This window comes from Spirillospora sp. NPDC052242 (assembly GCF_040679555.1).
Classification (GTDB): Bacteria; Actinomycetota; Actinomycetes; order Streptosporangiales; family Streptosporangiaceae; genus Spirillospora.
Genome location: NZ_JBFAUZ010000018.1, coordinates 1 through 111034, shown reverse-complemented (window position 1 = coordinate 111034; position 111034 = coordinate 1). Strand labels below are relative to the sequence as shown.

Annotated in this window: 113 protein-coding genes, 2 tRNA genes, 1 other RNA gene and 1 pseudogene (1 of these 117 cut by a window edge); 57 read left to right on the top strand and 60 right to left on the bottom strand. The window is 73.3% G+C overall.

Features of this window, described 5'->3' with window-relative positions:
- Positions 1–839, top strand: the 3' portion of a protein-coding gene (locus tag AB0L25_RS17190; protein WP_500173055.1) for a catalase. It extends 829 nt beyond the left edge of the window; only the last 839 of its 1668 coding nucleotides appear in the window; the start codon falls outside the window, past its left edge; the stop codon is at positions 837–839.
- 45 nt (positions 840–884) lie between these two features.
- Here the strand turns inward: AB0L25_RS17190 and AB0L25_RS17185 are convergent, their stop codons facing one another.
- Both AB0L25_RS17185 and AB0L25_RS17180 read right to left on the bottom strand, forming a co-directional pair.
- On the bottom strand, positions 885–1322 hold the full coding sequence (locus AB0L25_RS17185; protein WP_500173053.1) for a PucR-like N-terminal domain-containing protein: 438 nt from the start codon (positions 1320–1322) through the stop codon (positions 885–887).
- A 126-nt stretch (positions 1323–1448) separates the two neighbouring features.
- Positions 1449–2588, bottom strand: coding sequence for a diaminopropionate ammonia-lyase (locus AB0L25_RS17180; RefSeq protein WP_500173051.1), 1140 nt, complete (start codon positions 2586–2588; stop codon positions 1449–1451).
- 91 nt (positions 2589–2679) lie between these two features.
- Between AB0L25_RS17180 and AB0L25_RS17175 the strand changes: the two genes are divergently transcribed.
- The 3 genes from AB0L25_RS17175 to AB0L25_RS17165 all read left to right on the top strand — a co-directional run bounded on the left by AB0L25_RS17175 (position 2680) and on the right by AB0L25_RS17165 (position 4492).
- Positions 2680–3648 (top strand): LysR family transcriptional regulator, encoded by a 969-nt coding sequence (locus tag AB0L25_RS17175; protein WP_500173049.1) that lies wholly within the window; start codon positions 2680–2682, stop codon positions 3646–3648.
- A gap of 273 nt (positions 3649–3921) precedes the next feature.
- Complete coding sequence (locus AB0L25_RS17170; RefSeq protein WP_500173047.1) at positions 3922–4209, top strand: hypothetical protein; 288 nt, start codon at positions 3922–3924, stop codon at positions 4207–4209.
- Between the two features lie 106 nt (positions 4210–4315).
- Positions 4316–4492 (top strand): hypothetical protein, encoded by a 177-nt coding sequence (locus tag AB0L25_RS17165; RefSeq protein WP_500173045.1) that lies wholly within the window; start codon positions 4316–4318, stop codon positions 4490–4492.
- A gap of 79 nt (positions 4493–4571) precedes the next feature.
- Here the strand turns inward: AB0L25_RS17165 and AB0L25_RS17160 are convergent, their stop codons facing one another.
- Positions 4572–4778: a hypothetical protein gene (locus tag AB0L25_RS17160; RefSeq protein WP_500173043.1), complete on the bottom strand. Its 207-nt coding sequence runs from the start codon at positions 4776–4778 to the stop codon at positions 4572–4574.
- Positions 4779–4896: 118 nt separating this feature from the next.
- Here AB0L25_RS17160 and AB0L25_RS17155 point away from each other — a divergent pair, with 118 nt between their 5' ends.
- The 3 genes from AB0L25_RS17155 (at position 4897) to AB0L25_RS17145 (ending at position 8609) form a co-directional block, all read left to right on the top strand.
- Positions 4897–5637, top strand: coding sequence for a MerR family transcriptional regulator (locus tag AB0L25_RS17155; protein WP_500173041.1), 741 nt, complete (start codon positions 4897–4899; stop codon positions 5635–5637).
- Between the two features lie 81 nt (positions 5638–5718).
- Positions 5719–7497 (top strand): S9 family peptidase, encoded by a 1779-nt coding sequence (locus tag AB0L25_RS17150; protein WP_500173039.1) that lies wholly within the window; start codon positions 5719–5721, stop codon positions 7495–7497.
- 191 nt (positions 7498–7688) lie between these two features.
- Positions 7689–8609 carry a hypothetical protein gene (locus AB0L25_RS17145; protein WP_500173037.1) on the top strand — a complete coding sequence of 307 codons (921 nt, stop codon included), beginning with the start codon at positions 7689–7691 and terminating at the stop codon, positions 8607–8609.
- A 3-nt stretch (positions 8610–8612) separates the two neighbouring features.
- Here AB0L25_RS17145 and AB0L25_RS17140 read toward each other — a convergent pair whose 3' ends face one another.
- Positions 8613–9281 (bottom strand): TetR/AcrR family transcriptional regulator, encoded by a 669-nt coding sequence (locus tag AB0L25_RS17140; RefSeq protein ID WP_500173035.1) that lies wholly within the window; start codon positions 9279–9281, stop codon positions 8613–8615.
- A 101-nt stretch (positions 9282–9382) separates the two neighbouring features.
- On the opposite strand from AB0L25_RS17140, the gene AB0L25_RS17135 reads away from it, so the two are divergent.
- Entirely contained in the window at positions 9383–9919 is a 537-nt protein-coding gene (locus tag AB0L25_RS17135; RefSeq protein WP_500173033.1) for an alpha/beta hydrolase family protein, read from the top strand.
- Positions 9920–10042: 123 nt separating this feature from the next.
- Here the strand turns inward: AB0L25_RS17135 and AB0L25_RS17130 are convergent, their stop codons facing one another.
- The 5 genes from AB0L25_RS17130 to ffs form a co-directional block, all read right to left on the bottom strand.
- Positions 10043–10591 carry a DUF5063 domain-containing protein gene (locus AB0L25_RS17130; protein WP_500173031.1) on the bottom strand — a complete coding sequence of 183 codons (549 nt, stop codon included), beginning with the start codon at positions 10589–10591 and terminating at the stop codon, positions 10043–10045.
- The gene (recR, locus tag AB0L25_RS17125; RefSeq protein WP_500173029.1) at positions 10584–11183 is read right to left on the bottom strand and encodes a recombination mediator RecR; all 600 of its coding nucleotides are present in this window, start codon (positions 11181–11183) and stop codon (positions 10584–10586) included. Before recR ends, AB0L25_RS17130 begins: the two co-directional genes overlap by 8 nt.
- An 86-nt stretch (positions 11184–11269) precedes the next feature.
- Positions 11270–11695: a YbaB/EbfC family nucleoid-associated protein gene (locus AB0L25_RS17120; RefSeq protein ID WP_500173027.1), complete on the bottom strand. Its 426-nt coding sequence runs from the start codon at positions 11693–11695 to the stop codon at positions 11270–11272.
- Between the two features lie 162 nt (positions 11696–11857).
- A complete protein-coding gene (locus AB0L25_RS17115) occupies positions 11858–14104 on the bottom strand; it encodes a DNA polymerase III subunit gamma and tau (protein WP_500173025.1) in 2247 nt (748 codons plus the stop codon).
- A gap of 37 nt (positions 14105–14141) precedes the next feature.
- Positions 14142–14237: signal recognition particle sRNA small type (ffs, locus tag AB0L25_RS17110), an RNA gene on the bottom strand.
- Between the two features lie 58 nt (positions 14238–14295).
- Here ffs and AB0L25_RS17105 point away from each other — a divergent pair.
- The 6 genes from AB0L25_RS17105 (at position 14296) to AB0L25_RS17080 (ending at position 19732) form a co-directional block, all read left to right on the top strand.
- Positions 14296–14652 (top strand): DUF952 domain-containing protein, encoded by a 357-nt coding sequence (locus AB0L25_RS17105; RefSeq protein ID WP_500173023.1) that lies wholly within the window; start codon positions 14296–14298, stop codon positions 14650–14652.
- Between the two features lie 10 nt (positions 14653–14662).
- A tRNA-Ser gene (locus AB0L25_RS17100) sits at positions 14663–14747 on the top strand.
- A gap of 182 nt (positions 14748–14929) precedes the next feature.
- Complete coding sequence (locus AB0L25_RS17095; RefSeq protein ID WP_500173021.1) at positions 14930–16621, top strand: serine/threonine-protein kinase; 1692 nt, start codon at positions 14930–14932, stop codon at positions 16619–16621.
- Positions 16618–18366, top strand: a complete 1749-nt coding sequence (locus AB0L25_RS17090) for a serine/threonine-protein kinase (protein ID WP_500173019.1) — start codon at positions 16618–16620, stop codon at positions 18364–18366. The genes AB0L25_RS17095 and AB0L25_RS17090 overlap by 4 nt, the downstream gene beginning before the upstream one ends.
- 178 nt (positions 18367–18544) lie before the next feature.
- Positions 18545–19300: an SDR family NAD(P)-dependent oxidoreductase gene (locus AB0L25_RS17085; RefSeq protein WP_500173017.1), complete on the top strand. Its 756-nt coding sequence runs from the start codon at positions 18545–18547 to the stop codon at positions 19298–19300.
- Between the two features lie 120 nt (positions 19301–19420).
- Positions 19421–19732, top strand: a complete 312-nt coding sequence (locus AB0L25_RS17080) for a type II toxin-antitoxin system VapB family antitoxin (protein ID WP_192759012.1) — start codon at positions 19421–19423, stop codon at positions 19730–19732.
- A gap of 37 nt (positions 19733–19769) precedes the next feature.
- Here the strand turns inward: AB0L25_RS17080 and AB0L25_RS17075 are convergent, their stop codons facing one another.
- From AB0L25_RS17075 to upp, 7 genes and pseudogenes are all read right to left on the bottom strand, one after another.
- Entirely contained in the window at positions 19770–21065 is a 1296-nt protein-coding gene (locus AB0L25_RS17075) for a CynX/NimT family MFS transporter (RefSeq protein WP_500173015.1), read from the bottom strand.
- 276 nt (positions 21066–21341) lie between these two features.
- Positions 21342–22001, bottom strand: a pseudogene (locus AB0L25_RS17070) (FadR/GntR family transcriptional regulator); the annotation flags it as partial.
- Positions 22002–22143: 142 nt separating this feature from the next.
- Positions 22144–23586: a tetratricopeptide repeat protein gene (locus AB0L25_RS17065; RefSeq protein ID WP_500173013.1), complete on the bottom strand. Its 1443-nt coding sequence runs from the start codon at positions 23584–23586 to the stop codon at positions 22144–22146.
- Between the two features lie 113 nt (positions 23587–23699).
- On the bottom strand, positions 23700–24212 hold the full coding sequence (locus AB0L25_RS17060; RefSeq protein WP_500173011.1) for a PH domain-containing protein: 513 nt from the start codon (positions 24210–24212) through the stop codon (positions 23700–23702).
- 6 nt (positions 24213–24218) lie between these two features.
- Complete coding sequence (locus AB0L25_RS17055; protein WP_500173009.1) at positions 24219–24377, bottom strand: hypothetical protein; 159 nt, start codon at positions 24375–24377, stop codon at positions 24219–24221.
- Between the two features lie 74 nt (positions 24378–24451).
- The gene (locus tag AB0L25_RS17050) at positions 24452–24712 is read right to left on the bottom strand and encodes a hypothetical protein (RefSeq protein ID WP_500173007.1); all 261 of its coding nucleotides are present in this window, start codon (positions 24710–24712) and stop codon (positions 24452–24454) included.
- A gap of 209 nt (positions 24713–24921) precedes the next feature.
- Entirely contained in the window at positions 24922–25560 is a 639-nt protein-coding gene (gene upp, locus AB0L25_RS17045; protein WP_500173005.1) for a uracil phosphoribosyltransferase, read from the bottom strand.
- A 162-nt stretch (positions 25561–25722) separates the two neighbouring features.
- On the opposite strand from upp, the gene AB0L25_RS17040 reads away from it, so the two are divergent.
- The 5 genes from AB0L25_RS17040 (at position 25723) to AB0L25_RS17020 (ending at position 27707) form a co-directional block, all read left to right on the top strand.
- Positions 25723–25989, top strand: a complete 267-nt coding sequence (locus AB0L25_RS17040; RefSeq protein WP_500173003.1) for a hypothetical protein — start codon at positions 25723–25725, stop codon at positions 25987–25989.
- 181 nt (positions 25990–26170) lie between these two features.
- Positions 26171–26656 (top strand): tRNA adenosine deaminase-associated protein, encoded by a 486-nt coding sequence (locus tag AB0L25_RS17035; RefSeq protein WP_500173001.1) that lies wholly within the window; start codon positions 26171–26173, stop codon positions 26654–26656.
- A 52-nt stretch (positions 26657–26708) separates the two neighbouring features.
- Positions 26709–27146, top strand: coding sequence for a tRNA adenosine deaminase-associated protein (locus AB0L25_RS17030; protein WP_500172999.1), 438 nt, complete (start codon positions 26709–26711; stop codon positions 27144–27146).
- Positions 27147–27174: 28 nt separating this feature from the next.
- Complete coding sequence (tadA, locus tag AB0L25_RS17025; protein WP_500173106.1) at positions 27175–27612, top strand: tRNA adenosine(34) deaminase TadA; 438 nt, start codon at positions 27175–27177, stop codon at positions 27610–27612.
- A gap of 10 nt (positions 27613–27622) precedes the next feature.
- A tRNA-Ser gene (locus AB0L25_RS17020) sits at positions 27623–27707 on the top strand.
- A gap of 62 nt (positions 27708–27769) precedes the next feature.
- Here AB0L25_RS17020 and AB0L25_RS17015 read toward each other — a convergent pair.
- Both AB0L25_RS17015 and tgmA read right to left on the bottom strand, forming a co-directional pair.
- Positions 27770–28660: an alpha/beta fold hydrolase gene (locus AB0L25_RS17015; protein WP_500172997.1), complete on the bottom strand. Its 891-nt coding sequence runs from the start codon at positions 28658–28660 to the stop codon at positions 27770–27772.
- Positions 28661–28759: 99 nt separating this feature from the next.
- On the bottom strand, positions 28760–29131 hold the full coding sequence (tgmA, locus tag AB0L25_RS17010) for a putative ATP-grasp-modified RiPP (RefSeq protein WP_500172995.1): 372 nt from the start codon (positions 29129–29131) through the stop codon (positions 28760–28762).
- Positions 29132–29738: 607 nt separating this feature from the next.
- Here tgmA and AB0L25_RS17005 point away from each other — a divergent pair.
- Positions 29739–30602, top strand: coding sequence for a helix-turn-helix domain-containing protein (locus AB0L25_RS17005; protein WP_500172993.1), 864 nt, complete (start codon positions 29739–29741; stop codon positions 30600–30602).
- Entirely contained in the window at positions 30596–30805 is a 210-nt protein-coding gene (locus AB0L25_RS17000; RefSeq protein ID WP_500172991.1) for a DUF397 domain-containing protein, read from the top strand. Before AB0L25_RS17005 ends, AB0L25_RS17000 begins: the two co-directional genes overlap by 7 nt.
- A 138-nt stretch (positions 30806–30943) precedes the next feature.
- Here the strand turns inward: AB0L25_RS17000 and AB0L25_RS16995 are convergent, their stop codons facing one another.
- From AB0L25_RS16995 to AB0L25_RS16985, 3 genes are read right to left on the bottom strand one after another with little or no spacing between them, the layout of a single operon-like run.
- Entirely contained in the window at positions 30944–32479 is a 1536-nt protein-coding gene (locus AB0L25_RS16995) for a serine/threonine-protein kinase (protein ID WP_500172989.1), read from the bottom strand.
- Positions 32480–32538: 59 nt separating this feature from the next.
- On the bottom strand, positions 32539–33408 hold the full coding sequence (locus tag AB0L25_RS16990) for an EamA family transporter (RefSeq protein ID WP_500172987.1): 870 nt from the start codon (positions 33406–33408) through the stop codon (positions 32539–32541).
- The gene (locus AB0L25_RS16985) at positions 33402–34058 is read right to left on the bottom strand and encodes a B3/B4 domain-containing protein (protein WP_500172985.1); all 657 of its coding nucleotides are present in this window, start codon (positions 34056–34058) and stop codon (positions 33402–33404) included. The genes AB0L25_RS16990 and AB0L25_RS16985 overlap by 7 nt, the downstream gene beginning before the upstream one ends.
- Positions 34059–34149: 91 nt before the next feature.
- Here AB0L25_RS16985 and AB0L25_RS16980 point away from each other — a divergent pair, with 91 nt between their 5' ends.
- Positions 34150–34713, top strand: a complete 564-nt coding sequence (locus tag AB0L25_RS16980) for a helix-turn-helix domain-containing protein (RefSeq protein ID WP_500172983.1) — start codon at positions 34150–34152, stop codon at positions 34711–34713.
- A gap of 1 nt (position 34714) precedes the next feature.
- On the opposite strand, the gene dnaN is transcribed toward AB0L25_RS16980, so the two are convergent.
- The 3 genes from dnaN to AB0L25_RS16965 form a co-directional block, all read right to left on the bottom strand.
- Complete coding sequence (gene dnaN, locus AB0L25_RS16975) at positions 34715–35845, bottom strand: DNA polymerase III subunit beta (protein WP_500172981.1); 1131 nt, start codon at positions 35843–35845, stop codon at positions 34715–34717.
- A gap of 87 nt (positions 35846–35932) precedes the next feature.
- Positions 35933–36448 carry a methylated-DNA--[protein]-cysteine S-methyltransferase gene (locus tag AB0L25_RS16970; protein ID WP_500172979.1) on the bottom strand — a complete coding sequence of 172 codons (516 nt, stop codon included), beginning with the start codon at positions 36446–36448 and terminating at the stop codon, positions 35933–35935.
- Positions 36449–36458: 10 nt separating this feature from the next.
- Complete coding sequence (locus AB0L25_RS16965; RefSeq protein ID WP_500172977.1) at positions 36459–37940, bottom strand: AlkA N-terminal domain-containing protein; 1482 nt, start codon at positions 37938–37940, stop codon at positions 36459–36461.
- A 94-nt stretch (positions 37941–38034) separates the two neighbouring features.
- Between AB0L25_RS16965 and AB0L25_RS16960 the strand changes: the two genes are divergently transcribed.
- The 3 genes from AB0L25_RS16960 to AB0L25_RS16950 are packed head-to-tail and all read left to right on the top strand — an operon-like array spanning position 38035 to position 39852.
- Complete coding sequence (locus AB0L25_RS16960; protein WP_500172975.1) at positions 38035–38595, top strand: TetR/AcrR family transcriptional regulator; 561 nt, start codon at positions 38035–38037, stop codon at positions 38593–38595.
- Positions 38592–39161 carry a hypothetical protein gene (locus AB0L25_RS16955; RefSeq protein WP_500172973.1) on the top strand — a complete coding sequence of 190 codons (570 nt, stop codon included), beginning with the start codon at positions 38592–38594 and terminating at the stop codon, positions 39159–39161. Before AB0L25_RS16960 ends, AB0L25_RS16955 begins: the two co-directional genes overlap by 4 nt.
- A 19-nt stretch (positions 39162–39180) precedes the next feature.
- Positions 39181–39852 (top strand): hypothetical protein, encoded by a 672-nt coding sequence (locus tag AB0L25_RS16950; protein WP_500172971.1) that lies wholly within the window; start codon positions 39181–39183, stop codon positions 39850–39852.
- A 10-nt stretch (positions 39853–39862) separates the two neighbouring features.
- On the opposite strand, the gene AB0L25_RS16945 is transcribed toward AB0L25_RS16950, so the two are convergent.
- Both AB0L25_RS16945 and AB0L25_RS16940 read right to left on the bottom strand, forming a co-directional pair.
- Positions 39863–41011, bottom strand: a complete 1149-nt coding sequence (locus AB0L25_RS16945; protein ID WP_500172969.1) for an FAD-dependent oxidoreductase — start codon at positions 41009–41011, stop codon at positions 39863–39865.
- A gap of 34 nt (positions 41012–41045) precedes the next feature.
- Positions 41046–41693: a TetR/AcrR family transcriptional regulator gene (locus tag AB0L25_RS16940; protein WP_500172967.1), complete on the bottom strand. Its 648-nt coding sequence runs from the start codon at positions 41691–41693 to the stop codon at positions 41046–41048.
- A 334-nt stretch (positions 41694–42027) separates the two neighbouring features.
- On the opposite strand from AB0L25_RS16940, the gene AB0L25_RS16935 reads away from it, so the two are divergent.
- The 3 genes from AB0L25_RS16935 to AB0L25_RS16925 all read left to right on the top strand — a co-directional run bounded on the left by AB0L25_RS16935 (position 42028) and on the right by AB0L25_RS16925 (position 44315).
- Positions 42028–43302 (top strand): aspartate kinase, encoded by a 1275-nt coding sequence (locus AB0L25_RS16935; RefSeq protein ID WP_500172965.1) that lies wholly within the window; start codon positions 42028–42030, stop codon positions 43300–43302.
- Positions 43303–43480: 178 nt separating this feature from the next.
- Positions 43481–43954 carry a helix-turn-helix domain-containing protein gene (locus AB0L25_RS16930; protein ID WP_500172963.1) on the top strand — a complete coding sequence of 158 codons (474 nt, stop codon included), beginning with the start codon at positions 43481–43483 and terminating at the stop codon, positions 43952–43954.
- A complete protein-coding gene (locus AB0L25_RS16925; protein ID WP_500172961.1) occupies positions 43947–44315 on the top strand; it encodes a DUF4180 domain-containing protein in 369 nt (122 codons plus the stop codon). The genes AB0L25_RS16930 and AB0L25_RS16925 overlap by 8 nt, the downstream gene beginning before the upstream one ends.
- Positions 44316–44334: 19 nt before the next feature.
- Here the strand turns inward: AB0L25_RS16925 and AB0L25_RS16920 are convergent, their stop codons facing one another.
- From AB0L25_RS16920 to AB0L25_RS16900, 5 genes are all read right to left on the bottom strand, one after another.
- The gene (locus AB0L25_RS16920; protein ID WP_500172959.1) at positions 44335–44997 is read right to left on the bottom strand and encodes a response regulator; all 663 of its coding nucleotides are present in this window, start codon (positions 44995–44997) and stop codon (positions 44335–44337) included.
- Complete coding sequence (locus AB0L25_RS16915; RefSeq protein WP_500172957.1) at positions 44994–46373, bottom strand: sensor histidine kinase; 1380 nt, start codon at positions 46371–46373, stop codon at positions 44994–44996. Before AB0L25_RS16915 ends, AB0L25_RS16920 begins: the two co-directional genes overlap by 4 nt.
- A 25-nt stretch (positions 46374–46398) precedes the next feature.
- On the bottom strand, positions 46399–47196 hold the full coding sequence (locus tag AB0L25_RS16910) for an ABC transporter permease subunit (RefSeq protein WP_500172955.1): 798 nt from the start codon (positions 47194–47196) through the stop codon (positions 46399–46401).
- A complete protein-coding gene (locus tag AB0L25_RS16905; RefSeq protein WP_500172952.1) occupies positions 47193–48116 on the bottom strand; it encodes an ABC transporter ATP-binding protein in 924 nt (307 codons plus the stop codon). The genes AB0L25_RS16910 and AB0L25_RS16905 overlap by 4 nt, the downstream gene beginning before the upstream one ends.
- Positions 48117–48365: 249 nt before the next feature.
- The gene (locus AB0L25_RS16900) at positions 48366–48752 is read right to left on the bottom strand and encodes a YrdB family protein (RefSeq protein ID WP_500172950.1); all 387 of its coding nucleotides are present in this window, start codon (positions 48750–48752) and stop codon (positions 48366–48368) included.
- Between the two features lie 87 nt (positions 48753–48839).
- Here AB0L25_RS16900 and AB0L25_RS16895 point away from each other — a divergent pair, with 87 nt between their 5' ends.
- On the top strand, positions 48840–50018 hold the full coding sequence (locus AB0L25_RS16895) for a methyltransferase (protein ID WP_500172948.1): 1179 nt from the start codon (positions 48840–48842) through the stop codon (positions 50016–50018).
- On the opposite strand, the gene AB0L25_RS16890 is transcribed toward AB0L25_RS16895, so the two are convergent.
- Positions 49963–50835: a helix-turn-helix transcriptional regulator gene (locus AB0L25_RS16890; RefSeq protein WP_500172946.1), complete on the bottom strand. Its 873-nt coding sequence runs from the start codon at positions 50833–50835 to the stop codon at positions 49963–49965. The genes AB0L25_RS16895 and AB0L25_RS16890 overlap by 56 nt on opposite strands.
- Positions 50836–50967: 132 nt before the next feature.
- Between AB0L25_RS16890 and AB0L25_RS16885 the strand changes: the two genes are divergently transcribed.
- Positions 50968–51744 (top strand): alpha/beta fold hydrolase, encoded by a 777-nt coding sequence (locus AB0L25_RS16885; protein WP_500172944.1) that lies wholly within the window; start codon positions 50968–50970, stop codon positions 51742–51744.
- 10 nt (positions 51745–51754) lie between these two features.
- Here AB0L25_RS16885 and AB0L25_RS16880 read toward each other — a convergent pair whose 3' ends face one another.
- Both AB0L25_RS16880 and AB0L25_RS16875 read right to left on the bottom strand, forming a co-directional pair.
- The gene (locus AB0L25_RS16880) at positions 51755–52054 is read right to left on the bottom strand and encodes a hypothetical protein (protein ID WP_500172942.1); all 300 of its coding nucleotides are present in this window, start codon (positions 52052–52054) and stop codon (positions 51755–51757) included.
- Positions 52054–52692: a TetR/AcrR family transcriptional regulator gene (locus AB0L25_RS16875; protein WP_500172940.1), complete on the bottom strand. Its 639-nt coding sequence runs from the start codon at positions 52690–52692 to the stop codon at positions 52054–52056. The genes AB0L25_RS16880 and AB0L25_RS16875 overlap by 1 nt, the downstream gene beginning before the upstream one ends.
- Before the next feature lie 143 nt (positions 52693–52835).
- Between AB0L25_RS16875 and AB0L25_RS16870 the strand changes: the two genes are divergently transcribed.
- Positions 52836–53624, top strand: a complete 789-nt coding sequence (locus AB0L25_RS16870) for an SDR family NAD(P)-dependent oxidoreductase (RefSeq protein WP_500172938.1) — start codon at positions 52836–52838, stop codon at positions 53622–53624.
- Positions 53625–53630: 6 nt separating this feature from the next.
- Here AB0L25_RS16870 and AB0L25_RS16865 read toward each other — a convergent pair whose 3' ends face one another.
- Together AB0L25_RS16865 and AB0L25_RS16860 are read right to left on the bottom strand one after the other, a co-directional pair.
- Complete coding sequence (locus tag AB0L25_RS16865) at positions 53631–54749, bottom strand: epoxide hydrolase family protein (protein ID WP_500172935.1); 1119 nt, start codon at positions 54747–54749, stop codon at positions 53631–53633.
- Positions 54742–55131: a nuclear transport factor 2 family protein gene (locus AB0L25_RS16860; protein WP_500172933.1), complete on the bottom strand. Its 390-nt coding sequence runs from the start codon at positions 55129–55131 to the stop codon at positions 54742–54744. Before AB0L25_RS16860 ends, AB0L25_RS16865 begins: the two co-directional genes overlap by 8 nt.
- Before the next feature lie 89 nt (positions 55132–55220).
- Between AB0L25_RS16860 and AB0L25_RS16855 the strand changes: the two genes are divergently transcribed.
- From AB0L25_RS16855 to AB0L25_RS16835, 5 genes are all read left to right on the top strand, one after another.
- Complete coding sequence (locus tag AB0L25_RS16855; RefSeq protein WP_500172931.1) at positions 55221–55676, top strand: MarR family winged helix-turn-helix transcriptional regulator; 456 nt, start codon at positions 55221–55223, stop codon at positions 55674–55676.
- Between the two features lie 55 nt (positions 55677–55731).
- Positions 55732–56235 carry a GNAT family N-acetyltransferase gene (locus AB0L25_RS16850; RefSeq protein WP_500172929.1) on the top strand — a complete coding sequence of 168 codons (504 nt, stop codon included), beginning with the start codon at positions 55732–55734 and terminating at the stop codon, positions 56233–56235.
- 33 nt (positions 56236–56268) lie between these two features.
- On the top strand, positions 56269–56925 hold the full coding sequence (locus tag AB0L25_RS16845; RefSeq protein ID WP_500172927.1) for an LLM class flavin-dependent oxidoreductase: 657 nt from the start codon (positions 56269–56271) through the stop codon (positions 56923–56925).
- Between the two features lie 724 nt (positions 56926–57649).
- Positions 57650–58453, top strand: a complete 804-nt coding sequence (locus tag AB0L25_RS16840; protein ID WP_500172925.1) for an ABC transporter ATP-binding protein — start codon at positions 57650–57652, stop codon at positions 58451–58453.
- A complete protein-coding gene (locus AB0L25_RS16835) occupies positions 58450–59796 on the top strand; it encodes an ABC transporter permease (RefSeq protein WP_500172923.1) in 1347 nt (448 codons plus the stop codon). Before AB0L25_RS16840 ends, AB0L25_RS16835 begins: the two co-directional genes overlap by 4 nt.
- Positions 59797–59849: 53 nt before the next feature.
- Here the strand turns inward: AB0L25_RS16835 and AB0L25_RS16830 are convergent, their stop codons facing one another.
- Positions 59850–60632, bottom strand: coding sequence for an oxidoreductase (locus tag AB0L25_RS16830; protein WP_500172921.1), 783 nt, complete (start codon positions 60630–60632; stop codon positions 59850–59852).
- A 73-nt stretch (positions 60633–60705) separates the two neighbouring features.
- Entirely contained in the window at positions 60706–61284 is a 579-nt protein-coding gene (locus tag AB0L25_RS16825; RefSeq protein ID WP_500172919.1) for a TetR/AcrR family transcriptional regulator, read from the bottom strand.
- A 134-nt stretch (positions 61285–61418) separates the two neighbouring features.
- On the opposite strand from AB0L25_RS16825, the gene AB0L25_RS16820 reads away from it, so the two are divergent.
- The gene (locus tag AB0L25_RS16820; protein WP_500172917.1) at positions 61419–62381 is read left to right on the top strand and encodes an aldo/keto reductase; all 963 of its coding nucleotides are present in this window, start codon (positions 61419–61421) and stop codon (positions 62379–62381) included.
- Between the two features lie 54 nt (positions 62382–62435).
- Here AB0L25_RS16820 and dnaB read toward each other — a convergent pair whose 3' ends face one another.
- Complete coding sequence (gene dnaB / locus AB0L25_RS16815; protein ID WP_500172915.1) at positions 62436–64658, bottom strand: replicative DNA helicase; 2223 nt, start codon at positions 64656–64658, stop codon at positions 62436–62438.
- 337 nt (positions 64659–64995) lie between these two features.
- Here dnaB and AB0L25_RS16810 point away from each other — a divergent pair, with 337 nt between their 5' ends.
- Both AB0L25_RS16810 and AB0L25_RS16805 read left to right on the top strand, forming a co-directional pair.
- On the top strand, positions 64996–66321 hold the full coding sequence (locus AB0L25_RS16810; RefSeq protein ID WP_500172913.1) for an MATE family efflux transporter: 1326 nt from the start codon (positions 64996–64998) through the stop codon (positions 66319–66321).
- A gap of 92 nt (positions 66322–66413) precedes the next feature.
- Complete coding sequence (locus AB0L25_RS16805) at positions 66414–66602, top strand: hypothetical protein (protein WP_500172911.1); 189 nt, start codon at positions 66414–66416, stop codon at positions 66600–66602.
- Positions 66603–66611: 9 nt separating this feature from the next.
- Here AB0L25_RS16805 and AB0L25_RS16800 read toward each other — a convergent pair whose 3' ends face one another.
- The 6 genes from AB0L25_RS16800 to AB0L25_RS16775 form a co-directional block, all read right to left on the bottom strand.
- The gene (locus AB0L25_RS16800; protein WP_500172909.1) at positions 66612–67319 is read right to left on the bottom strand and encodes a peptidoglycan recognition protein family protein; all 708 of its coding nucleotides are present in this window, start codon (positions 67317–67319) and stop codon (positions 66612–66614) included.
- 279 nt (positions 67320–67598) lie between these two features.
- Entirely contained in the window at positions 67599–68045 is a 447-nt protein-coding gene (gene rplI, locus AB0L25_RS16795; RefSeq protein ID WP_500172907.1) for a 50S ribosomal protein L9, read from the bottom strand.
- 19 nt (positions 68046–68064) lie between these two features.
- Complete coding sequence (gene rpsR, locus AB0L25_RS16790; protein WP_026403973.1) at positions 68065–68301, bottom strand: 30S ribosomal protein S18; 237 nt, start codon at positions 68299–68301, stop codon at positions 68065–68067.
- A 139-nt stretch (positions 68302–68440) separates the two neighbouring features.
- Positions 68441–68983, bottom strand: coding sequence for a single-stranded DNA-binding protein (locus AB0L25_RS16785; RefSeq protein ID WP_500172904.1), 543 nt, complete (start codon positions 68981–68983; stop codon positions 68441–68443).
- Positions 68984–69020: 37 nt separating this feature from the next.
- Positions 69021–69311: a 30S ribosomal protein S6 gene (rpsF, locus tag AB0L25_RS16780; protein WP_026403975.1), complete on the bottom strand. Its 291-nt coding sequence runs from the start codon at positions 69309–69311 to the stop codon at positions 69021–69023.
- A 189-nt stretch (positions 69312–69500) separates the two neighbouring features.
- Positions 69501–69701 carry a hypothetical protein gene (locus AB0L25_RS16775; RefSeq protein WP_500172902.1) on the bottom strand — a complete coding sequence of 67 codons (201 nt, stop codon included), beginning with the start codon at positions 69699–69701 and terminating at the stop codon, positions 69501–69503.
- Between the two features lie 204 nt (positions 69702–69905).
- On the opposite strand from AB0L25_RS16775, the gene AB0L25_RS16770 reads away from it, so the two are divergent.
- The 3 genes from AB0L25_RS16770 (at position 69906) to AB0L25_RS16760 (ending at position 71715) form a co-directional block, all read left to right on the top strand.
- Positions 69906–70232 (top strand): hypothetical protein, encoded by a 327-nt coding sequence (locus AB0L25_RS16770; protein ID WP_500172900.1) that lies wholly within the window; start codon positions 69906–69908, stop codon positions 70230–70232.
- 153 nt (positions 70233–70385) lie between these two features.
- The gene (locus tag AB0L25_RS16765) at positions 70386–71156 is read left to right on the top strand and encodes a deoxyribonuclease IV (protein ID WP_500172898.1); all 771 of its coding nucleotides are present in this window, start codon (positions 70386–70388) and stop codon (positions 71154–71156) included.
- A gap of 190 nt (positions 71157–71346) precedes the next feature.
- On the top strand, positions 71347–71715 hold the full coding sequence (locus AB0L25_RS16760; protein WP_500172896.1) for a DUF4190 domain-containing protein: 369 nt from the start codon (positions 71347–71349) through the stop codon (positions 71713–71715).
- 13 nt (positions 71716–71728) lie between these two features.
- Here the strand turns inward: AB0L25_RS16760 and AB0L25_RS16755 are convergent, their stop codons facing one another.
- The 4 genes from AB0L25_RS16755 to AB0L25_RS16740 all read right to left on the bottom strand — a co-directional run bounded on the left by AB0L25_RS16755 (position 71729) and on the right by AB0L25_RS16740 (position 80701).
- A complete protein-coding gene (locus tag AB0L25_RS16755) occupies positions 71729–72196 on the bottom strand; it encodes a barstar family protein (RefSeq protein WP_500172894.1) in 468 nt (155 codons plus the stop codon).
- A gap of 206 nt (positions 72197–72402) precedes the next feature.
- Positions 72403–73845, bottom strand: coding sequence for a glycosyltransferase family 87 protein (locus AB0L25_RS16750; protein ID WP_500172892.1), 1443 nt, complete (start codon positions 73843–73845; stop codon positions 72403–72405).
- A 170-nt stretch (positions 73846–74015) separates the two neighbouring features.
- The gene (locus AB0L25_RS16745; RefSeq protein ID WP_500172890.1) at positions 74016–76241 is read right to left on the bottom strand and encodes a transglycosylase domain-containing protein; all 2226 of its coding nucleotides are present in this window, start codon (positions 76239–76241) and stop codon (positions 74016–74018) included.
- A gap of 908 nt (positions 76242–77149) precedes the next feature.
- Positions 77150–80701, bottom strand: coding sequence for a transglycosylase domain-containing protein (locus AB0L25_RS16740; RefSeq protein ID WP_500172888.1), 3552 nt, complete (start codon positions 80699–80701; stop codon positions 77150–77152).
- Positions 80702–81191: 490 nt separating this feature from the next.
- Here AB0L25_RS16740 and AB0L25_RS16735 point away from each other — a divergent pair, with 490 nt between their 5' ends.
- The 4 genes from AB0L25_RS16735 (at position 81192) to AB0L25_RS16720 (ending at position 86613) form a co-directional block, all read left to right on the top strand.
- Positions 81192–81812 carry a PadR family transcriptional regulator gene (locus tag AB0L25_RS16735; RefSeq protein WP_500172886.1) on the top strand — a complete coding sequence of 207 codons (621 nt, stop codon included), beginning with the start codon at positions 81192–81194 and terminating at the stop codon, positions 81810–81812.
- Between the two features lie 72 nt (positions 81813–81884).
- The gene (locus AB0L25_RS16730; RefSeq protein WP_500172884.1) at positions 81885–82964 is read left to right on the top strand and encodes an inositol-3-phosphate synthase; all 1080 of its coding nucleotides are present in this window, start codon (positions 81885–81887) and stop codon (positions 82962–82964) included.
- A gap of 188 nt (positions 82965–83152) precedes the next feature.
- Positions 83153–84934 carry an ABC transporter substrate-binding protein gene (locus AB0L25_RS16725; RefSeq protein WP_500172882.1) on the top strand — a complete coding sequence of 594 codons (1782 nt, stop codon included), beginning with the start codon at positions 83153–83155 and terminating at the stop codon, positions 84932–84934.
- A 485-nt stretch (positions 84935–85419) separates the two neighbouring features.
- Positions 85420–86613, top strand: a complete 1194-nt coding sequence (locus AB0L25_RS16720; protein WP_500172880.1) for an MFS transporter — start codon at positions 85420–85422, stop codon at positions 86611–86613.
- On the opposite strand, the gene AB0L25_RS16715 is transcribed toward AB0L25_RS16720, so the two are convergent.
- Together AB0L25_RS16715 and AB0L25_RS16710 are read right to left on the bottom strand one after the other, a co-directional pair.
- Positions 86610–87884, bottom strand: a complete 1275-nt coding sequence (locus AB0L25_RS16715; protein ID WP_500173104.1) for an adenosylmethionine--8-amino-7-oxononanoate transaminase — start codon at positions 87882–87884, stop codon at positions 86610–86612. The genes AB0L25_RS16720 and AB0L25_RS16715 overlap by 4 nt on opposite strands.
- A 44-nt stretch (positions 87885–87928) precedes the next feature.
- Complete coding sequence (locus AB0L25_RS16710; protein ID WP_500172878.1) at positions 87929–89473, bottom strand: CCA tRNA nucleotidyltransferase; 1545 nt, start codon at positions 89471–89473, stop codon at positions 87929–87931.
- A 403-nt stretch (positions 89474–89876) separates the two neighbouring features.
- On the opposite strand from AB0L25_RS16710, the gene AB0L25_RS16705 reads away from it, so the two are divergent.
- The 6 genes from AB0L25_RS16705 (at position 89877) to AB0L25_RS16680 (ending at position 99066) form a co-directional block, all read left to right on the top strand.
- On the top strand, positions 89877–90479 hold the full coding sequence (locus AB0L25_RS16705; RefSeq protein WP_500172876.1) for an aminoacyl-tRNA deacylase: 603 nt from the start codon (positions 89877–89879) through the stop codon (positions 90477–90479).
- 185 nt (positions 90480–90664) lie between these two features.
- Positions 90665–93097: a DUF6049 family protein gene (locus tag AB0L25_RS16700; RefSeq protein WP_500172874.1), complete on the top strand. Its 2433-nt coding sequence runs from the start codon at positions 90665–90667 to the stop codon at positions 93095–93097.
- Between the two features lie 766 nt (positions 93098–93863).
- The gene (murJ, locus tag AB0L25_RS16695; RefSeq protein ID WP_500172872.1) at positions 93864–95612 is read left to right on the top strand and encodes a murein biosynthesis integral membrane protein MurJ; all 1749 of its coding nucleotides are present in this window, start codon (positions 93864–93866) and stop codon (positions 95610–95612) included.
- A 206-nt stretch (positions 95613–95818) separates the two neighbouring features.
- Entirely contained in the window at positions 95819–97477 is a 1659-nt protein-coding gene (locus AB0L25_RS16690; RefSeq protein ID WP_500172870.1) for a protein kinase family protein, read from the top strand.
- Between the two features lie 177 nt (positions 97478–97654).
- Positions 97655–98278, top strand: coding sequence for an RNA polymerase sigma factor SigM (gene sigM / locus AB0L25_RS16685; RefSeq protein ID WP_500172868.1), 624 nt, complete (start codon positions 97655–97657; stop codon positions 98276–98278).
- Positions 98275–99066 (top strand): anti-sigma factor family protein, encoded by a 792-nt coding sequence (locus tag AB0L25_RS16680; RefSeq protein ID WP_500172866.1) that lies wholly within the window; start codon positions 98275–98277, stop codon positions 99064–99066. The genes sigM and AB0L25_RS16680 overlap by 4 nt, the downstream gene beginning before the upstream one ends.
- A gap of 64 nt (positions 99067–99130) precedes the next feature.
- On the opposite strand, the gene AB0L25_RS16675 is transcribed toward AB0L25_RS16680, so the two are convergent.
- The gene (locus AB0L25_RS16675) at positions 99131–99703 is read right to left on the bottom strand and encodes a dienelactone hydrolase family protein (RefSeq protein ID WP_500172864.1); all 573 of its coding nucleotides are present in this window, start codon (positions 99701–99703) and stop codon (positions 99131–99133) included.
- 124 nt (positions 99704–99827) lie between these two features.
- On the opposite strand from AB0L25_RS16675, the gene trxB reads away from it, so the two are divergent.
- Together trxB and trxA are read left to right on the top strand one after the other, a co-directional pair.
- Positions 99828–100781 (top strand): thioredoxin-disulfide reductase, encoded by a 954-nt coding sequence (gene trxB, locus AB0L25_RS16670; RefSeq protein ID WP_500172862.1) that lies wholly within the window; start codon positions 99828–99830, stop codon positions 100779–100781.
- An 85-nt stretch (positions 100782–100866) separates the two neighbouring features.
- Positions 100867–101193 carry a thioredoxin gene (trxA, locus tag AB0L25_RS16665; RefSeq protein ID WP_500172860.1) on the top strand — a complete coding sequence of 109 codons (327 nt, stop codon included), beginning with the start codon at positions 100867–100869 and terminating at the stop codon, positions 101191–101193.
- A gap of 120 nt (positions 101194–101313) precedes the next feature.
- On the opposite strand, the gene AB0L25_RS16660 is transcribed toward trxA, so the two are convergent.
- Complete coding sequence (locus AB0L25_RS16660) at positions 101314–101931, bottom strand: GNAT family N-acetyltransferase (RefSeq protein ID WP_191327163.1); 618 nt, start codon at positions 101929–101931, stop codon at positions 101314–101316.
- 183 nt (positions 101932–102114) lie between these two features.
- Here AB0L25_RS16660 and AB0L25_RS16655 point away from each other — a divergent pair, with 183 nt between their 5' ends.
- Positions 102115–103413, top strand: coding sequence for an aminotransferase-like domain-containing protein (locus tag AB0L25_RS16655; RefSeq protein WP_500172858.1), 1299 nt, complete (start codon positions 102115–102117; stop codon positions 103411–103413).
- Positions 103414–103423: 10 nt separating this feature from the next.
- Complete coding sequence (locus tag AB0L25_RS16650) at positions 103424–104365, top strand: D-alanine--D-alanine ligase family protein (protein ID WP_500172856.1); 942 nt, start codon at positions 103424–103426, stop codon at positions 104363–104365.
- 869 nt (positions 104366–105234) lie between these two features.
- Here AB0L25_RS16650 and AB0L25_RS16645 read toward each other — a convergent pair.
- The 3 genes from AB0L25_RS16645 to rsmG all read right to left on the bottom strand — a co-directional run bounded on the left by AB0L25_RS16645 (position 105235) and on the right by rsmG (position 107980).
- Entirely contained in the window at positions 105235–106227 is a 993-nt protein-coding gene (locus AB0L25_RS16645; protein ID WP_500172854.1) for a ParB/RepB/Spo0J family partition protein, read from the bottom strand.
- The gene (locus AB0L25_RS16640) at positions 106224–107102 is read right to left on the bottom strand and encodes a ParA family protein (protein WP_500173102.1); all 879 of its coding nucleotides are present in this window, start codon (positions 107100–107102) and stop codon (positions 106224–106226) included. Before AB0L25_RS16640 ends, AB0L25_RS16645 begins: the two co-directional genes overlap by 4 nt.
- A gap of 206 nt (positions 107103–107308) precedes the next feature.
- Complete coding sequence (rsmG, locus tag AB0L25_RS16635) at positions 107309–107980, bottom strand: 16S rRNA (guanine(527)-N(7))-methyltransferase RsmG (RefSeq protein ID WP_500172852.1); 672 nt, start codon at positions 107978–107980, stop codon at positions 107309–107311.
- Positions 107981–108147: 167 nt separating this feature from the next.
- Between rsmG and AB0L25_RS16630 the strand changes: the two genes are divergently transcribed.
- A complete protein-coding gene (locus AB0L25_RS16630) occupies positions 108148–108663 on the top strand; it encodes a DUF6458 family protein (protein ID WP_500172850.1) in 516 nt (171 codons plus the stop codon).
- A 176-nt stretch (positions 108664–108839) separates the two neighbouring features.
- Here AB0L25_RS16630 and AB0L25_RS16625 read toward each other — a convergent pair whose 3' ends face one another.
- The 4 genes from AB0L25_RS16625 to rnpA form a co-directional block, all read right to left on the bottom strand.
- On the bottom strand, positions 108840–109325 hold the full coding sequence (locus AB0L25_RS16625; protein ID WP_378296293.1) for a Jag family protein: 486 nt from the start codon (positions 109323–109325) through the stop codon (positions 108840–108842).
- Between the two features lie 36 nt (positions 109326–109361).
- On the bottom strand, positions 109362–110375 hold the full coding sequence (yidC, locus tag AB0L25_RS16620) for a membrane protein insertase YidC (protein WP_500172848.1): 1014 nt from the start codon (positions 110373–110375) through the stop codon (positions 109362–109364).
- Positions 110368–110727 (bottom strand): membrane protein insertion efficiency factor YidD, encoded by a 360-nt coding sequence (gene yidD / locus AB0L25_RS16615; RefSeq protein ID WP_500172846.1) that lies wholly within the window; start codon positions 110725–110727, stop codon positions 110368–110370. Before yidD ends, yidC begins: the two co-directional genes overlap by 8 nt.
- The coding region (rnpA, locus tag AB0L25_RS16610; protein WP_500172844.1) for a ribonuclease P protein component at positions 110724–111034 on the bottom strand (311 nt) is incomplete at its 5' end. The genes rnpA and yidD, both read right to left, overlap by 4 nt.

Here is a 111034-nt window from a genome sequence, read left to right as displayed (position 1 = left end):
TGCAGATGATGGACGACCACGAGCACCCGGAGCTCGACTTCGACCCGCTGGACGACACGAAGGTGTGGCCGGAGAACGAGTTCCCGCCGCAGCCGGTCGGGCGGATGGTGCTGAACGAGAACGTGAAGGACAACTTCGCGGAGAACGAGCAGATCTCGTTCGGGACGGGCGTCCTCGTGGACGGGCTCGACTTCTCCGACGACAAGATGCTGGTGGGGCGCACGTTCTCCTACAGCGACACGCAGCGGTTCCGGGTGGGGCCGAACTACCTGCAGCTTCCGGTGAACCGGGCCAAGAACGCGAACGTGCGGACGAACCAGCGGGACGGCCAGATGGCCTACTTCGTCGACGGGAGCGGCGAGAACCCGCACGTGAACTACGAGCCGTCCATCACGGGGGGCCTGCGGGAGGCGCAGTACCCGACGGAGGACGACGAGGGCCCGGAGATCGTCGGCCGGGTGACGCGCAAGCGGATCCCGCGGACGAACGACTACGTGCAGGCCGGGCAGCGGTATCTGCTGATGGAGGACTGGGAGCGGGACGCGCTGGTCGAGACGCTCGTGGGGCAGCTGTCGCGGTGCGAGCGGCCGATCCAGGAGCGGATGGTGTGGCACTTCCTGCTGGCCGAGGACGATCTGGGCCTGCGGGTCGGCGAGGGCCTCGGGATCGGCCCGGACGCCGTCGCGCACCTGGCGCCGCTGCCGGGGCAGACGCTGACGGACGAGGACGAGCGGCGCCGCGCGAACCTCGGGAAGAACGGTCCGCGCGACATCGGGGGTCTGAAGATGACGCACTGCGTGCCGAACGAACGCGCCGTCCACCACTTCGGCGAGACCTGACCGGCCCGCGCCCCGGCTCGGGGCCCGACGCCGAGGGCTTCGCGGTCAGACGGGACGGCCGTCGGCCGTGTGGGCGATGTGGTGCGCGGTCAGCGCGGCCTCGATGATCTCGGCCTCGCCGGTGAAGGCGCGTTCCATGACGGCGACGAACTCGTCGTTGGGCGGGTAGAGCCGCGCGGCGGCGCCCGCCATCTCGCGGACGAGGATGCGGGCGCCCGTGCGGAGCGCGGACTCGAGCTGGCGGACGTCCTGTCCGGCGCGGGCGGAGCGGGCGCCGAGGCGGCGGAACCAGTCGAGCGCGGCGGCCTTGCCGTGGGCGCCCGCGTAGACGACGAGGGCGTCGCGCACGGCGCGGGCGACGACCCTGTCGGGCAGGTGCGCGTAGGCGGGGACGCGGACGGTGATGTCCCCGGCGACCTCGGCGGCGATCTCGTCGAGGCGGTCGATGAGGCGGCTGGTCACGGGTGCCGCGACGGTCTGCATCGGTCACCTCCGCACGGGTCGGTGGTTCGCGGTGGTGTCCGTACCCGCGAGTAGTGGCATGTTACCGACGCGTAGAACGCCTGTCCCCCCTGAATTCACCCCGATTCCGGAGATATGTCCTCCGGGTCAGGGGCGGGCGCCGGCGGCGACCGCGGGATTCGCGGAGGCCCCCTCCGTCGCGAGCAGCACGACCGTCCGGTCGTGGCCGTCCGGGAGGGCCGCGCGGCGGCCGGGGACGAGCGCGGCGCGGACGCCCGCGAGGGACGCGGCGCCGCACGGTCCGGCGGGGACGCCGAGCGCCGCGAGGTCGCGGACGGCGCGGGCCGCGGCGCCGTCGGAGACCGCCACGGCCGCGTCCACGCCGTCCCGCAGGTGCGGCCAGGCGAGCGCGGACGGCGCCGCGCAGTGCAGCCCGGACATGATCGTCGCGCGGGTGCCGATCGTCGTGGACCGTCCGGCGGCGAGGCTCGCGAGGAGGCAGGGCGCCGCGTCCGGCTCGACGGTCAGCAGCGTGGGCGGCGTCCGGCCCGCCCGGTAGTGGGTGACGGCGGCCTGGGCCAGCGACCCCACCCCCACCGGGACGGCCACCAGGCTCGGCGGCTCGGCCCCGCGCGCGCGCAACTCGTCGTCGATTTCGGTGAAGAGCGTGGAGTAGCCGTCCACGATCCATTGCGGCACCCGCTCGTGGCCGGGGACGGACGTGTCCTGGACGAGCAGGACGTCCGGGGCGGACGCGGCGCCCGTGGCGAGGCGGACCGCCTCCTCGTAGGACCCCGCGACCCGCGTGACCCGCGCGCCCTCGCCCTCGATCGCCGCGACCGCCGCGGGGTGGACGCCGTCCGGCACGTAGATGCGGGCGCGCGCGCCGAGCAGCCGCGCCATCGCCGCGACCGCCCGTCCGTGGTTGCCCTCCGTCGCCGTGACGAGCTCGACCGGACGTTCGCCGCGCAAGCGCGCGCGCAGCCGTTCGAGCGTCGGCTCGGCGAGACCGTAGTGCTCGGACACGGCCCGGAAGGCGCCCCACGACGCGCCGAGCATCTTGAACGCGGGCAGGCCCAGCCGGGACGACTCGTCCTTCACGAACAGCCGGTGGACGCCCAGTTCGGCGGCGAGCGCCGAAAGTTCGGCCAGCGGGGTCGGCGCGTACCCGGGCAGCGTCCGGTGGAACGCGGCGACGGCGTCGCGGGGAGCGGCCGGTCCGGACGGCCGGCCGTCCGCCGCGGACCGGGGACGGACGTACCAGGACGTGCGGGTCATCGTGGTCATGCGTTCAGGCTTTCGCAGCGCGCTTCGATCGGTCCAGCGCACGTTTCCGAGCGATAATCGTCAGTGAAACCGAACGATCGAGGGTGGAGCGATGCTGGACCTGCACCGGCTGCGGCTGCTGCGCGAGCTGAAGCACCGCGGGACGCTCGCCGCCGTCGCCGAGGCCCTCGCGTACAGCCCGTCGACGATCTCCCAGCAGCTCGCGGTGCTGGAGCGGGAGGCGGGCGTGCCGCTGCTCGAACCGGTCGGCCGCCGGGTGCGGCTGACCCCGCAGGCCGAGATCCTCGTCGCGCACACCGAGGCGGTGCTGGAGCGGCTCGAACGCGCGGAGGCCGACCTCGCGGCGTCGCTCGAGGGCCTCACCGGCACGCTGCGCGTCGCCGCGTTCCAGACGGCCGCGCTGGCGCTCGTCCCGGACGCGCTCAGCCGGCTCGGCGCCGCCCACCCGCGGCTGCGCGTCGAGGTCACGCAGTGCGAGCCGGAGAGCGCCCTGCCCGCGCTGCTCGCCCGCGACTTCGACGTCGCCGTCACCGAGGAGTACCCGGACGAGCCGATGCCGCGCCCGGACGGCATCGAGTACGCGGAGCTCGGGCGCGACGAGATGCGCCTCGCCCTCCCCACCGGAAGCGCCTCCGGAAGCCCCACCGGAAGCGCCTCCGGGGAGGCCGCTCTGGCGGCGGCGGCCGACCTCCCCTGGGTGATGGAGCCCGCGGGGACGGCGTCACGCCGCTGGGCGACCCGCCTGTGCCGGGACGCCGGGTTCGAACCGGACGTCCGCTACGAGTCGACCGACCTGCTGCTGCACCTGCGGCTCGTCGAGCGCGGCCACGCCGCCGCCCTGCTGCCCGACCTGGTGTGGACGGGCGCGGCCCCGGCCGTCCCGGTCGCGCGGCTGCCGCGGGGACGGCACGTCCGGCGCCTGTACGCCGCGACGCGCCGGGGGAGCGGCGCGCACCCGGCCGTCCGCGCGTGGTGCGAGGCCCTCGCCCGTCCGCTGCGGGAACGCCCTCCGCGAGAACACCCCCAAGAGACCCTCAAAGGATTTGCAGACGGCGGCTAAGCTCGGATGCACAACATCCGTTTATCACCACGGAACATCAAGTCCCTCCCTCGCCGAGGCGACCTTCCGGCCCCCTGACGAGACCGGCGACACGCCGGGGCTCCCGGGCCTCCCCATCACCCCGAACCCCGTCCACGGGCCACATGCGGGTGAGCCGCATCCTTTTTGGGGGTTTTCCCGGATGGCGATGAGTCCGCCGACCGGGCAGAGTCGGCATCGGCGGCAGAGGGACGCGGACCGGAGACGGGACCGGGCCGCAGGAAGAAGGCAACGATGTCCGACACGTCGATCCTCACCTCGATGAACACCATAGAACTCGCCCGGCTCCTGTACGGCTCCGCGCTGCAGGAGTCCGACCGTCCGTCCGCCGAGCAGGTGCGCACGGCCGTCGACGCGCGCCTCGGCGCCTGCGGCGGCGACCGGAGCGCGTGCCTCGCGGAGATCGCGCAGGAGGCCGGCGACCACCCGGACGCCTACCTCGCGCGGATGCGCTGGGCCATCGCCGCGGTGTCCCGCGCCTACGGGCGCGCCCCGACGCCCCGCGAACCGACGTGCGCGTGAACCGGCCGCCCGCCCCGTCCCCGTCCGCGGGCGGAGCGGAACGCGGCGGCCGGCGCACCGGCCGGACCCGTCCGGTGGCCCGGCCGCGAAGGGAGAGGAGAGGGACATGAAGCCCGTGCGGCCGAAGCGTGTGCGCTCGCCGTTCGCCGACCGCCGCGAGGACGTCGTCCCGCGCGGCCTCCGCGACCTGCTCGCCGCCGACCCCGACGCGCCCCCGCGCGGCGGGGACGAGCGCCGCAGGCGGCGGCGACGCAGGATCATGACGGTCCGCCGCGCCCCCTGACGTCCGCACGCGCCCCCCCGGCGCCCGTGCGCCCCCGACGTCGGGGTGCGCGGCTCCGCCCCCGTCAGTTCCGCCCGCGTCAGTGGCGCTTCTTCTTGTTCTTGACCTTCGTGCTGCCGCCGTCCGACTCCCACTCGTAGCCGGGCTCGTTCTTCTCGCAGTGGCTGTCGCTCACCCGCCGGTCCGTGGCGTCGTGCTCGCACCACCGGTCCTCGCCGCCGCACGCCGTCAGGCCGAACGCCGCGACGACCACGGCCATCGTGAGGGCGACTCTTCTGCTCATCATCCTTGCCTTTCGATCTCGAGCCCTCCGGGACGGCGGGCGCGCCACTCAGACGCGCACCGGACGGCGACCGTTCCGGCGCGCGGGCGGGTCCGGCCCGCCGCGAACTATGCTGACGCCTGTGAGCGATGAGGCCGTGACGGAACCGAACGGACGGGAGTACCGGATCGGGGAGCTCGCGGAGGCCGCGGGCGTCCCGGTCCGGACGCTGCGCTACTACCAGGAGCGCAGGCTGCTGCCGCCCCCGCGCCGCGAGGGCCGCATCGGGCTGTACTCGGAGGAGCATCTCGCGCGCCTGCGCATGATCGCCAACCTGCTGGAGCGCGGCCACACCCTGGAGGGCATCCGGGAGCTGCTGGCGGCGTGGGAGCAGGGCCGCGACATCGGCACCGTGCTCGGCGTGGAGAAGGCGGTCACGACGCCGTGGTCCACCGAGGTGCCGGTGACGATGTCGATGGACGAGCTGGCCGCGCTGTTCCCCGGCGAGGTCGGGGCCGAGTCGGTGCGGCGCGCCCTCGACCTGGGCCTCATCGAGATCGACGGCGACCGCGTGACGCACTGGAGCCGCCGCCAGCTCGACGCCACGGTGACGCTCGTCCGGGCCGGGGTGCCGCTGGAGGCCGTCCTGTCGGCCGGGCGGGAGCTCCAGGAGAGCATGGACGGCCTCGCCGCGATGTTCGTCGACCTCATCGCGACGCACGTCGTGGGCCGGCTGGAGGAGCAGGACCTCGGCGAGCTGACCGACACGCTGGCGCGGCTGCGGCCGGGCGCCCAGGTCACCGTGGAGGCGGGCTTCGCGGCGGCGATGGACCGGCAGGTGCGCGCCGCGATCGACCGGCTGCTCGGCCCCCTCGCCACCTGACCCGCCCCGCCGGACGCGCGAACCCGCGGGGGCGCCCGTCTGCGGGCGTCCGTCCGGGCGCGGGGCGGCCATACTGGGTGCATGGTCGACGAAGAGCGCTGGAAGGCGCGGTTCCGCGCCGCCCGGATCAGCCTGCCCCGATGGGCGCGTGACGCGCCCGACCGCAGCGTCTACCGGTCGAACGTGACCGGCACGTGGGAGATCTACACGTGGGACCGGGCGTCCGGCGTGCGGCGGCAGGTCACCGACCGGCCGAACGGGACGTGGATGGGCGGCGTCGACCCGTCCGGCACGTGGGTGTGGTGGTTCGCCGACACCGACGGCGACGAGTTCGGCGTGTGGAAGCGCGTCGCGTTCGACGCGGACGAGGGCGCGGAAAGCGTCCCGGCCGTCCCGGGGCTGGAGCCGTCGTACCCGGCCGGGCTGTCCCTGGGCGCGAGCGGCCTCGCGGTCGTCGGCCGCACGACGGAGGCGGGCAACACGATCCACCTGTGCCGTCCGGGCGCGGAACCCGAGGTGCTGTACCACCACGCGGAGGACGCGCACGTCGCGGCGCTGTCGCGAGACGAGACGCTCATCGCGATCGGGCACAGCGAGCACGGCGACAGCCGCCACATGGCGCTGCGCGTCGTCCGCCCGGACGGGTCGACGGTCGCCGACCTGTGGGACGGGCCCGGCAAGGGCGTCTACGGCGCCGGGTTCGCGCCGGTCCCGGGCGACGCGCGGCTGCTGGTGAACCACGAGCGGCGGGGCCGCGACGAGATGCTGATCTGGGACCCGGTCGCGGGCACCGAGCACGAGATCGTCCTCGACCTGCCCGGCGAGATCGGCGCGGACTGGTACCCGGACGGGTCGGCGCTGCTGGTGTCGCACTCGCACGAGGCCCGCGACGAGCTGTACCGCTACGACCTCGGCACCGGCGGGCTGACGCGGATCGAGACGCCGCGCGGCGTGATCGGCGGCGCGGACGTCCGGCCGGACGGGACGGTCGAGTTCTCGTGGTCGTCGGCCGCGGAGCCGCCGGTGATCCGGTCGACGACCGGCGCGGTCGTGCTGACCCCGCCGGGACCGGCCGCGCCGCCGTCGGTGCCGGTCGAGGACGCGTGGGTGGACGGCCCCGGCGGCCGGATCCACGCGCTGGTCAGCAAGCCCGACGACGGTTCGGCCGCCCCGTACCCGACGGTGTTCGACATCCACGGCGGCCCCACGGCGCAGGACGACGACTCGTTCGTCGCGTCCGCCGCGGCGTGGGTCGACCACGGGTTCGCGGTCGTCCGGGTCAACTACCGGGGCTCGACCGGCTACGGGTCGCAGTGGCGGGACGCGATCGAGGGACGCGTCGGGCTCACCGAGCTGGAGGACATCAAGGCCGTCCGCGACTGGGCGGTGTCGTCCGGGCTCGCCGATCCGGACCGGCTCGTCCTGACCGGCGGGTCGTGGGGCGGGTTCCTGACGCTGCTCGGCATCGGCACGCAGCCGGACGACTGGAGCGTCGGCGTCGCGGCGGTACCGGTCGCCGACTACGTCGCGGCGTACGAGGACGAGATGGAGGGCCTGCAGGCGTTCGACCGGTCGCTGTTCGGCGGGTCGCCCGCGGAGGTCCCGGAGCGGTACCGCGAGTCGTCCCCGATCACGTACGTGGAGCGGGTGAAGGCGCCGGTGCTGATCCTCGCCGGGGAGAACGACCCGCGCTGCCCGATCCGGCAGATCGACAACTACCTCGCGCGGCTCGCGGAGCTGGGCCTGCCGCACGAGGTGTACCGGTACGACGCCGGGCACGGCTCGCTCGTCGTCGAGGAACGGATCACCCAGATGGCGGCCGAAATCGACTTCGCCCGGAAACATCTCGGTATGTCGTGATCTCTCGCGGGGATGTGCGGAACATCCGCACGTCCCCGCGTTTACAAGATCAGACGGTGGGGCATCCCTCCGTCGGCCGCTAGCGAGCAACAGCCGGTCACCGTCCGCGCACGCGGCGTGACCGTCGGCCCCCCGGCGCCACCGTCCGATGCGGCGGCGCAGCGCTCCACATCGCCGATCGGGGGGATCGCATGACACGGCTGCCGCACGACCCGCACGAGCACGCCCGCGCGCCGGAACCGGCCGGACCGCTCCGCGCCGCCGACCGGCGAAAACCCGGGCGCTTCGACCTGCGGCGCCCCGTGCCGCGCCTGCTCGCCCTGGGCGCGGGCGCCCTGCTCGCCGCCACGGCGATCATCGTGACGACGTCCGCGACCTCGACCGCCGCACCGGCCGCGGGCCCGGCGTCCCGCGCGTCCGACGGGCCCCCGGTGCCGTCCGACGACCCGCCGCTGCCCATGGGCCGCCCGGCGGCGCCCGTCTGGCCGGGCACCGGTCCCGGCTCCGAGCCCGGCACCGGCCCGGGGGTCCCGGTGACGACTTCGATGGTCGAGACCCTGCGCTCGCCCGAGCAGGACGCCCCGGCCGCGACGGACGACCGTCCCGTGCGTCCCGCGGAGGTCACCAGGGCCACGGCACCCGGGGCGGCGCCCGTCCGGCAGCCCGTCCGGCAGCCCGCCGCCGACGCCGGGAAGCCGAACCTGGCGCCGCCGTCGAAGTCGATGCACCTCGACCACGAATTCGTCACCGACGTCCTGCGCGCGCGGGACATCGAATGGCGATCGACCGGGAACTGCTCCGACCGCGAGAAGCCGAACTGCACGTCCTTCGACGGGCTGCGCTGGACGACCCTCGAAGGGCTGCTGCGCTTCGCGGAGACGAGCGGCTGCAGGATCGTCGTCACCGGCGGCACCGAGCGCGGCCACGCCCCCGGCCGCCACAGCCACTACAACGGCTACAAAATCGACATCGCGCCGAACGCGTGCGTCGACCGGGAGATCGAGGGCTACGACCGCGAGGGCGTCCGCGGCGACGGCGCGAAGCTGTACCGGTCACCCGAAGGCGGGCTGTACGCCCGCGAGAGCGACCACTGGGACATCACCTACACGTGACGGTCAGGCCCGAACATCGCGGATGATGTCCACGAGTTCCCGGGTGACCGACTTGAACCCGGGGATTCGGGACATCGCGACCATCCGGTTCACCAGCGGCACGGTCCGCTCGACGAGCAGGTACGTCTTGCGGCAGCCCGGCGAACTGTCGTGCACCCAGTAGAGGACGATGCCCATCGAGTACAGCCACAGCAGCTCGGGCAGTTCCTTCCGGAACTCCTTGTCGATCTTGAGGTCGGAGCCGTCGACGACCTCGCGGTAGATCGCGACCGCCGAGTCGCGCGCCGGACCCGACTCCGCGCTGAACGGATTCAGCGGGCTCGTCGGCTCCGCCGCGAACTTGAAGAACTTCCCGGCGAACTGGTGGTACGGGACCATCGTGTCGACGCGCGCCCGCAGCACGCCCAGCAGCCGCGCCGCGAACTCCGTCTCCGCCTCCAGCACGGCCCGGCACGCGGCGACGTGCTCGTCCTGCAGCTCGTCGTAGTACGCCTGGATCAGCTCCTCCTTGGAGCCGAAGTAGTAGTAGGCGTTCCCGACCGAGACGCCCGCCTCCTTGGCGATCGCGCGCATGGTCGTCGCCTCGTACCCGCGCTCCCGGAAGAGCCGCAGCGCCGTCTGCACGATCAGGGCGCGGGTCTGCTCGGACTTCACCGCCTTCGTCTCGGTCACGCCTGCCACCCTACGGCCCGGAACGCCGCGCGGTCAGTCGGCGACCGTCCGAACCCGCCGCGCGTCCGGGCGGGGGCCGTCCCAACCGTGCCGTCCCAACCGTGCCGCGCGCCCGGGCGGCGGACGTCCGGACGCGCCGGGCCGAGGGTGCCGGCCGTGGCGGCCGACGCAAGTCCTTCCACGACGCGTCCTACGGCCGCCTCGCCGACGCGGGCGGTCTGGCCGACCATGTCGCGGCGCTGCGGCGGCTGGCCGAGACCCGGCCGTGGATGGACCTGGACCGGGTGGGCGGGTTCGGCCACTCCGGCGGCGGGTTCGCCGCCGCGCGGGCGATGCTGGACTTCCCCGAGGTCTACAAGGCCGGCGTCGCCCTCTCCGGCCCGCACGACGCCCGCTTCTTCAACCCGGGGTTCGTGGAGTCCTACGACGGCGCGGACGCCCCCGAGGCGTGGGCCCGCACCTCCAACGTCGACATCGCCGACCGGCTGGCGGGCAAGCCGCTGCTCGTCCACGGCGAACTGGACGACCAGGTCCGCCCCGATCCCTCTCGGCCCCGAGCTGCTCGGCGAGATGTTCGGCGAGATGTTCGCCTGAGCCGCGTCCGCCGGACGGGGCCGCGGGACGCGACCGACGGGTAGTGGCGCCAAGCCTCCGAGGCCGGACAGAGCACGGGCTCCGTCCGGCCTCGGACATCGCTCATCCGCAGGTCGCACCACTGGGCGCGTCCGGTCCGATTCCGGTCGGCGGCGGTCAGCCGGCGGTCAGCCGACGGTCGCGACCTCTTCGGCGACGTTGAGGCGGACGTTCGCGACGACGGCGTGCAGGGCGCGGAGCGCCGCGCCCGCGTGGTTGCCCCAGTGGTTGAAGTACGAGTACTGCCACCACCACAGCGCCTCGAGGGGGCGGTCCTGCTGGTAGTGGCGCAGTCCGTGGACGAGGTCGCTGGCGACGTCCACGAGGTCGTCGGAGAGCCGGTACGCGGTCGACTCGGTGTCCTTGTACGGGTCGAACACCTCGACGTACTCGTCGACGGTGACGAGACGTTCGGCGAGGCCCGTCCGGACGGCGTCGAGATCGGGGTCGTCCCCCATCTCGGGCTCCCAGTTGTCGGGCAGGATCACGTCCGCGCTGGCGCCGAGCTGCGCGCCGGCCAGGATGATCTGCGACACCTCCAGCAGGAGGAGCGACACGGTCTGGGTGCCGCCGTCGCCGCGCGCGACGGCCTCCAGTCCGTTGAGGTAGTTCTCCACGTGCTTGGCGACCCGTTCGGCGAGAGCCGTCCATTCCTGCGGGCTGTTGGTGTCAGACATCGAGCAGCCTCCGTCCTTCGAATGCGCGGCCCAGCGTCACCTCGTCGGCGTATTCCAGATCGCCCCCCACCGGCAGGCCGCTGGCCAGTCGGGTGACTTTCAGGCCCATGGACTTGACGAGCCGCGCGAGGTAGGTCGCGGTCGCCTCGCCCTCCAGGTTCGGGTCGGTGGCGAGGATCAGCTCGGTGACGGCGCCGTCCGCGAGCCGCTGCATCAGCTCGCGGATGCGCAGGTCGTCCGGGCCGACGCCCTCGATCGGGCTGATCGCGCCGCCGAGCACGTGGTAGCGGCCGCGGAACTCCCGGGTCTTCTCGATGGCGACGACGTCCTTGGACTCCTCGACCACGCAGATGACGTGGGGGTCCCGCCGCGCGTCACGGCAGATCCGGCATTCCTCTTCCTCGGCGACGTTCCCGCAGGTCTTGCAGAAGCGGACCTTGTCCTTGACCTCCTTGAGCGCCTTGCCGAGGCGTTCCACGTCGGCCGGATCGGCGGCCAGGAGGTGGAAGGCGATCCGCTGCGCGCTCTTGGGGCCGACGCCGGGCAGCCTGCCCAGTTCGTCGATGAGGTTCTGAACGACCCCTTCGTACAACGGACCCTTCCTTCCGTTCGGGTTCTAGTGGACGTGCACGACGCCGCGGCGGCGCGGCAGCGCGGCGGCGCGGCGGCGGCGATGCGTCAGGGGCGGGCGCCGCCGGGGCCGCCGCCGAGGCCGGGGAAGCCGCCGGGCAGGCCGCCGCCCTCGCCGCCGAGACCGGGCATGCCGGGCAGGCCGCCCCCGCCGCCGAGGCCCTGCGCGAGCGGGCCCATCTTCTCCTGCTGCAGCTCGCGGGCCTCCCGGCCGGCGTCGCGGATCGCGGCGAGCACCAGGTCGGCGATCGTCTCCGCGGTGTCGGCCGGGTCGTCGGGGTCGACGGCCTTCGGGTCGATCGTCAGGCCGGTGATCTCCCCGGCGCCGTTGACGGTCGCGGTGACCAGGCCGCCGCCCGCGGTGCCCTTGACCTCGGCCTCCGACAGCTCGCGCTGCGCGGTGAAGAGCTGTTCCTGCATGGCCTGCGCCTGCTGGAGCAGTTCCTGGATGTTCAACTGACCACCGGGTTCCACGGTGCACTCCTTCTTCCGGCCCCTGGTGGGGCCTTCTCTCTGGTGACCCGCCGACCACCGGACGTCCGTCCCCCGAGACTACGGGGTCACGGCGCGCGGCGGTAAGTGCGGACGGCGGTGCGCCGACTCCGACGCCGACTCCGACACGGCACGCGCCTCCGGCTACGAGTTGTCGATCTCCTTGATGATCTGTCCGCCGAGTTCCCGCTGGATGAGCGCCATGCCGCTCATCTCCGCCTCGAGCCCGTCCGCGTCGGCGTCGCCCTCGGGGTCCACCTCGTCGCTCTCGTCCATGGGGGCGGGCTCGGGCGGCGGCGGGGGCTCGTCCGGCGGCGGGGGCGGCGGCCCCGGGTCCCGGACGGGCGCCCCCGCCGGGCCGCGTCCCTGGCCGGGCGCGGGAGCGGACGGGTCGGGGGCGGGCCGCGGCGGGGTCGGGGACGGGGGCGGGGTGTTGGCGGGGGCAGGGCCGGGGGCCGTGCCGAAGCCTGCGGCGGGGCGGCCGTGGCCGCCGCCTCCCGGGCCGCCGCCGAAGCCGGACGGTCCGGACGCTCCGCCGCCGGGGCGGCCGCCGCCGCCGGCCGGGGGGCCCGAGTTGCCGACGACGGTCTCGATCCGCCAGTCGACGCCCATCCGTTCCTTGAGGACCTCGCGGACGACGACGTCGCGGCCCCCGTTCACGAACCCGAGGCGACGTCCCTCGGCGTCGAAGCCGAGGGTGAGGACCTTGCCGTCCAGCCCGATCGGCTGGACCCCGGCCATGACGACCATCCAGGTGGCGCGGCTCTTCTGCTTGACGGCCTCGACGACGTCGGGCCAGTACCGCTGGATCGTCGCGATGTCCGGACCGCTGCCGGAGCCCGCCGGTGCGGCGGGGGCCGCCTGCGGGGCGGGGGCCGCCTGGGGCGCGGGGGCCTGCGCGGCGGGGGCCTGCGCGGGCGCCTGGCCGTGGGGCTGCGCGGCAGGGGGCTGCGCGGGCGCCTGGCCGTGGGGCTGGTCGTGGGGACGGCCGGTGTTGGTGGGATGCCGGTCGTGGCCGCCCGCGTTCGGGCGGCCGTCCGGAGGCGGCGGGGCTTCCGTGGAGCGGGAGTTATCCACAGGGCGCGGTTCTGCGGGCGCGGGTGTGGTGGGGCGGTTGACACTGGAAGTGGGGTCGCCCCCCTGGGCGGGCGGGGGCTGTACAGGGGCCACTTGCCCAAGCCCGGCACCGAGCGCGGCACCGCCACCGGCACCGCCCCCACCGAATCCGCCCTGGGACGCCTGCCGCTCCAGGCGGTCGAGGCGTGCGAACATCGACGCCTCGTCCTCGTACGCCGCGGGCAGCAGGATCCGCGCCGCGACCAGCTCCAGCAGCAGCCGCGGGGAGGTGGCGCCGCGCATCTCCGTCAGTCCGGTGTGCAGCAGGTCGGCCGCCCGCGTCAGCTCCCCCGGGCCGAGCGAGGATGCCTGCTTGCGCATCTGCTCGAGTTCGTCCGGCGGCGCGTTCAGCAGGCCGGACCCGGCCGCCTCCGGGACGTTCGAGAGGATCACCAGGTCGCGGAGGCGTTCGAGCAGGTCGGCGGCGAACCGGCGGGGGTCCTGGCCGCTCTCGATGACCCGGTCGATCGCGGCGAAGACGGCGGCGCCGTCCCGGGCCGCGAACGCGCCGATGACCTCGTCGAGCAGCGTCGAGTCGGTGTAGCCGAGGAGGGAGACGGCCCGCGCGTACGTGATGCCGTTCTCGTCCGATCCGGCGAGCAGCTGGTCGAGGATCGACAGGGTGTCGCGGGCGGACCCGGCGCCGGCGCGCACGGCCAGCGGCAGCGCGGACGCCTCGTACGGGACGTTCTCCGACTCCAGGATCTCCTCGACGAGCTCGGTGAGGGTGCCCGGGGGGATCAGCCGGAACGGGTAGTGGTGCGTCCGGGACCGGATCGTCCCGATGACCTTCTCCGGCTCGGTGGTCGCGAACACGAACTTCAGGTGCGGCGGCGGTTCCTCGACGAGCTTCAGCAGCGCGTTGAAGCCCTCGCGGGTCACCATGTGCGCCTCGTCGATGATGTACACCTTGAAGCGCGCGGAGACGGGCGCGAAGAAGGCGCGTTCGCGCAGGTCGCGGGCGTCGTCGACACCGCCGTGCGAGGCGGCGTCGATCTCGATGACGTCGATGTGCCCGGTGCCGGTGGGGCCGAGCGCGACGCACGAGTCGCATTTGCCGCACGGGTCCGGGGTGGGGCCGTTCTCGCAGTTCAGGGAGCGGGCCAGGATGCGGGCGCTGGACGTCTTCCCGCAGCCGCGCGGGCCGCTGAACAGGTACGCGTGGTTGATCCGGCCGTTGCGCAGCGCCTGCTGCAGCGGTTCGGCGACGTGCTCCTGCCCCTTGAGCTCGGCGAACGTCGCAGGCCGGTACTTGCGGTACAGAGCCAGACTCATCGGGGGTCCGCCCTCCTCAAGAGCAGAGCGTCAGAAACGAAAGGACCCCCCGCACACCCGCCAGAGCCTGCTTATCCTTGCTGCCTTCCGGCCCTGGGGAGGTTCACAGGGTGACGCCATGCGAGGGGTCTGTTCAGAGTCTATGGCATCCCGGCCCAGGGTTGGCACGGTTCGGCGCTACTCTCCGCCCCATGGGCGACTCTGATTCCGCTCCGGCGCGGCGGACACTCCTGCACATCGCCGAACGGCGCCACTGGGAACCGGCGAGGGACGCGGGTGTGTCGTACGCCATGTCGACCCTCGGACGGACGCTGGACGACGAGGGCTTCGTGCACTGTTCGTCCGACATGGACCAGGTGCGGGGCGTCCTCGACCGTTTCTACGCCGGTGTGGACCGGGACGATCTGGTCCTGCTGGTGATCGACGTGGCGCGGCTGGACGCGCCGGTGCGCGACGAGCCGGTCGGGGACGCGGTGTTCCCGCACGTGTACGGCCCGATCCCGGTGCGGGCGGTAATTGATGCGCGACCACTGCCCGACACCCGGTAGGCTGTCCCGCGGAGGATTCGCCTAGTGGCCTAGGGCGCACGCTTGGAAAGCGTGTTGCGTGCAAGCGCTCGCGAGTTCGAATCTCGCATCCTCCGCTCGCCCTCCGGGGCGCACGACGTCGAAGGCGGCACCCATGGGTGCCGCCTTCAGTGCTTTCGCGGGTCGGTGTGAACGTTCGGTGAACGTCGGCGGCGCGGGCGCCCGTGTCGGCCGGTGCGCACGTTCAAGAGACAGTTATGTCTATATGGTGGCTCCCAGTTCGCGATGAGGGGGCGCTGTGCAGGCTCTGGGGCCGTCCGATCCGCACGAGGTCGGGCCTTACCGCACCGTCGCGCTGCTGGGCCAGGGCGGCATGGGCAGGGTGTTCCTCTGCGCGGGTCCGGACGGACGGCTGGTCGCCGTCAAGCGGATCCACGAGGAGCTCGCCGAGAACGACGGGGTCCGCGCGCGTTTCCGGCGGGAGGTGGAGTCGTCGCGGAGGGTGGCGGGGGTCCGCACCGTGCCGGTGGTGGACGCCGACGCCGACGCGCCGCTGCCGTGGCTGGCGTCCGCGTTCGTCCCGGCGCCGTCGCTCGCCGAGGCGCTGGCGTCCGTCGGGCCGCTGCCGGAGGAGTCGGTACGGCGGCTCGCGGCCGGGCTGGTGCAGGCCCTCACCGACGTGCACGGCGCCGGTCTGGTGCACCGGGACCTCAAGCCGTCGAACGTGCTGCTGGCCGAGGACGGTCCGCGCGTCATCGACTTCGGGATCGCGCGCCTGCTCGAGGACGACGGCCGCACCGAGCTGACCGGCACGGGCATGCTGATCGGGTCGCCCGTCTCGATGTCCCCGGAGCAGGCCCTCGGCCGGGAGATGACGGCCGCGTCCGACGTCTTCTCGCTCGGGGCGACGCTGGTGATGGCGAGCACCGGCGCCGCGCCGTTCGCGGGGCGGTCGATGCCCGACCTGCTGTACAAGCTGGTGCACGCCGAGCCCGATCTGGGCGCGGTGCCGCCCGGCCTGCGCGCGCTCGTGGAGCCGTGCCTGGCCAAGGACCCGGAGGCGCGGCCGACGCCGGCGGAGCTGCTGGAGCGCGTCGGCCCCGTGGGACCGGCCGTCCGTCCGTGGCCGCCCGGCGTGCAGGCCCTCATCGAGGACCGGCGCATCCGGGTCGCCCATTTCGTCGACGCCGCGCAGGCGAGCTTCCGGGCGGCCGCTCCCTCCCCGCCCGTCCCCCACGCCGCGGGCGTCCCCGCGCCGCCGCCGCCTCCCACGCTTCCCGGACCGCCCGCGCCGCCGGCGCGCCACCGGCGGCGCGGGCCCCTGCTCGCCGGCCTGGCGGTGGCCGCGGCGGCCGTGCTCGGAGCCACCGCGCTCCTCCTGCCGGACGCCGCGGACGGCGACGGCAGCGAAGACGGCGACGGCACGCCCGCCACAGCAGCATCGGCACCGGCCGAGCCGCGCTCCATCAAAGGCCCGACCCCCACGCCGGGCGACACGCCGCTGTCGCAGGTCGACGACAGGTACACGGCGAAGCCGCCGACCTGCAAGCGGGCCGCCGCGAAGGTCGACGCCCCCGACGGTTTCGCGGCCCCCTCCGGATACGGCCCCTACGAGGTGGACGAGGTCGGGACGCCCCACACCGAGACGATGTGCGTCTGGCGGAACCGCTCCGGCGACGAGATCAACCTGATGTGGCGCCTGTTCCGCACGGAGGGAGGCTCCCGGACCGGGGCCGAGGAGGCGAAGGAGTTCCTCGAAGGCTTCTACTGGCCCGACGACACCAGGCGGGACTTCGCCCTGCGGTTCGCGGAGGAGGGTTTGTGGAAGCAGCCGAGGAACTCCGGCCCCGGCTGCATCCTGCACGCCCGGGACGTCAACCTCGTGCTGTTCGTCAGCATCGAGGGCCCCGCGTATCCCCGCGGGCGGTGCGAGCCGGTCGTCCGGACGATCGCCGAGGGCGGCCTCGCCGCGACGGCGAGGGACCGGTGAGGCCGCTCGGCGCGGACGCGCCCCGCGGGATCGGCCCCTACCGGACGGTCGCGGAGCTCGGCCGGGGCGGCATGGGACGGGTGCTGCTCGCCACGTCGCCGGACGGGCGGCTCGTCGCGGTCAAGCAGGTGCACGCGCGGCTCGCCGCCGACGGCGGGTTCCGGGAGCGGTTCCGGCGGGAGGTGGCGGCCTCCCGGCGGGTGTCGGGGGCGTTCACGGCGGCCGTCGTCGACGCCGACACCGAGGCGCCCACGCCGTGGCTGGCGTCGGAATTCGTCCCGGGCCCGTCGCTGGGCGCCGCCGTGGCGGCCGCGGGGCCGCTGCCCGAGGAGCCGGTGCGGCGCCTGGCGGCGGGGCTGGCGACGGCGCTGGCGGAGGTCCATCGGGCGGGGCTGGTCCACCGGGACCTCAAGCCCGCGAACGTCCTGCTGGCCGGGGACGGCCCGCGCGTCATCGACTTCGGGATCGCGCGGGCCGCCGAGGGCGCCGACGGGACCGAGCTGACGCGCACGGGCCTGGTCGTCGGGTCTCCCCCGTTCATGTCGCCGGAGCAGGCGGACGGCCGCGAGGTGACCGCGGCCAGTGACGTGTTCTCGCTCGGGACGGTGCTGGTCGCGGCCCTGACGGGCGCGAGCCCGTTCGCGGGGACCGCGATCCCGCAGACCCTGTTCAACGTCGTGCACACCGAGCCCGACCTCGGCGCCGTCCCGCCGGGACTGCGTCCCGTGGTGGCGGCCTGCCTGGCCAAGGACCCGGGCGCCCGGCCGAGCCCGGGGCGGCTCCTGGAGCTCGTCGGCGAGGTCGCGCCGGCGTCGCGGCCGTGGCCGCCCGCCGTGCACGCGGTGGCCGCCGGGCAGCGGGCCGAGATCGACCGGCTGCTCGCGGACCTCGACCGCACGGTCGTCCAGGTGCCCGGCGCCGCGTTCCCCGGACGGCCCGGCGCGGCGGCCGCCGCGCCCGCGCAAGCGGAGCCTCTGCGGGACGAGCGCACCCGCGCGTGGCCCACGCTGATGGGTCTCACGCGGGCGTGGCCGACGCTCGTGGCGCGCTCGCCCGCGCGCCGCAGGCGCGTCCTGGCCGCCGCAGCGGCGGCGGCCGTCCTCGCGGCCGTGGCCATCGGCGGCGGGAGCTACGCGACGTGGCCCGAGGACGAGCCGAGCGGCACGGCGGGTTCGTCCGCCGGAGGACCGTCCGCCGGGGCGGCGGCGAACGGCGGGACGTCGGACCCCGGCGGGGCCGGCGGATCGTCCGGCGGGGGAGCGGCCGCCGGGCCCGCGACCGCGCGGACGCCCGGCGCGGCGGGCGCGTCCGGCGGCTACCTGGAGATGCCGGTCTGCTCGGAGGCCGCCCCCGAGCTGCCGCTGTCGTCGCGGAACCCGAAGCAGGACCAGTACACCGACCTCACCTACCAGGCGTGGACGAGTTGCGTCTGGGACTCCCCCTCCGCGTGGGTGCGCTGGGACCTGAAGCGCAGCGTCGACGGACGGGACGGGCCGGCCGACCAGAAGGCGCAGTTCGCCGAGCGCGCGGCCGACGGCGGGACGCCCGCGGACGGTCTCGGCTTCGGCGACTCGGCGTTCTGGAGCGCGCTCGAACCGGCCGACGGGTGGGTGTGCGCGCTGGTCGTCCTTAAGGACAACCTCGTCGTGGACGTGAGGCTCGGCGGGAACCAGGGTTGGTCCGAGTGCCGGGCGAAGGCCCCGGAGATCGCCAGGGCGGCCATCGCGGCGATGCCGTCGCGCTAGTCCCGCCCACCGGGCGGGCCGGCGAGATCCCCGCGCCGATCCATGGTCCGGGACGCCGGTACCGATCAGCGGTACCGCCGCGGCCCCCCAGAACCCCTCCTGCCTACGGTGAGTAGGCGTCGGCGCGCCGATCGGCGGCCGATGTGACCGAACGCGACGAGCGAGGGGGCGGGACGGCATGGGGAGCGGCGGTCTGGACGGGAAGGCGGCGATCGTCACCGGGGGCGCGTCGGGCATCGGGGAGGCGATCACCCGGCTGTTCGTCGAGCGCGGCGCCCGGGTCGTCGTCGTGGACCTGCGGCGGGACGCCGGGGAGGCGCTCGCCCGGGAGTTCGGCGGCGCGGTGGCGTTCCGCCACGGCGACGTGTCCGACCGGGCCGTCGCGGACGGGGCGGTGGCGACGGCCGTCGAGCGGTTCGGCGGGCTCGACACGCTGATCAACAACGCGAGCGTGTCGCGGCAGCGTCCGTTCGTGGAGCAGACGGACGACGACTGGCGGCTCGCGATGGACAGCGGCCTCGGGGCGACGCGGAACTTCATGCTGGCGGCGTTCGAGGAGCTGAAGAAGGCCGATGGCGCGTCGGTGGTGAACTTCGGGTCCGGTGCCGGGCTGGACGGGCAGCGGAACCAGGCGTCCTACGCGGCCGCGAAGGAGGCGATCCGGGGCCTCAGCAGGGTCGTGGCGAACGAGTGGGCGGTGCACGGCATCCGCGTCAACGTCGTCTGCCCGATGGCGAAGACCGCCGGTGTCGCGCAGTGGGCGGAGGTGCATCCCCGGCAGTACGCGGAGTCGGCCGCGAAGGTGCCGCTGGGCCGGTTCGGCGACCCGCTCCGGGACGTCGCGCCCGTCGTCGCGTTCCTCGCCGGGGACGACGCCCGGTACATGACCGGCCAGACGGTCATGGCCGACGGCGGGGCGATCAAACTGCGCTGACGCAAAATACTCACGGGGTCGCTGACCTGCGATGTAATTGGTTTACACGCGAGGTGAAAACGGTGACTCGGGTAGTTGCGTTTCCTTCTGCGACCGCGTCGGACGCCGTAGACTCGTGGGGTGATCTTTAAGGCGGTGGGTGTGGGAAGGCCCTATCCGGACCACGGGCTCTCGTCCCGGGACTGGGCCAAGATCCCGCCTCGCCAGGTCCGCCTCGACCAGCTCGTCAGCACCAAGCGGGAGCTCGACCTGCAGTCGCTCCTCGCGAAGGACTCGACCTTCTACGGCGACCTGTTCCCCCATGTCGTCCAGTGGCGCGGCGAGCTGTACCTGGAGGACGGCCTGCACCGCGCCCTGCGCGCCGCCCTGCAGCAGCGGACCGTCCTGCACGCCCGCGTCCTCGACCTGGACGCCGTGGACGTCCGCGGCTGACGGCGCCCGCGGCCCCGGGGGCCTCGGGGGCCTCGGCTCAGCGGGTGCGGGCGGCGGCGGCGGGGACGGCGATCTCCTTCGCCTCGACGAGCGGACCGGCGCCGCCGAGGCGGATGAAGCCCGGGCGGGCGGCGAGGAGCCCGAAGGCGATCTCCGGCACGAGCAGCGCGAGCAGCAGGACGAGCGAGACGTCCCAGCCGCCGGTGGCGCTGTGCAGGACGCCCGCGGCGAGCGGGCCGAACCCGGCGAGCAGGTACCCGGCGGTCTGCGCCATCCCGGACAGCCGCGCGGCGACCGACGGGCTCGGCGAGCGCAGGCTCAGCAGCGTGTAGGCGAGCGGGAAGGCGCTGCCGACGCCGATGCCGAGCGTGACCGTCCACACCCAGCCGGCGGACGGCGCGAGGAGCATGCCGCCGAGGCCGACGACCATCACGGCGCCGATCGCGGCGACGACGACGCGCTGGTCGCGGAGCCGGGCGGCGAACACGGGGACGAAGAAGCCCAGCGGGATGCCGACGATCATCATGACGGAGACCATCATCCCGGCGGTGGCGGGGGCGTATCCGGCGTCCCGCATGATCTCCGGCAGCCAGGACATCAGCACGTAGAACATCAGCGAGGCCAGGCCCATGAACGCCGCGACGCACCAGGCGAGCGGCGAGCGCAGCAGGGAGCCGTCCGCCGGGCGGGCGGCGGTGCCGGGGACGTCCGCCGCGTCGGCGGCGCGCCGCCCGCGGAGCGCGAGCGGGCCCCACACCAGCGCGGCGACCAGGGACGGGACGGCCCAGACGGCGAGCGCGAGGCGCCAGCCGCCCGCGTGGTCGAGCGGCACCGCGAGCCCGGCGGCGATGGCGCCGCTCGCGGCCATCAGCATCATCGCGACGCCGGTCAGGGAGCCGACGCGGCGCGGGAACGCCCGCTTGATGACCGCGGGCATGAGGACGTTGCCCATCGCGATGCCGGCGCCCGCGAGGACCGTTCCAAGATAGAGCGCGGGCGCGTACGCGACGACGCGCAGCAGGATCCCCGCGGTGATCATGACGAGGGAGCCGGCGATGGCGACCTCGGTGCCGAGCCGGCGGGCCAGCACCGGCGCGAGGGACGCGAAGACGCCGAGGCACAGGACCGGGAGCGTGGTGAGGACGCTCACCCCGACGCCGGACAGCCCGAAGGCGTCCCGCAGCTCGCCGAGCACCGGGGAGATCCCGGTGATCGCGGCGCGCAGGTTGACGGTGAGCAGCACCAGCCCGGCCAGGGCCCACGCGGCTGTTGCGCGGGACGTCGCCGGGGCGGGGGCCGCCGTCGTGGCGGAGGGGTTCGTGGACGCGTTCATTTCACCTTCGTCGTGCGCTCGCGGCGCGGCTCTACGGAACGGGAATCGGTGGGAGGAATCGGGCGCGCCAGAGCGACGGCCCGCGATGGGGAGGGAGAAGGGGGCTCGCTGCGCGGCGTCTCGCTACGTGGCGGCCCCGGCCCCGCCGGGCGTCCCGACGGGGGGCGGCGGCTCCGGCGCGCCCGGCACGGCCGTGCCCGCGGGCTCCCCGCCGACCGCGCCCGTGTCGGAGGCGTCCGTGTCGGAGGCGTCCGCGTCGGAGGCATCGGGGGCGGCGGAGGCGAGGATCCGGTCGAGGCAGGCGTGGGTGGCGCGGGTGGCGGCCTCGGCGTCGCCGGCCTCGATGGCGCGGGCGATGGGCCCGTGCGGGACGTCCGCGTGCCGCAGCAGGGCGCCCGCGGCGCCGATGCTCGCGCGCAGCGCGGTGCTGAAGTCGCGGTAGAGGTCGGTGAGGACCCGGTTGTGGGTGGCCTCGACGACGGCGGTGTGGAAGGCGAGGTCGGCCTCGACGAACGCGGCGCGGTCGCCGGCGGCCCAGGCGGCGTCGCGGCGGGCGAGGGCGGCGGCGATCGCGGCGGTGTCGGCCTCGGTGCGGCGGGCGGCGGCGAGCCGGGCGGCCTCCACCTCCAGCCCGCGCCGGACCTCGAGGATCTCGATGAGCTCGGCCTTCTCCAGGCGCCGCCGGACGGCGCCGGACAGTTCGCTGGTGGCGCGCACATAGGTGCCGTCGCCCTGCCGGCTGTCGAGCAGGCCCGCGTGGGTGAGGGCGCGGACGGCCTCGCGGACGGTGTTGCGGCCGACGCCGAGGGTCTCCGACAGGACCGGCTCCGGCGGGATCTTCCCGCCGACCGGCCAGACGCCGTTCGCGATCTCGTCCCTCAGCTGGTCGATCACCTGGTCGACGAGCGAGGAGCGGCGCGTGGTGCGCAGCGTCATCGGCGGTCCCCTCACCTCACCCGGCCCTGCAGTCAGCCGGTCATCCCATGTCTCCATGTTAGGACCACCGAGGCCGAGCATTTATTCCGCGCGGCGACGGACCGCGACGAGCACGGATGCCGGGACGGGCTCCGGACGGGCGTCAGACGCGGCCGAGGTCGCAGTTCGCCTCGTGCGGGCGGCCCGCGCGCAGGCCGGTGGCCTCGAGCGCCTGCCGGTACGCGGCGGCCGCGCTCTCGCCGTCCTTGACCAGTTCGAACAGCTCGCCCATGTCGCGCAGCAGGTGCGCCGTCGTCCGTCCCGCCGGGAGCGTCTCCAGTTGCCCGGACGCGGCCCGGAGCACGACCTGCGCGGCCTGCGGGTCCCCCTGGGCGACGCGTGCGCGCGCGAGGACGAGACGTGCACGGACGGCCGTCCGAGTGCGCGCCACGAGATCCTGGCCGGGCTGCGTGGCCAGCGGACGGGACGAGATCGTGGTGTTCGGCGCCTGCAGGGCGAACCCCGTGTCCAGGAACCGTTCGAGCACCGCGATGGCCTCGTCGAGGCGCCCCACGAGGACGAGCGCGCGCGCACGGGCGATCGCGGACTCGGTGGCCTCGGCTCCGGTGAGCGCGGACGTCCGGTCCAGGAGTCCGAGCGCCTCGCGCGCGGCGTCGGCGGACCCCTCGGCGCGGGGCCGCCCGAAGGCGTCGGGGACGATCGAGGGGTCCTTCTCCGAGAACGGCGCGACGCCGCGGAGCAGCGCCTTCGCGGCGGCGAGGTGCAGGCGGGCGTCGGCGCGCGGCGGGGCGCCCTCGGTGCGGGCCGCGAGGGCCTGGTCGGCGAAGTACAGCGAGTCGCCGATCGCGCCCTCCTCCAGCGCGCGCAGGCTCGCACGCTGGTAGTGGACGCTCGTGGGTTCGTCCGCGCCCTCCGGGTACAGGAGCCGGCGGCCGATCTCGTGCGCGCGCGCCGGGTCGGACCGGTCCACGTACGCGAGGAGGAGGACGCGTCCCGCCTCGGTGTGCTCGCGTCCCACGCCCAGCCCGAGGACGCGGAGGCGTTCCATGGCGCGCTCGCCGAGCGCGATGGCCTGCCCGAGGTCGCCGACGGTGTGGTAGCAGCGGGCGAGCGCGATGACGGCGGGCAGCGTGCTGGCCCGGCCGGGGTCGCGTTCGGCCTGCTCGCGCAGCTCCTCGAACAGCCCGATGGCGAGGTCGGTGCGGCCGAGTTCCTCGAGGGCGCGGGCGCGGCCCCAGCGGGCGCGGGAGGTGAGGTCGGGGTCGTCGCTGCGCGCGATGACGTCGTCGAAGCCCTCCTCGGCGGCCGCCGGGTCGCCGCCCAGCAGGGCGAGGTGCGCGTGGCGCTCCCGGACCTCGAGGTGGGTGCGCTGCTCCGGCTCGACGCCCTCGGCGAGGTACTCGGGCGTGCAGCCGAGGCGCTCGGCCAGCATGCGCAGCACGGTCGGGGTCGGTGTGCGCTTGCCCGACTCGATCAAGGAGATGTAGCTGTCGGAAAGGTCGTGACCGGCGAGCTGTGCCTGCGACAAGCGTCTGGTCAGCCGCAGGTTGCGGACACGTTCGCCGACATTGCCTGGACCCGGCATGTGGACTCACTTAGCGGAAGTAATCAGGCGGCTGGGGTGCCGACATGATTGCACATTGCGGGTTAACGCACATCGAGAGTAACGAAGCGGGCCGCGGTCGGGCGGGGGTTCCGCTAGTCGTCCGGGTTCTTGTTGGGGAAGATCATCTCGCAGACCTCGAGATACAGCTGCTCGGGGTAGGGGAGGTAGTCGACGTTCGTGAGGGCCTGGTCCTGGCCGGCGGATTCCAGGACGAACTCGCCGTAGCCGAGCATCCGGCCGGTGATGGACCGTTTGAAGCTCATGTCGGTGACCTTGGCGAGCGGCATCATCGCGACCTTGCGGGTGAGAATGCCCGTGGTGAGCAGCATGCGCTGGTTCGTGATGACGAAGTAGTCGACCGACCATTCCGCGACGCGCCACACGAACCAGGCGAGCAGCGCGAGCCAGCCCCACCAGATCCACATGATGACGGCGCCGACGGTGTTGACCAGGACGCCCGCGATGATCAGGCCGCCGAGGACGAGCCCGACCGGGACCATCAGGACCGCGGGGTGGCGGCGGACCGTGATGACCTGGTTCTCGTGCGGCAGCAGGTACTTGTTGACGGACGCGGGGGCGGAGTCGCCGGGGGTGACCAGTCTCATCGCGGCTCAGCCGACCGCGTTGATGAAGGTGATCACGGAACCGGCGGCGTCGGCGAGGCCCCCGGCCACGGTCTCGACCGACCGCGTGGCGCCGTCCGGCTGCGTGACGACGTAGAACGCCACGAAGGCCGCCGCGGCCAACGTCAGGTACTTCTTGGCGGGCACGGCTGCCTCCCGGAGCACTTGACTCGAGACCCCGGATCAGTTTCGCACAGCCGCAACCCCCGGCAAAGGAAGGTCTATGGCGCGTTGTCGAGAGATGACCGGCTCGCCTTGCGGCGTTTCTCGGCCGCGACGGTCGCCAGCACCTCCAGATGCCGGCGCGCGATCCGCTCGACGAGGTCGGCGGGCGCCGACCCGACGACCTCCTCGGCGCCGTACCGGGCCGCGGAAACGCAGCGGGACACCGTCTCGGCGGCGTGCACCCCCGCGAACTCCTCGGTCAGCCGCTCGCCGATCGCCGCGTAGCGCGGCAGGTCCCCATCCCCGTGGTGAGCCATTGCGACATCCTCGAGCTCGCTCACGCCGCCCGGTCCGTAACGGTCCCCTGTGCCGCGGCGGCGGAGGGGAACGCGCACTGGCGTTCCGTGGAGGCTCAATACCCTCTACCAGGGCCGACGAACATCCTCGCGCACCCTTTGCGACCGCGTGGTCATCCGGACGGGCGCCGCGGGGACGCCGCCGGGACGCGAGCGGGCCGCGGGGGCGGTCAGACGACGCCGTAGAGCCGGTCCCCCGCGTCGCCGAGGCCCGGGACGATGAAGCCGTTCTCGTCCAGGTGCGAGTCGATCGCGGCGGTCACGACGCGGATCGGCGCGGTGATGTCGGTGAAGGCCTGCTCCAGGTGCTTCAGGCCCTCGGGCGCCGCCAGCAGGCAGATCGCGGTGACGTCGGTGGCCCCCCGCTGGCACAGCAGCCGGATCGCGGCGGCGAGGGTCCCGCCGGTCGCGAGCATCGGGTCCAGGACATAGCACTGGCGGCCGGACAGGTCGTCGGGCAGCCGCGTCGCGTACGTCTGCGCCTGCAGGGACCCCTCGTCGCGGATCATGCCGAGGAAGCCGACCTCGGCGGTGGGCAGCAGCCGGGTCATCCCGTCCAGCATGCCGAGGCCCGCGCGCAGGATCGGGACGACGAGCGGCTTCGGGCTGGCGAGCTGGACGCCCTCGGCGTCCACCAGCGGGGTGGGCACCGTGACCTCGGCGACCCGGACGTCGCGGGTGGCCTCGTAGGCGAGCAGGGTGACCAGCTCGTCGGCCAGCCGGCGGAACGTGGGCGAGTCGGTGCGCGAGTCCCGCAGGGTGGTGAGCTTGTGCGCGACGAGCGGGTGGTCGACGGCGAGGGTCTGCATGCGCACACGGTAGCCGACATGTGGCGTTCGTCCGGTCCGGGACGAGGCAGGATAGGACGCGGATGAGCTGGGCACGAAAGCGGTATGAGCCGCGACAGCGATCAGCAGCCGACGCCGCCGGGGCCGGCCCGCGACCCCGCGCCGGACTCGACCGACCCCTCCGTGAGCGACGTCACAGCCGGCCGGCGCGCCCCGGACCGCCGCGCCGAGGCCGAGGCGCGCCCGGGGGACGAGGGGCGCGCCGCGTCCCGTCCGGGTCCGCAGGGGGACATCTCGCCCGAGGAGGTGCGGGAGCATCTGCGCCGCCGGGCCGTGTTCCTCCGCGAACTCGCCGAGGCCCGCGAGCTGCGGCGCCGCGTCACGCCGCACCGGTCGCGGCGCGCCCGCATCCACGCGGCGCTGCGCCGCCGCACGTTCCGCATCAACTGACGCGTCCGCCGCACGCGGTGCGGCCGTCCGGCCCCGGCACCGATCGAGTAGGTTCGTTGGGCCGGGTGCCCAGACGCGCCGGGCTTCCGCGCCGGCCCGCCCCGAATTCGGCGGTGGGACGTACGGGGGCGCGCCGCATCTGCGAACATGCCCTGGCAGGAACCGCGCCGGTGGGGTGGACATGACGGATGTGGACGCGACGGATTTCGCCGTCGTGGTGTACCGGGAGGACGAAGCCTGGGAGGCCGAGGTGCTCCCGGTGGCGCTGACCGAGGACCTCGCGGGGCTGATCCATGCCCTGCGGCAGCAGCCGAGCCTGGGCGGCACGATCGGGCTGGTGGCGGTCGGCGACGACTTCTTCGTGGCGATCCGCCTGCTCGGCGACGAGGTGATGGTGTTCCTGTCGGACGTCACGGCGTCCGTGGACTGGCCGCTCGCCACGCAGGTCCTGGAATACCTGGACATTCCCGTCCCGGAGGACGAGGAACTCGACCAGGTCCTCCCGGTCGGCGACATGTCGATCTTCGCCGATCTCGGGCTGGACGAGATGGAACTCGGCGCGATCTCCGGCGACCTCGAGCTGTACCCGGACGAGATGCTGCTCAGCATCGCGGGCCGCATCGGCTTCGCGGCCGCGTTCGAACGCGCCGCCGACACCGTCGCCTGATCCGCGCGGGCACGGGCGTGACCCGCGCAACCCGTTGGGTAACAATGGGCACGTGTCCTCTTTCGCCGCAGTCTTCGCGCGGACCCCGCAGGGCTGGGTCGGCACCGAGGCCGTCCTCGCGGAGGCCGCGGACGTCGACGACGTCGCCGACCTGATGCGGGAGGCGGCCGTCGAGTCGTACGGCGACCCCGTCGTGCTGCTGGTCGAGGAGAACGACGACTGGTTCGCGGTCGTCCGGCTGGACGGCCAGGAGGAACCCCGCGCGTACGTCTCGACCGTCCGCGAGGACGGCCTCGCCACCCTGTTCCACCAGCTCGTCGGGGAGGTCCCCGACGGCGACCCGGGCGGCGACCCGGCCCTGCTGGACGACCTCGGCATCGACGCCGACGGCCTCGCCGACCTCGGCGAGCGGGCCCTGCCGGGCGACGCGCTGCTGACCGTCGCCGAACGCGCCGGGTTCGGCGAGGAGTTCGACCGGCTCCGTGACTGACGACCCCACGCCCGCGCTCGTCCCGGCGATGCGGCGCGCGCTGGACGAGGCGCGGCGCGCGGCGGACGCCGGCGAGATCCCCGTCGGCGCCGTCGTCCTCGACCCGTCCGGGGAGATCATCGGCACCGGGCGCAACGACCGGGAGCACAGCGGCGACCCGACCGGCCACGCGGAGATCGTCGCGCTGCGGGCCGCCGCGTCCGTCCGCGGCGAGTGGCGGCTGCCGGGCTGCACCCTCGTCGTGACGCTCGAACCCTGCACGATGTGCGCGGGCGCGTCCGTCCAGGCCCGCGTCGCCCGCCTCGTCTACGGCGCGGCCGACGAGAAGGCCGGTGCCGTGGGCTCGCTGTGGGACGTCGTCCGCGACCGCCGGCTCAACCACCGGCCCGAGGTCATCGCGGGCCTTCTCGCCGACGAGTGCGCCGCCCCGCTAATCGAGTTCTTCGCACGGCGCCGCGTCCGGTAGGCTCTTCCGCGGTGGTGTCGCCTAGTGGACGAGGGCGCACGCCTCGAAAGCGTGTGAAGGGCAACCTTCCGTGGGTTCGAATCCCACCACCACCGCCGCCGCGAAGGGCCGCGACCGTCTCCGGTCGCGGCCCTTCGCGTTTCGGGCGTCCCGCGGGTCAGGCGGCGGTCTGCGCGGCGACCTTCTCGATGGCCTTCACCGCGACGTCCGGGGTGTCGGTGTAGATGTAGTGCCCGGCCTTGGCGGCGACGCTGACCTCGGCCTTGCTCGACAGGCCCGTCCACTTCTGCTGGCCCGCGGTCCAGGCGTCCTCCAGCGCCTGCCCGTACTGCGGGAGGGCCGCCAGGTACGGCTGCCCGTGCTTGATCACCTCGACCGGGACGTCCCCGGCGGACTCGACCGGCCCGTCCTTGATCACGAGCTGCTCGGGGTTCTGCCCCTGGAAGATCGCGATGTTCTGCGCCCGCAGCTGCGCCGCCGGGCCCTGCGCCGACGCGGGGATGATCGTCGAGATGTCGGCGACCATCGTCGACGGCGTGGCGTCCATCAGGACCAGGCCCTTGACCCGGTCCGTGTGGTCGGGGGCGTACCGGGCGGCGATCAGCCCGCCCAGCGAGTGCCCGGCCAGCACCACCGGACGGTCGCCCGCGACCCGGTCGAGCACCCCGGTCAGCACCTTCCCGGTGCTGTCGAAGCTCTGCGGCCCGTCCGGCTTGGCGCTCGCCCCCGCACCGAGCCGGTCGTACGAGCAGACCCGGTGCTTCGCGCCCACCGACTTCTGCAGGGCGGCCATCTTGTCCACCCCGTCGCCCGCGCCGTGCAGCAGCACCACGACCGGCTCGCCGTCCGCCAGCTCACCGGAGCACGACACGTTCACCGACTTGCCGTCCACATCGAGCTTCTTGGCGCCGGTGAACGACTCGACCTTCGGGCCGGAGGCGAACGGGTCCCAGTTCTCCATCTCCTCGCTGTCGCAGCCGACGAGCCCGGCACCGAGCACGGCGGCGGAGAGGGCGGTCAGGGCGGCGGTCTTGACGGTGCGGAACATCGTTTCCTCCAGAGCGGGAGCCGGGGCGCTTGTCTCTCGCCTCGGCGCGGTGTCCGTGGCGACGAGAAGAACGCTATGGAATCGGCACCCCACGAATCGTCACCGCTCAGCGGACATTCCCCGGTAGCTCGCACGGGGGACAAGCCCCCGCCGCGCCGTCGAACCAGACCGTCTGGACGCGCCCGTCGGCGCGTATCCGGAACCGCTCCTGCCCCGGGCTCCCGACCTCACGCCACACCCGGACGGCCGCCTCGACAGGGTGCCCGTGTTGGACCGCTTGTGCTTGGCGTCGACGAGCCCGCCGTCGGCCGCGACGCCCATCTGCGTCACGGGGTCGATGCGCGTGGCGACGTATCCGGCGCCGGTCGCGTCCTTGTAGGGCGCCATGCGGCGCAGGCCCCAGGGGCGCACGGCCACGAGGGCGGCGGCGATCGGCGCCCCGGCGGGCAGGCGGTCGGCATTTTCGAACATCCAGTCCTCTTCCCTGTCGTGCTCGCGGGTGTGATCAGGGACGACGCCCTCTCAGCGGACGACGTCCACACTGCCGAGATGCGCTCCGCACCTGCCGAGGAATCGCCGAATCCGGTTGGGCGGCGGAAAGAACGGCTCGGGCTCTCGACGCCGCACGGCCCGCCCCGGCGGGGCCTGCGCCCGGCCGACCCTCGCCGGGACGCGCCGTGGCGGCGCGACGGCCCTCCGGTTCGACGGCGCCGTCGACGCACCTGGCCGGACGTCCGTCCGTCGGGCCCTCGGCGCCTGCGGCGGCCACGGCACGGCGATCCCTCGAACACGAGCGAGCAGCGCGCGTCCGTCCGCGAACTCCTCCAGGCGGTCGTCGTGCAGGAGCCAGAACGAGCCGGTGTACTCGCCCGCCCACGCCACCACGCCCGGCAGCACACCCCGACCGCGCGGCGGTCTCTTCCTGCCAGGTCTCGCCTGCGACGCCGTCACACTCGGCGTCGTCATGACTACATAGTGTTCGTAATGATTACTGATCGCAAGGCATCAGCAGCGACACGTGTGACCCAATCCGGCCACGAAGAGTTGTTTGCCGATCACACGGAGCGATACTGGCGCTATGCCCCCTTCGTACATCCCCTCGGTCCGTGCGCGTCGACTTGCGCGCAGCCTCAGAGAGTTCCGGGAGCAGGCGGAGCTGGGCGTGACGGCGGCAGCCGCTCGCCTGGGGTGGAGCCAGGGCAAGGTCAGCCATATCGAGAGCGCCCGTAACAAGCCCAATGAACGCGACGTTCAGTTGATGCTCAACCTCTATGGAGTGGGCAGCCCCGATCGAGAAGCCATCTTGAGCCTCGCCCGCGAAGCTGAAGAACGCGGGTGGTGGACCGACTACATCGATGTGCTCAACGGGCCGTACGTCGCATTGGAGGACGCGGCCTCGGAGATCGGCAATTGGGATCCTCAGGTGATCCCCGGCCTTCTGCAGACGCCGGACTACGCGCGGGAGATCATCAAAGCGGGCGACCTCGGCAAGTCCGATGACATCGAGCGCCGAATCCGTGCTCGTATGGTGCGGCAGACGATCCTCACCCGGGAGATCGATCCCCCGAGGCTCTGCGTCGTCCTCGACGAAGCCGTACTCGGCCGTCCGATCGGCGGACCGACCGTGTGGCGCGACCAGCTCCGCCGGCTTCTCTCCGATGCGCAGCGGCCCAATGTCACCATTCAGTTCCTACCGCAGTCGATCGGGACTCACTGCGGTTTGGAAGGGTCGCTGATCGTCCTCGGGTTCGCCGAACCCGCGGACCCCGACGTGGCGTATGCGGAGGGCTTCTTCGGTGTTGTCTACATGGAGAGTCCGCAACAAGTCGAGCATTGTAGGCTGGCGTTCGAGAAGATCTGCGAAGCGGCACTCACCCCGGAAAGTTCTCTCGAACTGATCGAGGCGGCGGCGAAGAGACGAGGCTTCGACCATCCATGCTGACCCTGCTAGAAGGACCCGGCGTCCGGTGGCGTAAGAGCACACGCAGCAAGGACGCCAACACATGCGTCGAGGTCACGGGCAACGTTACGGCCGGGGTCGGTCTGCGTGACTCCACCGATCCGCACGGGCCGAAGTTGCTGCTCGACCGGGCGGCCTTCGGTGCGCTACTCGGCGCCATCCGGTCGGGAGACCACGACCTTTGAGCGGCGGGGCGTCACCCCGCGATGCGCTCAACCGGCGGTGAGCCGGTAGCGAGGGCGGCGTCCCTCGGGGGCCATCACCATTTCCGACGCCGCGAAGGGCACGTCCTCCGCAACCAATGTTCTCGCCCGGCTAGTTCTCTAGCGGTGGGAGAACTCGGCTCTGAACTTGCGTGACCAAATGAACGGCTGGGCGCCGAGCCAGAGCAGGCCCAGAAGGAGGAGCGTGGCGATGAGGGGGGAGTTCTGTTCCGGTTCCAGGTCCGGGCCCGCCCCATACGCCCCATAGACGGGGACGATCCAGAGGAGGGCGACCAGGCCCTCGACGAGCACGGCCACGGTGAGCAGGACGCGGCGGGTGAGCGGGTCCGCCACCCGTGCGGCGAGCGACGGGTTCACCGCAGCGAAGGCGATCATGAGCGCGAGGGTGCTCAGGACCCAGGAGACCTCGAACCCGACGTGGGGATCGATGGCGGGGATGCCGCCGGGCCGCCGGCGCCCGTAGACGATGAGGATCTCCAGGTGAAGGCCGCCGAGGATCGCGAACATGAGGGTGAGGACGAGCGCCGGCCTGTGCGCCAGGAACCACAGCCCGCACATGAGGACGACCGCCACGACCACGGGCAGCAGCAGGAAGATCGATTCGCGCCAGAACAGCTCGATGGGAAGCGTCCCGGCGTCCCCTCTCCACGGCCCGGCGAAGAAGGCCAGGACGGCGACCGCGGTGCACAGGAGGGCGGCTCTGACGGTGGCCATCCGGTGGCGCCGGAGCGGGACGTCGCCGGGCGTGTGGAGGAGCGCGGTGCGGGACGGCCGGTGAAGGGTGGGCGGCTCGGCATCGGCCGTGGTGTCGGCGGTGCGGCCCAGGGCGGCTTCGAGCAGGTCGCGGACCTGGGCGGGGGCGAGCCGTTCGGCCGGGTCCTTGCGCAGCAGGCCGTCCAGGACCTGCGCCAGCGGGCCGCCGCAGCGGGGCGGGGCCGGCCGGGCGGTGGCGATGGCGACGAAGACGGCCCCGTGGCCGGGGCCGTCGAACGGGCGGCGGCCCTCGACCGCCGTGTAGAGGGTGGCGGCCAGGGACCACAGGTCGGAGGCCGGGGTGACGGTGCCGCCCCGCACCTGTTCGGGCGACATGTAGGCGGGGGTGCCCAGTACCGTGCCCGAACGGGTGATGGTGACGTCGCCCTCCAGGGCGGCGATGCCGAAGTCGGTGAGGAGCACCCGGTCGTCTTCGAGGAGCACGTTGGCGGGCTTGACGTCGCGGTGGACGACGCCCTGCGCGTGGGCGGCCGAGAGGGCGTCCAGCATCGCGAGCCCGATCGCGGCGACCCGGTTCGGGGGGAGTGATCCCTGCCCGGCCAGCAGGTCTTCGAGTGAGCGGCCGCGGACCAGCTCCATGACGATCCAGGGGCGGCCGTCGTCGCCCGTCACCCGGTCATGGACGGTCACGATGCCGGGGTGACGCAGGCGTGCGGCGGCGCGGGCCTCGCGGTCCATCCGGGCGTACCAGGCGCTCCGCTCCTGGTCGGTGACCTGGTCGGGCACCCGGAGCTCCTTGACGGCCACCTCGCGGTCGAGCTCGATGTCGTGGGCGTGCCACACCGAACCCATGCCGCCCTGGCCGATCCGGCCGAGTCTCCGGTACCGGCCCGCCAGTACCCCGTCGCCGTCCCAGCCCATGATCGGAATCTATCGGTGCGGAACGGTCACGAGAAGCGGCTGACAGACATCGGTGTCTGTCAGCCGGCGGTCACCAGGACGACGCCGGTGGCGGCGACGGCGAGGCCGACGCGCTGGACGGCGCGGAGGCGCTCGCTGTAGGCGATGCGGGCGAGGAGCACCGTGATCGCCGGGTAGAGGGACGTCAGGACGGCGGCGAGGCTGAGCAGGCCGTGCTGCGTGGCGACGACGAACAGGACGTTCGCGCCCGCGTCGAGGGTGCCGGAGAGCAGCGCGAGGGCGATCAGGGCGCGGCCGGACACCCGGGGGCCGAGGTTCCCGCCGCGGAGGCGGAGGGTGACGGCGACGGCGACCAGGACGACGGCGAGGTTGCCGACGCGTGAGCCGACGATCGGCCAGAGGCCGCCGTTCTCCCCGGCCGCGCCGAGGATGGTGAAGAAGACGCCGAAGCAGATGCCGGAGACGGCCGCCATGAGGGGGCCCGAGTCGGTGAGGCTCCGCTTCGCGGGCGCCTCGTCCTCCTTGTCCTCTTCCATGCTGACCATGCCGATGGCGAGGAGGCACAGCAGGACGCCCGCGATCACGATGGTCCCGAGCCGTTCGCCGCGCAGGACGCCGACGGCGACGGGGAGGACGGCGGCGGCGAGGGCCGAGACGGGGGCGACGACGCTCATCGGACCGCGGGCGAGCGCGCCGTAGAAGGTGATGAGGCCGGTGCCGCCGGCGATGCCCGCGCCGAATCCCCAGGCGAGGGACGTCGCCGTGGGGGCGCCGCCGTCGATGAGGGCCGCGGTGAGGACGACGACGAAGCCGACGGGGACGCACCACAGGAGCGCCTGGAGGGCGGTGGCGCGGCGGGACACGGCGCCGCCGAGGAAGTCGGCGACGCCGTAGGCGAGGGCGGCGCCGAGGGCGAGGATCGTCACCATGCGAGCAGCCGGGTGGCGATCCGGACGTCCGGGGAGATCTCGCGGAGCCGGGCGGTGAGGTCGTCGGCGGCGGCGTGGAGGCGGTCGAGGGGGTACGGCTCGAGGCGTTCCAGGAGGAACAGGGCGTTCTTGGTGTCCTCGGTGAGGCGGGTGCGGACGCACTGCCGCCAGTTCCAGCGGCGGCACGTGACGCCCTCGTCGTCGCGCCAGACGACCTCGCCCGGCTCGGGGTGCTCGACGGCCGGTTCGCCGGACGCGACGACGTCGAAGGGTTCGTCGCCGGTGGCGCGGACGAGGCGGGCGGGGCCGCGGTAGGCGTCGAGGTCCTCGCCGCCGATCGGCAGCGCGTGCTCGACGCTGATCGCGTTGTAGGCGTCCACGACCCGGTTGATGGACGGGACGGCGCGGCGCATGAGGGCGTCGACGGACGGGCGTGTGCGCTTCGGCTTCGCGCCGAACGCCCGGTACGCTTCCCGCCACGCCTCGACGTGCGGGTTCGCGGGGTCGGCGTGTTCCGCGGCGCGTTCGAGCCAGCCGGTCGAGGTGGCGTCGCCCGGCCCGTTCGCCAGCCCTTCCGCGGTCATGGCGAGGACGGCGAAGTCGGGCCGCAGTTCGCGTACGGCCTCGTCCACGGTGATCCGCTCCAGCATTTCCCTCTCCCGGTCATTTTGATGAACTCGACGGTCATTGTATCGACCGGCTCGGGCGGTGGCATCCTGGTAACCGCGTTGAGGAGGATGCGTGGGCGAACAGGGCGCGATCGGTGAGGCCGTGGCGCGGACGGTCCGGGCGCTGCGGGCCGGGCACGGCTGGAGCCTGGACGAGCTGGCCGGCCGGGCGGGCGTCAGCAAGGGCGTGCTCGTCGGGCTGGAGCAGGGGCGCGGCAACCCGAACCTCGGCACCCTCATCCGGATCTCGGACGCGCTCGGCGTCCCGCTGACCCGGCTGGTGCAGGTCGAGGAGGAGCCGCCGGTGCGGATGTTCCCGCCGGAGCGGCACGTGGTGCTGTGGGAGGGCGAGCACGGGGGCCGGGGCACGCTCCTGGCGGGCAGCGACCCGCGGCCGTCGCTGGAGCTGTGGCGCTGGGAGCTGCGGCCGGGCGAGACGCGCGACAGCGACCCGCACGTGCCCGGCACCAAGGAGATCGTCTACGTGGAGGACGGCGTCCTGACGCTGGGCGTGGACGGGCGCACCGACCTCGTCGAGGCGGGCGCGGCCGCCGTGTTCGTCGGCGACCGGCCGCACTCGTACGCGAACGCGGGCGACCGGGACGTCCGGTTCGTCCTGGCGGTGCTGGACCTCTAGGTCAGGAGGTGAGCCGGACCGGCATCGCGAGGTAGCGGAAGCCGGTGTCGTGGTCGGCGGAGTCCTCCTCGTCGGGGATCCCGGTGATCAGCGCGGCCTTCGTCGGGCCCGCGCACTCGACGCGCGTCCACTCGGTGCGGATGCCGGCGAGCGCGTCCAGGAGGTACTGGGGGCTGAACGCGATGTCGATCTCGTCGCCGTCGAGTTCGGCGCCGAGGGCCTCGTTGGCGCGGGCCGAGTCGCCCGCGGCGGCGCGGATCCGCACCTCGCCGGGCGTGAACGCCAGCCGGACGGGCGTGCCCCGGTCGGTGACGAGCGCCGCCCGCTTGATCGCCTCGACGAACGGGGCGGTGCGGACGCGCGCGGTCGACGTCCACTCGCCGGTGAGGCGGGCCCGGTAGTTGATGTACTGGTCGTCGAGGAGGCGGCTGGTCATCGTGCGGCCGGATCCGGAGATGCCGATGAGGGCCTCACCGGAGCCGCCGAGGTCGATCGTGACCTCGGCGCCCTGCCGGATGGCCTTCGCGGTGTCGGCGAGGGTGCGGGCCGGGACGACGACGCCCGCGGTGAAGCCGGGGTCGGCGGGCGACCAGGTCAGCTCGCGGGCGGCGATGCGGTACCGGTCGGTGCAGGCGAGCCACATGGTGTCGCCCTCGATGTCGATGCGGGCGCCGGTCAGCATCGGCAGCGTATCGTCGCGGCCCGCGGCCACGACGACCTGCGCGACGGCCTCCGCGAACAGATCGCCCGGGATCGTGCCCGCGCGGGCGGGCGGCTCGGGGAGGGTCGGGTAGTCCTCGACGGGCATCGTGAGCAGGCCGAACTCGGCGGGCCCGCACCGGACGACGACCTCGGAGCCCTTCGTGAAGATCTCCACGGGCTGGGCGGGGAGGCTCTTCACGATGTCGGACAGCAGCCGGCCCGGGACGAGGACCCGGCCGGGCTCGGCGATCTCCGCGTCGATCCGGGCGCGGGCCGACACCTCGTAGTCGAATCCCGCGAGGGCGAGTTCGCCGTCGCCGGCCTCGATCAGCATCCCCGCGAGGACCGGCACGGCCGGACGGGACGGCAGCGTCCGCGCGGCCCACGCGACCACCTCGGCGAGCGTCTGCCGGTCGACTCGGAACTCCATCTGACCTGCCCTTTCGCGATACCGCACGGACCGGGGACCGGCCCGTGCCCGCACGCTATCCGAGGGGGCCGACAGAACCGTCCGGTCTCAGAAGAGCGCGGGTTCGGCGCCGTGCCGCACCCCGCGTTCGAAGTCCAGCAGGTACCGCTTGCGCTCGATGCCCCCGCCGTACCCGGTGAGGTCGCCGTTGGAACCGACGACCCGGTGGCAGGGGACGATCACGCTGATCGGGTTCTTGCCGTTGGCGAGGCCGACGGCGCGGGACGCGGTCGGGCTGCCGATCTCCTGCGCCAGCTCGCCGTAGGTGACGGTCTCCCCGTAGGGGATGTGCTGGAGCGCCGCCCAGACGCGCTGCTGGAACGGGGTGCCGTTCATGGCGATCGGCACGTCGAACTCGGTGAGGTCCCCGGCGAAGTAGGCGTCGAGCTGTTCCGCGACTTGCGCGAACGGCTTTTCGCCTGGGTCGTCCGTGGGGAATCCGAACGTTTCCTGGGCGGGGCGGTGCCGCTGGTCCTGCATGTAGAGGCCGGACAGGGCGCCGTCGGTGACCACCACCGTGAGCGGCCCCACTTTGCTTTCCAGGACGGTGTGCGTTGTCCGCATGTCAGCTCCTTTAGGAGGCGGGCAGGTAGTTGATGGCGTGGTCGCCGGTCGCCCACAGGTACTGGACGGCGTAGGCGCGCCACGGTCGCCACGCTTCGGCATGGCGGGTGAGGGCGGCCGGGGTGTGCGGGAGGCCGAGCGTGCGGGCCGCCCCGCGCACACCGAGGTCGCCGGGGATGAACGCGTCGGGGTCGCCCAGCGCGCGCATGGCGATGGTCTCGATCGTCCACGGTCCGAAACCGGGGAGTGTCGCCAAGCGCGCGCGGGCCGATTCCCAGTCGCTCCCGACGCTGAGGTCGATGTCGTCCTGCGCGAGGGCGTCCACGAGGGCCGCCAGGGTGACGCGGCGGGACCGGGGGAACGCGAGGGTCTCCGGGTCGAGGTCCGCGAGCGCCTCGGGCGTCGGGAACAGGTGCGTCAGTCCGCCCGCGTCGCCGAGCGGGTCGTCGATCGGCTCGCCGTGCGCGACGACGAGCCGCGCCGCGTGCGTCCGGGCCGCCGCGACCGACACCTGCTGCCCGAGGACGGCCCGCACGGCGAACTCGGGGCCGTCCGCGGCGCGCGGCACCCGCCGCCCCGGCGCCTTGCGGACGAGCGGCGCGAGGACCGGGTCGGCGCGGAGTTGGTCGTCGACGGCGACCGGGTCGGCGTCGAGGTCGAGCAGCCACCGGCACCGGCTGATCGCGATGGTGAGGTCGCGCAGGTCGGTGAGCGCGAGCGTGCAGGCGACGTACTCGGGGTGCGGGCGCAGGGACGCGACGCCGTGCCCGTGCGGCAGCCGGAGCGCCCGGCGGAACGCGCCGTCCCGCCACTCCTCGACCCCGGGCACCGCCGTCGCCGCCAGGTGCCCGAACAGGTTGTCGGGGCACAGCGGCGCCCGGAACGGCAGCCGGAACGACAGGGTGCCGGACCCGGCCGGCGGGTGCCCCTTCGCGACCCGGGCGCGCAACTCGGTGGGCGTGAGGGCGAACACCTCCCGGACGGTGTCGTTGAACGCCCGGATGCTCGCGAACCCGGCGGCGAACGCGACGTCGCCCATCGGCAGCGGCGTCGTCTCGATCAGCAGCCGCGCGGTCTGGGCGCGCTGCGCGCGCGCCAGCGCGAGGGGTCCGGCGCCGAGTTCGGCGTTGAGCTGCCGTTCGATCTGGCGCGTGCTGTATCCGAGTCTCCGCGCGAGGCCGGGGACGCCCTCGCGGTCGACCGCGCCGTCCGCGATGAGCCGCATGGCGCGGGCGACGACGTCCGCGCGGTGGTTCCATTCGGGCGAGCCGGGGCTGGCATCGGGGCGGCACCGCTTGCACGCCCGGAACCCGGCCTGCTGCGCCGCCGCCGCGCTCGGGTAGAACCGCATGTTCTCCGCCTTCGGCGGCACGGCCGGGCAGCTCGGCCGGCAGTAGATCCCCGTCGTCACCACCCCGGTGAAGAACCACCCGTCGAACCGGGCGTCCTTCGACCGGACGGCGCGCACGCACCTCTCCACGTCCTCGTGCATGCTCCCCAGCATCCTCGACGGCCACGGGCGTCCACTAGCGGAAAACCGACATCAGCGTTGCGACTCGACTAAACAGTTGTTTAGTATCCTAAACATGCGTTCAGTCGACGACGACCGCACCGCCCGCGCCGCCATCCGCGACGAGGCCCTGCGCCTGTTCGCCCTCGACGGCCCCGACCGGGTCACCGTCCGCCGGATCGGGGAGGCCGCGGGCGTCTCCGCCGCCCTGGTCGTCCACCACTTCGGGTCGAAGGAGGCGCTCCGCGAGACCGTCGACCGGCACGTGGTGGGCCTGCTGGAGGGGATCTTCGACGAGCTCGCCGCCAACCCGGATCCGGCGGACGACGGCCGCGCGTCGCTCGCCGACGCGCTGCTGCGCCGGCTGCCGCCCGACTCCCCCGTGCCCGCCTACCTCGCGCGGCTGCTGCCCGGCGACGACCCGGCCGGCGCGCGCCTGTTCCGCCGCCTGTTCGAGGCGGCCCGGCGGCACGCCCCGACCCCCGAACGCGCCGCGTTCCTGCTGGTCAACGACCTCGCGGTGCTCCTGCTGCGGCACCGCATCGCGGACGTCCTCGGCACCGACCCGCTGTCCCGCGAGGGCCTCGCCCGCTGGACCGCCGAGGCCGCGACCGGCTACGAGAAGGGCCGCACGTGAAACCGAGCTGGTTCTTCGGCGTCGACCCGACCCGCGGCGAGCGCGCCCTCGCGCACCTCGCGGGCGCCTTCGGCGTCGCCGCGTCCCTCGGGCTCGGCCTCGACGCGGGCTGGTCGTGGTGGCGGCTCGCCGTCGTCGCGGTGATCGCGTACGACCTCGCGGGCGGCGTCGTCGCCAACGGCCTCGACTCCGCGAAGCGCTTCTACCACGGGCCCCTGCCGCTTCCGCCCACCCGCGTGAACCGGTTCCTGCACGACGAGATCGGCTTCGCCGCCGCCCACGTGCAGCCGATCGCCGTCGGGCTCCTCTTCGGCGCCGCGTGGTGGTGGGGGCCGCTCTGGTACGCGTGGGCCCTCGCCGGGGTCGTCCTCGTCGCCCGCGCGCCCCGCCGCCTCGCCCGTCCGGTCGCGCTGCTGGCCGTCCTCACCGGGGCGATGCTCGCCCCCGCGATCCCCGCCCCCGACGGGCTCGCGTGGCTCCCGGTCGTCCTGCTGCTCAAGCTCGTCGTCGCCCACGCCGTCCCCGAACGTCCCCACGCCCCCGGACGGCCCCAAGCCGTCGGATGACGGTGGCACACTCCGGCGCATGGATCACGACCTCGAAGCCGTCATCGGCGACCCGGAGGCGGTCGAGCGGCACGCGCGCGCCAACATCGAGGCGCTGCGCGGCGAACTCGAAGCCGGACTCCGCTCCGAACTCGCGCACCTCGGCTGGGACGGGAAGGTCCTGGTCGAAGACGACCCCCACCTCTACCTGGCCGGACCCGGGCAGCTCCCCTTCCTGCTCTCCACCTCCACGGAACCGCCCGGCGCCACGTACGGGTGGGAGAAGAAGTCCGTCCTGATGCCGGGCGTGCCGCCGGACGTGGTGCGGGCGGCGGCCGACGGCGACCGCTGGGCCCCCCGCGCCGACGGGACGCGCCTCTCCTGGGACGAGCTGCTGAGGTGGCTCACCGAAGACGCCGTCAGATGGGAGATGTACCTGGTCAACATCCTCGCCTTCCTCGACGACGTGGCCGCGCGGGGCGGGCCCCGCGTCGAGGGCCGCGAACTGTCCGTGGACGTCGACTCGGCGGGCGGCGACGACGTCGAGCCATACTGGGTGCCCGTCGGCGGCGAGCGGCTCACCGTCTTCATGCACGGCGACGTCCTCGGCCGCGACTCCACCCAGCCCGTGGGCCTGGACGACGAGGACTACTTCTCCTGGAACGAGGCCGTCGACGCGTTCGTCCGGCTGGCCGCCGAAGTCGCCGCCTGACGGGCGCCCGTCAGGGGCGCCGGGCGGCGCCGTCCGCCGTGAGGTAGTCGCTGATGGACGCGAGCCAGCGGGTGTACGCCCAGCTCGCGAACCGGTCGGGGAGGAGGCGGGTGAGGGGCGCCGGGTGGGCGTCGGTGGCCTCGGTCGCGGCCAGCCGAGCGATCCGGGACGCCTTGCGGGACCGCCCGCGCTCGTAGCGGCGCAGCGCGGCGGGCACGTCCGCCGGCTCCCCCTCCGCGAGGACCCGGGCCAGCGCCCACGCGTCCTCCAGGGCCTGGTTGGCGCCCTGCGCCTGGGTGGGCGGCATGGTGTGCGCCGCGTCCCCGACCAGCGTGCAGCGCCCCGCGCCCCAGACGTCCGGGACGCGGTGCCGGTGGTGCGGGAAGAACTCGACCTCCGCGTCGCCGACCGACGCCAGCACCTCCGGCACGGGCGCCGCCCAGTGCCCGAACCTGGCGCGCAGGTCGTCCAGGACGGACGGCGGCTCGGGCTCCCCCGGCCTCCAGCGGCGGTCGAACCACCACTGGAGCAGGTCCTCGCCCGCCGGCATCAGCCCGCACACGCCCTCCGCGCCGTTGATCAGCAGGCCGGTGCGCCCCGCCACCACGTCGATCGGCACGCGGCTCAGGCCCTGCCAGGTGGCCCAGCCGCTCGGCTCCGCCGGGTCGCGGCCCCACAGCGTCCGCCGCACGATCGAGCGGTGCCCGTCCGCGCCCACCAGCACGTCGCCGGTCGCCGTGCCGCCGTCGGCGAACTCGGCGCGGACGCCGTCCGCGTCGTGCGCGATGCCCGTGCAGGTGCGGCCGAACGCGACCGTCCCGTCCGGCAGGCCGGCCGCGAGACGTTCGACGAGGCGGCGGCGGGGGAGGGAGATGTTCGGGTACCCGTAGCGGCGGGCGGCGTGCGCGGTGCGCACGCTGATCAGCGTGCGGCCGGACGCGTCGCGCTGCTCGAGGACGTCGATGAGCGCGCCCACGCCGTCCAGTGAGGCGCCGAGCGCGGTGAGGGCGCCGGTGCCGTTGGCCCACAGCGTCAGCGCCGCGCCGGACGTGCGCAGCGCCGGCCCGCGCTCGTGGACCTCGACGTCGTGCCCGGCCGCGAGCAGGCCGCGCGCCGCCGCCAGGCCGCCGACGCCCGCGCCGATGACCAGCACCTTCATCCCGAGCCCCCCATCGCCAGGATCGCGCGGGCGGCTACGCGGCCGGTCCGGGCGCGCCCGTGCCCTCGGACGGGGCCGGGGGCGGGCCCGCGAGGCCGTGCAGGAGCAGGTCGGTGAGGGTGTCGACGACCTCGTCGTCGGAGCGCCCGGACTCCTCGGCGCCGCCCATGACGGCGTAGGCGAGCATCGACAGCAGCCCGCCGATCGCGGCGGCGACCAGCTCGGGGTCGCCCGGCAGCCGGTGCCCGCGTTCCCGCAGGTGGTCGAGGTGGTCGCGGAGGACGCGGGTGTCCTCGGTCAGGCGGCGCCACGCCTCGCCGGTGTTCGGCCCGGCGGCCATCGACGACTCGAACAGCGCGACCATCACGGCGCGGTCCGCGCGCATCATCCGCCATGGGACGTCGAGGTGGGCGCGGAGCTGGTCGCGGTCGGTGAGGTCGTGCGGGGGGTGCTCCTCCCCGGCGAACTCGCCGCGGGCCTGCTCGTGCCAGTCGGCGAGGAGGGCCCGCAGGAGGTCCTCCTTGCTCGTGAAGTGGTCGTAGAACGAGCCGGTCGCGCGGCCGGCGGCGGCCGTGATGTCGGTGATCTTCGTGTTCAGGTAGCCGTGCTCGGCGAACCGGCGCCGCGCGGCCTCCTTCAGCGCCGCCTGGGTCTGCGCCGCCTTCGCCTTGCGCACGCCCATGCCGTCCTCCGCTTGCGTCCCGCCGTACCGGCCCAGCATACTGAGCCGCGTTTCACCGAATACGGATTCGGTGAATGAAGATTCGTACCGGCCTACGCGGGCCTGTACTCGGTGTCCGGCACGGCGACGGCGGCGCCGGACGGGGCGCACGGCTTCAACATGGTGATGGCGCGCGCCGGGGCGTTGTTCTACGAGCGTGCGACGGGCTGGTTGTACGACTTCGACCCGGGTCGGGTGACTAGTCCGTGAATGACCTCGACATAGTCAATCCGGATGACCTCGGTAGACTGGACGGCTGGTACGCCTGACCCCGAACCGAGGAGCGCCCAAAACCGTGGCTCTTATCGTGCAGAAGTACGGTGGCTCCTCCGTCGCAGACGCCGAGTGCGTCAAGCGGGTCGCCCAGCGCATCGTCGCGACGAAGAAGGCGGGCAACGACGTCGTCGTCGTCGTCTCCGCCATGGGCGACACGACGGATGATCTCATCGACAAGGCCGAGCAGGTCAGCCCCCTGCCCCCGGCACGCGAACTGGACATGCTGCTCACCGCCGGCGAGCGCATCTCCATGGCGCTGCTGGCTATGGCCATCGCGAACCTGGGCCACGAGGCCCGGTCGTTCACCGGCTCCCAGGCGGGGGTCATCACGGACGGCACCCACGGCAAAGCCAAGATCATCGACGTGACCCCGGGACGCATCCGGACCGCGCTGGACGAGGGCTCGATCTGCATCGTCGCCGGTTTCCAGGGCGTCTCGCAGGGCACCAAGGACATCACCACCCTCGGCCGCGGCGGGTCCGACACCACCGCGGTGGCGCTGGCGGCGGCCCTGAGCGCCGACGTCTGCGAGATCTACTCCGACGTCGACGGCGTCTTCACCGCCGACCCGCGCATCGTGCCGGCCGCGCGGAAGGTGCCGAAGATCTCCTACGAGGAGATGCTGGAGATGGCGGCGAGCGGCGCGAAGATCCTGCATCTGCGCTGCGTGGAGTACGCGCGCCGCTACAACATCCCCATTCACGTGCGGTCCTCGTTCAGCCAGAAGGAAGGCACGTGGGTCGTCGACAGCAGCGAACTCGAAGGACAGGACATGGAGCAGGCGATCATCTCCGGCGTCGCGCACGACCGCAGCGAGGCCAAGATCACCGTGGTGGGGGTGCCCGACAAGGTCGGTGAGGCCGCCACGATCTTCACGGTGCTGTCCGACGCCGAGATCAACATCGACATGATCGTGCAGAACGTGTCGGCCGCGTCCACCGGGCGCACCGACATCTCGTTCACGCTGCCGGCCACGGACGGGCAGGCCGCGCTGTCGGCGCTCAACAAGGTCAAGGAGCGCATCGGCTTCGAGTCGCTGCGCTACGACGACCGCATCGGCAAGGTGTCGCTGATCGGCGCCGGGATGCGCTCGCACCCGGGCGTCACCGCCACGCTGTTCGCCGCCATCGCCGACGCGGGCGTGAACATCGAGATGATCTCCACCTCGGAGATCCGGATCTCCGTGGTCGTCGCGCAGGACGACCTCGACACCGCGGTCGCCTCGGCGCACCGCGCGTTCGACCTCGACTCCGAGCAGGTCGAGGCCGTCGTCTACGGAGGCACCGGCCGCTGACCCGGCCGCCGGTCGCCCGACGGGCCGCGCACCCGGACGTTCCGGGGGCGCGGCCCGTCGCCGTATCCGCCCGTGTTCGCCCGCATTCGGCCCGTGTCGTGTTTCCCGTGAAACATCGCGACCACCCGATAGACGCAAACATACGCATCACGCGCTACAGACGGTACGATAGGGAGTGATGGCGGAGAAAATGTACTCGGTCGAGGAGGTCGCCGACCTCCTCGGACTGCACGTGCGGACGGTGCGCGGCTACATCCGCGACGGACGCCTCAACGCCGTGCGCATCGGCAAGCAGTACCGGATCGCGCCCGCCGACCTCGAGGCGCTCACCGGGCGTCCGTCCGCACCCGCCGGACGGACGGGCGCGGGCGCGTCCGTCGAGGTGTCGAGCATCGTCGAGATCGACGGGGTCGACCGGGCCGCGGCGGACCGGCTGAGCACGCTCGTCCTCGCCGCCGCGAACACCGGCGCGGGCGCCGGCGGGAGCGCCGCGGACCGCCTGCGGATCCAGGCGGTGCACGACGCGGAGCGGCGGCGCCTGAAGTTCGTCGTCCTCGGCGGCGCGGGGCCGACCGCGGACGTGCTGCGCCTGCTCGAGAGCGTGCTCGGGGACGGCAACGACCTGCTGGAAGCGGAGGAGCACGATGGCTGACGAGATCGCGACCCGAGCCGGGACGAGCGTGCTGGTGTGCGACCCGGACGGGCCGGTGATCGCCACCGAGGCGGACGCGCTCGACCTGATCGGCGCCGCGTTCGCCGGGGCCGCCGTGGTGGCCGTGCCCGCGGACCGCCTGGACGAGCGGTTCTTCGCGCTCGGCACCCGCTTCGCGGGCGACGTCATGCAGAAGTTCGTCAACTACCGGATCCGGCTGGCCGTCGTCGGCGACATCTCCCGGCACCTGGAGGGGAGTTCGGCGCTGCGCGCCCTCGTCGCCGAGTCGAACACGGCCTCGCACATCTGGTTCGTCCCGGACCTGGACGCCCTCGACGACCGCCTGCGCGCGTCCGCCTGACCCGGCCGGGCGGGAGGGCTCAGGTGCGGGGCGTGACGAGCCCGATGTCGTAGGCGGTGATGACGGCCTGGATGCGGTCCCGGGCGCCGATCTTGGCGAGGACCTTGCCGACGTGCTTCTTGACGGTGGACTCGGTGAGCGCGAGGCGTTCGGCGATCTCGGCGTTCGTCCGGCCGGCGCCGATCGCGACGAGCACTTCGCGTTCGCGTTCGGTGAGCGTGCGCAGCCGCGGGTCGTCGACCGGGCCGGCGGGGCGCAGCACGCGGTGGGCGTGGGCGTCGAGCAGGCGGCGGGTGAGGCCGGGGGAGACGACGGCGTCCCCGGTGGCGACGGCGCGGATGCCCGCGATGAGCTCCTCGGGGCGGGCGTCCTTCAGCAGGAAGCCGCTCGCCCCGGCGCGCAGCGCCGCGTAGGCGTACTCGTCCAGGTCGAACGTGGTGAGGATGAGCACGCGGGACCGGCCGCCCGCGGCGACGATCCGGCGGGTGGCCTCGATGCCGTCCATGCCGGGCATGCGGACGTCCATCAGGACGACGTCGGGGCGCAGGTCGGCGGCCATCCGGACGGCCTCGGCGCCGTGCTCGGCCTCGCCGACGGCGGTGGTCCCGGGCGTGCCTTCCAGCAGCATGCGGAACCCGAGGCGCTGCAGGGCGTGGTCGTCGGCGATCAGGACGGTGGTCACGGGCGCTCCCCCGGTACTGGGGCGGCGGGTTCGCCGGGCACGGGCGCGTCGAGCAGCACGTCGACCGTCCAGCCGCCCCCGGCGCCGCGCGGTCCGGCGGTGACGGAGCCGCCGTACAGTGCGGCCCGCCGGCGGATGCCGGCCAGGCCGTGTCCCGGTTCGCCGTCCGGTGCCGGCCGCACCGGGCGTCCGGGCGGCGGCCCGGTGTCGGTGACCCGCACCCGGACCCGTCCGTCCCCGGCCTCCACGGCGACCTCCGCGCGGGCCCCCGGGCCGGCGTGCTTGAGCGTGTTCGTCAGCGCCTCCTGGACGATGCGGTAGACGGTGAGCTGCAGGCCGTCCCCGAGCGCGCCGAGGTCGCCCGCGGTGCGGTGGGCGGCGCTCAGCCCGGCGGCGCGGACCCGTCCGAGCAGAGCGTCCAGGTCACCGAGGCCGGGCTGCGGGACGAGCCGCGGGTCGGGCTCCCGTCCGGGCGGCGGGTCCGCCCGGACGGCGCCCGGCTCGTCCCGCAGGACGCCCAGGACGCGCCGCAGCTCCACCAGCGCCTGCCGGCCGGTGTCGCCGATGAGCCGCAGCGGTTCGGCGGCGCCCTCGCCCCGGTTCGCGGCGAGGGCGGCGGCCCCGTCCGCGAGGCCGACGATCACGGACAGGTTGTGGCCGACGATGTCGTGCATCTCCCGGGCGATCCGGGCGCGTTCGGCCGCGGCGGTCAGCCGGGCGCGCTGGTCGCGCTCGGTCTCCAGCCGGACGGCCCGGTCCTCCAGCGCGGCGGCGTACAGCCCGCCGATCCGGAAGATCAGGCCGAGCGCGACCGCGGCGGACGTCGTGCCCGTCAGCAGGATCAAGAACGGCACCCGGTAGGCGGCGAGGACGAACCAGCCCGACAGCCACACCCCGGTGACGGTGACCCCCGCCGCCGCGCCGAGCGCGCGCGGGGAACCGTGCAGCGCCAGGCTGTAGAGGGCGACGAGCAGGGCGAAGCCGCCCTGCGCCCACAGTCCTAGCGACCACTGGACCGGGCACGCCAGTGCGACCGCGGCGAAGGCGGCCGCCGGGGCCGTCCGGCGCCACCACAGCGGCGCGACGAGCAGGACCGCGAGCACGACCAGGCCGCCGAGCGGCAGGTCGGGACCCGGCGCGCTCGGGGCGCCTCCGGCGCGGACCAGGTCGGGCACGGCCGCGAGGGCGGCCAGCAGCACCACCGCGGTGTCGAGCCGCCGCGGGCGCCGCCGGTCGGCCCGCTGCAGGCGGTGCCGGGCGCGGAGCAGCCGCTGCAGGGCCGGGTGGCTCCCGGCGGGAACGAGCCAGGGGGGCGGCGCGGTCGCGGCCGTCCCGCCCGTCCCGTCCGGCCCGTCCGGCGTCGTCTGGGTGCTCATCGGATCATTGTCGCCGGTCGGCCCGTCAGACATCGGTACGGGCGAGGCGGACGGCCGCGCCCGCGACGGCCGCCGCCGTCCAGCAGGCGAGGACGGCCGCCCCCGCCCAGGGCCCGAGGAGGTCCGGTGCGGAGGGCGCGGCCGTCATGGCGCCGCCCGCGCTGCTCGGCAGGTACGGGCGGACGGCGTCCGGCAGTCCACCGGGCAGCAGCCCGATCAGCTCGGGGACGACGAGCAGGACGGCGACCAGGACGGCGATGGCGCCCGCGCTGTTGCGGACGAGCACGCCCAGCGCCACCGCGATCACGGCCACCAGCGACAGATGGACCGCCGCACCGGTCAGGCGCCGCGGCACGGCGGGCTCCGCGAGCGACGGGGCGTCCGCCTCCGGGGGCAGGGCGAGGCCGCCCAGCAGGAAGGACGCCGTCGCGGCGAGCACGGCGACGGCGAGGACGGCCCCGCCGTACACGGCGCACTTCGCCCACAGCACGGGCAGCCGCCGCGGCACCGCCGTCAGGGTGGCGCGGATCAGGCCGGTGCCGTACTCGCCGGCGGACCCCAGCGCCCCCAGCACGGCGACGGCCAGGACCGCGAACGGCATCCCGGTCAGCGCGATGGCGACCGCGTCGCGGGACCCGGGAACGGTCCCGTCCTCCGGCACGGCGGCGGGGTCGTAGCCGACCGCGTCGATCACCCCGATCGCGAGGAGCGCCGCGGCGGCCGCCGCGAGCCCGATCCGGCCGGAGCGCAGCGTCCACAGCTTCGACCACTCCGCGCGCAGCACCCGCGGCACCGTCACGTCGTGGACCGGCACGCTCGTCACGCGGCCTCCCCGGCGCCGGCGGGCGCGGCCCGGTACTCCACGGCCTCCCGGGTGAGGTCCATGAAGGCGTCCTCGAGGGACGCCTCCCGGTCGGTGAGCCGGTACAGCGGGATCCGGTGGCGGGCGGCGACGGCGCCGACCTCGCGGGCGGTCAGGCCCGAGACGGTCAACTCCTCCCCCGTGCCGGTGACGCCGACCCCCGGGCGGGTCAGCAGCGAGCGCAGCGCCGCCGGTTCGGTGGTCGCCACGGTCACGCCCCCGCCCCCGGCCCGCCGGACGAACGCGTCGACCGTGGTGTCGGCGAGCAGCCGCCCGCGCCCGACGATCACCAGGTGGTCGGCGGTCCGCGTCATCTCGCCCATCAGGTGGGACGACAGCAGCACCGTGCGGCCCTCGGCGGCCAGCCCGGTCAGCAGCCCGCGCATCCAGCGCACGCCCTCCGGGTCGAGGCCGTTGACCGGCTCGTCCAGCATGATGACCGCCGGGTCGCCCAGCAGGGCCGCCGCGATGCCGAGCCGCTGCCCCATGCCGAGGGAGAACCGCCCGGCGCGGTCCCCGGCCACGCTCTGCAGCCCGGTCATCTCGATGACGTCCAGCACCCGGCGGCGCGGGATGCCGTGGGTGTGCGCCAGGGACATCAGGTGGGCGAACGCGGTGCGCCCCGGGTGGGCCGACCGCGCGTCCAGCAGGACGCCGATCTCCCGCATCGGGGCGGTGTGCTCGGCGTGGCGCCGGCCGTTGACGGTGGCCGTTCCGCGGGTGGGGGCGTCGAGTCCGGCGATCACGCGCATGGTCGTGGACTTGCCCGCGCCGTTCGGCCCCAGGAACCCGGTCACCCGTCCGGGTTCGACGGTGAAGCTGAGATCGTCCACCGCCGTCTTCCTTCCGTAGCGCTTCGTCAGACCGCGTACTTCGATCACGACCGCCGTCCCCCGCCGGCCCCGGCGGTTCCGGGGCGGATGCGCCCGACGCTACGGGCGGATCACGGCCGCGGGCCGGGACCCGGGTCGACACCTCGGCGGCCCGCCCGGTACCGCGGTACCGGGCCGGGGCGGGACGGCGCCTTCGACCGGCATGCGCTCCACGGTCCTCGGGAGCCTGTGCCAACGGGCGGCGGGGCCGGTCTCGGCGCGCCGTTCAGCGGGGCATGGTGCGTTCGGGGCGCCGGCTCAGCCGGCGGACGGCTCGCGGCGTTCGGCGCGGAAGCGGGCGTCCCGGTCGAGTGTCGCGAGGACGGTGTTGACCAGGGCGATCGCCGCGAACGCGAGGGCGAGCGCGGGATGCCCGACGCCGAGGACGGCGAGGGCCGCGGCGGCGAAGACGGCCGCCTTCACCGGCAGGACGACCGGGAGCCCGGCGTCGTAGCGGGCCTTCGGGGCGGCGAACAGGCCCCAGAGGACGATCGCCGCGGCCGGCGCGGCGACGCCGAGCGCGATGCTCGCGAGCAGGCCATCGCCGGCCTCGAAGCCCCACCAGGCGAGCACGGCGAACGCCGCCATCTCGATGAGGAAGGCGAGGCCCTCGTTGGCGATGTGCACGGGCCCGGGAAGTCGCATTCGCGAAGTATGGCACCGTTGCGACCTGCACGGGCAGGGCGGGACCGGCCGTACGATCCAAGCGGGATCTCACAGAACGGTCGCGGTATGGGTGCTGGGCAGGGACGGGCGGACGTGTCGGACGAACCGGCCGTCGGCTGGTTCGAGGACGATCGGGACCGGCGCGCGCGCTGGCGCTCGGAGAGCGCGCCCCCGCCCCGCCGGGTGACGGTCGCCGACGACACGACGCGCGCGGACGACGCGTACCGGGCGGCGTGCGAGGGCACGGCGCTGCTGTGGCGGGGCGACTTCCAGAACGCCCGGCAGCTCGTGCAGGCGATCGCGCGCCGGATCGACGCGCCCGCGCGCAAGAAGAAGAAGGCGGAACCGTCCGGTGTGCAGGCGTTCCACCTGTTCCGGCAGGCACGGGCCCAGCGCGCGCGCACGCTCGGCATGGTGCTGGTGCCGGTCGAGGCCCGGCACGTGATCCCGCTGCGGCGGGCGCCGGACGTCCGGGACGCGTGCACGGAGGCGTACGGGCCGTCCGAGGAGCCGTACGTGGTGCCGCTGCGCGAGCTGCTCGGGGTGATCGGCGCGCACGAGTGGCGGCGCAAGGGCGTGCCCGTTCCCGCTCTCGGCGGCGACCGGATCCACCCGCACTACGGTGTGTTCTCACCTGTCCGGGGCGAGTACGTCGATCTCGTCGCGCGCGCGCCGATCCCGCCGGGCGTGACGTCCGCGTTCGACATCGGCACCGGTACGGGCGTGCTCGCGGCCGTCCTAGCAAGGCGTGGTGTGGGGCGGGTCGTCGCCACTGACCTCGATCCGCGCGCGCTTGCGTGTGCCCGGGAGAACGTCGAGCGGCTGCAGGTGCCGGTGGACGTCGTGCAGGCCGACCTTTACCCGGACGGACGCGCCGGTCTCGTCGTCTGCAATCCGCCGTGGCTCCCGGCGAAGCCCGCGACGCCGCTGGAACGCGCCGTCTACGACCCGGGCGGGCGGATGCTGCGCGGCTTCCTCGACGGGCTCGCCGGCCACCTCGAACCGGCCGGCGAGGGCTGGTTGATCCTGTCCGACCTGGCCGAACACCTCGGGCTGCGGACGCGGGACGACCTGACCGCCGCGTTCGCCGCCGCGGGCCTGCAGGTGGTCGACCGGCTCGACGCGGCGCCCGTCCATCCGAAGGCGGCCGACGCGGACGATCCGCTGCACGCCGCGCGGGCCGCCGAGGTCACGTCGCTGTGGCGCCTGCGGCATGACTCCGGTGGGCGGTCTCCGGGCCGATGACGCGCAGCAGTTCGAGCGCCTCCACCGAGCGCGACCCGGGCGGCGGCGCGTAGACGACGAGGCGCTGGTCCTCGGCGGGGGTCACCAGGACCTCCGCGTCGAACTCGACCGTCCCGATCTCCGGGTGCAGCACCCGCATCCGGCCGGTGCGGCGCACCGCGACCTCGTGCAGCTCCCACAGCCGGGTGAACGCGCCGCCGGTGCCGTGCAGCCGCTCGACCAGCGCGGCCGACGCGGCGTCGTGCCCGCGCCGCGCCACGGCGGCGCGCAGGTCGGCGACGTGCGCGCGGGCGATGCGCTCGTGGTCGTCCTCCGGGTAGGCGGCCCGGACGGACGGGTCGGTGAACCAGCGCCAGACGATGTTGCGGCCGTCCCCCTCGACCGTGCAGACGCAGCCGAACAGCGCCTCGGCCGCCGCGTTGTGCGCGAGGAGGTCCCCGAGGTCGCCGATGATCTGCGCGGGGGTGTCGCCGAGCCGGTCCAGCAGGTGCAGCAGGCCGGGCCGGACGTGCGCGCCGGCGAACGGCCCGGCGGGCGGCCGGTGCCCGGCGAGGACGTACAGGTGGTCGCGCTCGTCGGCGGTGAGCCGCAGCGCGCGGGCGAGCGCGCCGAGGAGCTGCCCGGACGGCTGCGGGCTGCGGGCCTGCTCCAGCCGCATGTAGTAGTCGGCGGACATGCCCGCGAGCTGCGCGACCTCCTCGCGGCGCAGGCCGGGCGTGCGGCGGCGCGGACCGGCGGGCAGGCCGACCTCCTGCGGGCGGAGCCGCTCGCGGGAGCGGCGGAGGAAGTCGGCGAGTTCGCGGCGGTCCATGTCCATGCGTCCATGATCGGTGATCGGCGGCGGCGGAGCCTGGGACCGGTTGTCCTAGCCAGGGCGGTCCGCTCCTCAACGCGCCGCGGGTCCGGCACCGTCGAGGGCATCGCAGGAACCACCCGGAAGGCGGACAAGATGCCCACGATCACCGTTGCCGACGCCCGTGTCCCGTACCGCGTCGAGGGGACGGGCCCCGCGCTCGTCCTCGTCCACGGCGTCGGCCCCGGCGCGGCCATGTGGGACGGGGTGCTCGACCGGTTCACGAGCCACCGCACCGTCGTCCTGCCCGACCTGTCCGGCGGCGACGCCGCCGCGGACGGCGGCGGGCCGCTCACCGTCGAGACGCTCGCCGCGCAGGTCGCGGCGGTCGTCGAGGACGCCGGCACCGGCCCGGCGGACGTCCTCGGGTTCTCGCTCGGCGCGCCCGTCGCGACCGCCGTCGCGGGGCTGTGGCCGGACCTCGTCCGGCGGCTGGTCGCGGTCGCGGGGGTCGCCGGGCCGGGCGACGAGTACGTCCGGCAGATGGTGGCGGCCTGGCTGGCGGTCGCGGGCGACGCGGAGGCGTTCGGCCGGTACTCGACGCTCCTCGCCTACAGCCGCGCGTTCATGAACCGGGCCGGGCGCGACGCGATCGAGCAGTCCCACGGGTTCATGCGCCCCACGCGGGACCGGCTTCGCCAGGTCGATCTGGTGGGGCGGGTCGACGTCCGGTCCCTGCTGCCGCGGGTCGCCGCGCCCACCCTCGTCGTGGGCGCCCGCGACGACGCGACGCTCCCGGTGGAGAACCACCGGGAGTTCTCCACCGGCATCGCGGGCGCCGAGTACGTCGAGCTGGAGAGCGGGCACGTGGTGATGGCGGAGCGCCCGGACGAGTTCCTCGAACACGTCGAGGAGTTCCTGTCCCGCCCGTGACGCCGGCCGGTCAGGCGCCGCTCGGCTCCTTGGGGGCGCCGAACGGGCCGGGCCCCGCGTGGAACAGGCCGATCGCGAGGACGCCCGCGGCCGCGGCCCCGAACGTCCAGCCGGGGTGCTCGTCCGGTCCGGCCCACGCGAGGAGCAGGACGGACGCCACCAGCCCGACCCAGCCGCCGATCAGGTTGGGGATCGGGCCGGTGCCGAACAGGTTCGGGTAGGACTGCCGGGTGATGCCGCGGACGAAGTGCGGGACGCCGTTGCCGCCCATCACCCCGCCGAGGAACCCGAGCACGATCGCGGACCACATCACTGGTCTCCCTGGGTCGTCGGCCGGTCGGCCGGTGGACCGGGGGCCGGGCGGCCGCCGGTCAGCAGCGGGATCAGGACGGCGTCCACCAGGTGCCGGACGAACGCGTCGTCGAGCGGCTCGCCGGTGACGAACAGCCGGGAGAACAGCATCGCCGAGCTGATCTCCACGAACAGCGCGGTGTCGACGTCCCCGGCGAGGTCGCCGCGCCGCACCGCCCGCTCGACGACCGTCCCGAACGCGGCCCGCTTGTCGTCGACGAGCCGGCCGCGGACGAGCGCGGCGAGCGCGGCGTCGCGGTGCATCGCGGTCATCAGCCCGAGGATCAGCGCTGCGTCCTGGGCCTCCAGGTTCGCGCGCATCAGCTCCAGCACGGCGACGAGGTCGCCGCGCAGCGACCCGGTGTCGGACGGGACGAGCGGGTCGCCGCCGGGTCCCTCGTGTCCGCCGCCGTGGGCGCGGACCGCGTCGACGACGAGTTCGGCCTTACCGGGCCAGCGCCGGTAGAGCGTCGCCTTGCTGGCCTGCGCGCGCGCCGCGACCGCCTCCATGGTGAGCCGGTCGTAGCCGACCTCGGCGAGCAGGCCGAGGGCCGCCGCCAGGATCGCCCCGGTGCGCACGTCGCCGCGTGGTGTCATCGCCGTCCTTCCGAAACGCTACCGTTTCGCACGGTACGGGGCCCGGCTAAGTGAACGCAAGCGTTTCGATGAAACCTGTCAGCGCGGCCAACAGGACAGGCCGCACCTGGCACCCCCGCGCGCGCGGCGAGCACGATGGGACCATGCGTCCCATCAACGAGCAGACGATCCTCATTACCGGCGCCACCGACGGGCTCGGCCGCGCCCTCGCCGCCGAACTCGCGGCCGAGGGCGCGCACGTCCTGGTGCACGGCCGCAGCGACGCCCGCGGCGAGGCCGCCTTGAAGGAGATCGGCGGCCGCGCGTCGTGGTATCGGGCCGACCTGTCGTCCCTCGTCGAGACCCGCGCGCTCGCCGAGGCCGTCCGCGCCGACCACCCGCGCCTGGACGTCCTGGTCAACAACGCGGGCATCGGCGGGCCCGGCGGCCGGGAGGTGAGCGCGGACGGGCACGAGCTGCGGTTCGCGGTGAACTACCTGTCCGGATACCTGCTGACCCGGCTGCTGCTGCCCGTGCTGATCTCCTCGGCGCCCGCCCGCGTCGTGAACGTCAGCAGCCTCGGGCAGCAGGCCATCGACTTCGACGACGTGATGCTCACCCGCGGCTACAGCCCGATCCGCGCCTACTGCCAGAGCAAGCTCGCCCAGATCCTGTTCACCGTCGACCTGGCCGCCGAACTGGACGGGACGGGCGTCACCGCGAACGCCCTGCACCCCGCCACGTACATGCCGACGAAGATGGTGTCGTCCCCGATCAGCACGCTGGAGGAAGGCGTCCGCGCCACCCGCCGCCTCGTCACCGACCCGGACCTGGACGGCGTCTCGGGCCGCTTCTTCGACGGGCTCGACGAGGCGCGCGCCGACGCCCAGGCCTACGACGCCGACGCCCGCGCCCGCCTGCGGGCCCTCTCCGACGACCTCACCAAGCCGTAGCCCGGCTCAGCGGACGAGCCGGAAGAACGCCCGGACGTCCGCGGTGAGCAGGTCGGGGATCTCCAGCGCCGGCAGGTGCCCGCCCCGGTCGAACTCCGTCCAGTGGACGACGTCGTGGTACCGCTCGGCGAGCCGCCGGACCGGACGGACGAGGTCGTGCGGCGACACGGCCACGCCGAGCGGCACCGGGCACGCGGGCAGCCCGCCCCGGCGGCCCGCGCTCTCCCGGTGCAGCCGCGACGACGACCCGGCCGTCCCGGTGAGCCAGTACAGCGTCACGGTCGTGAGCAGCCGGTCGTCGTCGACCCCGATCGCGGGGTCCGTCCAGGCGGTGACCCGGTCGGCGATCCACGCGAGCTGGCCCGCGGGGGAGTCGGCGAGGGAGTACGCGAGCGTCTGCGGGCGCGTGGACTGCATCTGCCAGTACCCGGCCGGATCGGACACGTACTCCTTCTGCCCGGCGAGGCGCTCCAGGTCGTCCTCTGGGAGGCCCTCGGTGTCCCCAGGGGGCGACGGCAGGTAGTTCGTGTGGACGCCCACCACGCGGTCTGGGGCGACACCGGCCAGCCCTAGCGAGACCGGCCAGCCCCAGTCACCGCCCTGCGCCCCGTACCGGACGTACCCAAGACGATCCATCAGCTCGGCCCAAGCGCGCGCTATGCGTCCCACGTCCCACCCGGTGTCGGGCGTCGGCCCGGACAGCGTGAACCCCGGCAGGGACGGGACGACCACATGGAACGCGTCGGCCGGATCGCCGCCGTGCGCGCGCGGGTCGGTGAGCGGCCCGAGCATGTCGAGGAAGTCGGCGGACGCGCTCGGCCACCCGTGCGTGACGATCAGCGGGAGCGCGTCCGGCTCGGGGGAGCGGACGTGGAAGAAGTGCACGTTCGCGCCGTCGATCTCGGTCGTGAACTGCGGGAACCCGTTGATCCGCGCCTCGTGGGCACGCCAGTCGAAGCCCGTGCGCCAGTACTCGACGAGTTCCTTCATGCGCTCCAGCGGGACGCCGCGCTCCCAGCCGGCGCCCGACGGCTCGTCCGGCCACCGGACGCGGTCCAGCCGGGCCGCGAGGTCGTCGAGGTCGCGCTGCGGGACGTCCAGCGTGTACGGGGTGATCTCAGGCATGTGCGGCCTCCCAGATCGGGTCGCCCTGGACCCGGGTGATGCGCCAGCCGTCCGCCGTCCGGGCGGCCCGCAGGTCGTAGCGTTCGCCGAGCAGGTGCGGGCCGTCCTCGCGGACGAAGACGACCAGCAGGTTCGCCGTCACCCGCACCCCGTCGCCGTCCGGTTCGAACCGGTGGTCGGTGATGAAGTGCTGCGTCGGCACGGTGTGGTTCCGGCTCGCCTGCCGGACGAGCGCGTCCCGTCCCCGCGCGACGCCGCCGGGGGTGTGCGCCTCGGCGTCCTCGGTGAAGACGCTCGCGGCGTCGTCGAAGGTCTTGTCGTCCAGCCAGCGCCCCAGCCGGGTGACCAGGTCGGTGAGCTCGATGCGGTCGCGGGCGTCCATGGGCAATCCATTCATTGGCACTCCCAACGTTGGCTGAGCCAACAATAACCAATCGTTGGCGATACCAACAACCCCTTAGACTGGTCCGCGTGAACACCGCCGACTCCGGGCCGCTCGACCGCGTCCACCGCCTGCCCAGCTGGCTGATCGCCCAGGCGTCCGCGCACAGCCACCGCCTGGTGTCCGACGCCTTCGCCGCCGCCGGTTCCCGCGGGTACCACTACCGGCTGCTCGCCGCCCTCGACCAGTTCGGCCCGGGAAGCCAGGCCGAACTCGGCCGCCGCACCGGCATCGACCGCAGCGACGTCGTCGCCGCCCTCAACGAACTCGCCGCCGAGCACCTCGTCGAGCGCGCCCCCGACCCCGCCGACCGGCGCCGCAACATCGTCACCCTCACCCCGGACGGCGCCCGCCGCCTGCGGCACCTCGACACCGTCGTCGCCGGCGTCCAGCACGACCTCCTCGCCCCGCTCTCCCCCGCCGACCGCGACCGGCTCGTCGACCTGCTCGCCCGCCTCGTCGACCACCACGCGAAAACCGGCTGACATCCACCGGCCGAACCGACACGATCGAGCGCCCACGACCAGCGAGGAGCCGCCCATGCCCGTCCGTTTCGTCGAACTCCCCGAGACCGCGCTCCGCGCGCTCGTCGACGGCGACCTCGACCGCGCCTCCGCCGCCGCGGGCGTCGCGCTCACCGACTACTTCCTGACCGACGACGCCAAGAGCGTCTGGCGGCGCCGCCTCGACCAGCTCGACCGCGACCCGGCGGACGCGCCCTGGATCGCCCGCGCCGCCGTCGCCGAACCGGACGGCGTCGTCGTCGGGCACGCGGGCTACCACGGGGCGCCCGACGAGAACGGCACCGTCGAGATCGCCTACTCCGTCGACCCCGCGCACCGCCGCCGCGGCCACGCCCGGGCGATGCTCGCCGCGCTCCTCGACCGGGCCGCCGCCGAACCGTCCGTCCGCACCGTCCGCGCGTCGATCAGCCCCGACAACGCGGGATCGCTCGCGGCGATCGCCGGGCAGGGCTTCGTCCACGTCGGCGAGCAGTGGGACGAAGAGGACGGCCGCGAACTGCTCTTCGAACGCCCCGCTTGACCTCAAGTTAACTTGAGCCCCCACCATCGGGGCATGGACCACCTCGAGATCGGCGTCATCCTCCCCGGCATCGACGTGCAGCGCCGGGACGGCATCACCCTGCGGGACGCGGCCCGGCACGCCGAGGCGGCCGGCCTCGACGGCGTGTGGCACGGCGACCACCTCGCCGTCGGCCGCCCCACCCTGGACGCGACCCTCGCCCTCGCCGCCGCCGCGACCGCCACCGAACGGATCACGATCGGCACGAGCGTGTTCGTCCCCGCCGTCCGTCCCCTGGCCTGGGCCGCCAAGCAGATCGCGACGCTCCAGTACCTCTCCGCCGGGCGCCTCGTCCTCGGCGTCGGCTCCGGCGGCGGCCCCGACCAGTGGGCCGCCGCCGGGGTGCCGTACGCCGAACGCGGCCGCCGCACCGACACCGCCCTCGACCTGCTCCCCCGCATCCTCGCCGGCGAGACCACGCCCCTGCACGACGTGCCCGTCGACCCGTCCCCGGCGGTGCCGATGCCGCCGGTGTGGGTCGGCAACGCCTCCCCGGCCGCGATCCGGCGCGCCGCCCGGCGCGGCGACGGCTGGTTCCCGTCCCTGATCTCCCCCGCGAGGTCGCCGAGGGCCGCGCCGTCCTCGCCGACCTGGCCGCCGAGCACGACCGGCCCGTCCCGACCGTCGCGATCGGCGGCACGTCCGCCCTAGGCACCGGCCCCGGCGTCCCGACCCGCGACGAGCTCGCCGCCGGCATCGCGAACGCCTACGGCCGCCCACCGGCCGACGTCGCCGACCTCCCCCTAACCGGCGCCCCCGCCCGCGCCGCCGAACGCCTCACCGAGTACCGCGCCGCGGGCGCCCGCCACGCCGTCATCGGCGTCTCCGGCAGCGACTGGCGCACCCAGGTCGACCTCCTAGCCGAAACCCGCACCCTCCTCCACTGACCCCACCCCTCGCCCCGAGCAGACCCCCGGCGAGAAACCCCAACGTCAGCCGACGAACAACGGCCAAAGCGCCCACATCCTCAAGGACCACAAGTAGGTAAGCGGTGCCCTCAGGCACGGCGTCCTCGGACTCCCGGCAACCGAGCCACGACGCACGCCTCCGAACGAACAAATGAACACAACCCCAGCCCCACCCCGGCCACAGCGGACCCAAACCACTGCGATTGCGAGCGAAGCCAAGTTCGAGCGAAGCGAGAACTTGATCGCGCAGCGAGCCCCTGGGCGAGTCGGAGCGATGCAGCAATCGCACGCAAGGCCCGTTGAAGGAAGGCCGCCTAGCGGCCTGACGCCGAGGGCCTTGCAATAAACAAGTGGGGTTTTGTCTACCTCGATCGGCGTGCTGGGCCCATCTGCGGGGGCGTCCGGGGTCCGTAGCTTCGTTTCCGGAGGCGCTCCGCGAGGGGGCGCACGGGCGGAAGGCGGAATCGATGTTCGGACGCAAGACCGCGCCCCCGGCGGACGGGTCGGGTGAGGCCCTGCGACTCGAGGGCGTTCGGAAGATTTACGGCACCGGCGACGGCCGGGTGGCGGCGTTGGACGGGGTGTCGCTGTCGCTGCCCGCGGGGTCGTTCACCGCGGTGATGGGCCCGTCGGGAAGCGGGAAGAGCACGCTGCTGCAGTGCGCCGCGGGGCTGGACCGTCCGACGGAGGGGCGGATCCTGGTGGACGGCGCGGAGCTGGCGGGCGAGACCGAGGCGGCGCTCACCCGGTTCCGCAGGGAGCGGATCGGGTTCGTGTTCCAGCACTTCAACCTTCTTCCCACGCTGACCGTCATGCAGAACGTGACGTTGCCGCTGAAGCTGGCGCGGCGGCCGGTCGATCGGGGGCGGGCCGCGGACGTCCTGCGGCGGGTCGGGCTCGGCGAGCGGCTCGGGCATCTGCCGGCGGAGCTGTCCGGCGGGCAGCAGCAGCGGGTGGCGATCGCGCGGGCGCTCGTGGCCCGGCCCCGCGTCCTGTTCGCGGACGAGCCGACGGGGGCGCTCGACACCCGGAGCGCCCGCGAGGTCCTCGCGCTGCTGCGGGAGACCGTCCGGGTGGACGGGCAGACGATCGTGATGGTCACGCACGACCCGGTCGCGGCGGCCCACGCGGACGCCGTCCTCTACTTGGCGGACGGGCGGATCGTGGGGCACCAGACGGCGCCGACGGCCGAGGCCGTCGCCGAGCGGATGACGCACCTGGCCGACGAGGTCGAGCGGCAGCGCGTCCCGTCGGGGGTGGCGGGACGATGACCGCCCTGGCACTGCGCTCGCTGCGCAAGCGGGCCGGCGCGTTCACCGCGAGCTTCCTCGCGCTGTTCCTCGGCGCGACGATCCTGATGGGGTTCGCGTCGATGCTGGACACGGCGTCCGGCACCAGCGGGACGGCCCACGAGACGCTGGTCACGATGGCGAGCGTCGTCGGCGGGTGGGGGCTGCTGCTGGTGGTCTTCGCGGTGACGTCGACGCTGACGCTGTCGGTGCGGCAGCGGTCCGCGGAGATGGCGCTGCTCAAGAGCATCGGCGCGACGCCCGCGCAGCTCACCCGCATGATCACGGGCGAGGCCGCGGTGCTCGCCGTGGTCGCGTCGCTGCTCGCGATCGGCCCGGCCGTCCTCGCCGGGCGCGGCCTGCTCGCGCTGCTGCACGACACCGGGCAGGTCCCGGGGAGCGTGCCGCACGCCTTCGGCCCGGCCGCGATCTCGATGGGCGTCGGCATCACGTTCGTCTCGGCCGTCGGCGCCGCGCTGCTCACCGCGCGCCGGCTGGCCCGCGGCCGGATCGCCGACACGCTCGCCGGGACGGACTCCGGGCGGCTCACGAAGAAGCGCATCGCCTTCGCGGGGCTCTTCTTCGCGGTCGCGCTCAGCGAGGTGGTCGTCACCGTGACGGTGATGAAGGACGAGGGCAGCGGCGCCATGGCCACCTCCGGGCAGGCCGACATCTTCGCCGCGCTCGGCCTGGCGCTGCTCGCCCCCGCGATCGTGCGGCGCACGGCGTCCGTCCTGGCCGGTCCGCTGCGCCGGTTCGGCGGCGCCGCGGGCGACCTGGCGGTCACCGGGATGCTGCGCCGGACGAGCACGATGGCCGCCGCCGTCACCCCGGTGATCCTGTTCACCGGCATCGCGGTCGGCACCCTCTACCTGCAGTCCACCGAGAACGCCGCCGTGGCGGCCGCGGGGGTCGTCAAGACCGCCGAGGACAAGAACATCGAGACGCTGAACTTCGTGGTGATCGGCATGGTCGTCGTCTTCGCGGCGATCATGCTGGTGAACACGCTGGTCGCGGCGACCGCGCACCGCCGCCGCGAGTTCGGCCAGACCCGCCTCGCCGGCGCGACGCCCCGCCAGGTCATGGGCACGGTCGCCGTCGAGTCGGTCGTGCTGACCGTGATCGGCGTGGCGTGCGGGTCGGTCGCCTCGCTGTTCACGATCGTCCCGTTCAGCCTGGTCCGCGTCGACTCGCCGATGCCGGAGGGCGACGTGTGGACGTTCGCCGGGGTCGTCGCGCTCGCCGCGGTCCTCACCGGCGCGACCGTCGCCGCGTCGACCCGCCGCGTCCTGCGCACCCCCGCGATCGAGGCCGTCGCGGCCTGACCCGGCACGGTCCGTCCCCCGCAGGCGCCTCCTGCGGGGGACGAACCGTCGGTTCAGCTCGCCTTCACCGAGCCGCCGTCGATCAGGTACTCGGCGCCGACGATGTTGCCCGCGACGTCCGACAGCAGGAACGCGATCAGCGCCGCGACCTCGCCGGGCTCGGTGATGCGGCCGGTGGTGATCCCGGCCGCGGCCGGCATCCCCTCCAGCAGGGCGGCGTGCTCCACCCCGAACGCCGCGGCCATCTTGCCGCCGAAGCCGTCCGGGTCCTCCCAGATGGCGGTGCGGACCACGCCGGGCGACACCGTGTTCACGCGCACCCCCTGCGGCCCGAACTCCTCGGCGAGCGACTTGCCCACCGCGGTGAGCGCCGCCTTCGCCGCGCTGTAGGCGACCGGACCGGCGGCGGGCATCCGCGCGTTCATGGACGACACGTTGACGATCGACCCGCGCCGCTCGAGCAGGCTCGGCAGCGCCGCGCGCGTCACCCGGACGGCGCTCATCAGGTTGACGTCGAAAATCGAGCCCCACGCGGCGTCGTCGACGTCGAGGAACCCGCCGGGCTCGACGGCGTCCCCGCCGCCGACGTTGTTCACCAGCAGGTCGATGCCGCCCAGTTCGGCGAACGCCTCGTCCATGAGGGCGGCGACGCCGTCGGCCGTGCTCAGGTCGGCCGCCACCGCGTGCGCCCCGGTCTCCTCCAGTTCGGGCGTGATCGTGCGGGCGACGCCGACAACGCGCACGCCCTCGTCCACCAGGGTCCGGACGGTCGCGAGGCCGATGCCCCGGCTGGCACCGGTGACGACGGCGGTCTTCGAGTCGAGGTTCAGCTGCATGACGTCTCCTTTTTGAACTACAGGTACAAAATTAGGGCGGAAAAAATCGGCGGACGAACCGCCGTGCGAAACCTCAGAGGGAGTCGATCACCCCGTCGATCACCCGGTCGAGCCGTTCGGGCCCCTCGGCGACACGGGCCAGCAGCCGCAGGCCCACGACCGTGTTCACCAGCAGGCTGGCGAGCGCGGCCGCGTCGCGCTCGGGCGCGATCTCCCCCGCCCGCCGCCCCTCCTCGACCGCCGTGCGGAAGGCCGCCTCGGTCCGGTCGAGCATCCGCCGGACGAGCTCGCTCGCCTCCGGGTCACCGCGCCCCAGCTCGGCCGCCGTGTTCACGGCCATGCAGCCGCGCCGGCCCTCGTCCGCGAGGTCCATCGCCACGAGCATCTCCAGCGCCCCGCGCAGCCGCTCCTTCACCGGCCCCGGACGCTCGAGCAGCTCGACGAGCGCGGCGGCCTGGTCGTCCCGGTACCGCCGGAGCGCCCGCTCGAACAGGCCGTGCTTGCTGCCGAAGGCGTTGTAGAGGCTGCCCTTGCCGATCCCGATCGCGTCGACCAGGTCCTGCGGGGTCGTCCCGGCGTAGCCCTTCCGCCAGAACACCTGCATCGCCCGCTCGACCGCGACGTCCGGATCGAACTGCTTCGGCCTTCCCATGCCCGGAACGGTACACGATTCTTGACCTGTAGGTCAAGAACACGTCCCGGCATGCGGCGATCCCCTCCCGGGCGAACTCCGCCCCCTAGGCTGCACGTACCGAACCCGGTTCGATTCTCAGGAGGGGATCCACGATGCAGCAGCGCGCTCTGGGCCGTCAGGGCCTGGTCACCTCGGCCATCGGCTACGGCGCGATGGGCATCTCGCTCGCCTACGGCCCCGGCGACGACGCCGAGGGCGCCGCCGCCATCCGCCGCGCCCACGAACTGGGCGTCACCCACTTCGACACCGCCGAACTGTACGGCTGGGGCGCCAACGAGAAGATCGTCGGACGGACCGTCGCCCCCTTCCGCGACGAGATCACCATCGCGACCAAGTTCGGCTTCACCCGCGAGATGGGCACCGACTCGCGCCCCGACCACATCCGCGACGTCCTCGACAACAGCCTGCGCCACCTGGGCGTCGACCACGTGGACGTCCTCTACCAGCACCGCGTCGACCCCGACGTGCCCATCGAGGACGTCGCCGGAACCGTCAAGGAGCTCATCGAGGCCGGCAAGGTCAGGTACTTCGGCCTGTCCGAGGCCGGGCCGCAGACCATCCGCCGCGCCCACGCCGTCCAGCCCGTCTCGGTCCTGCAGACCGAGTACTCCCTGTTCGAGCGCGACGTCGAGGAGCTCTTCCCCGTCCTGCGCGAACTCGGCATCGGCTTCGTCGCCTACTCCCCGCTCGGCCGCGGCTTCATCACCGGCACCGCCAAGCCCGCCGGAAGCTACGACGCGACCGACATGCGCAACCACGACCCCCGCTGGCAGCCCGGCAACTACGAGAAAAACCTCGACGCCGTCCACCGCCTCACCGAACTGGCCGCGGCCAAGGACGCCACCGTCGCCCAGCTCGCCCTCGCCTGGATCCTCGCCCAGGGCGACGACATCGTGCCGATCCCCGGCACCCGCAGCGCCGCCCGGGTGGAGGAGAACAACGCCGCCGCCGACCTCCGGCTCACCCCCGCCGACCTGGACGCCGTCGCCGGGATCCTGCCCACCGGCGGCTTCGGCGCCCGCTACGCCGAAGGCGCCCTCCCCACCTGGATCTGACCCGCCCGCCCGGCCCCTGCCCCGCCTCCGCGGGCGCAGGGGCACGCTCGTCCGCTACTGGGCCATGTCGACGAACCGGCTGTAGTGGCCCTGGAAGGCGACGGTCACGGTCGCGGTCGGGCCGTTACGGTGCTTGGCGACGATCAGGTCGGCCTCACCGGCCCGCGGCGACTCCTTCTCGTACGCGTCCTCCCGATGCAGCAGGATCACCATGTCCGCGTCCTGCTCGATGCTGCCCGATTCGCGAAGGTCGGACACCATGGGCTTTTTGTCCGTTCGCTGTTCGGGGCCTCGGTTGAGCTGCGACAGCGCGATGACGGGGACGCCGAGTTCCTTCGCGAGCAGCTTCAGCGACCGGGAGAACTCCGACACCTCGACCTGGCGGCTCTCCACCCGCTTCCCGGACGTCATCAGCTGCAGGTAGTCGATGATCACCAGGCGCAGGTCGTGCTGCTGCTTCAGCCGCCGGCACTTCGCCCGGATCTCCATCATCGACATGTTGGGGGAGTCGTCGATGAACAGCGGCGCCTCGGCGACCTCGCTCATCCGCCGCGCGAGGCGCGTCCAGTCCTCGTCCTGCATCGTGCCGGACCGCATCGCGTGCAGCGCCACCCGCGCCTCCGCCGACAGCAGCCGCATCGTGATCTCGTTGCGGCCCATCTCCAGGCTGAAGAACGCCGACGTCAGCCCGTGCTTGATCGACGCCGCCCGCGCGAAGTCGAGCGCGAGCGTCGAGTTGTGCGTCGGGACGCACGAGCGCCCCGCCAGGTACATGTGGTCGTCGTTGTCGACCTGGACGCACCGCACCGGCACGCTCGGCACCGGCCGCACGTCCACGATGCGGCGGGCCTGCGCGTCGCCGAGGACGACCCGGTGGGCGCGGCCGTCGTCGGCGGGTTCGACGGTGGCGCGTCCGCCGAGGCTTACGAGGAGTTCGTGGACGGCGTGCGCGAGGCGCTCGTCCGCGAGCGTCAACCGGACGCGGCCGTCCTCCCCCGTGCTCGCCGCCGTGTCGAGCAGGCCGTCCAGCAGGGCCCGGCGCTGCTCGACGGACGCGCGCAGGCAGGCGTCCGGCAGGTGCGCCGCGCGCCCGGCGCCGAGGCGGAGGCCGAGGAGGTAGGGGTCGGCGGGGAGGTCGGCTTCGGGGAGGTCGAAGGGCGCCGCGACCTCGACCGTGTGGGCGAGCCCGTCGCGGTGGAGGGTGGCGAGGATGTCCGCCGTCGTGCGGATCGCCGTCCGTTCGGCGGTGCGGCGCGGGTCGGGACCGCTCGGCGCGCAGACGCCGAACTGGCGGCTGATCGTGCCGATCGCCGGGCCCGGCTCGGCGCCGCGGAGCAGCCCGCCCGGCCGGAGCCGGAGGTGCCCTGCCGGGGAGGGGCGGCAGACGGCGCGGGCGGTGGTGCGCCACTGGTGTTCGGCGTCGGCGACGATGACCTCGCCGTCGGAGAACTCGACCTCGTAGCAGGGGCGGCCGTGCATCACCTCGGTGGCGGCGACGACCCGGGTCGGCCTGCCGTCGGCGCCGATCAGGCGGTCGCCGACCCGGACCTCGCCCATGGTCGTCCAGCCCGTGGGGGTCGGCAGGGGGGTGTCCAGCGCCAGCGCCTTTCCCATGGCGGGGCGGGCGGCCACGACGATCATCTGGCCGGGGTGGAGGCCGTTGGTGAGGGCGTCGAGGTCGGCGAAGCCGGTGGGGCAGCCGACCATCTGGCCGCCGCGGCTGCCGATCGCCTCGATCTCGTCCAGCGCGCCGGGCATGATCTCGCTGAGGGGCACGTAGTCCTCGCCGGCGCGCTTCTCGGCGATGGCGAAGACCTCGGCCTGGGCGCGGTCGAGGACCTCGTCGGCGTCGGCGCCGTCGGCGGCGTAGCCCATCTGGACGATGCGGGTGCCGGTCTCGACGAGGCGGCGCAGCACGGCGCGCTCGTGGACGATCTTGGCGTAGTAGCCCGCGTTGGCGGCGGTGGGCACCGAGGAGATCAGCGTGTGCAGGTACGGGGCGCCGCCGATGCGGTTGATCTCGCCGTTCTTGGTCAGCTCGCCCGAGACGGTGACGGCGTCGGCGGGGTCGCCGCGGCCGTAGAGGTCGAGGACGACGTCGTAGATGATCTGGTGCGCGGGCCGGTAGAAGTCGGAGGTGCGCAGGACCTCGATGACCTCGGCGATGGCGTCCTGGGAGAGCAGCATGCCGCCGAGGACGCCCTGTTCGGCGGCGATGTCGTGCGGGGGAGTGCGTTCGAACTCCTGCTCATGAGGCCCGAGGTCGGACACGCTCACGGCTGCACCCCCTTCATCTCGGACGGCGGCGGCCCCGTCCGCGCGACGCCCGTGCGTCTCAGGTCTATCCGAGGCGTCGGACATTCTCCCGACCGCGGCGGGCGGGGAGCAAAGCGGCCTGTGGACAACTCTGTGGACAACCTGTGCAAACACGCCGTGGAGCTTGTGCACGACCTGTGGACAACTCTGGGGAAAGTTCTCCACAAGATCGCCTGGCGCGCCGCTGACCAGGGATGACGTCATCCACCGGGTGTGGGGGAAAGAAAGTCGGCCGAGAAGTTCCCGGTAAGGGGTGAACCCCGTTTCGCCGGTTACAGGCTGGTAGGTTTCAGCGGTGATGAACCCCCGCCGTCGCCTCGTGACCGCGCAGGACCGCGAGATCCTGCGGCTCGCCGTGCCGGCGTTCGGCGCGCTCGTCGCCGAGCCGCTGTTCCTGCTGACCGACAGCGCCATCATCGGGCATCTCGGCACGCACCAGCTCGGCGGGCTCGGCGTGGCGGGGCAGGCGCTGAGCACCCTGGTCTACCTGTGCGTGTTCCTCGCGTACGGGACGACCGCGGGCGTGGCGCGGCAGGTGGGGGCCGGGGACCTGCGGGCCGCGATCCGGCAGGGCATCGACGGGATGTGGCTCGCGCTCGCGATCGGCGCGGTGATCGTCGCCGCGGCGTGGTGGACGGTCCCGGGGATCGTGGACGCGTTCGGGGCTTCGCCGGACGTGGCGCCGTACGCGGAGACGTACCTGCGGGTGAGCCTGTTCGGCATTCCCGCGATGCTCGTGGTCCTCGCGGGGACGGGCGTCCTGCGGGGCCTGCAGGACACGCGGACGCCGCTGCTCGTGTCCGTCGGGGGTTTCGGCGCGAACCTCGTGCTCAACGTGCTGTTCGTGGTCGTCCTGGAGTGGGGGATCGCGGGTTCGGCCTGGGGGACGGTGATCGCGCAGACGGCGAGCGCGGCCGTCTACGTCGCGGTGGTGCTGCGGGGCGCGCGGCGGCACGGGGCGCCGGTGCGGCCGGACGTGGCGGGGCTGCGGACGGCGGCGACCGCGGGGTTCGGGCTGCTGCTGCGGACGGCGGCGCTGCGGGTGGTGCTGATCGCGGGGACGTCGATCGCGGCGCGGATGGGCGACGCGGAGATCGCGGCGTACCAGGTGGGGTTCCAGGTGTGGACGCTGCTGGCGTTCGCGCTCGACGCCATCGCGATCGCCGGGCAGGCGATCACCGGGCGGTACCTGGGCGCGTCGGACGTCGCGGGGACACGGGTGGTCACCCGCCGGATGGTGTGGTGGGGGATCGTCTGCGGGGTGCTGTTCGGCGTGCTGATCCTCGTCGCGCGGCCGTGGCTGCCCGGGCTGTTCACCGGCGACGACGCCGTGCGGGACCTGCTGCTCGCGTCGCTGCTGCTGGTCGCGCTGCTGCAGCCGGTCGCGGGCGTGGTGTTCGTGCTGGACGGCATCCTGATCGGCGCGGGCGACGGCGCGTACCTCGCGGCGACTACGCTCGTCGCGACGCTGGTGTTCCTGCCCGCGGCGCTCGTCGCGTACTGGACGGGCGCGGGGCTCGTCGGGCTGTGGATCGCGATCGGGCTGTGGATGGGCACGCGGATGCTCACGCTCGGTCTGCGGGCGCGCGGCGACCGCTGGATGGTGACCGGCGCCGTCCGCTGAGCTACGCGGAGTCACGTTACGTGTTCGACAGTGTGCGTATCGAATCGGCAAAGCACACACGCCACATGCTCCACGCTCACTACTATTCGAACATGTGTTCTACGGACGGCGAGGGGTTGGCCCGGCTCGCGCAGGCGATCGACGACCTGGCGGCGGAGGGCCTGGCCGAGCTGCCTCCGGAGACGCTGGTGGAGCGGGTCGCCGGCATCTGGTCGCTGGTCGAGGAGCTCGATCCCGAGATCGCCCGCCGCCGCACCGGCTACACCTCCCGCGACACGTGACGGGCGCGGTCAGCCGAACGGATCGAACGGCGGGAAGATCGGCGCCTCCGGGTATCCGCCGCCGCCCTTCGGCGGCCCGTCCAGGCGCTTCGCGACCTCGCGGCGCAGCTCGGGGAGCCTTCGATAGAGGCGGTCGCCCGGGCAGGCGGTCGAGTTGTAGTCGCGGTGCCCGACGATCGCGTCGGCGGGGTCGAGGCGGTACTGCTCGCAGAGCCACGCGCACACCTCGACCAGCGAGCCCCACAGCCGGTCGGGCACACCGCTCTTGGTGTAGGTGCCCTCGTTCTCGATGCCGATGGTGTGGTCGTTGTGGTGCAGCACCTGCGCGCCCACCGCGAGGTTCCCGGCCCGGATCGAGCTGAGGCTGCGGTTGCGGCCTTCCATGACGATGCCGCCGCGGCTGATCGTGAGCTGCTGGCCGGCGTCGTCCCAGCCGTTGTCCTGCATGTGCCACTTCTGGATCCTGCGGGACAGCGCGAACGCGTGCGCGAGGGATCGGTCCTTGCTGTTCGCCGTGGCGGTGTGGTGCACGACGATGCGGTCCGGTGCCCGGTTCAGCACCTCGGCGGCGCGTTTGGGCGGACGGGCGTTCCAGTCCTCGCGCGTGTAGACCCGGGGCTCGTGCGCCCGCAGCACCGCCCCCTCGCCGAGCACCGCCCCCTCGCCGGGCGGCGGCTGCTCGCCGGGGCGCGCCCCGACGGCCCGTTCGTCCGCCATGGCCCCATTGTGCGGCGCGAGCCCCGCCGCGAGTAGGCCGGCCCCGACGGCCCCGCGGATGACCGTCCGGCGCGACACCGGCGGCTCGAATCCCGGGTCCTCCCCCGATCGCACGCTCAACTCCGTCCCCTTCCGCCCCCGTAGTGATCTAGTAACGGAACGTATCCGGCGCTTGTCGATCACCCAAGCACCGGGAGGTTCACGGGCGTTTCACCACGTGAAGCGGCCCCCACGCGGTGGACGCGTGGGGGCCGCTTCGGGGCCGTGCGGGTGCGGGCGTCAGCCCTCGACGACGTTGACGTCGATGGTGGCGTTGACGTCCGAGTGCAGCCGGACGCTGACCCGGTGCGTGCCGACGGTCTTGATCGGGTTGCCGATCTCGATGCGGCGGCGGTCCAGGTCGGGGCCGTCGGCGGCCTTGACCGCCTCGGCGATGTCGGCGGCGGTCACCGCGCCGAACAGGCGGCCGTTGCTGCCGGTCCGGGTGCGCAGCGTGACGCGCAGGCCGCCGAGCTGGTCGGCGACCTCCTTGGCGTGCTCGACGGTCGCGATCTCGCGGGCCGAACGCGCCTTCTTGATCGAGTCGATCTCCTTCTCGCCGCCGCGCGTCCACCGGATGGCGAACCCGCGCGGGATCAGGTAGTTGCGGCCGTAGCCGTCGCGGACGTCGATGACGTCACCGGGCTCGCCGAGCCCGGAGACCTGCTGGGTCAGGATGAGCTTCATGGTCTGCTTCCCCCCGGCCTCAGCGCGCGGTGCTGGTGTAGGGCAGCAGCGCCATCTCGCGGGCGTTCTTGATCGCCGTGGCGACGTCGCGCTGGTGCTGGGTGCAGTTGCCCGTGACACGCCGGGCACGGATCTTGCCGCGGTCGGAGATGAACTTCCGCAGCAGGACCGTGTCCTTGTAGTCGACGTAGGAGATCTTCTCCTGGCAGAACACGCAAACCTTCTTCTTCGGCTTGCGCGGAGGTGGCTTCGCCATCGTGGTGCTCCTTTGGGAGAGCCCCGCTCACGCGGGAATGGACGTGTGCTGGTTCATTTTTCCGCCGGGGTGCGGCGGACGTCTGGGACCGCGGCGGCACGGGACCGCCGACGGGTGCCGGCCGGCGCCGGGGAAGGCGCTAGAACGGCGGGTCGTCGTTGTAGCCGCCGCCGCCACCGCCGCCGGTGGCCCAGGGGTCGTTGGCCGGTGCGCCCTGCTGGCCGCCGCCGAACCCGCCCTGGGGCTGCCCGCCCCCGAAGCCGTCGCCGCCGCCCTGCTGACCGCCGCCGCCGAAACCACCGCCGCCTCCGCCGCCCTGCCGCTGGGTCTTGTTGACCTTGGCGGTGGCGCTGCGCAGTGACGGGCCGACCTCTTCGACGTCGATCTCGAAGACGGTGCGCTTGTCACCCTGGGTCTCGTAGGTCCGCGACTTGAGCCGGCCCTGCACGATCACCCGCATGCCGCGCTGGAGGCTCTCGGCCACGTTCTCGGCCGCCTGCCGCCAGACGCTGCAGGACATGAACAGCGTCTCGCCGTCCTTCCACTCGCCCGACTGGCGGTCGAACGACCGCGGCGTCGAGGCGATGCGGAAGGAGGCGACCGGTACGCCGCTGCTGGTGAAACGCAGGGTCGGGTCCTCGACGAGGTTCCCGACGATGGTGATTACGGTGTCGCCTGCCATGGGGCTCGCTCCGGCTGATCTGAGGGCTGAGCCTGGCTCAGTGGACCTCGGGACGGATGACCTTCGTGCGGAGGATCGACTCGCTGAGGTTGAGCTGCCGGTCGAGCTCCTTGACCGTGGCGGGCTCAGCCGACAGGTCGACCACCGCGTAGATGCCTTCGGACTTCTTCTGGATGTCGTACGCCAGGCGACGGCGGCCCCAGACGTCGACCTTCTCGACGCTGCCACCGTCGTCCTTGACGACCTTCAGGAACGGCTCGAGGGCCGCCGGAGCGGTGCGCTCGTCGATGCCGGGGTCGAGGATCGTCATGACTTCGTAACGACGCATGCTGGTCCCTACCTCCTCTGGACTGGTGCGGTCACGGTCTCTCCGTGACAGGAGGGCTGTTGCGTCTCCCGTGGTGGTCGGCTGCCCGGATCGCCGGGCGGACCTGCCGCGGGACCGATACAGGCTACCAACTCGGCAGGTCGCCCGTGACCGGGTTCCGCACGTCGGCGGTGCCGCGCGGGGCGGCCGTCAGTGGCGCGCGCCGGGACGCGCGCCCTGGCGGCCGCCGGAACGCGGACCGGGACGGGCCGCCTTCGCGCAGCGCCGCCGTTCCAGCTCGGTCATGATGTCGGTCATGCGGGCGCGCATCCGCGCGGTCTGCGTCGTGAGCAGCGTCAACTCCTCCACCAGCTCCGCGTCCCCGATCAGCGCCAGCTCGCTGTGGTCCATTGCCTCGCCTCCGCCTTCTCCCCGCTTCCCCCCGGGGACGGCCTCGACTCGTTCTCGAATCCGTGTTCGACCGTACCGGGTGCCGCCGACATTTTCCGCCCGGGCTCGCAGGTTGATCCTCATCCGTCCCGGGAACCCTTAGATCACCGTCCGTCCGGTCGACCGGCCCGCCGGCCGAGCGGCGACACACCACGAGGAGGTCCGATGCCACAGGAGGCAGCCGGGAGCAGGCCGACGGCCCGGAGCGGTCCGGGCGTGACCGCGCGTCCCGACGTCCAGACCGAATCGCACGCGGTGGGGAACGCGCTCGCCGCCGCCTCCATCACCATCGGGATCGCCGCCCTCGTCCTGGGCTGGATCCCCGCGACCCATCTCCCCGGCGCGATCGCGGCCGTCATCGGCCTCCCGCTCGCGCTCTACTCCCAGATGATCTCAGGGACGATCAACCAGCGGTGGCTCAACGTCATCGGCATGGTCGCCGCGTTCCTCGGCGGCGCGTTCGCGCTGAGCCACGGCGGCTTCTCCGTCTAGTACCCGGCGCCGCGAGGACCGCTCTCCCGCGCGCCCGCCCCCGCTCCGCGGCGCCGGGAAGCGGCCCCGCGTGCGTAGTCGCACGCCGGGGCGCGTGCCGGGCGTGGGCGAAGTCGCACCGCGCTGTCGTCCCCCGCGGCTAACCTCGGTGTCATGCGCATCGGAGCCCACGTCGACCAGACCAACCCGCTGGACAACGCCCGCGCCGTCGGCGCCGACGTCGTGCAGTTCTTCCTGGGCGACCCGCAGGGGTGGAAGAAGCCCGTCCTGCCCGAGGGCGTCGAGGCGCTGGCCGGGTCCGGCGTGGACGTGTTCGTGCACGCCCCGTACACGATCAACGTGGCGACGTCCAACAACCGCATCCGGATCCCGAGCCGCAAGAACCTCACGCAGCAGCTCGAGGCGGCGGCGTCCATCGGCGCGAAGGCGCTGATCGTGCACGGCGGGCACGTGCTGAAGGACGACGACCCGGAGACCGGCTTCGAGAACTGGCGCAAGGTGTTCGAGCGGGTCGAGTGCCCGATCCCGGTCTACATCGAAAACACCGCGGGCGGCGGCAACGCCATGGCCCGGAAGTTCGACCGGATCGCCCGGCTCTGGGAGGTGCTGTCGGGCGTCCCGGGGCTGGAGTCCAAGCTCGGGTTCTGCCTCGACACCTGCCACGCGCACGCGGCGGGCGAGGCGCTCATCGACGCCGTCGACCGGATCAAGGCCATCACCGGACGCATCGACCTCGTCCACTGCAACGACAGCCGCGACGCGTTCGGCTCCGGCGCCGACCGGCACGCCAACCTCGGCAAGGGCAGCATCGACACCGACCTCATCCTCACCGTGGTGCGGGCGGCGGGCGCGCCGGTCGTGGTGGAGACCCCGGCCGCCGGGCAGGCCGACGACATCGCCTGGCTGCGCGAGAACCTCGGCTGACCGTCCGGTTCCGGACGAGGCGATCTTCCCTGGAGAACGGGGGAACCGGGGCGGCGCGGGCGGCGTCTAACCCGTTCGACAACACACAGGATGGCGCCGTGATCCGTTCGTGGGTCACACTGGCTTAATCCGACCAGTCCTCCGCGCACGCGCGATCTCGCCGGTGGCGCGCGAACCGAACGGGGAACCCATGGCACAGCCCCCTTACGACCCCTACGGTTACGGGTCGCAGGATCCGTACGCCCAGTCCTACCAGCCCCAGCCCGCGGTGCAGCACCACCACTACGGTCCGCCGTCGGCGCCCCCGACCAACGGCATGGCGACCGCCTCCATGGTGTGCGGGCTGATCGGCATCGTGTTCTGCGGTTTCACGTCCATCCTGGCGATCATCTTCGGGCACGTCGCGCAGTCCCAGATCCGGCGGACGCGCGAGGGCGGCTCCGGCATGGCCACGGCGGGACTCGTCATGGGGTACATCGTCACGGTGCTCTGGGGACTCGTCTGGGCGCTCTACATCATCGGTGCCATCACGCTGTGGAGCAGCACCGGCACCTACTAGACCGACCGGCCCCTCACGCGAGCCGGGGCACGCCCGCCACTTCCACGCCGACGCTCGACAGGAGCACGGTCATGGGGGTGGCGGTGTCGCGCCAGCGCTTGACCGCCCCGGCGAAGAGGTCCAGCACCGCGCGGAACGCCGACTGGTCGTCCTCCGCGAGTTCGGACCACGACTCGTACAGCACCATGTATCCGTGCTTCGCGGGCGCCCAGGACAGGTCGGTGAGGGCGCCCTCCAGGGCCTCCCAGGTGGTGCCCACCCCCTCGGGGAACCCGAAGGTCTCGCCGCACAGCCGCAGGAACTCGTCGCTGTCGGAGGCGCGGCGTCCGTCCAGGTGGAAGCCGCGCCAGCCGGCCTCGCCGGCCCGCTCGATCCAGGCCGCGTCGCCGAGCGCTCCCGGTGCGGGGGGCGTCCGCCACTGGTAGACGCCCGGTGCCAGGCGTCCGGCGATCAGTTCGTCCAGTGCTCGATTCGCGTCCACGTCGTCATCTCCCCGGTGGATTCGCGCGCCCCGCGTCCGCGGGGTCCCGGGCAACGGCGATCATGCCCCATAAACCCCCGCAAAACCATACGTTTCGCCCACGATCCGGACGGCCGGCGCGGCACGCCCGCAGCCCAGGGGCCTCCGGCGCACCGCATTTTCCCGAAGTTCTCCGTGACCCGCGCGACCCACGTGACCCGCGGTACCTACGGGACGGCCGGTGCACCGGCCCCGCGGACCGTGCGGCGCGCGGAACGCCACCGCCCGAGCGACACCACGTCGTCCGCGCCGTCGAGGAACCCGCCCGCGGGATCGTCCGCGCCGTCGGATCTGACCGCGTCGGCGGACGGGCGCAGCACCTCCCACACGATGAGCGCGGCGAGCGCGAGCACGGTGACGAACCGGGCGAGCAGCGCGATGTCGTAGACGTCCTGCCCGATGCCGCCCTCGGGCGCGTCCAGGGTCAGCACCGCCGAGAGGGTGCCGGAGAGGTCCTGGCCGGGCGTCTGCGCGGACACCGACAGCAGGAACCACCAGATGCCGAAGAAGTACACGATCTCGCCGACCTGCCAGACGACGAACGCGGGGAGCTTCGGCCGGGCCAGCACCGCGAGGGGCAGCAGCCACAGCACGTACTGCGGCGACCAGACCTTGTTCGGCAGCATGAACGCCACCAGGACGAGGAACATCAGCTGCGGCAGCCGGGGGCGGCGCGGCGCGGCCAGCGCGAGCACCGCGATGCCGGCGCAGAGCACGAGGCACGTGCCGGTGCCGAGGAGGTTGAGCCGGCCGGTGTCGTCCAGTCCGGGCATGCCCTGGTCGCGGAGGAAGAACCAGATGGAGCCCCAGTCGATGCCGCGGTCCTGGCTGAACGTGTAGAACTGCAGCCACCCGTCCCAGGCGAACAGCATCACGGGCAGGTTCACCGCGAGCCACGAGGCCGCGGTGCCCGCGAGCATCCGTCCCATCGCCCGCCACTGGCCCGCGCGCACACAGAGCAGGACGAGCGGGCCCAGGAACAGCAGCGGGTAGAACTTCGCCGCGATGGCCAGCCCCAGCAGGACGCCCGCGAGGGCGGGCCGCCGCTTCGACCACGCCGCCAGCGCCAGCGCGGACAGCCCGACGGCGAGCAGGTCCCAGTTGATGTACGCGCTGAGGAGCAGCGCGGGGGACAGGGCGACCATCAGCCCGGCGCGCAGCGAGCGCCGCCCGGCCGCGTACGCCGTCGCCAGGACGGTCACGACCGCGAGGACGGCGAGCAGCAGCACGGTCACGTTGTAGAACGCCATCCCCCTGCCGTCGTCGCCGAACGGGGACACGAGCCACGCGACGAGCTGCATGAGCCCGCCGCTCAGCACCGGGTACTCGACGAACCGGATGTCGGTGCCCGGGAACGAGTCGAAGTACGGGATCAGCCCGTCGTTCAGCCCGCGCACGTAGTAGAGCGGGTAGACGTCGGTGTAGCAGGCGTTCGTCGTCGTCTCGATGAAGTCGAAGCCCGCGGACGCGCACGGCCGCTTCTGCAGCCATCCCAGCAGGCACACCAGGGCCGTGACGCCCGTCAGGACCGGGACGAGCCGCGCCATGCGTCCACGGACGTCCCCGGTCTCGGCGTCGGGCTTCGCGAGCCTCTCAGAAGACGACGACATGGACAGCAAGACTATTGGTGATCGCGCCCGCCCGCGCCCGGGACGTGCACCGGTCCATTCGGCCTGGGACGTCGTCCCGTGGCATCACGGCCATGCCCGGCACGCGGAAGGCCCGGGCCGCGGGCTGCGGCTCGGGCCTTCCGACCGGACCGGGGCGTTACCGCCGTCCGTCAGTTGCCTTGCGTATTAGGACCGTTGGGCCCGCCGGGGTTCTCCGGCTGATCGTTCTCCTTGCACTGCGCCACGGTCTCGCGCCTGTTCTCCCGGTCGCACCACCAGTCGGGGTAGCCCGGCGGGGGAATGTTGGGGTCGCAGCCGACCGGTGTGTTCCACGGAGACGTGCAGGCTTGGCCCGTCCCCGTGGGCGGCGAGTTGGTCGGCGAGGTCGAGGGCGTCGGCGACTCGCTCCCGCAGTTCTGCCCGTTCTGGCCGCCCTGCCCGCCCTGGCCGTCCTGTCCGGGCCGGCAGGAGGGGGACGTCGACGTGCTCGGCGACGTCGACGGCGAGGGCGTCGTCACCTCGGGCTTGGCCCAGGCGGCGACCTCACCGCCGTACACGGCCGGCTGGAACTGCATGACCGGCTGTCCCTTGTGGGCCTGCGTCATGAACAACTTGAACAGGTCGGCGGGGACGGTACCACCGTAGACCTGGGTGTAGTTGCCGATGCCCTCCAGAGAGAGCCGGTTGTTGTTCTCGTCCTGGCGCCACATGGCCACGGCCGTGGACAGCTGCGGGGTGTAGCCGACGAACCACGCCGACCGGTGCTTGTCGGTCGTACCGGTCTTACCGGCGACCGGGCGGTCCGGGAGGGCCGCGCGCTCACCGGTACCCTTCGTGACGACGTCCACCATGGCGGCGGTCGCGTCGCGCGCGACGCCCTCCTCGAAGACCCGCTCGCCGTCGCCCCACGGGTTCTTCTTGACGACCTCGCCGTCCTCGTTCTTGACCGGATCGCCGTTGATCTTCTCGATCGACTTGATCACGTGCGCCGGCCGGTGGACGCCGCCGGCCGCGAACGTCGAGTACACCGACGCCATCGTGACCGAGCTGGCGTCGATGACGCCCAGCGGCAGCGAGGTGACGGGCTCGAGCGGGTCGTCCTCCATGCCCATCTTCTTCGCCATCTTGATGACGTTCTCGAGACCGACCTTCTGGCCGAGCTCCACGTACGACGTGTTGATCGACAGCGCCGTCATCTCCTGGATGTCGTAGACGCCGTCCTCCGCACGGTTGTCGTTCGTGAACGGCGTGCCGTTGATGACCCGCCGGTAGCTGCCGTCCATCGTCGTCTTCAGGCTGATGCCCTGGCTGAGGGCGGTGGCGAGCACGATCGGCTTGAAGGACGAACCGGGCTGCACCTTGCCCTGGAACGAGTCGTCGAACTGCTGTTCCTCGTAGCCGGGACCGCCGTAGGCCGCGACGACGCCGCCCGTCTTGGGGTCGACCGCGCTGAGCCCGAAGTGGATCTCCTTGCCGAGGTTGTTGTCCTTCTTGATCTTCTCGACGGCCTTGGCGGTGAACTCCTGCAGGTCGTGGTCGAAGGTCGTCGTGATCTTCAGGCCCTCGCTCTCCAGGGCCGTCTCCGGGATGCCCAGCGCCTCCAGCTCGCGGATGACGCGCTCGCGCAGGTAGCCGGCCTGCTCGCCGCCCTGCACGTCGCTCCACTCCTTCTGGGTCTGCGGGAACTGCATGCCCTGGCGCTTGCTCTGCTCGAGCCAGCCCTCCTCGACCATGCCGTTCAGGACGTAGTTCCAGCGGTAGACGAGCGCTTCCTTGGCCTTCTTCTTCTCCGGGTCGGTGGGGTTGCCGTAGGTGACGAAGTAGCTCGGCTGCTGGATCATCGCGGCGAGCATCGCGGCCTGCTCCACGGTCAGCTTGTCGACCGTCGTGCGGAAGTAGGCGCGGGCCGCGGCCTGGATGCCGTAAGCCTGCCGCCCGAAGGGGACCGTGTTGAGGTAGAGCTCGAGGATCTTCTCCTTCTTCTCCTCGTTGCCCAGCCGGATGGAGATCATGATCTCCTTCAGCTTCCGGCTGACGGTCCGCTCCTGGCTGAGCCCCGCGAAGTAGTTGCGGGCGAGCTGCTGCGTGATCGTCGACGCGCCGGTGACCTCGCCGCCCGTCGCCGCCGTCACGACCGCCCGGGCGATGCCCGTCGGCGAGACGCCCGGCTCCGTCCAGAACTTGCGGTCCTCGGCCGCCAGCACCGCGTTCTGCACGTGCTTCGGCACCTGGGACAGCGGGACGCTGGTCCGGTTCATCCCGACCCGCGCCAGCACCTCGCCGTCCTTGTACTCGATCACCGAGGACTGGCGGACGGCGTCCGCCTGCGCCTCGTCGGGGATCGGCGTCTGCATGTACACCACGACGAGGAGGGTCGCGATGGCGACGATCCCCACGGTGACGACGGAGAGCGCGACCTTCCAGGACGGGACGTACTTCCGCCAGCCGGTCTTCTCGGGCTTGTCGGACGGCTTGCCGCGCCGCCCCCCGGGACCACCCGGGCCCCCGGGTCCGCCCGGACCGCCCTGCCGCCGCGGACCGGGTCCGCCCGGACCACCGGGACGCCCCTGCCCGCCGGGCCCACCTGGTCCGCCGGGTCCGCCCGGCCTGCCGGGGCCGCCCGGACCACCGGGACCCCCGGGACGTCCAGGGCCTCCAGGTCCTCCTGGCCCTCCCGGACCACCGGGCCCTCCGGGACCGCGCCCCGGCGGGGGGCCGGCCGGCATCGCCGCGGGCTGCCCGCGGCGCCGGGCTCCGGGGGGACCCGCGGGACGGGCCGGACCGCCGCCGCGACCGCCCTGGCGAGGTCCGGGCCGCGGCTGCCTGCCGGGCATCGGGGCGCCACCGGCGTTCCCGCGCTGACCGCCGCCGGAAGGGCCGGGGCGGGGGGCGCGCCTGCGGCCCGGGCTGTCTCCGTATTCCGGTCCGTATCGGCTTGGGTTACTCACGCGGCCTCATCAACTGGGGTACGGCTGTGCGTCGTCAGAGGGTACTGCGCACGTGCGGACGTGGGGGCGGGAGCGGCTGCACCCGGTGCCCCCGTGGGGGTCGAACGACCTCGATCATGCCATCCGGTACCGGTTCGTCCGGACCGTTCCGGCGCGATGCCCGATTCCCGGCCCGACCTGCCCGGCCGCGCGGGGGCGGCGGGACGCCCGGTGCCGCCCGCCGCCGCGGCCGGCGCCGCCTGCGGCGCCACGCGAACATAATTCATGTCACACCCCGATCTGACGAGACCTCACCGGCCGGACGCCCGGCGGCGACCGGCGCGCGCCGCGAGCCACGATCATCGGTCACCACCGCCTCACTCCGGCGGTCTGCCGAGCGGCAGCAGGGGCCGGACGTCCTCGAGTTCGGTATCGCGGCCCCGGCCGCCGCCGCCCCGGCACTGGTCGGCGCCCCGGTTGATCTGGCACCACCACCGCGGCGGCGGGTCGCTCGGCGGCTTGCGGATGTCGCAGTTGCCGTTCGGGATCGGCGACTGGCACGGCGGCTTGTCGCCGCCCTCCCCGCCGTCGCCGCCCTCGCCGCGGCACCGCGGGTCGAGGTTCCCCCACGGCTCGTCGCACCACTCCGGCTTCTCGGGCTTCTTCGGCTTCGGCGGCTTCGCCCACTTCTGCGCGATCCCGCCGAACGTCGGCTCGGGGAACGACTTCGCCTCGAGGCCCTCGGTCGCCCGCACCATGTACGCGCGCCACAGCCGCGCGGGGATCGTCCCGCCCTCGACCTCGCCGATGCCGGGCAGGACGACCGACTTCTTCTTCCCGTCCGGCCCGTTCGCGTCGCTGAACATCGTCACCGCCGTCGACACCTGCGGCACGTAGCCGACGAACCACGACGACACGTTCCGGTCCGTGGTGCCGGTCTTGCCCGCGACGTCCCGTCCGTCCGGCAGCCGCGCCGCCGTCGCCGTGCCGCCCTGGACGACCTGCTGCATCGCGTACGTCGCGTCCGCCGCGACGCCCTTGCTGAAGATCCGCCGCGACTCGTACTTCGGCTTCAGCCGCACCGTCTCGTTGTCGGTCTGCTTCACGACCCGGATCACGTGCGGCTCGTGGTAGACGCCGCCGTTGGCGAACGCCTGGTACCCGGCCGCCTGCTCGATCGCCCGGATGTCGTTGACGCCGAGCGCCAGGTTGATCCCCACGTGGCCCTTCAGCAGGTCGGGGGAGATGCCCGCGTCGGTCTCGGTCTCCTTCACCTCTTCGAGCCCGACCTTCCCGGCGAGCTGCAGGAACGCGGTGTTGACCGACTCCTGCAGCGCCTTCGTCAGCGTGATCGCCGGGCCGACGTCGTGCGTGTTCGGGACGACCGTCGCGCCCGCCGTCCCCTTCGGCACCACGTTGCCGTTCGCGTCGATCGGGGTGTTCGACCGTCCCTCGACGAGGCTCTTGAGGCTGTAGCCCTGCTTCAGCGCGGTCGCCAGCACGTACGGCTTCATCGCCGACCCCGCCTGCGCGGAGCCCTGCCACACGGTGTTGAACGACTGCTCCAGGTAGCCGGGGCCGCCGTAGAACGCGATGACCTCGCCGTTCTCGGTGTTGACCGACACCAGCCCGACCTGGATGTCCTTCTTCGCGAGCTTCTGCGGGTCGACCTGGGAGATGCTCTGCTCGACGGCCTTCTTCGCGTCCGCCATCCGCTTGCGGTTGAACGTCGTGTAGACCCGCAGGCCCTTGGTGGTGAGCTCCTGCTCGTCGATGCCGAGCCGCCGCAGCTCCTCCTTGGCCCGCATCAGCATGTAGCCCTGCTGGCCCTCGTACAGCTGGTCGCCGGCGTTGCGCGACAGGAGCTTCGGGAAGCTCTTCTTGTACTTCTCCGCGTCCGCGGCCTTCATCTGGCCCATCCCGACGAGGCCGTTCAGCGTGTACTCGTAGCGGCCCTGCGCCCACTCCCGCCACTGCTTCTCGGCCGGGTCGCGGTTGGGGTGCTGGATGAGCCCGCCGAGCAGGGCGGCCTGGTCGGGCTTGAGCTCCCAGACGTCCTTGCCGAAGTACTCCCGGGACGCCGCCTGGATCCCGTACGTGTTGCGGCCCAGGTAGATGGTGTTCAGGTACAGCTCGAGGATCTCGTCCTTGGTGTACTTCTCCTCGAGCTTCACCGAGATGAACAGCTCTTTGAACTTCCGGCTCATCGTCCGGTTGTTGGGGTCGGAGTAGTAGTTCTTGGCGAGCTGCTGGGTGATGGTGGAACCGCCGCCGGACCCGCCGGTCAGGTTGTCCCACGCCGCTCGCGCCGTGCCCTTGACCGAGAACCCGGGGTCGGTGCGGAAGCTGCGGTTCTCCGCGGCCAGCACCGCGTTCTGAACGACCTCCGGCACCTTCTCCAGGTCGACGCTCTGCCGCTTCTTCCCGATCCGGCCGATCTCGCTGCCGTCGGTGTAGTAGAAGATCGACGCCTGGTCCTGGACGCCCTCGACCGTCGGCTCCGCGGGGGTCGGCGTGTTCGAGTACGCGACCCACACCAGCGTCACCACGCTCGCGACCCCGAGCCCGAGGACCCCGGCCACCAGCTTCCACGAGGGCAGGAACCGCCGCCAGCCGGTGTTGCGCGACCGCAGGTGGCCGAGAAGGCCCCGCTTCCCCTTCCCGGGGCCGCCGGGTCCGCCCGGTCCTCCCGGCACGCCCCCGGACCCGAACCCGACCGCCTTCGCGGGCGGATCCGTCGCCGTCGTCTGCGCCCCGCCGCCGGGCACCGCGCCCGGCGCGCCCATCGCGGCGCCGCCGAACCCGCCCGGCGCCCCCGGGCCCGCGGGCACGGGCGCCCCGCCCCGGAAGACGTCCACGCTCGTCTCCGGGGAAGGCCCGCCACGGCCGGCGCCCGGGACGTCCGGACCGGACGGCCCGGTCACGGGGAAGCCCGCACCCGGTGCGGGACTCGCCCCTGGGACGCCTGGAACGTTCGCGGAAGAAGGAGCGGACCCGCCCTGCGGAGGCGCGCCCAAGGGGTCACCGCCGCGAGGAACGTGCACGGTCGCGTCGCCGAACCCGTCCAAGGCGCTCGGGCCGCTTCCCAGCGGACCGCTTCCGGGCCCGCCCGTCCCCGGGGCCCCTTCCGCGTTCGCGGCAGGGGCCGAATGCCCGCCCAGCGGACCGCCCAAGGGATCCGATCCCGGAGGCACATGGACGGTCGCGTCACCGAACTCGGCGCCCGGACCGGGCGCGGCCGGCGCGGGGCCGCCCAGCGGACCGCCCAAGGGGTCGCCGCCCAGCGGACCGCCGAGGGGGTCGCCGCCCGGGGGCACGCGCATCGTGGCGTCGCCGAGATCGGCCCCCGGCGCGCTCCCGAAGGCGCCTGGACCGCTCAGCGGGCCGCCGTCCAGCGGGCCCGCGCTCAGCGGGCCGCCGCCGAGGGGGTCGCCGCCGGGGGAGACCCGCATGGTCGCGTCACCGACGTCCGCTCCTGGGGAGGGGAACGGACCGCCGAAGCCGCTCAGCGGGTCCGCGCCGGAAGGAAGGTTGACGGTCGCGTCGCCGAGATCGACGCCCGGTGCGCCGAGGCCGCCGCCGGACGTCCCGGACGCGGGGCCGCCCAGGGGGCTCGAGCCGGGCGGGACGCGCATGGTCGCGTCGCCGAGGTCGACGCCGGGGAAGCCGCTGGGGCCCTGCGCACCGGGGCCTTGCGCACCGGGGAGGTCGAAGCCGCCGAGGGCGTCGGACGGTCCGGCGGGCGGGGGCGCGCCCGGCGGCGTGCCGGGCGGTGCGGCGGGAGGCGGACCGAAGATCGCCGTTGCGTCGACTTCCCCCGCGGGCTCGGCGGGGGCAGCCGGAACCTCCGGGTCGCCGGGGCGGGGAAGGTGCTGCCCGCCCGGCCACTGCGACCCGGACTCCGGTCGGGGCTGGCTTGGATTACTCACGCGACCTCATCAACAGGGGACAACGACTCGTGCGCCGTCCGAAGAGTACTGTGCGGGCTGGTGAGCGGGGGGAGCGCTGTGCAAGGCGGTACTCCGTTCCGGCTGGTCAACGTCCCTCACCGACGTTTTCGGTCGGCGCATCCCTCCTCGATCGTCCGCGGCTCGGGGGCCTGGTGCCCGCGACCGGGGGCGTGCGACGTCGCCGGATGGCTGCAGCGCCACTTTGGCACACTTCGGCCACATAGACCCGAAATTTGCCGTATTCGCGGGCCCCTCGCACTCTTCGTAGCCGGACGGTCCGCGCGCGTGCCGTAAGACGTCCGGAGAACGCGCGCGCGTGCGCGCGGGGGAAGCCGGACGGCGGGTCGTTCAGGTCACGTTCAGGTCGGCTTGCGATGACGCGCCCCGGTACGTATCTTTGCGATGTATCGAGTCGATACATTCACTCGATACATCGACCTGAGACATCGGCGCTGCGAAGGGACTCGGGATGGCGGCCAGGAAGGGCGCGGGCGTGCTGGAGCTCGCCGTGCTCGGGCTGCTGCACGAGTCCCCGATGCACGGGTACGAGCTGCGCAAGCGGCTCAACGCCCTGCTGGGCATGTTCCGGGCGTTCTCGTACGGGTCCCTCTATCCGTGCCTCAAGCAGCTCCTCGCCAAGGGACTGATCATGGAGGACCGGCCGGAGGAGCCGAACGTGCCGCTCGCCCTGCAGAGCCGCCGGTCGAAGATCGTTTACAAGCTCACCGCCGACGGGAAGGAGCGCCTCCAGCAGCTCCTCACCGAGGCCGGTCCGGCGTCCTGGGAGGACGAGGGGTTCGGCGTGCACTTCGCCTTCTTCTCGCACACCCGCGCCGACGTCCGGCTGCGGATCCTCGAAGGCCGGCGCAGCCGGCTCGAGGAGCGCCTGGAGGGGTTCCGCGCCGCGCTGGCGCGGACCCGGGAACGGGTCGACTCCTACACCCTCGAATTGCAGAACCACGGGTTGGAGTCCGTCGAACGCGAGGTCCGGTGGCTCAACGAGCTCATCGGCCGCGAGCGGGCCGAGCAGGAAAAACTAGCCAAGTCTTCGGAATTTGATCAGGACATGCCTCGGGAGACGGGTCGCTGACCCAGCGGTCCGCCGCCCTCGAGGTCGGGTGAAGAACACCACATGTTCCGCAACAGGAGAAGGAGCAACCGGATGGGTTCGGTGCGCGTAGCCATCGTGGGTGTGGGCAACTGCGCCTCTTCGCTCGTCCAGGGTGTCGAGTTCTACAAGAACGCGGCCCCCGAGACGCGGGTTCCCGGCCTCATGCACGTCCAGTTCGGCGAGTACCACGTCGGTGACGTGGAGTTCGTCGCGGCGTTCGACGTCGACGCCAAGAAGGTCGGGATGGACCTGTCCGAGGCCATCCACGCGAGCGAGAACAACACGTACAAGTTCGCGGACGTTCCGCCGAGCGGCGTGATCGTGCAGCGCGGCCACACCCTGGACGGCCTGGGCGAGTACTACCTCGACATGGTGGAGGAGTCGGACGCCAAGCCGGTCGACGTCGTCCAGGCCCTCAAGGACGCCGAGGTCGACGTGCTCGTGTCCTACCTGCCGGTGGGTTCGGAAGAGGCCGACCGGTTCTACGCCCAGTGCGCGATCGACGCGAACGTCGCGTTCGTCAACGCCCTGCCGGTGTTCATCGCCAGCGACCCCGAGTGGGCCGAGAAGTTCACCAAGGCCGGCGTCCCGATCGTGGGCGACGACATCAAGTCGCAGGTCGGCGCGACGATCACGCACCGCGTGATGGCCAAGCTGTTCGAGGACCGCGGGGTCGAGCTGCTGCGCACGTACCAGCTCAACTTCGGCGGCAACATGGACTTCATGAACATGCTGGAGCGCAAGCGCCTCCAGTCGAAGAAGATCTCCAAGACGCAGTCGGTCACGTCGCAGATCCCGCACGAGATGGCGAAGGCCGACGTGCACATCGGCCCGTCCGACCACGTGCCGTGGCTGGACGACCGCAAGTGGGCGTACGTGCGGCTCGAGGGCAAGTCGTTCGGCGACACCCCGCTGAACCTCGAGTACAAGCTCGAGGTGTGGGACTCCCCCAACTCCGCCGGCGTCATCATCGACGCGGTGCGCGCCGCCAAGATCGCCAAGGACCGCGGGATCGGCGGCCCGATCCTGTCGGCGAGCTCCTACTTCATGAAGTCGCCGCCGGTGCAGTACACCGACGACGAGGCGCGGGACGCCGTCGAGCAGTTCATCTCGGGCGAGCTCGACCGCTGACCCCCCGGCGGGTGAACGCCCGTCCGTGCAAGGCGTGAGGACGCCCCGGCAGTGCACAAGTCACTGCCGGGGCGTCCTTTACTTCTATAGAGAAAACCGTGATGTGTCGTCCTGACGTCACTCTCTGGCCCTACTGTGACACCGCCGGTGATTGCACGCTCCGGTTCCGGGGTTCGAGGTGAGGCGTGATGGCAGGTGCGGTGGTCAAGGCGGCGGCGGGGTTCGCCGTGCTCGCGGCCGGGCTGACCGGCTGCGTCGGCGGGGGCGGCGAGGGCGCGTCGGCGGACGAACCGGTCCGGGACGGCGGCGTGCTCCGGATCGTGGGCTCGTCGGACGTCGAGCACCTCGACCCCGCGTCCGTGGCGAGCGTCGGCGCGTACGGGCTCGTCCGGACGTTCGCGCGGACGCTGTTCGGCACGCGCGCGTCCAACGCGTTCGCGGAGACGGTGCCGGTGCAGCCGGACGTCGCGGTGCGGATCCCGACGCGCGGCAACGGCGGCGTCAGCGCCGACCGCGAGACGTACACGGTGCGGCTGCGCGAGGACGTCCTGTGGAACACCGAGCCGCCGCGCCCGGTGACGGCGCACGACTTCGTCCGCGGGTTCGAGCGGCTGTGCAACCCGGCGGCGCCGTCGATCGGCCGGGGCTACTACGTGTCCACGCTCGTCGGGATGCAGGCGTTCTGCGACGGTTTCCTCAAGGTCGACCCGCACGACCCCGCCGCGATGGCCGCCTACCAGCGCGACCACGGCATCGAGGGCGTCCGGGCCGAGGACGACCGCACGATCGTCTTCGAGCTGAAGGACCCGGCGAGCGACTTCCTGCACCTCCTCGCACTGCCGTTCACCGCCGCCGCCCCGCAGGAGTACGACCGGTTCGTCCCGGACGGCCCGGACTTCCGGAACCACACGATCTCGAACGGGCCGTACCAGATCGTCGAGTACCGCCCGGGGATCTCGTACGTCCTCGCCCGCAACCCGGCCTGGCGTCCGCAGAGCGACCCCCTCCGCTCCCGGCACGTCGACCGGATCCGCATCACCCTCGGCCAGGACTCGCCGGAGGCCGTGCAGCAGCAGCTCGAGCAGGGCACCTCCGACCTCGCCTGGGACCAGCCCGTGCCGACCTCGGCGATCCCCCGGCTGCGCGACGACCCCCGCTTCGCGATCATGAAGGCGCCGAGCAGCAGCCCCTACCTGGTGTTCAACCTGCTGAGCCCGAACAACAACGGCGCGCTCGGCAAGCGGGACGTCCGGCGGGCGCTGCAGTACGCGATCGACCGCAGCGCGCTCGTCAAGCTCGTCGGCGGCCCGGCCGTCGCGGACCCCCTGCACACGGTGATCCCGCCGGGCAACTCAGGACACGCCGCCGCGAACCACTACCCGACGCGGGGCGACTCGGGCGACCCGGCCAAGTGCCGCGCCCTGCTCGCCCAGTCCGGGCACCCGAACCTCACGCTGAAGTTCCCGTACCGGACGAACAGCCTGCACAAGCTGTTCGCGGAGTCGATCGCCGAGAACCTCGCGTCCTGCGGCGTCACGGCCGAACTCGCGCCCGACACCGGCGGCTCCTTCTACGGCGGGACGATCACCACGCCGGCCCGGGCTCGCGAGGGCCAGTGGGACATCGCCGCGCCCGGCTGGACGCCCGACTGGTACGGCAACAACGGCCGCTCGATCATCCAGCCGCTCTTCGACGGCCGCACCTACGGAAACGGCTCGACGAACTACGGCGGTTACAACAACCCGCGCGTGAACGAGCTGATCGACGCCGCACTGACGGCGTCCGGCCCGCAGGAGGCGGCCGAACGCTGGCGGCAGGCCGACGTCCTGATCATGCAGGACGCCGCGATCGTCCCCCTGCTGAACCGCGACCACACGATCTTCCGCTCGTCCCGCGTCCGCAACGCCCGCTTCCTCCCCACCGCGGCCGGCTACGACTACACCCACATCTGGCTGGCCACCGACGACTGACCCACCCCGCGCCCCCAGCGCAAGATTCGCCCGGCTTCCATCACGCCCCGCGCCCGGGCCCCACTCCCGCAGCCACAGGCGCCCCCGCGCACAAGCCGCACGGCGACCGTCACGATCCGCGCCCCGCGCGCCGACCTCCACGCGCCCGGAGGACGCCCCCGCACAGCAGCCGCACGGCTCCCGCAACAACCCGCGCCCCGCGCGCCGACCCCCGCGCCGCCGGAGAGCGCCCCCGCACAGCAGCCGCACGGCTCCCGCAACGACCCGCGCTCCGGGCGCCTACTCCCGCGCGGCCGGAGGGCGCTCTGCGCCCGGAGGCCGTGCGGCTCTTCTCCCGTCACGACGGTCGTTCGGCCCCGCTCTTTCCCTGGAAAAGGAGAGCGTAGGGTGGGTGGGTGAAGGCTGGTGAGTTGCGGGGGATCCTCCGGGGACGGGACTTTCGGCGCCTCTACGCGACGCGGCTGGCCTCGCAGTTTACCGACGGCGTGTTCCAGGTTGCGCTCGCCGGTTACGTGTTCTTCTCCCCCGAGCAGCGCGCGACGGCCGGGGAGGCCGCGGCGGCGTTCGCGGTGACGCTGCTGCCGTACTCGGTGCTGGGCCCGTTCGCGGGCGTGTTCATCGACCGGTGGCGGCGGCGGCAGATCCTCGTGTGGGCGCCGGTGCTGCGCGCGGCGCTCGTCCTGCTGGTGGCGGCGCTGGTCGCGGCCGGACGGGACGGCGCCGGGTTCTTCCTCGGGGCGCTGCTGGTGCTCGGCGTGAACCGGTTCTTCCTCGCGGCGCTGTCGGCGGGGCTTCCGCACGTGGTGCGGCGGCGGGAGCTGGTGCTCGCGAACGCGTTCTCGGTGACGTCCGGGACGATCATCGCGTTCGTCGGCGGCGGGGTGGGCGCCCTGCTGCGGTGGGCGTTCGGCGCGGGCCACACCGGGACGGCCGCGATCCTGGCGGCGTCCGCGGGGCTGTACCTGCTGGCCGGGACGGTCGCGACGGGGTTCCCGCGCGGAAGGCTGGGCCCGCCCGAGGCCGAGCGGTCGTCGGCGCGGCAGGCGATCGGCGGGGTGCTGGACGGGCTCGGGGACGGGGCGCGGCACATCGCGCGGCGCCCGCAGGCGGCGCTCGCGCTCGGCGCGATCTCGTTCCACCGGTTCCTGTACGGCGTCGTGCTGATCATGACGCTGCTGCTGTGCCGGTACCACTTCACCGACGACGCGGACGCGGGCATGGCGCTGTTCACGATCGTGCTGGGCGCGTCCGGCGCCGGGTTCTTCGTCGGGGCGGTGCTCACCCCGCCGGTGGTGCGGCGGATCGGCAAGGACGCGTGGACGGCCGGGCTGCTCGCCGCGGGCGCGGTGGGGCTGTTCGTGCTGTGCCTGCCGTTCGACGAGCGGGCGTGGACGGCGGGCGCGTTCGTCCTCGGGGTGGTGTCGCAGGGCGTGAAGCTGTGCGTGGACGCGACGCTGCAGGAGACGATCGACGACCGGTTCCGGGGGCGGGTGTTCGCGGTCTACGACATGCTGTTCAACGCCGTGTTCGCGCTGGCGGCGGCGGTCGCGGCGACGCTGCTGCCCGCGGACGGACGGGCGCCGCTCGCGCTCGCGCTGGTGATCGTCGCGTACGGGGCCGGGACGGTCGTGTACCGGGCGATGGCGGCCCGCGCGCCCGAGCGGGCCGCGGTCGGCTAGTCCTCCCCGAAGGATTCGGCGATCGCGCGGAGTGCGGCGGCGATGTGCGTCGTCTCGTCCGGTGTGCACACGTACGGGGGCATCGTGTAGACGAGCTTGCCGAACGGGCGGAGCCACACCCCGTACGACATCGCGATCTCCTGGACGGTCGCGACGTCGACGGGTTCGTCGGCCTCGACGACGCCGATGGCGCCGAGGACGCGGACGTCCGCGACGCCCGGGAGTTCGGCGGCGCCGTCGAGTTCGCTGGTGAGGATCGCCTCGATGGTGTCGACCTCGTCGCGCCAGTCGCGCGCCTGGAGCAGGTCGATGGACGCGGACGCGACGGCGGCGGCGAGGGGGTTCGCCATGAACGTGGGCCCGTGCATGAGCGCGCCCGCCGCACCGGACGTGATGCCGTGCGCGACGCGGTCGGTGCAGAGGGTCGCGGCCATGGTCATGTAGCCGCCGGTGAGGGCCTTGCCGAGGCACATGATGTCGGGGGCGATCTCGGCGTGGTCGCAGCCCCACAGTTCGCCCGTGCGGCCGAACCCGGTGGCGATCTCGTCCAGGATGAGCAGGATGCCGTGCTCGTCGGCGATGTCGCGGAGGGCGCGCAGGTATTCGGGCGCGTAGAAGCGCATGCCGCCCGCGCCCTGCACGACGGGTTCGACGATGATCCCCGCGAGTTCGCCCGCGTGCTCGTCGGCGAGGCGGGCGAGTTCGTCCAGGTAGTCCCGGTCGGGTTCGGCGGTGTAGCCGAGCGGGGGCGGCGGCGCGAACACGTGCCGGGCGAGGACGTCGCTGAACAGGTGGTGCATGCCGTTGACGGGGTCGCAGACGGCCATGTCGCCGAAGGTGTCGCCGTGGTAGCCGCCGCGGACGGTGAGCAGGCGGTGCCGTTCGGGGCGGCCCTGCGACCGCCAGTACTGCAGCGCCATCTTGATCGCGACCTCGACGCCGACGGAGCCGGAGTCGGCGAAAAACACCTTGGTCAGCGGTTCGGGGGTCAGCTCGACGAGCCGTTCGGCGAGCTTGACGGCGGGCGGGTGGGTGAGCCCGCCGAACATGACGTGCGCCATCTTGCCGAGCTGCCGGGTGACGGCGGCGTCCAGTTCGGGCACCCGGTACCCGTGCACGGCCGCCCACCAGGACGACATGCCGTCGATCAGCTCGGTGCCGTCGGCGAGCGTCAGCCGCACCCCGGACGCCGACACGACGGGCAGGGCCGGGACGGGCGCGGGCATCGGCGCGTACGGGTGCCAGATGTGCTCGCGGTCGAAGTCGGCCATCCGCCGGGCCTCGTGCGGGCTCATCCGCCCGAGCTGCAGGGAGATCACGACCGGTCCTCCCCGAGGACGCCCTCCGCGCGGGCCCACGCGCGCAGTTCGTCCGCCGCGGCCTCCTTGCCGATGACGCCGCGGTCGAGCCGCAGGTCGAGGAGGAACTTGTAGGCGCGGCCGACGAGCGGGCCCGGCGAGATCCCGAGGATCTCCTGGATCTCGTTGCCGTCGATCTCCGGGCGGATCGCGGCGAGCTCCTCCTCCTGCTCGAGCCGGGCGATGCGCGCCTCGAGGTCGTCGTAGGTGCGGCGGAGGCGGTCGGCCTTGCGCCGGTTGCGGGTGGTGCAGTCGGCGCGGGTGAGCTTGTGCAGCCGCGACAGCAGCGGCCCCGCGTCGCGGACGTACCGGCGGACGGCCGAGTCGGTCCACTCGCCGGTGCCGTAGCCGTGGAACCGCAGGTGCAGCTCGACGAGGCGGGACACGTCGGCGACGACGTCCTTCGGGTAGCGCAGCGCGGACAGCCGCTTGCGGGTCATCTTCGCGCCGACGACCTCGTGGTGGTGGAACGACACCCGGCCGCCGGTCTCGAACCGGCGGGTCTTCGGCTTGCCGATGTCGTGCAGCAGCGCGGCGAGCCGCAGCACGAGGTCGGGCCCGTCCTCCTCCTGCGCGATGGCCTGCTCGAGGACGATCAGCGAGTGCTCGTAGACGTCCTTGTGCCGGTGGTGCTCGTCGATCTCCAGGCGCAGCTTCGGCAGCTCGGGCAGGACGTGCGCGGCGAGGCCGGTGTCGACGAGCAGTGCCAGGCCCTCCCGCGGGTACCGGCCGCAGACCAGCTTCGACAGCTCGTCGCGGACCCGTTCGGCGGACACGATCTCGATCCGCCCGGCCATGTCGGTCATCGCGCGGACGACGTCGGGCGCGACGGTGAAGCCGAGCTGCGAGGCGAACCGGGCGGCGCGCAGCATCCGCAGCGGGTCGTCGTTGAAGGAGTCCTCGGGACGGCCCGGAGTGCGCAGCACCTTGCGTTGGAGGTCCGTGAGCCCGCCGAACGGGTCGACGAACTCGTGCCCGGGCAGCCGCGCCGCCATCGCGTTCACGGCGAAGTCGCGGCGCCGGAGGTCCTCGTGCAGGGACGTGCCGTAGGACACCTCGGGCTTGCGGGACTTCGGGTCGTAGGACTCGCTGCGGTACGTCGTGATCTCGAGCTCGACGCCGTTCTTGCGGAGCCCGACGGTGCCGAACTCGATGCCGATCGTCCAGACGGCGTCCGCCCAGCCGTCGATGATCTCCAGGATGCGCGGCGGCGGCGCGTCGGTGGTGAGGTCGACGTCCTTGGTGGGGCGGCGCAGCAGCGCGTCCCGGACGGGCCCGCCGACGAGGGCCAGCTCGTGTCCGGCGGCCGCGAAGCGCTCGCCGAGCTCGTCGGCGACGGGGGCGATCCGGCGCAGCAGCTCGGCGATCGCGGTGCGCTGCGCCGGCGAGGTCTCCGGCGTCCCGTTCCGGCCGGACGCCTGGGGCGCGGTGTTCGCGTCGTCGTTCGGCAAACGGGACTCCGGGCTCGCGTCGGGGTTGGGCACCTGATTGGGCACGGCCATCGAGCGTATTTCCTTGATTGACGGGCTGACAAAGGACTTTCGGCGGTCCACGGGGACGCGCGCGGGAGCCCTTGCGGGACGCGGCCGGAGGAAGAAGGACGCGGGCCCTTCACATGGCGCGATCCCCGGGTTACGTTCTGGACATGCCCCGATGACGCCGACACGACCGCCGGTGAGCCTCCCGCACGACAACGGTAGCGGGACACCGCAGGCCCCCGGTCCGCCGCAGGTGCGGCAGCGCGCGCGAGGGCGGCGCATCGAACGGGTCCGGCGTGCCGCGCCGCGCGGATGAAGTCCGACGCGTCGGGTATGTCCCGATTTTCGGCACACAGTGCGAAGCATGGGGACACCGGGTGACCGGTTTCGGGTGAGGCGGGGTCCGCCCCGCGGGATGGAGCCGAACATGTTGGACGCTCTCGCCATCCACCGCGCGCTGCTCGCATGGGAGACCGTGCACGAGATCGTACGGCTGCCCATCGCGATCGGCGGTGCCGACGAACTGCCGCGGGCCCTCGGCCTGCCCGCGGGCCGCTGCCTCGCGACGCGCGTCTACGGCTGCGACGGGCACCGCGGCACCGGCCGCTTCCTCACCGGCGCGATCGTCCCCGCCGGGGACCGGCCGCCCGCCGAGGCCGTCCGGCGCGCCGTCGGCGCACGGCACGCGCGTCCCGCCCGTCCGGACGTCATCAACGCGGCCACCGAGTACGCCGCCGACCTCGTCTGCCCGCTGCTGCTGCCCGACACGATGCGGCTGCTGATCGACCGCCGGCTCGTCGACGCGCTGCCGCCCGACGACGTCGTCTACACGCCGACCGGGGAGGCGTCCACGGCGCTCGGCATCCGGGCCCGGTCCCTGTACGAGCTGTGCGGCGCCGAACCGGCCGACCTGTTCGGCGCGGGGCTGCGCGCGGAGCACGTCCGGCAGGAGGTCCCCGCCGGATCCGTCCGGCATATCGGGCAGGAGGGCGAGCCCAACACGCCCGGCCCGCGCCACCCCGTCGGCTGACGGACGCCCGCGCGGCTTCCGGCCCGGTATCGGCGGGATTTCGGCACTCGGGCGGGAAGGAGGTCTGACGCCCCCGGCGCGCGGACTAACATCGGGGCCGTGGTGCGGGAAAACGATGCCCGCCGCCCCGCGGCGTCCCCGATGGCGGACGGCCCTTGAGCGGACGACCCTTGAGCGGATACGGCGTGCGAACGATCAGACGCGCGGCCGCGGTGGCCGCCCTGCTGCCCTGCCTCCTGTGGGCGGCGAACCCCGCGCTGGCCGGGACGTCCGCGGCGGCCCCCGGCGCGGCGACCGTCCGCACGGGCCCGAGCACGGGCACGGCCGCGGCGCCGCTGCAGCCCGAGACGCCCGCGTCCGCGCGCGCGCAGGTCGGCATCGCCCTCACGGAGATCGGCCCCAAGACCGTCCGGGGCAACTCCAAGATCAAGCTCACGGGCCTCGTCCGCAACCGGACGGACGCCGCCCTCAACGGCGTCAGCGTGCGGCTGCGGTACCACAACCGGCCCGTGATCAGCCGCAGCGCGCTGCAGGAGTACAGCGAGACCCCCGCGTACCGGCTCCCCTACTACGGCGCGACCCAGCGGCTGCGGTCCGCCGCCGAGCCCGGCGTGAAGTACGCCTGGGAGCTCGAGACGACCGCGAAGGCGCTGCAGCTCCCGCCCACCGGCACCCCCGGCGTCTATCCGGTGGGCGTCGAGGTGCTGAACGCGGCCGGGGCGCCCGTCGGCGGCCTGACCACGTTCATCACGTACATGCCGGACGACACGAACTTCAAGCCCGTCGCGATCAGCTGGGTGTGGCCGCTGGCCGACGAGCAGCACCGCACGAACGACGCGACGTTCATCAACGACGAGCTGAGCGACAGCCTCGCCCCCGAGGGCCGGCTGTCGCAGCTCGTCACCGCCGCCGAGGCGACCGACACGCCGATCACGTGGGCCGTCGACCCCGCGCTCCTGGACGACGTCAGGGCCATGGCGTCCGGCGAGTACACGGTGCGGGCGCCGGGTTCGGAGGAGTCGCAGCGCAAGCCGCAGAGCCAGCCCGCCGCCGCGTGGCTGAGGGCGCTCGCCGACACCGCCAAGGACGACCCGTACTTCACGCTGCCCTACGCCGACCCCGACCTGGTCGCGCTCGTCCGCCACAAGATGCCGCAGCAGGTCCGGTCCGCGTTCGCGCCGCAGAACCTCAAGGTCGCCACCGAGGTCCTCGGCCGCGCCCCGGACGCGCGCGTCGCGTGGCCGACGGGCGGCTCGGTCGGGCACGACACGGCCGACTGGCTCGCGAAGAACGTCCTCGGCGACGGCGGCGCGTTCCTGCTCAGCAGCAGGCACTTCCAGCGCCCGCCGCAGGGCTCCCCGAACGCCGCCACCACGTTCGAGACCGGCGGCGGGGCCAAGCCGACGCTGCTCTACGACGAGACGCTCAGCGACGTCGTCACCCACAGCGGCGACACGATCGGGACGTCCCTGCTCACCGAGCAGCGGTTCCTCGCCGAGACCGCGATGATCGCCGCGGAGGCGCCGGCCCTGCAGCGGACCGTCGTCGTCGCCCCCGACCGGCGCTGGGACCCCGTCCCCGGCCTCGCCCAGCGGCTCCTCGAGTACACGCAGAACGCCGACTGGCTGACGGAGGTGCCGCTCAGCGACATCGAGGACACCGACCCGCAGCCCCGCACCTGGAACAACTACCCAGACCACTACGAGCGGTACGAACTGGGCGAGAGCTACCTCAAGCGGGTGTGGACGATCGGCCGCCGCGCCGAGTCGTTCCACTCGGTGATGATCGAGCCGTACCGCCTCTCCTACGAGAAGGCGATGCTGCGGATCGTGTCGTCCGCGTGGCGGGCCGACTCCGAGGGCGCCAAGGCGGCCCGCGTCGCCCTGTCGGACCAGCTCGCCCGCGACATGGGCCGCGTGCGCTTCCTCACCCCCGAGAGCAAGCGGATCAACATGACCGGCAGCACCGGGACGCTGCCGGTGTCGATCGAGAACACGCTGACCGGGCAGGCGGTCCGGGTCCGGCTCGTCATCGCCTCGCAGAACACCGCCAAGCTGCAGCTCGGCGCGCTCGAACCCGAGGCGCAGATCATCGAGCTGCAGCCGGGGGAGCGGGTCACCCGGTGGGTGCCGGCGGAGGCGCGCGGCAACGGCATCTTCCGGATGAACCTGCAGATGGTGAACCCGAGTACCGGCCGCCCGTTCGGGGAGGGCGAGACCGTGATCGTGCACGCCACCGGATACGGGCAGATCGCACTGCTCATCACGGGTGGCGGACTTGCCGTACTCTTCGTGGGCGTCGGAGTGCGGGCCATCAGAGCAAGGCGCCGCCGGAAAGCGGAGGCAGCCGGTGACGGGTCGACGGGAATGGGACCAGGAGCGACCGGAGGACCGGGGGGAGTCCCCGGCCCCGGGTTCGCAGGACCCGGCCTACCCGACCCCGAACTCTCAGGGTCCGCCCCCTGGGACGGGGCAGGGGCAGAACCCGGCGCCGCCGTACCCGGCGCAGGGCCGTCCCCCGCAGGGCCGTCCCCCGCAGGCCCCCGCGAACCCGAACCAGGGATATCCAGGTCAGGCGCCACCCGCGCCGACCCCGGGGCGGGCGACCCCGCCCGCTGACCCGTACACGCCCCGCCACGGCCGTCCGCCCGCAGGTCCGGGCCGTCCCGCACCGGGACCGTCCGGACCTTCCGGGCAGGACCAGTGGAACCGCCCGCAACCGCCGCAGGCCAGGCCCGGCGGCGGAGCCCCGGGCCAGGGCCAGTGGGACCGTCCGCAGGCACCGCAGGGCGGCCCGCAGGCGCCGCACCCGGGACACGGCGGCGCCCAGCCGCATCCCGGAGGGGGAGCGCCCGGCCAGGGGCAGTGGAACCGGCAGGGTCCCGGCGGCCCGCCGCCCGGACGCGCGCCGCAGCACGGCCGCGGCCCCGCCGACGGCCGTCCGGGCCGGACCGACCCGCGCCGCGCCCAGCCCGGCCCCGCCGACCCGCCCGGCCAGGGCGCGCAGCCCGGCCAGGGCCAGTGGGCCCGGCCGCAGACGCCGCAGGGCCCCGCCGGAGGACGTCCGGGGCAGGGGCGGTCGGAAACCGCGCAGTTCGGCCGCGGACCCGCGGGCGGTCCCCCCGCGCACGGACACCCGGGGCAGGGCCCGCAGAACCCGCCCGGACAGGGGCGCTCGCACACGGCGCAGTTCGGCGCGCCGCAGCCCGGCCCCGGATACGGGCAGGGGAGTCCCGGCGGGCAGGGGGGCGGCCAGGGCAGGCCCGGACGCCCGGGCCCCGGGCACCCCGGCCAGGGCGGGCACCCCGGGCAGGGCGGTCCTCCCGGCCGTGACGCGTTCGGACGTCCCGGCCCGCAGGGCGCCCCGGGCGTCCCGCCGCCCGCCGTGGCGGACCAGACGGCCGTCGACATGCCCGCCCCCGCGGAGACCATGGTCGACGGCATACCGGTCGTCCCCCCGGACGACGGCGGCCCCTCGGGCGGCTCGTCGGGCTCGTCGGGCGGCTCGTCCGGCGGGATCCTGAAGTCCGGCGCGATCATGGCGGTGGGCACGCTCGCGTCCCGGGTGACCGGTTTCCTGCGGACGGCCGTCATCGTCGCGGCGCTCGGCACGGGACTGCTGGCGAACGCCTACAACACCGCCAACACGATCCCGAACCAGATCTACGACCTGCTGCTCGGCGGCATCCTGACGAGCATCGTCGTCCCGCTGCTGGTCCGCGCCAAGGAGCGCGACCGGGCGTACGGGGAGCAGTACGAGCAGCGCGTGTTCACCCTCGCGGTGATCGGGCTGGGCGCGCTGACGCTGGTGTCGATCCTGTTCGCGCCGGTGTTCATCGACGTCCTCGGGAGCAGCTTCACCGGCGACCAGCGCGAGGTCGCGATCCTGTTCGCGCGGTTCTTCCTGCCGCAGATCTTCTTCTACGGCATCGGGGCGTTCGCGGGCGCGATCCTGAACTCGCGCGGCAGCTTCGGCGCGCCGATGTGGGCGCCGGTCCTGAACAACCTGGTGGTCATCGCGGTCGGCGGCGCGTTCCTGGCGATCACCGCCGGGCCGGTCGACCCGGGCACGATCTCCGACGACATGCTGCTCCTGCTGTCGGTCGGCACCACGGGCGGCATCGTCCTGCAGACGCTGGCGCTGTGGCCGTCGCTGCGCAGGGTCGGCTTCCGCTGGCGCCCCCGCCTGGACTTCAAGAAGGGGGAGCTCGGCGAGGTCGCGCGGATGGCGGGCTGGACGCTGCTGTACGTCGCGCTGACGCAGAGCGCGCTCGTCGTCATCACGCGGCTCACGAACATGGCGGGGAACAACGCCGTGGAGGCGGGCCTCGGGGAAGGCTACGGGTACACGCCGTACTTCAACGCCTACCAGCTGTTCCAGCTGCCGTACGCGATCGTCGGCGTGTCGGTGATCACGGCGCTGCTGCCGCGGATGAGCCGGTTCGCCGCGGAGGGCAAGGCGGCGGACGTGCGCGCCGCGTTCTCCAGCGGGCTGCGGCTCTCGTCGGTGATCATCATGCCGGCGGCGGCGCTGATGCTGGTGCTCGGCCCGGAGATCACGACGGTGCTGTTCGCGCACGGCAACGCCACGTCCGACGACGCGCTCGTCATCGCGCGGGTCATGCAGATGTTCGCGATCGCGCTCGTGCCGTTCTCCACCTACCAGCTGATGCTCCGCGTGTTCTACGCGCACGGCGACACGCGGACGCCCGCCCTGATCGGGTTCGTCACCGTCGGCTGCAACATCGCGCTCGCGGTCACCGCCTACGCCGTCCTGGACGTCAAATGGGTCGTCGTCGGCATCGCGGCGGGCCTCGGCATCGCGAACGCCGCCGGTGCGGTGACGTCCTGGCTGGTGCTGCGCCGCATGCTCGACGGGATGGACGGGCGGCGCATCGTCGGCGGGCACCTGAAGCTGCTCGCGGCCGTCGTCCCGCTCGCCGGGTTCGCGTACGCGACGCACCTCGCCGTCGACGCCCTGATCGGTGCCGACTCGATGCCGGCGGCGCTGCTCACGCTGGTCGTCGGGACCGCGGGCGGCGGGGCGCTCTACCTGGTGGTCGCCAAGCTGCTGCGGGTCGAGGAGGTGCAGACGATGATCTCCACGTTCGCCCGGCGACTCCCGGGACGCTGACCAACTGGTAACTACCGGACGGCGGTAAAGCGCGGCAAAGTACACGGGACGCGCGCCGATAAGGCGGCCGCCCGGGCGGTTAGCCACTACCATGTGGGGGACTACGGCTTGCGGGGCGACACCCTGGGGAACGCAAAGAGGAGGGTCGGAGGCGTAAGCTGCCACGCCACGGACATGGGATCTGACCACCTGCGCAGGACGTTGCCTTGAGCACGTCGATGATCGAGCCCGGTAATCGTCTCGCCGGTCGCTACCGGCTTGAGAAGCGCATCAAGGACTCTGGCGGCTCCACCCTGTGGAAGGCCGTCGACGAGATCCTCGCGCGGGCCGTCGCGGTCCGCACCTTCGACCCCGAGTTCCCCCGGATCGCCGAGGTCGTCACGTCCGCCCGGTCCGCCAGCCGGCTCACCGACCCCCGCCTCACCCAGGTGTTCGACGCCGACGACAGCGGCGAGAGCGCCTACGTGGTCAGCGAGTGGGTCGTCGGGGAGACGCTGGAGGGCATGCTCGCCAAGGCGCCGCTGGAGCCCGGCCGCGCCGCGACCCTGCTGTACGAGGCGTCCGAGGCGATGGCCGCCGCGCACGCCGCCGGCCTGTCGCACCTGTGCCTGGCGCCCGGCGACCTCGTCTGGACGACCGGCGGCACCGTCAAGCTGCTCGGCATCGCCACCGACGCCGTCCTGCGCGACCGCACCAGCGCCGACCCGGCCGCCGAGGACGTCCGCGGGCTCGGCCGGCTGCTGTACGCGGCGCTCACCGCGCACTGGCCCGGCGGCCCCGACGCGCCCGGCGCGTCCACCGTGCTGCCCGCGGCGCCCGCGACCGACGGCGTCCCGCACCCGCCCCGGCAGGTCCAGGCGGGGATCTCGCACGCGGTCGACGCGATCGTGTGCCGCTGCCTCGGCATCGAGCAGGGCGCGCCCGGCGGCGAGCCGATCGGCACGCCCGCGGAGCTGACGAAGGCGCTGCGCGGCGTCCCGCGCACCCCGCTGCCGCTGTTCGCCGGGCTCGGCAACACCCAGCCGCCGCCCCGCCGGCCCGCCGCGAAGCCGGCCGCGCCGCCGCACCAGCCGCACCACACCCACCAGCCGAACCGGGCCGACCACGGGCACCGGGCGGCGCCCCCGCCGCCGCGGCGGCCGCAGGCCCCGGACGCGACCGCGCAGCTCCCGCCGCGCGGCCCCCGGCACGACGTCTCGCAGCCGTCACGGCCCGCGCGGCACTCGCCGTCCGGGCACCGGACGCACGCGGGCCCCGGCGCCCGCAAGCCCGCCAACCGCGCGCTGATGGGCATCGCCGCCGCCGCGCTCACCGTGATCGTCGGTGTCGGCGCGTGGGCGCTGGCCAGCAGCGGCGACGACACGAACGGCGGCCCGAACGGCGGCGTCACCGATCCGGCACAGCAGACGAACAGCGCCGCGCCGTCCCCCTCCGCGCTGACCCCGCAGGGCGTCAACGGGGCCGAGAAGCCGATCGGCAACCACCCGGACGCCGCGATCCACAAGGGCACGAACACGCTGATCGACGGCAGCCCGTCCGGCGACTGGGAGACCCAGACCTACGCCGACACCGACTTCGGCCGGTTCACCGAGGGCCTGGGCGTCACGCTCGACATGGGCAGGCCCGTCAACGTCTCCGGTGTCAAGGTCGCCTGCCCCGTCACCGGCGGAACCCTCCAGGTCAAGGTCGGCGACAGCACCTCCCCGGAGGCGATGAAGCCCGTCGGGCAGCAGCCCTGCAACGGCGGCGAGCTGACGTTCACCGCGAACCCGGCGGCCACCGGCCAGTACGTCCTCGCCTGGTTCACCGAACTCCCCGGGACGCTGAAGGGGCGCCTCGGCGAGGTCACCGTCTACGGAAATTGATCGCGGACGCCCGCCCCCGACCGTTGCCGATCTACGGCTGGGCGAAGTCTCTGACCTGTGACGGGAAGTCGCCGTTGTCTGTATCGTGCCTCTGAGCAGATTGTCCCCCTCCCCCCAGGATTCCGTGGTGTCTTCCCCAGCAGGCGCGGCAGGTCGCGGACGAGAAGGCGGTCGCTCATGGCGTCGGTGAGCATGCGTCCCGTCGACGAAGTTCCCGACAAGGAGCTGCTGGCCCGGCACGCGCAGGGGGACCCGCACGCCTTCTCCGTCCTCGTGCAGCGGCACCGGGACCGGATGTGGGCGGTCGCGCTGCGCACCGTCGGCGACCCGGAGGAGGCCGCCGACGCCCTGCAGGACGCCTGCCTGTCGGCGTTCCGCGCCGCCGCGCGGTTCCGCGGCGACGCCGCCGTCACCACCTGGCTGCACCGCATCGTCGTGAACGCGTGCCTCGACCGGATCCGCCGCAAGTCCGTCCGGCCCGCCACCCCCATGGGCGACGACGCGACGTTCGACGCCGTCGCGCCGAAGATGCCCGACCCGACCGACGCGCACGGCGTCTCCCTGGACGTCCGCACCGCCCTGCTCGAACTGCCGTTCGAGCAGCGTGCGGCACTCGTCCTCGTCGACATGATGGGCTACTCGGTCGACGACGCGGCACGCGTCCTGGAGGTCCCACCTGGGACGATCAAGAGCCGGTGCGCCCGCGGCCGGGCCCGGCTCGCGCCGCTCCTTCGCCACCACCGGAACCGACGCGACTCGAAAAACGTCGGAGGTGTGGAAGGAGGTGGCATGCCCAAGTGAACCCCGCACATGTGGACTACGAGATCCTCGCCGACCTGGCCGAGGGACTGCTCGAAGACGATCAAGCCGCCTCCGTCAACGCGCACCTGGAAACCTGCGCCGAGTGCCGGGACCGATCCGCCGACCTTGCGGACGTCTCCCGGATCCTGGCGGAGGCACCCGTCCCGTCCATGCCCGCCGAGCTTGCTGAGCGCATAGATACCGCCCTCGCGGCGGAGTCGCTCAACAACGCCACCGTGGTGAGCCTGGAACAGCGGCGTGGTAGGCGGCATTGGCGGATCCTGTCGGCGGCGGCCGCGACGGTCGTCGTGCTCGGTGGCGCCGGGTTGGTCGGCGGCATCACCCTGGACGAGATGAACGGCGACCACGGCCAGGCGTCCACGCCCGCCCACGACCCGGCCGACGCGTCGGGCGAATCGGGCGGGTCGGGCGCCGCGCCGTCCGCGCAGGGCTCGTCGCCGGGCTCGCAGATCATGGGGGGATCCGCGTTCTCCGTCGTGCACAGCGGCACCGCCTACCGCGCGGGCACGCTGACCGCGCAGGTCGACGGCCTGGCCGGCCGCGCCGGGGACCTCCCGGCCGCGCCGCCGGGCGGCCGGCTGGCCGACTGCGTCCAGGGCGTCACCGGGGGACGTGCGCCCGACCTGGTCGACCAGGCGGAGTACGAGGGCCGGCAGGCCACCGTGATCGCGCTGCGCGGTGAGGGGTCCGGGGCGTGGAACATCTGGGTCGTCGGCCCGGAATGCTCTGCGCGGAACCAGCACGTGCTCAAGCGAGTCGGCGGCTGACCCGCCGTCGCACGGACGAACGAAGGCCCCCGGGTGCGAACCTCGGGGGCCTTCGTTCGTCCGGTCAGAGGGACGCGACGAAGTCGAGCGCGATCGCCCACGCCCGTTCCGCGGCCTCCGCGTCGTGGTCGGGCAGGTCGGGATCGGTGAACAGGTGCCCGGCGCCCCGGTAGCGGAAGATCTCCACGTCGGCGCCCGCCTTGCGCATCTGCAGGTACCAGGCGTTCAGCCAGTCGACGGGCTCGAACGTGTCCGGGTCGGCGACGTGCAGCTGCACCGGGATGTCGGTCGACGCGTCGTCCGGGAGGTCCGACGTGCCGTGCATGAGCAGCAGCCCGCCCGCGTTCGCGTCGGCGAACGCGAGGTTCTGCGCGATGGCCGCGCCCAGCGAGAACCCCGCGTAGACGAGCCCGCCCGGTTCCGTCAGCGGTGCCGCCGCCGCGACCGCCCGCCGCAGCAGCTCGTCCCGTCCGATCTCCTCGTTGATCTCCCGTCCCTCGTCGACCGTCGCGGCGACACGCCCGTCGTACAGGTCGGGCACATGGACCTCGTGCCCGGCGGCGCGCAGCCGGTCCGCCGCGCCGTGGACCGCCGGTCGGAGCCCGTAGATGGAGTGGAAGAGGAGAATGCGTGCCATGGGCCACAGCCTACGGCCGGTGGGGGACGCCCCTGCGGGAATCACCACGGCCTAGGATCGGTTGACGCGACTGGCGGGCCGGGTCAGCGCGGCACCGAGCGCGAACGAGGAGAGGCAAAGAACAGTGAGCGACGTCCGTAACGTCATCATCATCGGCTCCGGCCCCGCGGGCTACACGGCCGCCGTCTACGCGGCCCGCGGCGACCTGAAGCCGCTCGTGTTCGAGGGGTCGGTCACCGCCGGCGGCGCGCTGATGAACACCACCGACGTGGAGAACTTCCCCGGGTTCCCGGACGGCATCATGGGCCCGGACCTCATGGACAACCTGCGCAAGCAGGCCGAGCGGTTCGGCGCCGAGCTCATCGCCGACGACGTCACCGAGGTCGACCTCAACGCCGACCCGAAGATCGTCAAGGTCGGCGACGACGTCTACCGCGCCCGCGCCGTCATCGTCGCGACCGGCTCCGGCTACCGCGAGCTGGGCCTGCCCGACGAGCAGCGCCTCTCCGGCCGCGGCGTCTCCTGGTGCGCCACCTGCGACGGCTTCTTCTTCCGCGAGCAGGACATCGCCGTCGTCGGCGGCGGCGACACCGCGATGGAGGAGGCGATCTTCCTGACCAAGTTCGCCCGCACCGTCACCGTCGTCCACCGCCGGGACGAACTCCGCGCGTCCAAGATCATGCAGGACCGGGCGTTCGCCAACGACAAGATCAAGTTCCGGTGGGACAGCGAGGTCACCGCGATCCACGGCGACGACCGCGTGCAGGGGGTGACCCTCCGCAACCTCAAGACCGGCGAGGAGGACCGCCTCGACATCACCGGCCTGTTCATCGCGATCGGGCACGACCCGCGCAGCGAACTGTTCGCCGGGCAGCTCGAGACCGACCCCGACGGCTACCTGCTCGTCGACGCCCCCACCACGAAGACGAAGGTCCCCGGCGTGTTCGCGTGCGGCGACGTCGTCGACCACATCTACCGCCAGGCCGTCACCGCCGCCGGCAGCGGCTGCTCCGCCGCCATCGACGCCGAGCGCTGGCTGCAGGACCGCGACGCCGCCGAGACCGTCCCGCAGTCCTGACCCCGCCCCGCGCCCCCCGGCCCGCACGAACCCGCGGCCGGACGACCGTCCGTCCGGCCCGCCCCGCGACCACGAAGGAGACACCATGAAAGCCGTGACCGACGCCGACTTCGCCACCGAGGTGCTGGAGAGCGACAAGCCCGTCCTCGTCGACTTCTGGGCCGAGTGGTGCGGCCCCTGCCGGATGGTCGCGCCGATCCTCGAGGAGATCGCCGCCGAGCACGGCGACAGCATCGAGATCGTCAAGCTGAACATCGACGAGAACCCGCAGGTGCCGGCGAAGTACGGCGTCATGCAGATCCCGACGATGAACATCTACCAGGGCGGCGAGGTCGTCAAGCAGATCATGGGCGCCAAGCCCAAGGCCGCGCTGCTCCGTGACCTGTCGGAGTTCATCGGCGCCAAGTCCTGAACGTCCGCGGACACCGACGCTCCGGTCGCCGATCTCCCCGCCCCGGCGGGAGGGTCGGCGACCGAGTCGTTTCCGCGCCGGCACGAGACCCCCGCTCCGCGGCGAGGCCCTCAGAAGCCGTTAAACGGGACGAAGTACGCCTTCCGGTCCCATGGAGCCGAGGAGCCGTTCCAGCGCCACCTCGACGTCCTCACGCCACGACAGGGCCGACTTGAGCTCCAGCCGCAGCCTCGGGTACCGGTGGTGCGGCCGGACCGTCTTGAACCCCACCGACAGCAGGTAGTCGGCCGGGACCATGCAGCCGCCGTCCTCGCCCTTCAGGTCGCCGAACGCCTCGATCGCCTTCACCGCCCGGCGCGTCAGGTCCTTCGCGACGCCCTGCACCAGCATCCGGCCGAGCCCCCCGCCCGCGAACTCCGGCAGGATGTGCGCCGTCATCAGCAGGACGGCGTCCGCGCTCACCGGGCTCGTCGGGAACGCCACCGACCGCGGCACGTACAGCGGCGGCGCGTACAGCACGAACCCCGCCGGAACGTCGTCCACGTAAGCGATCTTTCCGCAGCTGCCCCATTCCAGCAGCGTCGAGGAGACCCACGCCTCCTTCTCCAACCCGGCGTCGCCGCTCTCCAGCGCCCGCTCCCGGGTCACCGGATCCAGCTCCCAGAAGACGCACCCCCGGCAGCGCAACGGCAGATCGTCCAGATTGTCCAGCGTGATGTTGACGAGACGGCGCGACACGGCACCCCCCAGCCTGCGTTCCGCGGAGAACCCCGGGCAACCTTCAGGGGTTCTCGGGCATCGTACCGAAGAGGGAATACCCACGATCATGCGCCGCGCCACCTTCCCGAGGGGTTCGGCGCCGCGCTCCGCGGCCGATGCCGTAAGTTCGCCTGCAAGCCAGCCACACCACGGGAGGACCACGTGGAACAGCACACGCGCACGGACGTCTACACCGACCGTTATGCCGACCGCTACGCCGCCCGCGCCGCCGGCATGGTCCCCTCCGAGATCCGCGCGCTGTTCGCCATGGTCGCCCGTCCCGAGATCGTCTCCCTCGCCGGCGGCGCCCCCTACGTCTCCGCGCTCCCCCTCGACGCCGTCGGCGACATGATCGGCGAACTCGTCGCGGGCAAGGGCGCCGAGGCCCTCCAGTACGGCTCCGCGCAGGGCGACGAACGGCTCCGCGAGCACATCTGCGAAGTCATGGCCCTCGAAGGCGTCCGCGGCTCCGCCGACGACGTCGTCGTCACCGTCGGCGCCCAGCAGGCCCTCGACCTCATCACCAAGATCTTCATCGACCCGGGCGACGTCGTCCTCGCCGAGGCCCCCTCCTACGTCGGCGCCCTCGGCACCTTCGCGGCCTACCAGGCCGACGTTGTGCACGTCCCGATGGACGACGGCGGCCTCGACCCCGCCGCGCTCCGCGAGACCCTCGCCCGCCTGAAGCGCGAGAACCGCCGCGTCAAGTTCCTTTACACCGTCCCCACGTTCCAGAACCCCGCCGGCGTCACCCTCACCACCGCGCGCCGAGCCCAGATCCTCGAGATCTGCACCGAGCACGACGTCCTCATCGTCGAGGACAACCCCTACGGGCTCCTCCGCTTCGACGGCGACCCCGTCCGCGCCCTCCGTGCCGACGACGACCGCGTGATCTACCTCGGCTCGTTCTCCAAGACGATCGCGTCCGGCCTCCGCGTCGGCTGGGTCCTCGCACCCCACGCCGTCCGCACCAAACTCGTCCTCGCCGCCGAGTCCGCGATCCTGTGCCCGTCGAACTTCTCGCAACTCGCCGTCCGCGAGTACCTCGCGACCCAGCCGTGGCGCGAGCAGATCAAGGACTTCCGCGAGCTCTACCGCGAGCGCCGCGACGCGATGCTGGACGCGCTCGCCCAGCAGATGCCCGACGGCTGCACCTGGACCCGTCCCGAGGGCGGCTTCTTCGTCTGGCTCACCCTCCCCGAAGGGCTCGACTCGAAGGCGATGTCCCCCCGCGCGATCGCCGAGCGCGTCGCGTACGTCCCGGGCACCGGCTTCTACGCCGACGGCACCGGGCAGCGCCACCTGCGGCTGTCGTACTGCTTCCCCGAACCCGACCGCATCCGCGAAGGCGTCCGCCGGCTCGCCGGGGTGATCGAACAGGAGCTCAGGATGCGGGACACTTTCGGGGAAACCGCCGCCACCGGCACCGGCGTCCACACCCCGGGGCCGGGCATCGTCTAGAAGGGCTCCCGTGGAACTCGGTCACGTCGTCGTCCTCGCCGGAGGGCTCTCCTACGAGCGCGAGGTCTCCCTCCGCTCCGGCCGCCGCGTCGCGGAGGCCCTCCGGTCCCGGGGCGTCCCCGTCGAACTGCGCGACGCCGACGCCACCCTCCTCGACTCCCTGACCGACGACCCGCCCGACGCCGTCTTCCCCGTCCTGCACGGCGCCGCCGGCGAGGACGGCTCCATCCGCGACGTCCTCGAACTCCTCGACGTCCCCTACGTCGGCGCGCGCCCCGACGCCTGCCGCGTCGCGTGGGACAAGCCCACCGCGAAGGCCGTCGTCCGCCGCGCCGGACTGCGCACCCCCGACTCGGTCGCCCTGCCGAAGGAGGTCTTCCACGATCTCGGCGCGGCCGCCGTCCTCGACCGGATCGTGCACCGCCTCGGGCTCCCCCTGTTCGTCAAGCCCACCCGCGGCGGCTCCGCGCTCGGCGCGTCCGTCGTCCGCGAGGCGGCGCACCTCTCCGCCGCGATGGTCGGCTGCTTCGCCTACGGCGACGCCGCGCTCGTCGAACGACACGTCTCCGGCACCGAGATCGCCGTCAGCGTCATCGAGCGGGACGGCGTCCCCGAGGCCCTCCCGCCCGTCGAGATCGTCGCCCCGAACGGCCGCTACGACTACACCGCCCGCTACGACGCGGGCGAGACCGAGTTCGTCACCCCGGCCCGCGTCACCCCCGAGGCCGCCGAACGCGCGACCGCCGCCGCCGTCACCGCCCACCGCGCCCTCGGCCTCCGCGACATCTCCCGCACCGACCTCATCGTCGACGACCACGGCGACGTCCACTTCCTCGAAGTCAACGTCGCCCCCGGCATGACCGAGACCAGCCTCCTCCCCCGCGCCGTCTCCGCCGCCGGCCTCGACCTCGGCACCCTCTGCCAGGACCTCCTCCTGGCCCGCGCCCGCTGACCGCTGTTTCACGTGAAACATCACGGGCCCCGCCCGTCTGTTTCACGTGAAACACGGCCACACCCCGCACCCGCACACGGCATACGGACGGCCGCAGGGCCGTAGGTGCCCACCGGGAACGCCCTCAGTCGACCCACAAGCGACTCCCACCCCGCCCGGGTCGCGGGACTCGCACACGACACCCGCGTCGCCCCCACGAGCATCGTGCGCCCGGCACCCGTCATCGGTGCCCTACGGGACGATCCCATCTCCGCGCCATCGCCCCGCCCTCGGACGCCCCACATCCCGCCGGACGGCGCCTCGCCCCGTCCAAGCCGACGCCGGACAGGACGCGGGCACCCAACCGGCGACGCGGCACGGGGCCACCCACACCGACGAACGCAACCGCGCCGCCGACCCTGCGTCCGCACGCAACTCCCTGCGGCGACCTCCGCTCCCGGACGGTCCGCCGCTGCCCCCACGGCGGTGCTGCACCACCCGTCCGCGGCACGCCCGAGTCCCACACGTCGGCACGAGTCACACGACCTTCCCCGGACGAGCCGTCCACCGCGCCAACGGGTCGTGGCGACGCCCGTTCCCTGGCGCGCCCACCGCCAGACGGCGGCACGAGCCACCGGCCTCCACCGCCGGACGGGTCGGCCGCCGCATCCACGACGGCGCTGCACCTCCCCGTTCCCCGGCGCCTGCGCCACGTCGGCGGGCGCCCGTCTCCGCGCGGCTCGGGCCGTGTGTTCGACGTGTCAGGTGCCGCGGCGTTCGTGGGTGGGGGAGAGGCCGAGGCGTGTTTCACGTGAAACATCGGGGTGCATGCGAAAGGGGCCGCCTGGACGGCGGCCCCTGTCGGTGTCGATGTTTCACGTGAAACAGGGTCAGGGGAACTGGGGGTCTTCCTCGTCGGGGGCCATCGACTTGATGATGCGGTCCAGGTCCTCGAGGGTGGCGAACTCGACGACGATCTTCCCCTTGCTCCGGCCCATGTCCACGCGGACGCGCGTGTCGTAGCGGTCGGAGAGGCGGTCGGCGAGCTCCTGGAGGCCGGGGGCGACGGGCTTCTTGCGGCGGGGCTGCCGGGTCGGCTCGTCGTCGATCTCCTGGAGTTTGATCATCTCGTCGAGGCTGTGGACGGAGATACCCTCGGCGATGACCCGGGCCGCCATGCGCTCCTGCTTCTCCGGGGTGTCGAGCCGGAGGAGGAGGCGGGCGTGGCCGGCGGACAGCAGGCCCGCGGCCACGCGGTTCTGGACCTTCGCGGGGAGGTTCAGGATCCGCAGCGTGTTCGTGATGTGCGGGCGCGAGCGGCCGATGCGCTCGGCGAGTTCCTCGTGGGTGGCGCCGAAGTCGTCCAGGAGCTGCTTGTAGGCGGCCGCCTCCTCCAGCGGGTTGAGCTGCTGGCGGTGGAGGTTCTCCATGAGGGCGTCGCGCAGGAGGTCGTCGTCGCCGGTGTCGCGGACGATCGCCGGGATGACGTCCAGTCCGGCCTTGCGGGTCGCGCGGAGGCGGCGCTCGCCCATGATGAGTTCGTAGTCGAACTTCTCGGTGACGCCGGTGGCCTTGTGGTAGACCTCCGTCGTCTTGCGGCGGACGACGATCGGCTGCAGGAGCCCGACGATGCCGATGGAATCGGCGAGTTCCTGCAGGGCCTCCTCGTCGAAGTGGGTGCGCGGCTGCCGCGGGTTGACGGCGATCTGGTCGACCCGGAGTTCGGCGAAGTGGGCCCCGGCGACCGGGGCGGGGGCGCCGGCGCCGCTGGGGGCCGCGCCGTCGAGGGCGCCCGGCTCGACGGCCGGTTCCTCGAGGGGCGGCGGGGCGGTCGGGATGAGGGCGCCGAGGCCCTTCCCGAGACCGGGACGCGGGCGGCTCACTTCGCGACTCCCGCGTGGGCCATCTCCGAGGCGGCCTCGCTGTAGGCGAGCGCGCCGCTGGAGCCGGGGTCGTAGGTCATGACGGACTGCCCGTAGCTGGGCGCCTCGGAGACGCGGACGCTGCGGGGGATCACCGTGTTGAGGACGACGTCGCCGAAGTGGTTGCGGACGTCCTCGGCCACCTGCGCGGCGAGCCGGGTGCGGGCGTCGTACATGGTGAGCAGGATCGTCGAGACCTTCAGCTTCGGGTTGAGGTGCGCCTTGACGAGGTCGACGGTGCGGATCAGCTGGCCGAGGCCCTCCAGCGCGTAGTACTCGCACTGGATCGGGATGAGCAGCTCGTCGCCGCCGACGAGGGCGTTGACGGTGAGGAGGCCGAGCGACGGCGGGCAGTCGATCAGCACGTAGTCGAACCGGTCGGTGTCGTACGACTCCAGCGCGCGGCGCAGGCGGGACTCGCGGGCGACCTTGGAGACGAGCTCGATCTCGGCGCCGGCGAGGTTGAGGGTCGCCGGGGCGCAGTACAGGTTCGGGATCTCCGGCGCCTTGACGACGATGTCCTCGAGGGCCGTGTCCTCGATCAGCACGTCATAGATCGACGGGATGTCGGCGTGGTGGTCGATGCCGAGGGCCGTCGAGGCGTTGCCCTGCGGGTCGAGGTCGACCACGAGCACCTGCGCGCCGTGGATGGCGAGGGACGCGGCGAGGTTCACCGAACTGGTGGTCTTGCCGACGCCGCCCTTCTGGTTCGCGATCGTGATGACGCGGCAGTGGTCCGGCCGCGGCCATTCCTTGTCGCTGCGGACGGGCCGCGACTTCAGCGCCGTCCCGGTCGTTTCACGTGAAACATTGGCGTCCTTGAGCGCCTCGCGCACGAGTTCTGACTCCCCCTGAGATGGTCCGTTGCGCGGTCCCGGCGGCTGAGCGCCGGAGTTCGTCGGCACATACCCGACGTTCTCCGCGGTTCCGGACGTCGTGTTGCCCCACAGCGCGTGCCCGGACGGCGTGGATGGCTGGTCGGCGGGGGATTCGTCGGCGGATTCGTCGGCGCGGTCAGGCCGGCCCAGTTCCGGTCCCATGCTCATGACGACCTCTTCCTCGACCTTCTGGCACGCCGGGGCGCGCGTTGTTGTCGCCCGACAACCCCGGCGACGACGCGGACGAGCGTTGTCGGCGGCTCGACCATACCGTGCCCGACTTGCAGCAGTTCGGCCGTAGGCACACCGAATCGCTTCAAGACCGGCTGCGCCTCGTCGAGCTCGACGGCCGCGCGCTCGCCCTTGAGGGCGAGCAGTTCGCCGCCGGGCCGCAGCAGCGGCAGCGCCCACGTGGCGAGGCGTTCCAGCGGTGCGACGGCCCGCGCGGTCGCGACGTCCACGGCGTAATCGTCCGCGACGTCCTCGGCCCGCGCGCGGCGGACCTCGACGTTGCGCAGGCCGAGCATCTCGACGCACTCGTCCAGGAAGGTGGTGCGGCGCAGCAGCGGTTCGAGGAGGGTGATCCGCAGGTCGGGCCGGACGATCGCCAGGACGATGCCCGGCAGTCCGGCGCCCGATCCGATGTCGACGACGTGAGCGCCCTCGGGCACCGCCTCGGACACCACCGCGCAATTGATCAGGTGGCGTTCCCAGAGGCGGTCGACCTCCCGCGGCCCGATCAGGCCGCGCTCGACTCCGGCGTCCGCGAGGAACACCGCATAGCGCTCCGCGACGGGCAGCGCATCACCGAAAACCTCACGTGCAATCCCCACCATCCGAATCGTTCCACAAAACCCTGGGGCTGCGTACACACGAAACGTCCTGGTGCGCGCGCTCTTGACCCTGACCGTATGGCAAGAACCACATCACCCCTCTGCATAACCGGGACGCCACGGGTAGAGGCAGTCATGTCGCCCGCCAGCCCCCTGGAAGGAGCTCCGGTATGGGAATCGGAGTCAGTCTCGCTTTCATCGCCATCGGCGCCATCCTGGCGTTCGCGCTCCGCATCGACCTCAGCGGCGTGAACATCCAGATGGTCGGATGGATCCTCATACTCGTCGGGGTGATCAGCATGCTGTTCACCCTCAAGTACACGCGCCCGCGGCGGACCGCCGGCCGGATCACCGGCGCGGACCCCGCCTACGGTGACGAGCCGGGCACGGTCGTCCGCGAGGAGCACATCGTCCAGGACCCGCCGCCGGCCGGCCGGCCCGCCGAGCGCGTCGAGCGGGTCATCGAGCACTCGCCCGGCCAGGGCGCCACCCACGGGACGAGCGAACTGGACCCGGCCATCGCGCAGGACCCGGCGCACGCCCAGGACCCGGCGTACATGCAATCCCCGCGGAAGCCGGAGCGCCCGGCGCGCGTCCAGGACCCCGTGGAGGAGCAGGTGGAGGGCCCGGCCACCGCGCGGCGCCCGGCGCGGCGCCGGTTCACCACCCGGCCGCGGCGCCCCTGAGGGCCCGCCAGGAACCACTCGGTGTGCTGCGGGCGGCGGTGCACACCGAGTTCAGGGGGCCCCGCGTGCTTGGTCGGGGCGCGGGGCCCCTTCCCTCGTCCGGACGCCCGCCGGACCGGCGTCCGGAAAGCGGAACGGCCCCGGTGACCGTGTCACCGGGGCCGTTCCGTCTGCGTTCAGGAGGGGTGGACGACCACGTACCGGCCAGGCTCCTCGCCCTCGGACTCGCTCCGCAGGCCCGCCGCCGCGACCGCGTCGTGCACGATCTTCCGCTCGAACGGCGTCATCGGCGCGAGCGGCTTGGCCTCCCCGCTCTGCTTCACGTCGTTCGCGACGTCGGTGCCGAGCTTCGTCAGTTCGGCGCGGCGCCGCTCCCGGTAGCCGCCGATGTCGAGCATCAGGCGGGTGCGGTTGCCGGTCTGGCGGTGCACGGCCAGCCGGGTCAGCTCCTGCAGGGCTTCCAGGACCTCGCCGCGCTTGCCGACCAGCTCGTCCAGGGACGCGCCGACGACCGCGACGATCGCGCGCTCGCCCTCGACGTCCATGTCGATGTCGCCGTCGTAGTCACCGATGTCCAGCAGGCCCTCGATGTAGTCGGCGGCGATCTCGCCTTCCTGCTCGAGCGCCTGGACGTCTACCTCGGTGGTGTCGGTCTGGCTCAACGGGGTCTCCTTCTGCGGCACGGGCTCGGGTTCAAACTAGCGTTTCTGGCTGCCGCTGCGCTTGCTCCGCGGCTTGCGGGTCGGCTGGTTCCGCACGACCTTCTGCTTGACCTCCGGTTCGGGGGTCTCCTCCTCCGCGCCCTTCCGCAGCCGGGGCTTCGTGCCGGACGCCGCCTTGCCGTTCTTCGCGGCGGCCTTCGCCCCCGCGGCGCCCTTCGCGCCGGACTTGGGAGACCCGGGCAGCTTGGTGCCCGGCTTCGTCCCGGCCTTCGCGTCGTCGCCGGTCGCGTTCAGCGGCGGGTACTTCTTGTAGATGTAGTGCTGCTGCGCGAGGGTCCAGCTGTTGGACGTCACCCAGTACATCAGCACGCCCAGCGGGAAGCCGAGGCCGACGAGGCCGAACAGCGGCGCGAGGAAGACCATCATCTTCTGCGCCTGCATCATCGGGTTGTTGTCGTCGGTGATGGGCTGCCGCTTCATGCTGGCGCGCATCGTGAAGAACGTCGTGCAGGAGCTGATCACCACGGCGATGGCGGTGATGACGATCGCGGTCCAGCTCTTGGGGTCGTTGCCCCAGGCGTTGAGGAACGTGTCCGGGATGTGGGCGCCGAAGATGCTGGCGTGCTGCGCGCTCTGCACCAGGTCGGCGGACATCGCGAAGACGCTCTCGCCGTCCTTCGCGTCCGAGATGCGCTGGAGGGTCTGGAAGAGGCCGATGAAGACCGGCATCTGCACCAGGAGCGGCAGGCAGCCCGACAGCGGGTTGGCGCCGTTCTCCTGGTAGAGCTTCATGACCTCCTGGTTGAGGCGCTGCTTGTCGTTCTTGTACTTCTTGCGCAGCGCCTGCACCTTGGGCGCCAGCTCCTGCATCTTCCGGGAAGCGTGGATCTGCTTCACGAAGAGCGGGACCATGACGAGCCGCAGCAGGACGGTCAGCAGGATGATGGACCCGCCCCAGGCCCATCCGCTGTCCTTCGGCAGGAAGGTGCTCAGCCCCGTGTGAATCCACACGATGAGCTGAGAGACGATCTCGTACAGCCAATCAAGCACCGGGCAGCTCCTTGGGCTCTGCTAGGGCGGGGCCGCTGTCCTCGCGGCCGGAGTTCGAAGAAGCCGCCGCCGGCGCCTTCTTCGGGGGCACCGGGTCGTACCCCCCGGGGTTGAAGGGGTGGCACCGACCGATCCGGCGGGCCGTCAGCCACGTGCCGCGCAGCGCCCCGTGCGTCTGGAGCGCCTCCAGGCCGTACGCGCTGCAACTGGGCCGGAAGCGGCACTGCTGCCCGAGCAGGGGACTCAAGAAGCGGCGGTAGGCGCGGACGAGAAGGATCAGCACCGCGGCGACCGGGCCGGGAGGCCCGTCCGGGTGCTGTGCGGGGTTCGGCTCCCGCCGCCGACTCCTCATCTCCGCCCCTTGGACGCGGGCCGCAGCAGCCGGTCGAGCGCCGACTCCAGATCCGCGGCCAGTTCGTCAGGACGCGCCGTCCCCGACGGGGGGTTGGCGCGTACTACGAGCAGGCTACCCGCTGGCAGGCGATCCAGGTCCGCCCGCACCAGATGGCGGAGACGCCGGCGGACCGAGTTGCGGACGACGGCGTTGCCGACGGCCCGCGACACGATGAAGCCGACGAGCGGCGGGGTCGTCTCGTCCCGGCGGAGCAGGTGTGCAACGACAGTCGGCCGGGCGGGGGGGGGCGCCCCCCCCCCGGCCC

Coding starts and splice junctions, on each gene's coding strand:
- AB0L25_RS17175 (WP_500173049.1), top strand. CDS start 2,680: ATGCTGGACCTGCACCGGCTGCGGCTGCTGCGCGAGCTGAAGCACCGC.
- AB0L25_RS17105 (WP_500173023.1), top strand. CDS start 14,296: ATGGGCGACTCTGATTCCGCTCCGGCGCGGCGGACACTCCTGCACATC.
- AB0L25_RS16845 (WP_500172927.1), top strand. CDS start 56,269: ATGGACCACCTCGAGATCGGCGTCATCCTCCCCGGCATCGACGTGCAG.
- AB0L25_RS17115 (WP_500173025.1), bottom strand. CDS start 14,104: ATGAGTCTGGCTCTGTACCGCAAGTACCGGCCTGCGACGTTCGCCGAG.
- AB0L25_RS16970 (WP_500172979.1), bottom strand. CDS start 36,448: ATGCGGACAACGCACACCGTCCTGGAAAGCAAAGTGGGGCCGCTCACG.
- tgmA (WP_500172995.1), bottom strand. CDS start 29,131: ATGTTCGAAAATGCCGACCGCCTGCCCGCCGGGGCGCCGATCGCCGCC.
- AB0L25_RS17015 (WP_500172997.1), bottom strand. CDS start 28,660: ATGTTCCGCACCGTCAAGACCGCCGCCCTGACCGCCCTCTCCGCCGCC.
- rplI (WP_500172907.1), bottom strand. CDS start 68,045: ATGAAGCTCATCCTGACCCAGCAGGTCTCCGGGCTCGGCGAGCCCGGT.
- AB0L25_RS16830 (WP_500172921.1), bottom strand. CDS start 60,632: ATGCAGCTGAACCTCGACTCGAAGACCGCCGTCGTCACCGGTGCCAGC.
- AB0L25_RS16960 (WP_500172975.1), top strand. CDS start 38,035: ATGCGTTCAGTCGACGACGACCGCACCGCCCGCGCCGCCATCCGCGAC.
- AB0L25_RS16765 (WP_500172898.1), top strand. CDS start 70,386: ATGCGCATCGGAGCCCACGTCGACCAGACCAACCCGCTGGACAACGCC.
- AB0L25_RS17150 (WP_500173039.1), top strand. CDS start 5,719: ATGGTCGACGAAGAGCGCTGGAAGGCGCGGTTCCGCGCCGCCCGGATC.
- AB0L25_RS16850 (WP_500172929.1), top strand. CDS start 55,732: ATGCCCGTCCGTTTCGTCGAACTCCCCGAGACCGCGCTCCGCGCGCTC.
- tadA (WP_500173106.1), top strand. CDS start 27,175: ATGCGGCGCGCGCTGGACGAGGCGCGGCGCGCGGCGGACGCCGGCGAG.
- AB0L25_RS16865 (WP_500172935.1), bottom strand. CDS start 54,749: ATGCCTGAGATCACCCCGTACACGCTGGACGTCCCGCAGCGCGACCTC.
- AB0L25_RS16895 (WP_500172948.1), top strand. CDS start 48,840: ATGGGTGCTGGGCAGGGACGGGCGGACGTGTCGGACGAACCGGCCGTC.
- rpsR (WP_026403973.1), bottom strand. CDS start 68,301: ATGGCGAAGCCACCTCCGCGCAAGCCGAAGAAGAAGGTTTGCGTGTTC.
- AB0L25_RS16925 (WP_500172961.1), top strand. CDS start 43,947: ATGGCTGACGAGATCGCGACCCGAGCCGGGACGAGCGTGCTGGTGTGC.
- AB0L25_RS16915 (WP_500172957.1), bottom strand. CDS start 46,373: ATGAGCACCCAGACGACGCCGGACGGGCCGGACGGGACGGGCGGGACG.
- AB0L25_RS17075 (WP_500173015.1), bottom strand. CDS start 21,065: ATGAACGCGTCCACGAACCCCTCCGCCACGACGGCGGCCCCCGCCCCG.
- AB0L25_RS16715 (WP_500173104.1), bottom strand. CDS start 87,884: ATGGCCGACTTCGACCGCGAGCACATCTGGCACCCGTACGCGCCGATG.
- AB0L25_RS16995 (WP_500172989.1), bottom strand. CDS start 32,479: ATGGGCTGGGACGGCGACGGGGTACTGGCGGGCCGGTACCGGAGACTC.
- AB0L25_RS16930 (WP_500172963.1), top strand. CDS start 43,481: ATGGCGGAGAAAATGTACTCGGTCGAGGAGGTCGCCGACCTCCTCGGA.
- AB0L25_RS16875 (WP_500172940.1), bottom strand. CDS start 52,692: ATGACACCACGCGGCGACGTGCGCACCGGGGCGATCCTGGCGGCGGCC.
- AB0L25_RS17035 (WP_500173001.1), top strand. CDS start 26,171: ATGACGGATGTGGACGCGACGGATTTCGCCGTCGTGGTGTACCGGGAG.
- AB0L25_RS16770 (WP_500172900.1), top strand. CDS start 69,906: ATGCCACAGGAGGCAGCCGGGAGCAGGCCGACGGCCCGGAGCGGTCCG.
- AB0L25_RS16810 (WP_500172913.1), top strand. CDS start 64,996: ATGAACCCCCGCCGTCGCCTCGTGACCGCGCAGGACCGCGAGATCCTG.
- AB0L25_RS16630 (WP_500172850.1), top strand. CDS start 108,148: ATGGGAATCGGAGTCAGTCTCGCTTTCATCGCCATCGGCGCCATCCTG.
- AB0L25_RS16965 (WP_500172977.1), bottom strand. CDS start 37,940: ATGCACGAGGACGTGGAGAGGTGCGTGCGCGCCGTCCGGTCGAAGGAC.
- AB0L25_RS16990 (WP_500172987.1), bottom strand. CDS start 33,408: ATGGTGACGATCCTCGCCCTCGGCGCCGCCCTCGCCTACGGCGTCGCC.
- rpsF (WP_026403975.1), bottom strand. CDS start 69,311: ATGCGTCGTTACGAAGTCATGACGATCCTCGACCCCGGCATCGACGAG.
- AB0L25_RS16805 (WP_500172911.1), top strand. CDS start 66,414: ATGTGTTCTACGGACGGCGAGGGGTTGGCCCGGCTCGCGCAGGCGATC.
- AB0L25_RS16985 (WP_500172985.1), bottom strand. CDS start 34,058: ATGCTGGAGCGGATCACCGTGGACGAGGCCGTACGCGAACTGCGGCCC.
- AB0L25_RS16730 (WP_500172884.1), top strand. CDS start 81,885: ATGGGTTCGGTGCGCGTAGCCATCGTGGGTGTGGGCAACTGCGCCTCT.
- AB0L25_RS17145 (WP_500173037.1), top strand. CDS start 7,689: ATGACACGGCTGCCGCACGACCCGCACGAGCACGCCCGCGCGCCGGAA.
- upp (WP_500173005.1), bottom strand. CDS start 25,560: ATGCAGACCCTCGCCGTCGACCACCCGCTCGTCGCGCACAAGCTCACC.
- AB0L25_RS16710 (WP_500172878.1), bottom strand. CDS start 89,473: ATGGCCGTGCCCAATCAGGTGCCCAACCCCGACGCGAGCCCGGAGTCC.
- rsmG (WP_500172852.1), bottom strand. CDS start 107,980: ATGGTGGGGATTGCACGTGAGGTTTTCGGTGATGCGCTGCCCGTCGCG.
- AB0L25_RS16950 (WP_500172971.1), top strand. CDS start 39,181: ATGGATCACGACCTCGAAGCCGTCATCGGCGACCCGGAGGCGGTCGAG.
- dnaN (WP_500172981.1), bottom strand. CDS start 35,845: ATGGAGTTCCGAGTCGACCGGCAGACGCTCGCCGAGGTGGTCGCGTGG.
- AB0L25_RS17005 (WP_500172993.1), top strand. CDS start 29,739: ATGCCCCCTTCGTACATCCCCTCGGTCCGTGCGCGTCGACTTGCGCGC.
- AB0L25_RS16860 (WP_500172933.1), bottom strand. CDS start 55,131: ATGGACGCCCGCGACCGCATCGAGCTCACCGACCTGGTCACCCGGCTG.
- AB0L25_RS16870 (WP_500172938.1), top strand. CDS start 52,836: ATGCGTCCCATCAACGAGCAGACGATCCTCATTACCGGCGCCACCGAC.
- AB0L25_RS17130 (WP_500173031.1), bottom strand. CDS start 10,591: ATGTCTGACACCAACAGCCCGCAGGAATGGACGGCTCTCGCCGAACGG.
- AB0L25_RS16750 (WP_500172892.1), bottom strand. CDS start 73,845: ATGTCGTCGTCTTCTGAGAGGCTCGCGAAGCCCGACGCCGAGACCGGG.
- AB0L25_RS16940 (WP_500172967.1), bottom strand. CDS start 41,693: ATGGGCGTGCGCAAGGCGAAGGCGGCGCAGACCCAGGCGGCGCTGAAG.
- AB0L25_RS16900 (WP_500172950.1), bottom strand. CDS start 48,752: ATGCGACTTCCCGGGCCCGTGCACATCGCCAACGAGGGCCTCGCCTTC.
- AB0L25_RS17000 (WP_500172991.1), top strand. CDS start 30,596: ATGCTGACCCTGCTAGAAGGACCCGGCGTCCGGTGGCGTAAGAGCACA.
- AB0L25_RS16705 (WP_500172876.1), top strand. CDS start 89,877: ATGTTGGACGCTCTCGCCATCCACCGCGCGCTGCTCGCATGGGAGACC.
- AB0L25_RS16775 (WP_500172902.1), bottom strand. CDS start 69,701: ATGGACCACAGCGAGCTGGCGCTGATCGGGGACGCGGAGCTGGTGGAG.
- AB0L25_RS17050 (WP_500173007.1), bottom strand. CDS start 24,712: ATGGCTCACCACGGGGATGGGGACCTGCCGCGCTACGCGGCGATCGGC.
- AB0L25_RS16735 (WP_500172886.1), top strand. CDS start 81,192: ATGGCGGCCAGGAAGGGCGCGGGCGTGCTGGAGCTCGCCGTGCTCGGG.
- AB0L25_RS17060 (WP_500173011.1), bottom strand. CDS start 24,212: ATGAGACTGGTCACCCCCGGCGACTCCGCCCCCGCGTCCGTCAACAAG.
- yidD (WP_500172846.1), bottom strand. CDS start 110,727: ATGAGGAGTCGGCGGCGGGAGCCGAACCCCGCACAGCACCCGGACGGG.
- AB0L25_RS17185 (WP_500173053.1), bottom strand. CDS start 1,322: ATGCAGACCGTCGCGGCACCCGTGACCAGCCGCCTCATCGACCGCCTC.
- trxA (WP_500172860.1), top strand. CDS start 100,867: ATGAAAGCCGTGACCGACGCCGACTTCGCCACCGAGGTGCTGGAGAGC.
- AB0L25_RS17170 (WP_500173047.1), top strand. CDS start 3,922: ATGTCCGACACGTCGATCCTCACCTCGATGAACACCATAGAACTCGCC.
- AB0L25_RS16840 (WP_500172925.1), top strand. CDS start 57,650: ATGTTCGGACGCAAGACCGCGCCCCCGGCGGACGGGTCGGGTGAGGCC.
- AB0L25_RS16675 (WP_500172864.1), bottom strand. CDS start 99,703: ATGGCACGCATTCTCCTCTTCCACTCCATCTACGGGCTCCGACCGGCG.
- AB0L25_RS17180 (WP_500173051.1), bottom strand. CDS start 2,588: ATGACCACGATGACCCGCACGTCCTGGTACGTCCGTCCCCGGTCCGCG.
- AB0L25_RS16885 (WP_500172944.1), top strand. CDS start 50,968: ATGCCCACGATCACCGTTGCCGACGCCCGTGTCCCGTACCGCGTCGAG.
- AB0L25_RS16880 (WP_500172942.1), bottom strand. CDS start 52,054: ATGTGGTCCGCGATCGTGCTCGGGTTCCTCGGCGGGGTGATGGGCGGC.
- AB0L25_RS16725 (WP_500172882.1), top strand. CDS start 83,153: ATGGCAGGTGCGGTGGTCAAGGCGGCGGCGGGGTTCGCCGTGCTCGCG.
- sigM (WP_500172868.1), top strand. CDS start 97,655: ATGGCGTCGGTGAGCATGCGTCCCGTCGACGAAGTTCCCGACAAGGAG.
- AB0L25_RS16890 (WP_500172946.1), bottom strand. CDS start 50,835: ATGGACATGGACCGCCGCGAACTCGCCGACTTCCTCCGCCGCTCCCGC.
- AB0L25_RS17065 (WP_500173013.1), bottom strand. CDS start 23,586: ATGCCGGGTCCAGGCAATGTCGGCGAACGTGTCCGCAACCTGCGGCTG.
- AB0L25_RS16825 (WP_500172919.1), bottom strand. CDS start 61,284: ATGGGAAGGCCGAAGCAGTTCGATCCGGACGTCGCGGTCGAGCGGGCG.
- AB0L25_RS16785 (WP_500172904.1), bottom strand. CDS start 68,983: ATGGCAGGCGACACCGTAATCACCATCGTCGGGAACCTCGTCGAGGAC.
- AB0L25_RS16835 (WP_500172923.1), top strand. CDS start 58,450: ATGACCGCCCTGGCACTGCGCTCGCTGCGCAAGCGGGCCGGCGCGTTC.
- AB0L25_RS17165 (WP_500173045.1), top strand. CDS start 4,316: ATGAAGCCCGTGCGGCCGAAGCGTGTGCGCTCGCCGTTCGCCGACCGC.
- AB0L25_RS17085 (WP_500173017.1), top strand. CDS start 18,545: ATGGGGAGCGGCGGTCTGGACGGGAAGGCGGCGATCGTCACCGGGGGC.
- AB0L25_RS16945 (WP_500172969.1), bottom strand. CDS start 41,011: ATGAAGGTGCTGGTCATCGGCGCGGGCGTCGGCGGCCTGGCGGCGGCG.
- AB0L25_RS16800 (WP_500172909.1), bottom strand. CDS start 67,319: ATGGCGGACGAACGGGCCGTCGGGGCGCGCCCCGGCGAGCAGCCGCCG.
- AB0L25_RS16820 (WP_500172917.1), top strand. CDS start 61,419: ATGCAGCAGCGCGCTCTGGGCCGTCAGGGCCTGGTCACCTCGGCCATC.
- AB0L25_RS16760 (WP_500172896.1), top strand. CDS start 71,347: ATGGCACAGCCCCCTTACGACCCCTACGGTTACGGGTCGCAGGATCCG.
- AB0L25_RS17160 (WP_500173043.1), bottom strand. CDS start 4,778: ATGATGAGCAGAAGAGTCGCCCTCACGATGGCCGTGGTCGTCGCGGCG.